Source organism: Blastococcus sp. Marseille-P5729 (genome assembly GCF_900292035.1).
Taxonomy (GTDB): Bacteria; Actinomycetota; Actinomycetes; order Mycobacteriales; family Antricoccaceae; genus Cumulibacter.
Genome location: NZ_OMPO01000002.1, coordinates 457703 through 569365 on the forward strand (window position 1 = coordinate 457703; position 111663 = coordinate 569365).

The 111663-nt window shown below is 68.9% G+C and carries 120 protein-coding genes, 2 tRNA genes and 3 pseudogenes (2 of these 125 only partly in view); 29 read left to right on the plus strand and 96 right to left on the minus strand.

Annotated features, from left to right (window positions below):
* The 3 genes from glmM to rplM all read right to left on the minus strand — a co-directional run.
* On the minus strand, nucleotides 1-1102 hold the 5' portion of the coding sequence (gene glmM, locus DAA40_RS10640) for a phosphoglucosamine mutase (protein ID WP_106849700.1). It extends 245 nt beyond the left edge of the window; the window shows 1102 of its 1347 coding nt (coding positions 1-1102); the start codon lies at nucleotides 1100-1102; its stop codon lies beyond the left edge, outside the window.
* Nucleotides 1103-1177: 75 nt separating this feature from the next.
* Nucleotides 1178-1582, minus strand: a complete 405-nt coding sequence (gene rpsI, locus DAA40_RS10645; protein WP_106849701.1) for a 30S ribosomal protein S9 — start codon at nucleotides 1580-1582, stop codon at nucleotides 1178-1180.
* A 28-nt stretch (nucleotides 1583-1610) separates the two neighbouring features.
* On the minus strand, nucleotides 1611-2057 hold the full coding sequence (gene rplM, locus DAA40_RS10650; RefSeq protein WP_106849702.1) for a 50S ribosomal protein L13: 447 nt from the start codon (nucleotides 2055-2057) through the stop codon (nucleotides 1611-1613).
* Nucleotides 2058-2375: 318 nt separating this feature from the next.
* Here rplM and glp point away from each other — a divergent pair, with 318 nt between their 5' ends.
* The 3 genes from glp to DAA40_RS10665 are packed head-to-tail and all read left to right on the plus strand — an operon-like array spanning nucleotide 2376 to nucleotide 4581.
* The gene (gene glp, locus DAA40_RS10655; protein WP_106849703.1) at nucleotides 2376-3599 is read left to right on the plus strand and encodes a gephyrin-like molybdotransferase Glp; all 1224 of its coding nucleotides are present in this window, start codon (nucleotides 2376-2378) and stop codon (nucleotides 3597-3599) included.
* Between the two features lie 17 nt (nucleotides 3600-3616).
* Nucleotides 3617-4087 (plus strand): cyclic pyranopterin monophosphate synthase MoaC, encoded by a 471-nt coding sequence (gene moaC, locus DAA40_RS10660; RefSeq protein WP_106849704.1) that lies wholly within the window; start codon nucleotides 3617-3619, stop codon nucleotides 4085-4087.
* A complete protein-coding gene (locus DAA40_RS10665) occupies nucleotides 4084-4581 on the plus strand; it encodes a molybdenum cofactor biosynthesis protein B (protein ID WP_106849705.1) in 498 nt (165 codons plus the stop codon). The genes moaC and DAA40_RS10665 overlap by 4 nt, the downstream gene beginning before the upstream one ends.
* A 94-nt stretch (nucleotides 4582-4675) precedes the next feature.
* Here DAA40_RS10665 and DAA40_RS10670 read toward each other — a convergent pair whose 3' ends face one another.
* Nucleotides 4676-5227, minus strand: a complete 552-nt coding sequence (locus tag DAA40_RS10670; RefSeq protein WP_012397337.1) for a TetR/AcrR family transcriptional regulator — start codon at nucleotides 5225-5227, stop codon at nucleotides 4676-4678.
* An 83-nt stretch (nucleotides 5228-5310) separates the two neighbouring features.
* Between DAA40_RS10670 and DAA40_RS10675 the strand changes: the two genes are divergently transcribed.
* The gene (locus tag DAA40_RS10675) at nucleotides 5311-5766 is read left to right on the plus strand and encodes a DoxX family protein (protein WP_026077386.1); all 456 of its coding nucleotides are present in this window, start codon (nucleotides 5311-5313) and stop codon (nucleotides 5764-5766) included.
* Nucleotides 5763-6808: pseudogene (locus tag DAA40_RS10680) on the plus strand (IS481 family transposase). Before DAA40_RS10675 ends, DAA40_RS10680 begins: the two are co-directional and overlap by 4 nt.
* On the opposite strand, the gene DAA40_RS10685 reads toward DAA40_RS10680, so the two are convergent.
* The 12 genes and pseudogenes from DAA40_RS10685 to infA form a co-directional block, all read right to left on the minus strand.
* A complete protein-coding gene (locus DAA40_RS10685) occupies nucleotides 6742-7443 on the minus strand; it encodes an AbiV family abortive infection protein (RefSeq protein ID WP_106849706.1) in 702 nt (233 codons plus the stop codon). The pseudogene DAA40_RS10680 and the gene DAA40_RS10685 overlap by 67 nt on opposite strands.
* Nucleotides 7444-7515: 72 nt before the next feature.
* Nucleotides 7516-9465, minus strand: coding sequence for a collagen binding domain-containing protein (locus tag DAA40_RS10690; RefSeq protein ID WP_106849707.1), 1950 nt, complete (start codon nucleotides 9463-9465; stop codon nucleotides 7516-7518).
* 151 nt (nucleotides 9466-9616) lie between these two features.
* Complete coding sequence (gene deoD, locus DAA40_RS10695) at nucleotides 9617-10333, minus strand: purine-nucleoside phosphorylase (protein ID WP_106849708.1); 717 nt, start codon at nucleotides 10331-10333, stop codon at nucleotides 9617-9619.
* A gap of 41 nt (nucleotides 10334-10374) precedes the next feature.
* The gene (locus tag DAA40_RS10700; protein ID WP_106849709.1) at nucleotides 10375-11112 is read right to left on the minus strand and encodes a hypothetical protein; all 738 of its coding nucleotides are present in this window, start codon (nucleotides 11110-11112) and stop codon (nucleotides 10375-10377) included.
* 70 nt (nucleotides 11113-11182) lie between these two features.
* On the minus strand, nucleotides 11183-12058 hold the full coding sequence (truA, locus tag DAA40_RS10705; RefSeq protein ID WP_106849710.1) for a tRNA pseudouridine(38-40) synthase TruA: 876 nt from the start codon (nucleotides 12056-12058) through the stop codon (nucleotides 11183-11185).
* Nucleotides 12059-12341: 283 nt separating this feature from the next.
* Nucleotides 12342-12689: pseudogene (gene rplQ, locus DAA40_RS17045) on the minus strand (50S ribosomal protein L17); the annotation flags it as partial.
* A 61-nt stretch (nucleotides 12690-12750) separates the two neighbouring features.
* Nucleotides 12751-13794, minus strand: a complete 1044-nt coding sequence (locus DAA40_RS10715) for a DNA-directed RNA polymerase subunit alpha (protein WP_106849712.1) — start codon at nucleotides 13792-13794, stop codon at nucleotides 12751-12753.
* 101 nt (nucleotides 13795-13895) lie between these two features.
* On the minus strand, nucleotides 13896-14501 hold the full coding sequence (gene rpsD / locus DAA40_RS10720; protein WP_106849713.1) for a 30S ribosomal protein S4: 606 nt from the start codon (nucleotides 14499-14501) through the stop codon (nucleotides 13896-13898).
* 26 nt (nucleotides 14502-14527) lie between these two features.
* A complete protein-coding gene (gene rpsK, locus DAA40_RS10725) occupies nucleotides 14528-14929 on the minus strand; it encodes a 30S ribosomal protein S11 (RefSeq protein WP_106849714.1) in 402 nt (133 codons plus the stop codon).
* A 58-nt stretch (nucleotides 14930-14987) separates the two neighbouring features.
* On the minus strand, nucleotides 14988-15359 hold the full coding sequence (gene rpsM, locus DAA40_RS10730; protein ID WP_106849715.1) for a 30S ribosomal protein S13: 372 nt from the start codon (nucleotides 15357-15359) through the stop codon (nucleotides 14988-14990).
* A gap of 190 nt (nucleotides 15360-15549) precedes the next feature.
* A complete protein-coding gene (gene rpmJ, locus DAA40_RS10735; protein WP_106849716.1) occupies nucleotides 15550-15663 on the minus strand; it encodes a 50S ribosomal protein L36 in 114 nt (37 codons plus the stop codon).
* A 53-nt stretch (nucleotides 15664-15716) separates the two neighbouring features.
* Nucleotides 15717-15938, minus strand: coding sequence for a translation initiation factor IF-1 (infA, locus tag DAA40_RS10740; RefSeq protein ID WP_106351127.1), 222 nt, complete (start codon nucleotides 15936-15938; stop codon nucleotides 15717-15719).
* A 361-nt stretch (nucleotides 15939-16299) separates the two neighbouring features.
* On the opposite strand from infA, the gene DAA40_RS10745 reads away from it, so the two are divergent.
* Nucleotides 16300-16659: a hypothetical protein gene (locus tag DAA40_RS10745; RefSeq protein WP_106849717.1), complete on the plus strand. Its 360-nt coding sequence runs from the start codon at nucleotides 16300-16302 to the stop codon at nucleotides 16657-16659.
* A gap of 54 nt (nucleotides 16660-16713) precedes the next feature.
* On the opposite strand, the gene DAA40_RS10750 is transcribed toward DAA40_RS10745, so the two are convergent.
* Nucleotides 16714-17820 (minus strand): acyl-CoA dehydrogenase family protein, encoded by a 1107-nt coding sequence (locus DAA40_RS10750; RefSeq protein WP_106849718.1) that lies wholly within the window; start codon nucleotides 17818-17820, stop codon nucleotides 16714-16716.
* Nucleotides 17817-19025 (minus strand): acyl-CoA dehydrogenase family protein, encoded by a 1209-nt coding sequence (locus DAA40_RS10755; protein ID WP_106849719.1) that lies wholly within the window; start codon nucleotides 19023-19025, stop codon nucleotides 17817-17819. Before DAA40_RS10755 ends, DAA40_RS10750 begins: the two co-directional genes overlap by 4 nt.
* Before the next feature lie 105 nt (nucleotides 19026-19130).
* Here DAA40_RS10755 and DAA40_RS10760 point away from each other — a divergent pair, with 105 nt between their 5' ends.
* The 4 genes from DAA40_RS10760 to DAA40_RS10775 all read left to right on the plus strand — a co-directional run bounded on the left by DAA40_RS10760 (nucleotide 19131) and on the right by DAA40_RS10775 (nucleotide 22231).
* Nucleotides 19131-19649, plus strand: coding sequence for an NUDIX hydrolase (locus DAA40_RS10760; RefSeq protein ID WP_158716381.1), 519 nt, complete (start codon nucleotides 19131-19133; stop codon nucleotides 19647-19649).
* A gap of 218 nt (nucleotides 19650-19867) precedes the next feature.
* Nucleotides 19868-20518, plus strand: a complete 651-nt coding sequence (locus tag DAA40_RS10765; RefSeq protein ID WP_106849720.1) for a hypothetical protein — start codon at nucleotides 19868-19870, stop codon at nucleotides 20516-20518.
* 70 nt (nucleotides 20519-20588) lie between these two features.
* Complete coding sequence (locus DAA40_RS10770; protein ID WP_158716382.1) at nucleotides 20589-21497, plus strand: LCP family protein; 909 nt, start codon at nucleotides 20589-20591, stop codon at nucleotides 21495-21497.
* 74 nt (nucleotides 21498-21571) lie between these two features.
* Complete coding sequence (locus tag DAA40_RS10775; protein WP_106849722.1) at nucleotides 21572-22231, plus strand: response regulator transcription factor; 660 nt, start codon at nucleotides 21572-21574, stop codon at nucleotides 22229-22231.
* Nucleotides 22232-22265: 34 nt separating this feature from the next.
* Here the strand turns inward: DAA40_RS10775 and cydC are convergent, their stop codons facing one another.
* From cydC to rpsJ, 30 genes are all read right to left on the minus strand, one after another.
* Nucleotides 22266-23957, minus strand: coding sequence for a thiol reductant ABC exporter subunit CydC (gene cydC / locus DAA40_RS10780; protein WP_158716383.1), 1692 nt, complete (start codon nucleotides 23955-23957; stop codon nucleotides 22266-22268).
* Complete coding sequence (cydD, locus tag DAA40_RS10785; protein ID WP_106849724.1) at nucleotides 23950-25590, minus strand: thiol reductant ABC exporter subunit CydD; 1641 nt, start codon at nucleotides 25588-25590, stop codon at nucleotides 23950-23952. Before cydD ends, cydC begins: the two co-directional genes overlap by 8 nt.
* The gene (gene cydB, locus DAA40_RS10790; RefSeq protein ID WP_106849725.1) at nucleotides 25591-26655 is read right to left on the minus strand and encodes a cytochrome d ubiquinol oxidase subunit II; all 1065 of its coding nucleotides are present in this window, start codon (nucleotides 26653-26655) and stop codon (nucleotides 25591-25593) included.
* Nucleotides 26656-26675: 20 nt separating this feature from the next.
* Nucleotides 26676-28172: a cytochrome ubiquinol oxidase subunit I gene (locus tag DAA40_RS10795; RefSeq protein WP_106849726.1), complete on the minus strand. Its 1497-nt coding sequence runs from the start codon at nucleotides 28170-28172 to the stop codon at nucleotides 26676-26678.
* A 187-nt stretch (nucleotides 28173-28359) separates the two neighbouring features.
* Nucleotides 28360-29049: a hypothetical protein gene (locus DAA40_RS10800; RefSeq protein WP_106849727.1), complete on the minus strand. Its 690-nt coding sequence runs from the start codon at nucleotides 29047-29049 to the stop codon at nucleotides 28360-28362.
* 76 nt (nucleotides 29050-29125) lie between these two features.
* Complete coding sequence (locus DAA40_RS10805) at nucleotides 29126-30391, minus strand: ABC transporter substrate-binding protein (protein WP_158716384.1); 1266 nt, start codon at nucleotides 30389-30391, stop codon at nucleotides 29126-29128.
* A gap of 147 nt (nucleotides 30392-30538) precedes the next feature.
* The gene (gene map / locus DAA40_RS10810) at nucleotides 30539-31405 is read right to left on the minus strand and encodes a type I methionyl aminopeptidase (protein ID WP_234356341.1); all 867 of its coding nucleotides are present in this window, start codon (nucleotides 31403-31405) and stop codon (nucleotides 30539-30541) included.
* Between the two features lie 6 nt (nucleotides 31406-31411).
* Nucleotides 31412-31993 (minus strand): adenylate kinase, encoded by a 582-nt coding sequence (locus DAA40_RS10815; protein WP_106849729.1) that lies wholly within the window; start codon nucleotides 31991-31993, stop codon nucleotides 31412-31414.
* Nucleotides 31993-33303, minus strand: a complete 1311-nt coding sequence (secY, locus tag DAA40_RS10820) for a preprotein translocase subunit SecY (protein WP_106849730.1) — start codon at nucleotides 33301-33303, stop codon at nucleotides 31993-31995. The genes DAA40_RS10815 and secY overlap by 1 nt, the downstream gene beginning before the upstream one ends.
* 217 nt (nucleotides 33304-33520) lie before the next feature.
* Nucleotides 33521-33958, minus strand: a complete 438-nt coding sequence (gene rplO / locus DAA40_RS10825) for a 50S ribosomal protein L15 (protein WP_234356368.1) — start codon at nucleotides 33956-33958, stop codon at nucleotides 33521-33523.
* A gap of 38 nt (nucleotides 33959-33996) precedes the next feature.
* Entirely contained in the window at nucleotides 33997-34179 is a 183-nt protein-coding gene (rpmD, locus tag DAA40_RS10830; RefSeq protein WP_106849732.1) for a 50S ribosomal protein L30, read from the minus strand.
* Between the two features lie 4 nt (nucleotides 34180-34183).
* Complete coding sequence (rpsE, locus tag DAA40_RS10835) at nucleotides 34184-34789, minus strand: 30S ribosomal protein S5 (RefSeq protein WP_106849733.1); 606 nt, start codon at nucleotides 34787-34789, stop codon at nucleotides 34184-34186.
* Nucleotides 34790-34823: 34 nt separating this feature from the next.
* A complete protein-coding gene (gene rplR, locus DAA40_RS10840) occupies nucleotides 34824-35219 on the minus strand; it encodes a 50S ribosomal protein L18 (RefSeq protein ID WP_106849734.1) in 396 nt (131 codons plus the stop codon).
* Nucleotides 35219-35755: a 50S ribosomal protein L6 gene (gene rplF / locus DAA40_RS10845; RefSeq protein WP_106849735.1), complete on the minus strand. Its 537-nt coding sequence runs from the start codon at nucleotides 35753-35755 to the stop codon at nucleotides 35219-35221. Before rplF ends, rplR begins: the two co-directional genes overlap by 1 nt.
* An 11-nt stretch (nucleotides 35756-35766) precedes the next feature.
* The gene (gene rpsH, locus DAA40_RS10850; RefSeq protein ID WP_106849736.1) at nucleotides 35767-36165 is read right to left on the minus strand and encodes a 30S ribosomal protein S8; all 399 of its coding nucleotides are present in this window, start codon (nucleotides 36163-36165) and stop codon (nucleotides 35767-35769) included.
* A gap of 82 nt (nucleotides 36166-36247) precedes the next feature.
* A complete protein-coding gene (locus DAA40_RS10855; RefSeq protein WP_106849737.1) occupies nucleotides 36248-36433 on the minus strand; it encodes a type Z 30S ribosomal protein S14 in 186 nt (61 codons plus the stop codon).
* A 3-nt stretch (nucleotides 36434-36436) separates the two neighbouring features.
* Nucleotides 36437-37006, minus strand: a complete 570-nt coding sequence (rplE, locus tag DAA40_RS10860; RefSeq protein ID WP_106849738.1) for a 50S ribosomal protein L5 — start codon at nucleotides 37004-37006, stop codon at nucleotides 36437-36439.
* A gap of 3 nt (nucleotides 37007-37009) precedes the next feature.
* The gene (gene rplX / locus DAA40_RS10865; protein WP_106849739.1) at nucleotides 37010-37333 is read right to left on the minus strand and encodes a 50S ribosomal protein L24; all 324 of its coding nucleotides are present in this window, start codon (nucleotides 37331-37333) and stop codon (nucleotides 37010-37012) included.
* A gap of 3 nt (nucleotides 37334-37336) precedes the next feature.
* Nucleotides 37337-37705, minus strand: coding sequence for a 50S ribosomal protein L14 (gene rplN, locus DAA40_RS10870; RefSeq protein ID WP_106849740.1), 369 nt, complete (start codon nucleotides 37703-37705; stop codon nucleotides 37337-37339).
* A gap of 94 nt (nucleotides 37706-37799) precedes the next feature.
* Complete coding sequence (gene rpsQ / locus DAA40_RS10875) at nucleotides 37800-38117, minus strand: 30S ribosomal protein S17 (protein ID WP_106849741.1); 318 nt, start codon at nucleotides 38115-38117, stop codon at nucleotides 37800-37802.
* Between the two features lie 3 nt (nucleotides 38118-38120).
* Nucleotides 38121-38357 (minus strand): 50S ribosomal protein L29, encoded by a 237-nt coding sequence (rpmC, locus tag DAA40_RS10880; protein WP_106849742.1) that lies wholly within the window; start codon nucleotides 38355-38357, stop codon nucleotides 38121-38123.
* A complete protein-coding gene (gene rplP / locus DAA40_RS10885; protein ID WP_106849743.1) occupies nucleotides 38357-38773 on the minus strand; it encodes a 50S ribosomal protein L16 in 417 nt (138 codons plus the stop codon). The genes rpmC and rplP overlap by 1 nt, the downstream gene beginning before the upstream one ends.
* Before the next feature lie 3 nt (nucleotides 38774-38776).
* The gene (gene rpsC / locus DAA40_RS10890; RefSeq protein WP_106849744.1) at nucleotides 38777-39685 is read right to left on the minus strand and encodes a 30S ribosomal protein S3; all 909 of its coding nucleotides are present in this window, start codon (nucleotides 39683-39685) and stop codon (nucleotides 38777-38779) included.
* Nucleotides 39685-40077, minus strand: coding sequence for a 50S ribosomal protein L22 (gene rplV, locus DAA40_RS10895; RefSeq protein WP_106849745.1), 393 nt, complete (start codon nucleotides 40075-40077; stop codon nucleotides 39685-39687). The genes rpsC and rplV overlap by 1 nt, the downstream gene beginning before the upstream one ends.
* A 46-nt stretch (nucleotides 40078-40123) precedes the next feature.
* Nucleotides 40124-40405 carry a 30S ribosomal protein S19 gene (gene rpsS, locus DAA40_RS10900; protein WP_106849746.1) on the minus strand — a complete coding sequence of 94 codons (282 nt, stop codon included), beginning with the start codon at nucleotides 40403-40405 and terminating at the stop codon, nucleotides 40124-40126.
* Nucleotides 40406-40415: 10 nt separating this feature from the next.
* Nucleotides 40416-41249, minus strand: a complete 834-nt coding sequence (gene rplB / locus DAA40_RS10905; protein ID WP_106849747.1) for a 50S ribosomal protein L2 — start codon at nucleotides 41247-41249, stop codon at nucleotides 40416-40418.
* 47 nt (nucleotides 41250-41296) lie between these two features.
* The gene (gene rplW, locus DAA40_RS10910; protein WP_106849748.1) at nucleotides 41297-41593 is read right to left on the minus strand and encodes a 50S ribosomal protein L23; all 297 of its coding nucleotides are present in this window, start codon (nucleotides 41591-41593) and stop codon (nucleotides 41297-41299) included.
* Nucleotides 41594-41595: 2 nt separating this feature from the next.
* The gene (gene rplD / locus DAA40_RS10915; RefSeq protein WP_106849749.1) at nucleotides 41596-42336 is read right to left on the minus strand and encodes a 50S ribosomal protein L4; all 741 of its coding nucleotides are present in this window, start codon (nucleotides 42334-42336) and stop codon (nucleotides 41596-41598) included.
* Nucleotides 42336-43010, minus strand: coding sequence for a 50S ribosomal protein L3 (gene rplC / locus DAA40_RS10920; RefSeq protein ID WP_106849750.1), 675 nt, complete (start codon nucleotides 43008-43010; stop codon nucleotides 42336-42338). The genes rplD and rplC overlap by 1 nt, the downstream gene beginning before the upstream one ends.
* A gap of 74 nt (nucleotides 43011-43084) precedes the next feature.
* On the minus strand, nucleotides 43085-43390 hold the full coding sequence (gene rpsJ / locus DAA40_RS10925; protein WP_003938093.1) for a 30S ribosomal protein S10: 306 nt from the start codon (nucleotides 43388-43390) through the stop codon (nucleotides 43085-43087).
* Between the two features lie 573 nt (nucleotides 43391-43963).
* Here rpsJ and DAA40_RS10930 point away from each other — a divergent pair.
* Nucleotides 43964-45133, plus strand: a complete 1170-nt coding sequence (locus DAA40_RS10930; protein ID WP_106849751.1) for an MFS transporter — start codon at nucleotides 43964-43966, stop codon at nucleotides 45131-45133.
* Here DAA40_RS10930 and DAA40_RS10935 read toward each other — a convergent pair.
* Nucleotides 45046-45786: a sirohydrochlorin chelatase gene (locus DAA40_RS10935; RefSeq protein ID WP_158716385.1), complete on the minus strand. Its 741-nt coding sequence runs from the start codon at nucleotides 45784-45786 to the stop codon at nucleotides 45046-45048. The genes DAA40_RS10930 and DAA40_RS10935 overlap by 88 nt on opposite strands.
* 244 nt (nucleotides 45787-46030) lie before the next feature.
* Here DAA40_RS10935 and aqpZ point away from each other — a divergent pair, with 244 nt between their 5' ends.
* Both aqpZ and DAA40_RS10945 read left to right on the plus strand, forming a co-directional pair.
* Nucleotides 46031-46798, plus strand: a complete 768-nt coding sequence (gene aqpZ / locus DAA40_RS10940; protein ID WP_234356342.1) for an aquaporin Z — start codon at nucleotides 46031-46033, stop codon at nucleotides 46796-46798.
* Nucleotides 46799-46891: 93 nt separating this feature from the next.
* Nucleotides 46892-47647 (plus strand): Sir2 family NAD-dependent protein deacetylase, encoded by a 756-nt coding sequence (locus DAA40_RS10945; RefSeq protein ID WP_106849753.1) that lies wholly within the window; start codon nucleotides 46892-46894, stop codon nucleotides 47645-47647.
* A gap of 92 nt (nucleotides 47648-47739) precedes the next feature.
* On the opposite strand, the gene DAA40_RS10950 is transcribed toward DAA40_RS10945, so the two are convergent.
* From DAA40_RS10950 to DAA40_RS16685, 5 genes and pseudogenes are all read right to left on the minus strand, one after another.
* Entirely contained in the window at nucleotides 47740-48135 is a 396-nt protein-coding gene (locus DAA40_RS10950) for a hypothetical protein (RefSeq protein WP_106849754.1), read from the minus strand.
* Nucleotides 48125-48790 (minus strand): hypothetical protein, encoded by a 666-nt coding sequence (locus tag DAA40_RS10955; protein WP_106849755.1) that lies wholly within the window; start codon nucleotides 48788-48790, stop codon nucleotides 48125-48127. The genes DAA40_RS10950 and DAA40_RS10955 overlap by 11 nt, the downstream gene beginning before the upstream one ends.
* Nucleotides 48791-48844: 54 nt before the next feature.
* Nucleotides 48845-49483 carry an FMN-binding negative transcriptional regulator gene (locus DAA40_RS10960; RefSeq protein WP_106849756.1) on the minus strand — a complete coding sequence of 213 codons (639 nt, stop codon included), beginning with the start codon at nucleotides 49481-49483 and terminating at the stop codon, nucleotides 48845-48847.
* Nucleotides 49484-49573: 90 nt separating this feature from the next.
* Nucleotides 49574-50776: a chromate efflux transporter gene (chrA, locus tag DAA40_RS10965; protein ID WP_199849704.1), complete on the minus strand. Its 1203-nt coding sequence runs from the start codon at nucleotides 50774-50776 to the stop codon at nucleotides 49574-49576.
* Between the two features lie 9 nt (nucleotides 50777-50785).
* Nucleotides 50786-51925 (minus strand): annotated as a pseudogene (locus DAA40_RS16685) (TIGR03617 family F420-dependent LLM class oxidoreductase).
* Between the two features lie 80 nt (nucleotides 51926-52005).
* Between DAA40_RS16685 and DAA40_RS10975 the strand changes: the two are divergent.
* Nucleotides 52006-52338 carry a hypothetical protein gene (locus DAA40_RS10975; RefSeq protein ID WP_106849758.1) on the plus strand — a complete coding sequence of 111 codons (333 nt, stop codon included), beginning with the start codon at nucleotides 52006-52008 and terminating at the stop codon, nucleotides 52336-52338.
* On the opposite strand, the gene DAA40_RS10980 is transcribed toward DAA40_RS10975, so the two are convergent.
* From DAA40_RS10980 to DAA40_RS11010, 7 genes are all read right to left on the minus strand, one after another.
* Complete coding sequence (locus DAA40_RS10980) at nucleotides 52335-53750, minus strand: amidohydrolase (RefSeq protein WP_106849759.1); 1416 nt, start codon at nucleotides 53748-53750, stop codon at nucleotides 52335-52337. The genes DAA40_RS10975 and DAA40_RS10980 overlap by 4 nt on opposite strands.
* A 79-nt stretch (nucleotides 53751-53829) precedes the next feature.
* Nucleotides 53830-55026: an elongation factor Tu gene (tuf, locus tag DAA40_RS10985; protein WP_106849760.1), complete on the minus strand. Its 1197-nt coding sequence runs from the start codon at nucleotides 55024-55026 to the stop codon at nucleotides 53830-53832.
* Between the two features lie 108 nt (nucleotides 55027-55134).
* Nucleotides 55135-57225, minus strand: a complete 2091-nt coding sequence (gene fusA, locus DAA40_RS10990; RefSeq protein WP_255413542.1) for an elongation factor G — start codon at nucleotides 57223-57225, stop codon at nucleotides 55135-55137.
* A gap of 83 nt (nucleotides 57226-57308) precedes the next feature.
* Entirely contained in the window at nucleotides 57309-57782 is a 474-nt protein-coding gene (rpsG, locus tag DAA40_RS10995; RefSeq protein WP_106849761.1) for a 30S ribosomal protein S7, read from the minus strand.
* Nucleotides 57782-58156 (minus strand): 30S ribosomal protein S12, encoded by a 375-nt coding sequence (gene rpsL, locus DAA40_RS11000; RefSeq protein ID WP_106849762.1) that lies wholly within the window; start codon nucleotides 58154-58156, stop codon nucleotides 57782-57784. Before rpsL ends, rpsG begins: the two co-directional genes overlap by 1 nt.
* Nucleotides 58157-58452: 296 nt before the next feature.
* Complete coding sequence (locus tag DAA40_RS11005; RefSeq protein WP_106849763.1) at nucleotides 58453-58857, minus strand: hypothetical protein; 405 nt, start codon at nucleotides 58855-58857, stop codon at nucleotides 58453-58455.
* 66 nt (nucleotides 58858-58923) lie between these two features.
* Nucleotides 58924-59751 carry an isoprenyl transferase gene (locus tag DAA40_RS11010; protein WP_234356343.1) on the minus strand — a complete coding sequence of 276 codons (828 nt, stop codon included), beginning with the start codon at nucleotides 59749-59751 and terminating at the stop codon, nucleotides 58924-58926.
* Between the two features lie 104 nt (nucleotides 59752-59855).
* Here DAA40_RS11010 and DAA40_RS11015 point away from each other — a divergent pair, with 104 nt between their 5' ends.
* Nucleotides 59856-60593, plus strand: a complete 738-nt coding sequence (locus DAA40_RS11015) for a hemolysin III family protein (RefSeq protein ID WP_234356344.1) — start codon at nucleotides 59856-59858, stop codon at nucleotides 60591-60593.
* 58 nt (nucleotides 60594-60651) lie between these two features.
* Here DAA40_RS11015 and DAA40_RS11020 read toward each other — a convergent pair whose 3' ends face one another.
* Nucleotides 60652-61707: a serine/threonine-protein kinase gene (locus tag DAA40_RS11020; protein WP_106849765.1), complete on the minus strand. Its 1056-nt coding sequence runs from the start codon at nucleotides 61705-61707 to the stop codon at nucleotides 60652-60654.
* Nucleotides 61708-61851: 144 nt separating this feature from the next.
* Nucleotides 61852-62628: a 3-hydroxybutyrate dehydrogenase gene (locus DAA40_RS11025; protein ID WP_106849766.1), complete on the minus strand. Its 777-nt coding sequence runs from the start codon at nucleotides 62626-62628 to the stop codon at nucleotides 61852-61854.
* 118 nt (nucleotides 62629-62746) lie between these two features.
* On the opposite strand from DAA40_RS11025, the gene DAA40_RS11030 reads away from it, so the two are divergent.
* Complete coding sequence (locus DAA40_RS11030; RefSeq protein ID WP_106849767.1) at nucleotides 62747-63739, plus strand: NAD(P)/FAD-dependent oxidoreductase; 993 nt, start codon at nucleotides 62747-62749, stop codon at nucleotides 63737-63739.
* A gap of 9 nt (nucleotides 63740-63748) precedes the next feature.
* Here the strand turns inward: DAA40_RS11030 and DAA40_RS11035 are convergent, their stop codons facing one another.
* A complete protein-coding gene (locus DAA40_RS11035; RefSeq protein WP_106849768.1) occupies nucleotides 63749-64138 on the minus strand; it encodes a hypothetical protein in 390 nt (129 codons plus the stop codon).
* Nucleotides 64135-65034, minus strand: a complete 900-nt coding sequence (gene mca, locus DAA40_RS11040) for a mycothiol conjugate amidase Mca (RefSeq protein WP_106849769.1) — start codon at nucleotides 65032-65034, stop codon at nucleotides 64135-64137. The genes DAA40_RS11035 and mca overlap by 4 nt, the downstream gene beginning before the upstream one ends.
* 130 nt (nucleotides 65035-65164) lie before the next feature.
* Between mca and greA the strand changes: the two genes are divergently transcribed.
* From greA to DAA40_RS11060, 4 genes are all read left to right on the plus strand, one after another.
* A complete protein-coding gene (greA, locus tag DAA40_RS11045; protein WP_106849770.1) occupies nucleotides 65165-65653 on the plus strand; it encodes a transcription elongation factor GreA in 489 nt (162 codons plus the stop codon).
* 113 nt (nucleotides 65654-65766) lie between these two features.
* Nucleotides 65767-66858 (plus strand): SGNH/GDSL hydrolase family protein, encoded by a 1092-nt coding sequence (locus DAA40_RS11050; RefSeq protein ID WP_199849707.1) that lies wholly within the window; start codon nucleotides 65767-65769, stop codon nucleotides 66856-66858.
* Nucleotides 66855-67652 carry a GDSL-type esterase/lipase family protein gene (locus tag DAA40_RS11055; protein ID WP_106849771.1) on the plus strand — a complete coding sequence of 266 codons (798 nt, stop codon included), beginning with the start codon at nucleotides 66855-66857 and terminating at the stop codon, nucleotides 67650-67652. The genes DAA40_RS11050 and DAA40_RS11055 overlap by 4 nt, the downstream gene beginning before the upstream one ends.
* Before the next feature lie 128 nt (nucleotides 67653-67780).
* Nucleotides 67781-69001, plus strand: a complete 1221-nt coding sequence (locus DAA40_RS11060; RefSeq protein WP_106850132.1) for an acetyl-CoA C-acetyltransferase — start codon at nucleotides 67781-67783, stop codon at nucleotides 68999-69001.
* A 63-nt stretch (nucleotides 69002-69064) separates the two neighbouring features.
* Here DAA40_RS11060 and DAA40_RS11065 read toward each other — a convergent pair whose 3' ends face one another.
* Nucleotides 69065-69946 (minus strand): Bax inhibitor-1/YccA family protein, encoded by an 882-nt coding sequence (locus DAA40_RS11065; protein ID WP_199849708.1) that lies wholly within the window; start codon nucleotides 69944-69946, stop codon nucleotides 69065-69067.
* Between the two features lie 166 nt (nucleotides 69947-70112).
* Nucleotides 70113-70186: transfer RNA gene (locus DAA40_RS11070), tRNA-Leu, on the minus strand.
* 108 nt (nucleotides 70187-70294) lie between these two features.
* Here DAA40_RS11070 and DAA40_RS11075 point away from each other — a divergent pair.
* Nucleotides 70295-70684, plus strand: coding sequence for a hypothetical protein (locus DAA40_RS11075; protein ID WP_106849773.1), 390 nt, complete (start codon nucleotides 70295-70297; stop codon nucleotides 70682-70684).
* 1 nt (nucleotide 70685) lies between these two features.
* On the opposite strand, the gene DAA40_RS11080 is transcribed toward DAA40_RS11075, so the two are convergent.
* The 7 genes from DAA40_RS11080 to DAA40_RS11110 all read right to left on the minus strand — a co-directional run bounded on the left by DAA40_RS11080 (nucleotide 70686) and on the right by DAA40_RS11110 (nucleotide 77789).
* Nucleotides 70686-72461 carry an alpha/beta hydrolase gene (locus DAA40_RS11080; RefSeq protein ID WP_106849774.1) on the minus strand — a complete coding sequence of 592 codons (1776 nt, stop codon included), beginning with the start codon at nucleotides 72459-72461 and terminating at the stop codon, nucleotides 70686-70688.
* A gap of 109 nt (nucleotides 72462-72570) precedes the next feature.
* On the minus strand, nucleotides 72571-73506 hold the full coding sequence (locus tag DAA40_RS11085) for an exopolyphosphatase (protein WP_106849775.1): 936 nt from the start codon (nucleotides 73504-73506) through the stop codon (nucleotides 72571-72573).
* On the minus strand, nucleotides 73507-74037 hold the full coding sequence (locus DAA40_RS11090; RefSeq protein WP_106849776.1) for a DUF501 domain-containing protein: 531 nt from the start codon (nucleotides 74035-74037) through the stop codon (nucleotides 73507-73509). It lies immediately after the preceding gene.
* Nucleotides 74034-74459, minus strand: a complete 426-nt coding sequence (locus tag DAA40_RS11095) for a septum formation initiator family protein (RefSeq protein ID WP_158716386.1) — start codon at nucleotides 74457-74459, stop codon at nucleotides 74034-74036. The genes DAA40_RS11090 and DAA40_RS11095 overlap by 4 nt, the downstream gene beginning before the upstream one ends.
* Nucleotides 74460-74672: 213 nt before the next feature.
* Nucleotides 74673-75959 carry a phosphopyruvate hydratase gene (eno, locus tag DAA40_RS11100; protein WP_106849778.1) on the minus strand — a complete coding sequence of 429 codons (1287 nt, stop codon included), beginning with the start codon at nucleotides 75957-75959 and terminating at the stop codon, nucleotides 74673-74675.
* A gap of 145 nt (nucleotides 75960-76104) precedes the next feature.
* Nucleotides 76105-76719 (minus strand): MazG family protein, encoded by a 615-nt coding sequence (locus DAA40_RS11105; RefSeq protein WP_199849709.1) that lies wholly within the window; start codon nucleotides 76717-76719, stop codon nucleotides 76105-76107.
* The gene (locus tag DAA40_RS11110; protein ID WP_106849779.1) at nucleotides 76716-77789 is read right to left on the minus strand and encodes a hypothetical protein; all 1074 of its coding nucleotides are present in this window, start codon (nucleotides 77787-77789) and stop codon (nucleotides 76716-76718) included. Before DAA40_RS11110 ends, DAA40_RS11105 begins: the two co-directional genes overlap by 4 nt.
* Nucleotides 77790-77970: 181 nt before the next feature.
* Between DAA40_RS11110 and DAA40_RS11115 the strand changes: the two genes are divergently transcribed.
* Together DAA40_RS11115 and DAA40_RS11120 are read left to right on the plus strand one after the other, a co-directional pair.
* Complete coding sequence (locus DAA40_RS11115; RefSeq protein WP_106849780.1) at nucleotides 77971-78729, plus strand: VIT family protein; 759 nt, start codon at nucleotides 77971-77973, stop codon at nucleotides 78727-78729.
* Nucleotides 78730-78844: 115 nt separating this feature from the next.
* Nucleotides 78845-79360: a DUF2231 domain-containing protein gene (locus tag DAA40_RS11120; RefSeq protein ID WP_106849781.1), complete on the plus strand. Its 516-nt coding sequence runs from the start codon at nucleotides 78845-78847 to the stop codon at nucleotides 79358-79360.
* A gap of 18 nt (nucleotides 79361-79378) precedes the next feature.
* Here DAA40_RS11120 and mfd read toward each other — a convergent pair whose 3' ends face one another.
* Nucleotides 79379-82933 carry a transcription-repair coupling factor gene (mfd, locus tag DAA40_RS11125; protein WP_106849782.1) on the minus strand — a complete coding sequence of 1185 codons (3555 nt, stop codon included), beginning with the start codon at nucleotides 82931-82933 and terminating at the stop codon, nucleotides 79379-79381.
* A 109-nt stretch (nucleotides 82934-83042) separates the two neighbouring features.
* Here mfd and DAA40_RS11130 point away from each other — a divergent pair, with 109 nt between their 5' ends.
* Entirely contained in the window at nucleotides 83043-84050 is a 1008-nt protein-coding gene (locus DAA40_RS11130; RefSeq protein ID WP_106849783.1) for a diacylglycerol kinase family protein, read from the plus strand.
* Here the strand turns inward: DAA40_RS11130 and DAA40_RS11135 are convergent.
* From DAA40_RS11135 to DAA40_RS11175, 9 genes are all read right to left on the minus strand, one after another.
* The gene (locus DAA40_RS11135) at nucleotides 84034-85254 is read right to left on the minus strand and encodes a phosphatase domain-containing protein (RefSeq protein WP_106849784.1); all 1221 of its coding nucleotides are present in this window, start codon (nucleotides 85252-85254) and stop codon (nucleotides 84034-84036) included. The two genes, DAA40_RS11130 and DAA40_RS11135, sit on opposite strands and share 17 nt — an antisense overlap.
* A 77-nt stretch (nucleotides 85255-85331) precedes the next feature.
* Nucleotides 85332-86105 (minus strand): 3'(2'),5'-bisphosphate nucleotidase CysQ, encoded by a 774-nt coding sequence (locus DAA40_RS11140; RefSeq protein ID WP_106849785.1) that lies wholly within the window; start codon nucleotides 86103-86105, stop codon nucleotides 85332-85334.
* Nucleotides 86106-86132: 27 nt separating this feature from the next.
* A complete protein-coding gene (gene pth, locus DAA40_RS11145; protein WP_106849786.1) occupies nucleotides 86133-86711 on the minus strand; it encodes an aminoacyl-tRNA hydrolase in 579 nt (192 codons plus the stop codon).
* Nucleotides 86712-86723: 12 nt separating this feature from the next.
* Nucleotides 86724-87410 carry a 50S ribosomal protein L25/general stress protein Ctc gene (locus DAA40_RS11150; protein ID WP_106849787.1) on the minus strand — a complete coding sequence of 229 codons (687 nt, stop codon included), beginning with the start codon at nucleotides 87408-87410 and terminating at the stop codon, nucleotides 86724-86726.
* 198 nt (nucleotides 87411-87608) lie between these two features.
* Entirely contained in the window at nucleotides 87609-89588 is a 1980-nt protein-coding gene (locus DAA40_RS11155; RefSeq protein WP_106849788.1) for a hypothetical protein, read from the minus strand.
* Nucleotides 89589-89743: 155 nt separating this feature from the next.
* Nucleotides 89744-90718, minus strand: a complete 975-nt coding sequence (locus tag DAA40_RS11160; RefSeq protein ID WP_106849789.1) for a nitronate monooxygenase family protein — start codon at nucleotides 90716-90718, stop codon at nucleotides 89744-89746.
* Nucleotides 90719-90799: 81 nt separating this feature from the next.
* A complete protein-coding gene (locus tag DAA40_RS11165) occupies nucleotides 90800-91780 on the minus strand; it encodes a ribose-phosphate diphosphokinase (RefSeq protein WP_106849790.1) in 981 nt (326 codons plus the stop codon).
* Nucleotides 91780-93246, minus strand: a complete 1467-nt coding sequence (glmU, locus tag DAA40_RS11170) for a bifunctional UDP-N-acetylglucosamine diphosphorylase/glucosamine-1-phosphate N-acetyltransferase GlmU (RefSeq protein WP_106849791.1) — start codon at nucleotides 93244-93246, stop codon at nucleotides 91780-91782. Before glmU ends, DAA40_RS11165 begins: the two co-directional genes overlap by 1 nt.
* Nucleotides 93247-93284: 38 nt before the next feature.
* Nucleotides 93285-93357: transfer RNA gene (locus DAA40_RS11175), tRNA-Gln, on the minus strand.
* A gap of 152 nt (nucleotides 93358-93509) precedes the next feature.
* On the opposite strand from DAA40_RS11175, the gene DAA40_RS11180 reads away from it, so the two are divergent.
* Both DAA40_RS11180 and DAA40_RS11185 read left to right on the plus strand, forming a co-directional pair.
* Entirely contained in the window at nucleotides 93510-94532 is a 1023-nt protein-coding gene (locus DAA40_RS11180) for an acyl-CoA desaturase (protein ID WP_106849792.1), read from the plus strand.
* A gap of 79 nt (nucleotides 94533-94611) precedes the next feature.
* A complete protein-coding gene (locus DAA40_RS11185; RefSeq protein WP_234356345.1) occupies nucleotides 94612-95220 on the plus strand; it encodes a TetR/AcrR family transcriptional regulator in 609 nt (202 codons plus the stop codon).
* Between the two features lie 82 nt (nucleotides 95221-95302).
* Here DAA40_RS11185 and DAA40_RS11190 read toward each other — a convergent pair whose 3' ends face one another.
* The 6 genes from DAA40_RS11190 to rsmI form a co-directional block, all read right to left on the minus strand.
* Nucleotides 95303-96226: a 4-(cytidine 5'-diphospho)-2-C-methyl-D-erythritol kinase gene (locus DAA40_RS11190; protein ID WP_106849794.1), complete on the minus strand. Its 924-nt coding sequence runs from the start codon at nucleotides 96224-96226 to the stop codon at nucleotides 95303-95305.
* Complete coding sequence (gene rsmA / locus DAA40_RS11195; protein WP_106849795.1) at nucleotides 96223-97122, minus strand: 16S rRNA (adenine(1518)-N(6)/adenine(1519)-N(6))-dimethyltransferase RsmA; 900 nt, start codon at nucleotides 97120-97122, stop codon at nucleotides 96223-96225. Before rsmA ends, DAA40_RS11190 begins: the two co-directional genes overlap by 4 nt.
* Nucleotides 97123-97263: 141 nt before the next feature.
* Nucleotides 97264-98484 carry a resuscitation-promoting factor gene (locus DAA40_RS16900; protein ID WP_106849796.1) on the minus strand — a complete coding sequence of 407 codons (1221 nt, stop codon included), beginning with the start codon at nucleotides 98482-98484 and terminating at the stop codon, nucleotides 97264-97266.
* A 188-nt stretch (nucleotides 98485-98672) separates the two neighbouring features.
* Entirely contained in the window at nucleotides 98673-99527 is an 855-nt protein-coding gene (locus tag DAA40_RS11205; RefSeq protein ID WP_106849797.1) for a TatD family hydrolase, read from the minus strand.
* Nucleotides 99528-99533: 6 nt separating this feature from the next.
* Nucleotides 99534-101114: a methionine--tRNA ligase gene (metG, locus tag DAA40_RS11210; protein ID WP_106849798.1), complete on the minus strand. Its 1581-nt coding sequence runs from the start codon at nucleotides 101112-101114 to the stop codon at nucleotides 99534-99536.
* A 123-nt stretch (nucleotides 101115-101237) separates the two neighbouring features.
* Complete coding sequence (gene rsmI / locus DAA40_RS11215) at nucleotides 101238-102116, minus strand: 16S rRNA (cytidine(1402)-2'-O)-methyltransferase (protein WP_199849710.1); 879 nt, start codon at nucleotides 102114-102116, stop codon at nucleotides 101238-101240.
* Nucleotides 102117-102140: 24 nt separating this feature from the next.
* Here rsmI and DAA40_RS11220 point away from each other — a divergent pair, with 24 nt between their 5' ends.
* Nucleotides 102141-103691 carry a dolichyl-phosphate-mannose--protein mannosyltransferase gene (locus DAA40_RS11220; protein ID WP_106849799.1) on the plus strand — a complete coding sequence of 517 codons (1551 nt, stop codon included), beginning with the start codon at nucleotides 102141-102143 and terminating at the stop codon, nucleotides 103689-103691.
* Nucleotides 103692-103734: 43 nt separating this feature from the next.
* Here DAA40_RS11220 and DAA40_RS11225 read toward each other — a convergent pair whose 3' ends face one another.
* Genes DAA40_RS11225 through DAA40_RS11245 form a run of 5 tightly spaced genes read right to left on the minus strand, consistent with a single transcriptional unit; the run spans nucleotide 103735 to nucleotide 108668 of the window.
* Nucleotides 103735-104301: a TrmH family RNA methyltransferase gene (locus DAA40_RS11225; RefSeq protein ID WP_106849800.1), complete on the minus strand. Its 567-nt coding sequence runs from the start codon at nucleotides 104299-104301 to the stop codon at nucleotides 103735-103737.
* Nucleotides 104298-104909: a class I SAM-dependent methyltransferase gene (locus DAA40_RS11230; RefSeq protein ID WP_106849801.1), complete on the minus strand. Its 612-nt coding sequence runs from the start codon at nucleotides 104907-104909 to the stop codon at nucleotides 104298-104300. Before DAA40_RS11230 ends, DAA40_RS11225 begins: the two co-directional genes overlap by 4 nt.
* A 35-nt stretch (nucleotides 104910-104944) precedes the next feature.
* The gene (locus tag DAA40_RS11235; protein WP_158716387.1) at nucleotides 104945-106087 is read right to left on the minus strand and encodes a DUF4185 domain-containing protein; all 1143 of its coding nucleotides are present in this window, start codon (nucleotides 106085-106087) and stop codon (nucleotides 104945-104947) included.
* A complete protein-coding gene (locus DAA40_RS11240; protein ID WP_158716388.1) occupies nucleotides 106088-106993 on the minus strand; it encodes a diacylglycerol kinase family protein in 906 nt (301 codons plus the stop codon). It abuts the gene before it with no gap.
* Nucleotides 106986-108668: an FAD-binding oxidoreductase gene (locus tag DAA40_RS11245; protein WP_106849804.1), complete on the minus strand. Its 1683-nt coding sequence runs from the start codon at nucleotides 108666-108668 to the stop codon at nucleotides 106986-106988. The genes DAA40_RS11240 and DAA40_RS11245 overlap by 8 nt, the downstream gene beginning before the upstream one ends.
* A 102-nt stretch (nucleotides 108669-108770) precedes the next feature.
* Here DAA40_RS11245 and DAA40_RS11250 point away from each other — a divergent pair, with 102 nt between their 5' ends.
* Nucleotides 108771-110372 (plus strand): glycerol-3-phosphate dehydrogenase/oxidase, encoded by a 1602-nt coding sequence (locus tag DAA40_RS11250; RefSeq protein WP_234356346.1) that lies wholly within the window; start codon nucleotides 108771-108773, stop codon nucleotides 110370-110372.
* A 62-nt stretch (nucleotides 110373-110434) separates the two neighbouring features.
* Here the strand turns inward: DAA40_RS11250 and DAA40_RS16905 are convergent, their stop codons facing one another.
* Nucleotides 110435-110935 carry a methylated-DNA--[protein]-cysteine S-methyltransferase gene (locus tag DAA40_RS16905; protein ID WP_106850136.1) on the minus strand — a complete coding sequence of 167 codons (501 nt, stop codon included), beginning with the start codon at nucleotides 110933-110935 and terminating at the stop codon, nucleotides 110435-110437.
* Between the two features lie 58 nt (nucleotides 110936-110993).
* Here DAA40_RS16905 and gdhA point away from each other — a divergent pair, with 58 nt between their 5' ends.
* Nucleotides 110994-111663, plus strand: partial view of an NADP-specific glutamate dehydrogenase gene (gene gdhA / locus DAA40_RS11260; RefSeq protein ID WP_106849805.1) — the beginning only. 677 nt of this gene lie beyond the right edge of the window; 670 of the gene's 1347 nt are visible here — the first part of the coding sequence; the start codon lies at nucleotides 110994-110996; its stop codon lies off the right edge, out of view.

Here is a 111663-nt window from a genome sequence, read left to right on the forward strand (position 1 = left end):
CCGAGCCGAGCTCGGCCAGGGTGCGGCCGGTCTGTGCCATCCGCGCCATCAGGTGCAGCGCGGTCAGGAGGCCGTCGCCGGTGGTCGCGTCCTTCAGGAACACCACGTGCCCGGACTGCTCCCCCCCGAGCGCCAGCCGGTCAGCGCGCAGCCGCTCCAGCACGTACCGGTCCCCGACCGCCGTGGTCGCGACCGAGATGCCGTGCTCGGCCATGGCGTTGTGGAAGCCCAGGTTGCTCATGACGGTGGCGACGACCGTGTCGTCGGTGAGCTCCCCGGCCTCCTTGAGCCCGATCGCGCAGATCGCGAGGATCTGGTCGCCGTCGATGTCCTTGCCGGCGGCGTCCACCGCGAGGCAGCGGTCGGCGTCGCCGTCGTGCGCGATGCCGAGATCCGCGCCGTGCTCGACGACCGCGGCGCGCAGCGAGTCCAGATGGGTGGAGCCGACCCCGTCGTTGATGTTGGTGCCGTTCGGCTCGGCGCCCATGACGACCACGTCGGCCCCGGCGCGCCGGTAGGCCTCGGGCGCGATCAGAGACGAGGCGCCGTGGGCGCAGTCGACGACGACCTTCAGTCCCGACAGGTCGGCGGGGACCGCGGTGAGTAGGTGATCGGCGTACGCCGCGGCGCCCTCGGCGTGATCGGTGACGCGGCCGACGTCGGCCCCCGTCGGACGCTGCCACGGTGCGTCGTCGTCGAGGATCAGCGCCTCGATCTCTGCCTCGGTGTCGTCGGGAAGCTTGTGGCCGCCGGCGGCGAAGATCTTGATGCCGTTGTCGGGCATCGGGTTGTGGCTCGCCGACAGCATCACGCCCAGATCGGCGCGGAAGTGTGCGGTCAGGAAGGCAAGCGCCGGCGTGGGCAGCATCCCGACGCGGATGACGTCGGCGCCGGCGGAGGTGAGCCCTGCGACGACCGCTCCCTCCAGCATCTCGCCGCTGGCGCGCCCGTCACGGCCGATGACCGCCACCGGACGGCGGTCCTGCACGTCGCGCAGCAGCACCCGCGCCGCCGCCTCTCCGACGCGCAGCGCCAGCGACGGGGTCAGCAGATCGCCGTTAGCCAGCCCGCGCACCCCGTCGGTGCCGAACAGTCTTCCCATGTGCCTCGTCCTTTCCGGGCCCGAGTACGACCGGAGGGGGCGTCCTGGTGGACACCCCCTCCGGTCTCGTAGCTCTTAGCGCTTGCTGTACTGCGGAGCCTTGCGGGCCTTCTTCAAGCCGTACTTCTTGCGCTCCTTCACCCGCGGGTCGCGGGTGAGGAAGCCGGCCTTCTTCAACGGCGGGCGGTCCTCGGACTCCAGCTCGGTCAGCGCGCGGGCGATCCCCAGTCGCAGGGCACCGGCCTGGCCAGTGATGCCGCCGCCCTTGAGCAGGGCGATGACGTCGTACTGGTCTTCCTTCTCCAGCGTGACGAAGGGCTCCTTGATGAGCTGCTGGTGGACCTTGTTCGGGAAGTAGTTCTCCAGCTCGCGGCCGTTCAGCGAGAACTTGCCGGTGCCGGGCACCAGGCGGACGCGAACGATGGCCTCCTTGCGGCGGCCGACGGTCTGTACCGGCTTGTCAGCGAAAGCAGTGGTCATGCGTGTATCCCTCGAATCTCGCCGGCGCCTACTGGGCGACCTGGTCGATGGTGAAGACCTGTGGGTTCTGCGCCGCGTGCGGGTGCTCCGAGCCGGCGTACACCTTCAGCTTGCGGATCTGCTTGGCGCCCATCTTGTTGTGCGGCAGCATGCCCTTGACGGCCTTCTCGATGACCCGCTCGGGCCGGGCGCCCTCGAGGACCTCGCCGTAGGTGCGCGACTTCAAGCCGCCCGGGTGGCCGGAGTGCCGGTAGTCGAGCTTCTGGTCACGCTTGTTACCGGTCAGCGCGACCTTCTCGGCGTTGATCACGACGACGAAGTCGCCGGTGTCGACGTGCGGGGCGTACTGCGGCTTGTGCTTGCCGCGCAGCAGGCTCGCTGCGTGCGTGGCAAGACGACCGAGGACGACGTCCTTGGCATCGATGACATGCCAGACGCGAGTGACCTCGCCGGGCTTCGGGCTGTACGTACGCACTTGAACTGCCTCTTCGCTACCTCGTGTGGAGACCTGCCGGGCGCAGTGGTCTCGCCTTGACGAACTCTTTTGGTGGCCGGGCGCCGAACGGATGAACAGGGCGCTACGTGCAGGCCACTGTGCAATGTGTCGGCGCAAGGCGCGGGTCGTGCGGTTGCCGCGACCCGGCGGCGGAGAGCACCCCACGCGCACAATTGGCCAACGGACCGACGATTTACTTTACAGGCTGGCCAGGAATCGGTCAAAGCGCTGCCGAAGCCTCTTGGGTGGCCTCCCTCACCCCAGCGACCGCCGTGGCGCGGGGCTAAGGTCGACAGCATGCCGCCTTCCCTGATGCCCGTCGACCAGTATGCCGACGTGGTTCGCGACCTGCTGGGCGTGGCCACTCCCACGCCGGTCCCGCTGGCGGAGGCGGATGGCCTGGTCCTCGCCGCGGACCTCGTCGCCGAGGTGCCGCTGCCGACCTTCGCCAACTCCGCGATGGACGGGTACGCGGTACGCCACAGCGACCTGGCAGCCGCCGGGCCCACCACCTTGCCGGTGTGCGCCGACATCCCGGCCGGACGCATCGACGTCCCGCCGCTGGCCCCGGGCAGTGCGGCGCGGATCATGACCGGTGCGCCGGTGCCCGACGGCGCCGACACTGTGATCCCGGTCGAGTTCACCGATGCCTCGGCCACCGGGGACGCGCCCGCCGAGGTGACCTTCCTCGAGACCGTCGAGCGAGGCCGACACGTGCGGCCGCGTGGCGAGGAGGCCGAGACCGGTGATGTCCTGCTGAGCGCCGGAACCGCGCTCACCCCGCCCGCGCTGGGGCTGGCCGCCGCGGCGGGCCATGCAACCGTGCTGGCCTACCCGCGCCCGCGGGTGCTGGTGCTCTCGACCGGCAGCGAGCTGGTGACTCCGGGGCGGCCGTTGCAGCACGGGCAGATCTACGAGTCGAACTCTGTCGTCCTGGTCAGCGCCCTGGAGCGGATCGGCGCCCGCGCCCGCGCGCTCCAGCTGGTCGAGGACGACGTCGAGACCTTCCACCGCCGGCTGCGGGACGAGGCTGCGGACGCCGACCTGATCGTGACCAGCGGCGGCGTCAGCGCCGGAGCCTTCGAGGTCGTCAAGGAGGCGCTGGAGGGCGCGGTGGAGTTCGTGAAGACGGGGATGCAGCCGGGCATGCCGCAAGGTTGCGGCCGGTTCGAGGGGACGCCGATCGTGACGCTACCCGGCAACCCGGTGAGCGTCTACGTGTCGTTCGAGGTCTATCTGCGCGGCGCGCTGCTGGCCTGGATGGGCTGCGCGGACACGGAGCGGCCCGGGTTCGTCGGCACCTGGAAGGGCCCACGGCAGGGCTCCCCGGCCGACAAGCGGCAGTTCCTCCGGGGCGTGTGCGACGTCCCCGAGGGGACCGTCACGCCGGTCGGCGCTCCCCCGTCGCACCTGCTGGCCGCGCTGGCGCGCGCCAACTGCCTGGTCGTCATCCCCGAGGGCCAGGCCTCGGTGAGCCCGGGCGACGACGTCGAGATCTGGCTGCTGGACTCCGCCCTCTAGTGCCAGAAAGGAACCCCATGAGCGAGCTCACGCACGTCGACTCCAGCGGGCAGGCCCGCATGGTGGACGTCTCCGGCAAGGAGGTCACCGCCCGGCAGGCCACCGCCACCGCGCGGCTGCTGACCACGCCCGACGTCGTCGCGCTGCTGCGCGGGGAGGGCGTGCCCAAGGGCGACGCGCTGGCGGTTGCGCGGGTCGCCGGCATCGCCGCCGCGAAGCGCACCCCGGGTCTCATTCCGCTGTGCCACCCGATCGCGATCCACTCGGTGAAGGTCGAGCTCGAGGTGGTGGACGACGGGGTGCTGATCAGCGCCACCGTGCGCACCGCCGACCGCACCGGCATCGAGATGGAGGCGCTGACCAGCGCGGCCGTGGCCGGCTTGAACCTCATAGACATGGTGAAGGCGGTCGATCCTGCCGCGAGCATCACCGACGTCCGCGTCGAGCAGAAGCTCGGCGGCAAGACCGGCCAATGGAATCGAGCATGAGTACCGAGAAGCTGACCGGCCAGGCGGTCGTCATCACCGCATCGAACCGCGCGAACGCCGGCGTGTACGAGGACGAGAGTGGGGCGCTGCTGGAGCGCGAGCTGAGCGGCCTGGGGCTGACCGTGCGTCGGGAGGTGCTCCCCGACGACCTGACCCGCCTTGGTGACGCGCTGCGTCAGGCGGTGGCGGAGGGCGTGGATCTGGTGCTGACGACCGGCGGCACCGGCCTCACGCCCAGCGACGTCACGCCGGAGGCGACCGCCGCGGTGATCGAGCGGCCGGCTCCAGGGCTGGCCGAGGCGATCCGGGCGTACGGCGCTCCCAAGGTGCCGACCGCCGTCCTCTCCCGCGGGCTTGCGGGAGTAGCCGGCCGCACCCTGATCGTCAACCTGCCCGGGTCCACCGGCGGCGTCCGCGACGGCCTGCAGGTGCTGCGGCCGCTGCTGCCGCACATCCTCAGCCAGCTGGCCGGTGGCGACCACGCGCGCGACTGAACCGGCCGACGAGAGCGAGAGGGTGGGTGACCAGCAGGTCACCCACCCTCTTGATCGCGGCTAGCTGTACTAACCGGGGACGTTGATCGAAGACTTACGCGAAGAGTTGCCGAGCGGCGCGGCGGGCGAGATCGTCTGTTTGAAGATCGGGGGTAGCGCCTTCGGCTGCAAGGGATGCAAGCCCGTGAACCAGGGACCAGGCCACGTGCGCTGCTTCCGAGGTTGTCAGGTGTGCCCTGCGTTCTGCGGGTATTGATTCGACGCCTGCCATAAGCGCCTCCATCGAGGATGCCCGGGCTGCACTCAACTCACCGTCATCGGCGTGGAGCAGCTCCGGCCTGTGCATCACGGCGTAGTGGCCAGGGTGCTCACGTGCGAACCTGACGTACGCGACTGCTGCCTCGTCGAAGCCACCAGCCGTGGCTGCGGCCACATCGGCGGCAAGCAGGCGCAGACCTTGCGCGGCTAGCGCCGTGAGCAGGCCTCGTCGATCGCCGAAATGATGCGCGGGTGCGCCATGCGAGACCCCGGCCCGACGGGCAAGCTCGCGCAGCGACAGTGAACTGGGTCCAACCTCGTCGATCATCTGCGCCGACTCGTCGAGGAGTGCTCGTCTTAGGTCGCCGTGGTGATATCCGTCGCTCATGACCACACCCTATGAGTTCGATCTAGGCATCGACCAGATCAAAGGCTAGCCTGATCTAGTCATTGTCTAGATAGGGAGTTCCCATGGCACCTTTGATCGTCCTACTCGTCTTCACAACTCTTGCCCGAGCGGTGGGGGCGCTGGGCGTCGGCTACGTCGCCTCCTGGCCCGCCGCCACGGCTGTGGGGCTGGCTGCCATGTTCATCGTGACCGGCGCCAGCCACTTCTTCCCTGCACGGCGGGCAGGGCTCATCGCCATCGTCCCACCGGCTCTCAAGCATCCCGCCGCGCTGGTCGCACTCACCGGCGTGCTCGAGCTGCTGGGTGCCGTCGCCCTTCTCGTTCCTCCCGAGGCGGGACAGCTGCGCGTGGCAGCAGCGCTCAGTCTGGCCGTGCTGCTGTTCGTGATGTTCCCCGCGAATGTCTACGCGTCACAAGCCCGTAGGTCTGAGCACTCACCCAACACGCCCCTGCCGCAGCGAACGGCGATGCAGTGCGTCTTCATCGCGGCGACACTCTTCGTGGCTCTGGCTTCATGACACGAGGACATCACGCCAACGCCGCTCTCACGCCCCGACACCGACTCAAGGTCGCCCGTCTCGTCGCCGACGACGGCTGGCCGATCAGTGAAGTCGCCGCGCGGTTCCAAGTGTCATGGCCGACCGTGAAGCGATGGGTCGACCGCTACCTGGTCGGCGAGTCCATGCAGGACCGGTCGTCGCGCCCGAGGACTTCGCCGAACAAGACCCGAAGTCGGTGACGAAGCGCTGCGTGAGCCTTCGAATGCGACTGCGGGAAGGGCCCGTTCAGCTCGCTTCCCGACTCGACATCGCACCGTCCACCGTGCATCGCATCCTCACCACAGCGCGCCTGAACCGGTTGTCCTACGTGGACCGCGCCACCGGTGAGCCCGTCCGCCGGTACGAGCACCCTCACCCCGGGTCGCTGGTTCACGTGGACGTGAAGAAGGTCGGGAACATCCCTGACGGTGGCGGTTGGCGGTACGTCGGCCGCCGCCAAGGCGAGAAGAACCGCGCCGCCACGCCAGGCAAGCCACGCAACCAGTACGGCGGCCCGAAACTCGGGTACGCGTTCGTCCACACCGTCATCGACGACCACTCCCGCGTCGCATACACCGAGGTCCGCGACGACGAGACCGCCATCACTGCCGTCGCCGTCCTTCGCCGGGCGGTGCAGTGGTTCGCCGGCCATGGCGTCACCATCGAGCGGGTGCTGTCGGACAACGGTGGGGCGTACCGCTCGCACCTGTGGCGCGACACCTGCCATGGCCTGTCGATCACGCCGAAACGGACCCGCCCGTACCGCCCGCAGACCAATGGGAAGGTGGAGCGCTTCCACCGGACGATGGCCGACGGGTGGGCCTACGCCCGCTGCTACACCAGCGAGCAAGAACGCCGCGACGCGCTCGAGCCGTGGCTAGGGCACTACAACGAAGTGCGACCGCATACCGCGTGCGGTAACCAGCCGCCACACACCAAACTCAGAGCGGCTGGCTACTCTTCGGTGACTTCGACGCCCACGCCGGGCGGCTCCTCGGTGAAGAACTCGGGGTCCGAGTAGGGAAGGATCGTCCAGTGAAGATCCTCCGCCGAGTCGATCCGGCTAGGAACGGAGGCGTCTTGTTGGCGGGTGTGGTCCTGGATCAGATGCATCTGAACTACCTCGGCCGCTCGACGAATCTGCTCCACGATCCCCCCGGCGGGTATGTCCAGCGGCGAGGAGATCCGGTCGGCTACACGGTCGACATAGAAGCCAGCCTGCTTGTCGAGGTTCCGCTGCCGCGCCAACCCATGGAACGTCTCCAAGTCCGGCAACTGGTAGTACTCGATCCGACGGTCTGGGTCCCAGAAGCCACCCAGACCTGACGCAAACTGCTCCGCCACCTGCAGCTTTTCTGCATGTGGTGCGCGGGTGGTGCGTAGGCCGTCCGGAACCCGAACCAGGCCAGGTTCGTGAGGCTGCACCCCGTAGAGGCCCAAAGGCGCACTCCACTCCCACTCGGCGGCCTCGTAAAGCCAGCGTGCCTTCGCCACTTCCTCCATCGCGAGCACCAGGAGCGCCTGAGCCCGGCCGGCACTGCCCCGGTCCGCCAGGGCGTGGGCATCCTCCACAAGCGCCACCGCGTTCGCCATCAGGGACTTCCACCATCGGCGCGCGAAGTCTGCGCTGACCTCTTCAACCTGCGGCTCGCCCATGCAGCGAGTATCTCGCGTCACCGGCCGATCCTCGATCAACGTCTCCGGTCAGTACAGCTAGCGGCAGCAACCCTACCGGTGGTGCGCCGTCCGACCGCGCCGTCCGCCGGCGATGGCCAGCAGCCCAGCGGCGATCAACGCGAACGCGACGCTGCCCAGCCCGCCCGCCTCGACGCCGGTCTGGGCGAGCGACGGCTTACCGGTCGGGGGCTGCGGCTGCGGACCGATCGGCTGCGGGTTCCCTGGCGTTCCCGGGTTCCCCGGGTTCTTCGGCTCCGGCGTGTACGCGTGGTACGGATTGTCGTCGTCCACCGGCTTGTCGGTGAGCTGACCCTTGCCCGTCACCGACGCCACATCCGTATGGGGCTCACCCGGCTGCACACCCGTCAGCTGGGCCGTGCACGTGAACGACGCATCGACCGCGAACGGGCCCGCCCATGTGGTGCCCGCTGAACCATCCGGGAACGCGCAGCTCAGATCGGACACCGCGCCCGAACCTGCGGTCACCTCATCGCTCACCACCACATCGACCAACGGCTCGTCACCGTCGTTCGTGATCGTGAACACCAGATCGGTCGAGCCGTCCGGCAGCAGCACGCTCTGCTCGACCGTGTCCGCGTCGTTGCCGGCGGCGTCCTTCTTCACGATGTCCACGGACGGCTCGGGAGCCAGTTCCGCGGTGTTCGTGACCTCGACGTACGCCGTGGTCTGATCGCCGACGGTGATCGTCGCCGAGGTGCCGTCCGGAGCGATCTCGACGCCGGGGCTGCCTGCGGGGTTCGCGAAGACCGGAGCTCCCCACGTGATGCCCGGGACGGCCGGTGGGGTGGCCTCAGTGAGGGTCACGACCGTGCCGACCGGCAGGCCGTGCAGCTCTCCCGCCGCGCCGCCGGCAGTCACCGCGATCTTCTTGGTCGTGGCGACGCCGTCGACCGTGTAGGTCGCGAGCATGGTGAACTGAGCGTCGCCCGGAACCTGCGAGGCGCCGTCCCCCGCGATCGGCTGCTTCAGGACGCCGATCCCGCCGAAGCCCGGGCCGTCGGCGGTGCCGCCGCCCTGCGAGTTTCGGGTAACCGTGTCCTGCACGTGGGTCCCGGCGATTTCGGCGGTGTTCGAGTAGCTCTGCCCCACGTTGCTGTTGTCGGTCTTCGCGTAGTAGGTGATCCGGTAGAACTCGCCCGGGTCGATGGTGCCCGGCGCGAACACCGCCGTGAAGCCGTCCTTCGTCACGGTGAGGCTGACGCCGTCCGTGAAGGTCTCCCACGTCCCCTGCTGCGGGTTGGTCAGGACCTGCACCTCGACGGGCGGGGTGATCGACTGGCCAGGTGACATCGTGTCGGTCACGGTCACCGGGATCGTGTTGTCGACCTTCGAACCGGGGATGAGGACCTGCCAGTGAATCACTGTGCGGTCGTCGTTACCGAACCATCCCCACTTGTCGATGTGCTCCGGGTACTCGGGGGTGCCGGGCTCGATTCCCCCGTCGCCGGGGAGGTCGACGGGCACCTCGCCCGTCACGGTGCCGAAATCGACCGTCGTGCTCTCGGTCGCCTGCACCGCCTGGGCGTTCACCCAGACGCTCCCGGCGAGGTAGTCATACTTTTGTGATCCGTCTGCGTCGAGCACGCCGTCGGTGAAGGTGCAGGTGACCGTGCTCGGGTCGCCGCCTGCGGTGCAGGCCGCGATCGTCGTCCCATCAGGATGCACGAGATTCCACGCGAGATTGACGGTCCTGAGCTCCGGCGGCAGCGTAAGCACAAAGCTGTCGCCTGGCTGGACCTGCACACCCTGGGTGTTGTAGTCGAACGACACCCTGGTCGACTGCCACTGGACCAGCGGATCGTCCGGGTCGTCGGTGCTGTCGTTCTCGATCGTGATGGAGCCCGTGTCTATCACCTGGCTCACGTCGGCGGCGCGCGCCGTGCTCGATATCGTCACCACCATTCCGAGCGCTAATGCCGTGGCCATCGCGGCAGCGATAAGCCAGCGCACGAGATCCCGGGCAGAACGAATCCAACTCATACGGCAGTGCCCCCCTTGACGATGCCCCACGCCCCCGCGTGAGCACCTGCTAGCCGCGTCTCGCGCGCCTAGATGCGTTAGTTATCGGTAGAAGGTTCACACGGATCGCACGGCGGGTCAAGGCCGACGCGGCCATACATCGCCTAGATCACTAGATTCCGTGGACAGCGGCAATCGACTCTAGCGCCATCTCCACCATGTCTCCGAAGGACTCCTGGCGTTCCTGCGAGCTGGTCTCCTCGCCGGTCAGCAGGTGATCGGAGACGGTGACGATCGCCAGGCCCTTGCGCTGGAATTTCGCTGCAAGCGTGTACAGCGCCGCCGCCTCCATCTCCACCGCGAGGACGCCGTACTCCCCGGTGCGGCTGACCAGCTCGGCGCGGTCGTTGTAGAAGGAGTCCGAGGAGATGATGTTGCCGACGTGCATCGGCATGCCTCGCTCGTCGCCGACGGCGTAGGCCGCCTGCAACAGCTCGAAGTCCGCGATCGGGGCGAAGTCGACACCCTCGAAGCGCAGCCGGTTGATGTTGGAGTCGGTGCAGGCAGCCTGCGCCAGGATGACGTCGCGGATCTTCACCCGCTCCTGCATCGCGCCGGCCGACCCAACGCGGACGACCGACTGCACGTCGTAGTCCTTGAACAGCTCGGTGCAGTAGATCGAGAACGACGGCAGTCCCATGCCGGAGCCTTGGGCCGATATCTCCATGCCCTTGTAGATCCCGGTGTAGCCCAGCATGTTGCGCACATCGGTGTACTGCTTGGCGTCTTCGAGGTAGTTCTCGGCGATCCACTTCGCCCGCAGTGGGTCACCGGGCATGAGGACGTAGGGCGCGATCTGACCGGGCTCAGCCCCGATGTGAATACTCATGAGCTCAGCCTAGAGGCGGGCGGCACCCGCGCTGCAGCAGGTCAGCCCGTGTAGGCGCAGACGTCCTCGTAGCTCATCTCGAAGTCCTCCAAGACCTCCTTCGCGTCCGGCTCGTACGGCGCGTCGATCTGGCAAACCCGGAAACCGTCACCATCGTCCAGCAGGGCCACTGCCAACTCGCCCTGGTCGGCGGGAATGTCGTCGGGCAGCTCGTCGAGCTCCCAGATCACGACCGCCAGCTCGACGTCGTCGACCGCCTTGGTTGCCGAATCGGTGGCGTTGCCCTCGCTGAAGGTCACGCCCAGGTCCTGGGCCCCGCCGTCCATGATGTCGTCGATGTCGTCCTCGACCTCGCCCCGGGCGTTGTCCTTCATGCCTTCCTCGTCCATGGCGTCCACCGCCTCGAAGAACGACATGGTGACCTCCTCGGGGCCTGGGGCGCTGACCGTCGTCGAGGAGCCGGCCTCCGTCCCATTGCCCGAGTCGTCATCGCGCAGCAGGAAGAATAGCCCGAGGCCGGCAGCCAGGGCGACCACGAGGCCGGTCGCGATCCAGATCGGCAGCTTCGAGCGCTGCGGCGGTGGGCCGTATCCCCCGGGCCCTGGTTGGCCGCCGTACGGCCCGGGCTGGGGGCCCGGCTGACCGCCGTACTGCGGTCCGTAGCTCGGGCCTGTGGGATAGGAGACCTCGTACTGCTGACCGTAGGGATCTGGCTGGCCGGGACCGTGACCGTAGGGGGCCGGCTGCTGGGGACCATAGGGCGGGTTGGGCTGGTTCATCGCGCTACCTCCGCGTCAGGGGCTGTTGCCCCTTCGATGGCAGGGGTGCGCCGACGGATCCGCGGACCGGTCATTCCTGGTCGCGGCGATTGCGGGTGACGCGATTGCGGGCGGCCAGCTGGTCGTCCGGGGGGTACTCGACCGCGACCAGAGTGAGCCCCTTGGCCGGCGCGACCGCGATCTCGCTCGAGCGCTCCTGCCGCGCCAGCAGTCCTGCCGGCCAGTCGACGGGCTTGCGTCCCTCCCCGACCGCGACCAGCGCGCCGACCAGCGAGCGCACCATCGAATGGCAGAAGGCATCAGCCTGGACGTCAGCACGGATCACGCCGTCGCGCTCGCGGCCCCAGTCCAGGCGCAGCAGCGTGCGGATCGTCGTTGCGTCCGCACGCCTCTTGCAGTACGCCGCGAAGTCGTGCAACCCCCGCAGCTGCTCGGAGGCGGCCTGCATGAGCGCGGTGTCCAACGGGCGGGGCCAGTGGACGACGTCCTGCCGGCGCAGCGGGTCGACGCCCCATTCCCGGTCGCTGATCCGGTAGGCATAGCTGCGCGAGAGCCCGGAGAACCGGGCATCGAAGTCTGGGGGCGCCTCGCTGATGCCGGTCACGCGGACGTCCGGCGGCAGCAGGCCGGCCAGCCGCCGCAGCAGCAAGCGCTCGTGGCTCGCAAACAGCTCGGCGGGCAAGTCCAGGTGAGCGACCTGCCCGCTGGCGTGGACACCAGCGTCGGTGCGCCCGGCGACGACGAGTCGTACCGGGCGGCGCAGGATCATCCGCAGCGTGGTCTGCAGGATTCCGCAGACGGTACGACGGTCGGGCTGAGGTGCCCAGCCTGAGAAGTCGGTGCCGTCATAGGCGATCTCCAGCCGCAGGCGTACCTGCGGCGGATGCGGCAGGAGCCCGCCACCCTCATGGGTGACGGGCTCCTGGCGGGGGTTGCTAGAGGGCATCCCGGGTGTTTACCTCTGCGGCGGGTCCACCCTGCGCCGGCTTGCTGGCCGCCGCGTCGAGCGCTGCGTCGTCGGCTGCCTCTGCCTTGGCGACGTCCTCGGCGGCGCCAGCCTCGGCCTCGACGGCCTCCTCCTGCGCCTCCGCCTCGGCGGCGTCGTCCTGCGCTGCCTCGTCGTCCTTGGCGTCGTCCGAGGCGGCTGGCTTGGGCTGGTCCTTCTCGAACTTCGATCCGCGTGCGGCCTCGGCCTCGCGCACGACCTTGGTCGTCGCCGAGGCCTCCTCGACCAGCTCGATGATCGCCATCGGCGCGTTGTCGCCCTTGCGGGGACCGACCTTGATGATCCGGGTGTAGCCACCCGGACGGTCGATGTAGCGCGGGCCGATCTCGGCGAACAGGTGGTGGACGACGTCCTTGTCGCGGATCGTCGACATCACGATGCGGCGGGCGTGCAGGTCGCCACGGCGGGCGAAGGTGATCAGTCGCTCTGCGAGCGGACGCAGACGCTTGGCCTTGGCCTCGGTGGTGGTGATCCGGCCGTGCTCGAACAGCGAGGTCGCAAGGTTGGCCAGCATCAGCTTCTGGTGCGATGGACTGCCGCCGAAACGGGTGCCCTTGGTGGGCGTGGGCATGATCGGTGCTCCTGTCGGTTACTGCGGTGAGAAGTGGTGGGTGCGGCGTACCGCGGTCGAGCTAGAGCTCTTCGGTCTCGGCGTAGTCAGCCTCGCCGGCGCCGGCGTCGGAGAAGCCGGTGTCGAACTCGTCGTCGTAGATCCCGCTGATCTGCGAGGGATCGAACGGCGAGGAGTCCTTCAGGCCCAGCCCCATGCCGTGCAGCTTGAGCTTGACCTCGTCGATCGACTTCTGGCCGAAGTTGCGGATGTCGAGCAGGTCGGCCTCGCTCCGCGAGACCAGCTCGCCGACGGTGTGGATGCCCTCGCGCTTGAGGCAGTTGAACGAGCGCACGGTGAGGTCCATGTCCTCGATCGGCATCGTGTACGAGGCGAGGTCGGCGGCCTCGGACGGCGACGGTCCGACCTCGATGCCCTCGGCCTCGACGTTGAGCTCATGGAACAGACCGAACAGCTCGACAAGGGTGCGCCCGGCCGAGGCGATCGCATCACGCGGGGTGATCGACGGCTTGGTCTCGACGTCCACCACGAGACGATCGAAGTCGGTGCGCTGCTCGACGCGGGTGGCCTCGACGTTGTAGCTGACCTTCATGACCGGGGAGTAGATCGAGTCGACCGGGATGCGGCCGATCTCCTGGCCCTGCTGCTTGTTCTGCGGGGCCGGCACGTAGCCGCGGCCACGCTCGACGGTCAGCTCGATCTCGAGCGTGCCCTTCTTGTTGAGGGTGCCGATGCGCAGGTCGGGGTTGTGCACGGTGACGCCCGCCGGCGCGGCGATGTCGCCGGCGGTAACCTCGCCGGGGCCCTGCTTGCGCAGGACGATGGTGACCGGCTCGTCCTCCTCGGAGGAGACGACGAGCTCCTTGAGGTTGAGGATCAGCTCGGTGACGTCCTCCTTCAGGCCCGGGACGGTCTGGAACTCGTGGAGGACGCCGTCGATCTTGATGCTGGTGATGGCAGCACCGGGGATCGAGGACAGGAGGGTGCGGCGCAGGGAGTTGCCGAGGGTGTAGCCGAAGCCGGGCTCGAGCGGTTCGATGATGAACTTCGAGCGGAGGTCGTCGACGCGCTCTTCGGTGACGGTAGGACGCTGCGAGATGAGCACAGAGTTTTCCTTTCTGGCGATCGCCCGCTATATGACGATCAGCGCGGTGCGCGCCCCGGGAGAGGCATGCGGCAGGCCCGGGGCCGCACCGAGGTGAATGACTACTTCGAGTAGAGCTCGACGATGAGTTGTTCCTGCACGGGGATCTCGATCTGTGCGCGCTCGGGGAGCTGGTGCACGAGAACCTGCAGCGTGTTCGGGTTGACGTGCAGCCAGGCCGGCACCGGGCGCTCACCCTGAGTGGCCTTGGCGATCTCGAACGGCGTGGTCGACAGCGACTTCGGCTTAACCTCGATGATGTCGTACTGGGACACGCGGTAGCTCGGGATGTTGACCTTCTGGCCGTTCACCGTGAAGTGCGCGTGCGAGACCAGCTGGCGCGCCTGGCGGCGGGTACGCGCGATGCCCGCGCGGTAGATGACGTTGTCGAGCCGAGACTCGAGGATCTGCAGCAGGTTGTCACCGGTCTTGCCCTGACGGCGGACCGCCTCCTCGTAGTAGCGGCGGAACTGCTTCTCCAGGACGCCGTAGGAGTACTTCGCCTTCTGCTTCTCCTGCATCTGGAGGCGGTATTCGCTTTCCTTGATGCGGATGCGGCCGTGCTGGCCCGGTGGGTAGGGACGACGCTCGAAGGACTGGTCGCCGCCGATCAGATCGACGCCCAGTCGACGCGAGATGCGGGTTGCGGGGCCTGTGTAACGTGCCATGTTCTGTACCTGATTACCTTCCCGCGTTAGACGCGACGACGCTTCTTCGGACGGCAGCCGTTGTGCGCCTGCGGGGTCACATCGGAGATGGTGCCGACCTCGAGGCCGGCGGCGGTGAGCGACCGGATCGCGGTCTCGCGGCCCGAGCCCGGGCCCTTGACGAACACGTCGACCTTCTTCATGCCGTGCTCCTGCGCCTTGCGGGCAGCGTTCTCGGCTGCCATCTGCGCGGCGAATGGGGTCGACTTGCGCGAGCCCTTGAAGCCGACGTGGCCGGCCGAGGCCCATGAGATGACCGCACCGGTCGGATCGGTGATCGACACGATCGTGTTGTTGAAGGTGCTCTTGATGTGGGCCTGACCCACGGCGATGTTCTTCTTTTCCTTACGACGGACCTTCTTGACGCCCGCGCGTGCTTTTGGAGGCATGTGGCCTTCTACTCCAGAGTTCTAAGGGTGAGCTTGGTCGATGAGGTGAGAGAAGCTGTTACTTCTTCTTCTTGCCCGAGATCGTCTTCTTCGGGCCCTTGCGGGTGCGCGCGTTGGTGCGGGTGCGCTGTCCGTGGACGGGAAGGCCGCGACGGTGCCGGATGCCCTGGTAGCAACCGATCTCCATCTTGCGGCGGATGTCGGCCTGCACCTCGCGGCGCAGGTCACCTTCGACCTTGAGGTTGTTGTCGATGTACTCGCGCAGCTTGATGAGGTCCTCGTCGGTGAGGTCCTTGACGCGGGTGCTGCCGTCGACGCCGGTCGCCGCGAGCGCCTGCTCGGACGACGTACGGCCGACACCGAAGATGTAGGTCAGGGCGATGACCGTGCGCTTCTCGCGCGGGAGGTCGACGCCGGAGATGCGTGCCATGTGCTCGTGGCTCCTTGTGGGCTCGTGGCCCGGTGTTGTTACGAGGTGTGGACCTGCCTCCCGGGCCAGCCACAGCCCGGCCCCGGCCTCGTAAAACCGGGGGTCTCCCCCGAGGGGAGTCGGTAGATCCTATTTCCTTGTGGTGGTGCTGGTGCCGTCGGCGTACGCCTCGGGCGGTCGCGCCGTCCTGCTAGCCCTGGCGCTGCTTGTGGCGCAGGTTGTCGCAGATCACCATGACGCGGCCGTGGCGACGAATGACCTTGCACTTGTCGCAGATCTTCTTGACGCTGGGGTTGACCTTCACGTGATGCCCTTACGGAGTTGTTCGACTGAGGTGTTCGAGCGGCGGTTCGCCGGCTACTTGTAGCGGTAGACGATCCGACCACGGGTCAGGTCGTACGGCGAGAGCTCCACGACCACGCGATCCTCCGGGAGGATGCGGATGTAGTGCTGGCGCATCTTGCCCGAGATGTGGGCCAGAACCAGGTGCCCGTTCTCCAGCTCAACGCGGAACATCGCGTTGGGCAGGGGCTCGACAACCTTGCCTTCGACCTCGATTGCGCCGTCTTTTTTCGCCATAACCTCTAACCATCGTCTGCATGCGTCGGCAGCACCCTGGATGGGCGTACCGTTTCGTGCGTCGGCGTGCTGAGGGATGCTCTGGGTCCGCGGCCACAGCGGATGGGTACAGAACTAGCGCACGCCAACGAACCACTTTACGGCAGCGCGCGAATTATCACAAAGGGCGCAGGAAGCGACCTCGGTCACGCACCCGGGCGTGTCGCCATCCGCGATTTCGATGGGTGCCGTCTGTTACGACTGGCAGGCGATGATACTGTCCCCGCACAACCCGACCCCGCCGGAGCCTGCCATTCATCGCTTGCCGCCACGACCGCCAGCACACGAGGGATCCGCGCGTGCTCGCTCCGGGCGCGGGCCCGTGATCGCGATAGCCGCACTCATCGTGCTGCTCACTGCAGCGTTGATTGGCCTGGTGCTCGCGCTGTTCACCGGCCGGCACGAAGCCTCCTCCGCCCTGGACCATGCCTGCCAGGTTGCCGAGTCCATACCGGACGACGTCGTCGACCGTTTCGAGGGCGGGGATCTCCTGGAGGATCCGGAGTACTGGAAGCTCACCGCTCTGCAGCCGCTCGTCAAGGCTGCGGCAATCGAAGAGGACGACGAATCTCTCCACGCCATCGCGGACGATCTGGCCAAAGGCGCATACCAGCTCCAGTACGACAGGCTCGAACAGGGCTACACCCAGATTCGCTCACGCTGCGCCGCAGCACGAGACTGAGCCATCGGCGCCGTCTGATGGTCCGCCGATGGCTCAGTGGTCAGTGGCTGGGGGCTACTGCGGAAGCTCGATCAGCTCTCCGAGCCAGGTGCGGTGGGCGTCGGCGCGGCCGAGGGCCAACGAGTCGGCCTTGGCCCGCTTGAGCATCAGGTGTGAGGGGTTCTCCCAGGTCATGCCCTGGCCGCCGTGCATCTGCAGACACTCCTGAGCAGCGTGGACGGCGCTGACCGACGCGTGCGCCTTGGCCACCGCGGCCGCCACCGGCAGGTCGGGGTCGTCCGCGCCGGCGCACGCCGCGGCGTACTTGGCAGCAGCCTGCAGCTGGGACACGCCCACGTACACGTCGGCCATCCGGTGCTTGAGCGCCTGGTAGGAGGCGATCAGCCGGCCGAACTGGTAGCGCTGCTTCATGTAGGACACGGCGGTGTCGAGGGCGTTCTGTGCGACGCCGAGCATCTCGCACGAGAGCATCGCCGCCCCCACCGTGAGGGCGTGCCGGACGGCGCCCGCGGCGTCCCCGCCGACCGAGGTGCCCTGCGCGCCGTCGAGCGCAATGTCGGCGAGCTGGCGGGTCATGTCGAGCGAGACCGCCGGGGTGATGGTGGCCTCGGACGCCGCGACGGCGTACAGCCCGTCGTCCGCCGGGACGATCAGGACGTCGGCGGCGAGCGCGTCGGCCACGACCGGCACGGTGCCGGTCAGGCGCCCCTCCGACACCGAGACCGTCGGGGTGAAGGCAACAGTGGGCGAGGCGGCGAACGGCACGACCAGCGCACCGATCTTCTCCCCCGCGGCGAGCTCGCCGACCAGCTTGGTGTCGCCGGCGTGCAGCAGCGCGGCGGTGGCGAGGACGGCGCTGCCGAGGTACGGCACGGGCGCGGTCGCGCGCCCCAGCTCGGTCATCACCGCGCCGACCTCGCGCCAGCTGGCCCCGGCTCCCCCGAGGTCCTCGGGGACGGCGAGCCCGGCCAGGCCCAGCTCCACGGCGATCTGCTTCCACAGCGCGCGATCGGTGGTGTCCTCGGCCTCGGTGCGGGCCAGGACGTCCTGCCAGGCGGCGCGCTTGGCCAGCAGCCCGCGCAGGGTGCTGGCGAGCTCCTGCTCGTCCTCGGTGTCGATCAGTGAGAACTGGCTGCCGACGACGGCTTCGGTGGTGGTCATCGGGGCAGGTCCTTCCAGGGAACGTCCTTGTCGACGCGGTACTCCGGCGGCATGCCGAGCACCCGCTCGCTGATGATGTTGCGCATGATCTCCGAGGTGCCGCCCTCGATGGACAGTCCCTTCCAGCGCAGGTAGCGGAAGCCCGGCGGCTGCATGCCACGGGCCCCGACGTCCGGGCGCCCCATCGAGTAGTCCCCGTAGCGCAGGCCCTCCTCGCCCTGCATCTCCAGCTCGAGGCCGGTCAGCCGCTGGGTGAGCGTGGTCAGCCCGAGCTTCACGGCCGAGCCCTCCGGTCCCGGCGCGCCGGCGGCGAGCTGCTGGCCGAGCCGGATCTGGGCCAGGCGCAGCGCCTCTGCCTCGACCCACGAGGCGAGCAGCTCGTCGCGTAGTGCCGGGTCGTGCTCGCTCGCGCCCTCCCAGGTGTGCACGGCCTCGCCGATCGCGCCGGTGCCGCGGTGGGCGACCCGGCCGCCGATCGCGACCCGCTCGTTCATCAGCGTGGTCTGCGCGACCGACCAGCCCTGGCCGACCTCGCCGAGGCGCTGGCTGTCGGGGATGACGACGTCATCCAGGAAGATCTCGTTGAACTCGGCTTTGCCGGTGATCTGGCGCAGCGGGCGGACGTCGATGCCCGGGGTGTCCATCTTGACGTAGAAGTAGGTCATGCCGCGGTGCTTGACGGCGTTCGGGTCACTGCGGGTCACGAGGATGGCGTAGTCGGCGTGATGTGCGAGGGAGGTCCAGACCTTCTGGCCGTTGACCACCCAGTCGCCGTTCTCCTGCTTGACGGCGGAGGTGGCGAGGCCGGCCAGGTCCGAGCCGGCGCCGGGCTCGGAGAACATCTGGCACCACACCTCCTCGCCGGTGTACAGCGGACGCAGCAGCCGCTCCTGGGTCTCGCGGTCGGCGTATGCCAGGATCGTCGGCGCGGCCATGCCGAGGCCGATGACGTTGATCGCGGACTTGTTGTCCGGCGCGCCCGCGGCGGCGAACGCATCGTTGACGTCGGCCTGCAGCGAGCGGTCGAGGCCCTTCCCTCCGAGCCCCTCCGGGAAGTGCACCCACGCCAGCCCGGCGTCATATCGGGCCCGGTGGAACTCCACCGGGTCGGTGCTGGCGGGGTCGTGCGCGGCGAGGAACTCGCGCACCTCCTCGGCGAGCTGGGCGGCTTGGGTCTGACGATCTGCTCTGGTGTCTACGGCCATGGGGTCAGCCTCCTTCGGAATGCCCCCGGCATCCTCGCACACGACCTGACTCCTACGTCAACTCCTGGCGCCGCGGCTGCGTACCGGCAGCGCTACAGTATCGCTGTGCCGCCGCCGATCGACGCCTTCCACGAGCCGCGCGAGGGCGAGGTGCCCACGCTGCGCCAGCGGATCGGCGCATACGGCGTCCTGGTCCGCGACGACCGGCAGCAGCGTGAGATCCTGATGACCCGCATCTCGCCATGGGACTACGGCGCCGGCATGTGGACGCTGCCGGGGGGCGGCATCGACCACGGTGAGCATCCGGACGACGCCGTCGTCCGCGAGGTCTACGAGGAGACCTCGATACGGGTGCGGGTGCGCTCGATCGGCCGGGTGACCAGCCTGCATGTGATCGGACGCAACCGCGCCGGACTGCTCGAGGACTTCCAGGGCGTCGGCATCATCTACGTCGTCGACGCGCTGGAGGGCGTCGAGCTCGACTCGCTGCAGATCATCGAGCAGGACTCCTCGACCGACCACGTCGAGTGGATGCCGCTGGACTCGGTGCACGACGCGCAGGGCCGGCCGCGCGATTTCACGAACGTGGCGAAGGCCGGCCTGCTGATCGCCGCCGAGCTCTGAGGACCGGCGGCACCTCGATCAGGTCGGCCTGAGCCGCATCCGCAGCCCGATCCGCGTCCGCACGGCTCGCCGTACCCGCGGGTTGCCGGGCCCATGGGGGTCGCTGATCGGCATCGATCGTCAGCGGCCTTTGCTAGGGTCAATACCGCGTCGTGACCATTTCGTGACCCGACGCTGGTTCGTACCCGATGGAATGAGGTCCTGCAGCAGTGCCGCGCATGAAGCTCGCACCCGTCGCGCTGGCAGGCGCCGTGGCCGCGCTGTTGTTCGGTGGCGCCGCGTACGCCGCCCCGCCGGCGTCCTTGCCCCCGCTCGTCGTGTCTCCCGCCACGGTTGTTCCGGACGGCGAGATCCTGCTGACCGGTGCCGGCTGCGTCGGCACCGGCGGCACACCGGGAGTCGTGATCGTCACGCTGCAGAACCCCGACGGCACCACGCTCACCGACGAGGTCACCGACATCGACGCGAACGGCGGCTGGGCCGCGCAGTATACCGCCCCGAACGCCGCGGCCAGCTACACCGTCGCGGCCAGTTGCGACCTGTACGGGAGCACCCTCACCTACCCAGCCGCCACCGTGACCGTCAGCGTAGGCGGCGGATCGGCGCCACCGGCCGGCGCCGAGCTTGATCGTTCGCCCGGTTCCTCGACCGCCGGCGGGGTTGCCGGAGACGACCTGGCCGGAACCGCGGTGGACGACCCTGCCGAGCCCAACGCGCCGGCCGCGAGCAGCGTGCCCGATCAACCGGGGGACGACCTCTCCACGACGGGCAGCCCGCTGGACGATGCCGGTCTCATCGCCGGCGGACTGCTGCTCGGGGGGCTGGGCGCGGTGTACGCCGGGCGTCGCCGAGCAGCCTCGTCGACGTGAGCCCGCCGGCGCGCTGGTGAGGCCGCGGCGGCTGCTCCCGCAGCACCGGGGAGCACGAGCCGTACTGCTCGTGGCGGCACTGCTGGTGCTCGCGCTCGGCGTCGACACTGCCGTCCTGAACGCACGCATCGCGACCATCGAGGTGCGCCTACCGGACGTCGATGACGACGTCGAGACGTGGGTGCTGTTCGGATCCGATAGCCGGGATGCCACGCCCCCGGGAGCCGTCCCCGCCGAGTTCGGCACGAGCGAGCAGGTGCCCGGTGAGCGCGCCGATCTGCTCGTGGTGCTCACCGTCCGCGACGGTCATAGCGCCGCGGTGTCGATTCCCCGGGATCTGCTGGTCTCCAGCGACGGGTACCCGATGCGCGTCGGAATGACGCTTCAGGACGGCCCGCAGCAGCTAGTCGACACCCTGTGCACCAGCCTAGGCATTCCGGCCGATCATCTCGTGGGCCTGCACTTCGACGGATTCGTCGAGATCGTCGATGCCCTCGGCGGTGTCGAGGTGACGATTCAGTACCCGATGCGCGACCCCTTGGCCGGCCTCGACCTGCCCCACGCTGGGCGACAGCGCCTCGACGGGTCCCAGGCGCTGGCCCTCGTGCGCTCCCGGTCCGCCGAGCGGCGCGTGGAGGGCAGCTGGCAGCCGAGCTCGGACGGCGCCGGCGACCGGACCAGCTGGTCCGGGGTGGTCCTGGGCGCCGTCCTTGATCGCATTGAAGATCGTCGATTCAATCCGGTGCTGCTGCAGCGCGTCGCGTGGGCGGCCACGGGGGCGCTGCACACCGACGCCGGGACCGGGTTGCTCGACCTCGCCGGATTGGTCGGCAGCCGGCCGGAGATCAGCCCGCTCCCGCACGACCCACCGGCCGGGACACCACCACCCGGCGGCGTCCTGCCACTGCCGCCGAATGCTGAGACCGCCGAGGCGCTCGCGCAGCTCGGGCTCGGCGGGAGCTGCCGGGCGGCGGCCTGACCGGTCGGCCGGCGACGAAGCCGGCCGCCCTGAGCGCCGCGGCGGCTACACTGACGGACGGCCAGGAGGTGCCCATGACCGCGACGCAGCCCCGATCGGAGAACCGGATCGAGAACCTGCGCGTCCTCGTCGTGGACGACCGCCCGCTGATGCGGGCCGGGCTGGCCAGCATCCTCGAGACCAACGCGCTCACCGACGAGGTGCTGCAGGCCGGATCCCTGGAATCGGCGTACGCCGTCCTGGCCAGTCGTGAGGTCGACGTCATCGTCGTCTCGCCCGATCAGCGGGACCCGGTGGAGACCAACCGGCGGTTTTGCGCGCTGGCGAAGCGGTCCGGCCGTGCGCGCGTCATCTGCCTGTGCCGTGACGAGGCGGTGGCTCCCCCGGCCTGCGGGCGGTTCACAACGCTTCCGGAGACGTCGCCGCCGGGCCGTTTGCTGACCATCGTCGACCAGTCCCGCCCGGCCTCGGACACGGTCTCCTGCGCGGACGGCGACTGCGGGTGCCAGCACACCCACCTCACGTCGGTCGCCCGGCTCACCGCCCAGGAGTCGCTCGTGCTCGCGGGACTGACCGATGGGCTGTCGAACAGGGAGATCGCCGAGCAGCTCGGGCTCGCGGAGAAGACGGTCAAGAACTACATGACCCGGATCTTCACCAAGCTCGGAGTCACCAGCCGCACCGCTGCCATCGCAGCCCTTCGGGACGAGGTCGAGGGCGCCCTCCACCACTGACCCCCGGCCGGATGCGGTGGGTTTGACCCCGCTCTCAGCCGCTTAGCGTGGTGGAACCCATCGCATCCGGTGCTCGGTGGTGGGGCCGCGCGCTCAGGTCGAGCACCGAGTCGAAGCGCTGCAGTCCCTCAAGATCGTGGGTGACCAGCACGAGGGCGCGGTCGGCCGCCACCTCGGTGAGGTCCCGCAGCAGGGTCTGGGCGGTGTCCCGGTCGAGCCCCGCGGTCGGCTCGTCGACGAGCAGCACCGGCCGGTCGGCCAGCAGCGCCCGCGCGAGTGCGATGCGCTGTCGCTGCCCGCCGGAGACCAGGACGCCGAACTGACCAACCCTCGTGTCGATGCCGCGGGGCAGCGCGTCGACCCAGTCGCCGAGCCGCGCGCGCCGCAAGGCTTCGCGGATCTCGCCGTCCGTCGCGTCGCCCTTGGCCAGTCGTAGGTTCTCGGCCACCGTCGTGTCGAACAGGTGCGCCTGCTGGTCGCACCACGCGAACAGCGCGCGCAGCTCGTCGGGGTCGATCTCGGACGCCGGGACGCCGCCCACCCGGTAGCTTCCACCGGTCAGCCGCGCATAGCCCATGAGGGCGGCGATGATCGTCGACTTGCCCGAGCCCGACGGGCCGACGATCGCCAGTGAGCTCCCCGGCTGGAGGCGGAGAGTGACGTCGCGGACTGCGGGGCGAGCGGCGTCCGGCCAGGTGATGGCGGCATCGTCAAGCTCGATCGGCCACGGCGAGGTGGGCAGCGTACGGCCGCCGCCGGGCGCCCGCGCCGGCTCGGGCGTGTCAAGCACCTCGACCAGCCGCCGGGCGCTGGCGCGGACGCCGAGCAGCGAGGCGACGGCCGGCTCGATCAGCGCCGCCAGCTCGATCAGGCCAAGCGGCAGCATGATCGCGACCGCGGCGGCCTCGTGCGTGATGTCGCCAGCCTGGGCCGCCTGCGCGGCCAGGGCGACGATGGCGATCACTCCCCCGGCCAGCGCGAGCATGCTCAGCCCCGAGGCGATTCCGGCCCGGCGCGCGGCTCGGGCGCCGAGGCGCTCCTCCTCGGCGTCCAGCGCATCGAGGTCGTCGAGCCAGGCGCTGCGCGCCACCCGTAGCCCGGGGTCGCTGGCCGCGAGGACCGTCTCGGAGGCGAGCGCGGCGCGGCGCGAGCGCACGACACGCAGCGCTGCCTCGTCACGTTCGTCGCCGCGCAGCACCAGCAGCGGTCCGACCAGCGCGGCGAGGACGACCATGAGCAGCAGCACGCCCCCGGCCGCAGGCAGGATCAGGGTGGCCGCGATGACCGCGCCTGCGAGCACCAGCGCGGTGGAGACGATCGGCAGGATCACCCGGGTCACCAGGTCGGCGAGCGCGTCGACGTCCGCGATCAATCGATCGAGCAGGTCGCCCTTGCGCCACATCGGCCCGATCGGCGCGAGCCGCTCGAGCTTGGCGTAAACCTTCTGGCGCAGTGAGCCCAGCGCGTCGAAGGCCGCATCGTGCGAGACGATCCGCTCGGCATACCGGAAGACCCCGCGACTGGTGCCGAAGAACCGGACGCCGGTGACCGCGACCATGAGCCACAGCAGCGGCGGCTGGAAGGAGGCACGCATGATGAGCCAGGCAGACGTGCCCAGCAGCGCGACGCTGGCGCCGCTGGCCAGCGCGGCGAGCAGGATGGCGCCGGCCAGCCGGCCGCGGGGGATGTCGACCAGCTTCAGCAGGCGGAGCTCGGGTCTACGCATCGACCGGCACCATCTCAACGACATGAGCGGCGTACTGCGCGACGAGAGCGCGGTGGCTGGCGATGACCACCGTGCGACCGGCGAGCCAGCGGGTCATCCGCTCCAGCAGCTCGCGTTCGGTGCCGGGATCCAGCGCGGACGTCGGCTCGTCGAGCAGCACCGTCTGGGCCCCGCCCGCGATGGCGCGCGCGATGGCCAGCCGCTGCCGCTGGCCCTGGGACCAGTCCGCGGCGTCGTCCCCGAGCACCGTCTGCATGCCGTGCGGCAGCGCGGCGACCACCTCATCCAGGCAGGCCGCGTGCAGCGCGTCGGCGACCACGTCGTCCCCGGCGTCCGGCGCGAGCACCCGCACGTTGTCGGCGACCGTCCCGCCCAGCAGATAGGGCGACTGGCCGACGTACGCCACACCGGCTGCCCACTGCTCGGGGTCGATCTCGCGCAGCGGAAGTCCGTCGACGCGCACCTCGCCGTCGGACGGCGTGATCACCCCAGCGAGCACGTTGAGCACGGTCGTCTTGCCCGATCCCGACGGCCCGCGCAACAGCGTGATCTGCCCGCCCGGGGCATCGAGCTCGGGCAAGGTCACGGCGTGCCGGTCGCCACCGAAGTCGACGCGGACGCCGCGTAGCTGCAGCCGGGGCGCAGCGGACGGCGCGGCCTGCGCGCCAGGGGCGGGCACCGGCTCGTCGAGGATCTCGAACGCCCGCTCGGCGGCGGTGAGGCCGTCGACGCTGGCGTGGAACTGGGTGCCGACCGCGCGCAGCGCGAGGTAGGCCTCGGGGATCACCAGCAGGACCGTCAATGCGGGCTCGAGATCGATCATGCCGCGCGCCAGCCGCAGGCCCATGGTCACGGCGACCAGCGCGACGGACAGGGTGGCGAGCAGCTCGAGGGCGAACGACGACAGGAAGGCGATCCGCAGGGTCTTCATGGTCGCCTTCTTGTGCTTGCGGTCGGCCTTGGCGATCAGCTCGCCCTGCGACCGCGAGCGCCCGTACGCCTTGAGGGTGGACAGCCCGGTCACGACGTCCACGAACCGGTGCGCCAGCACCTCGAGCATGCGGTACTGACGGCGGGTGCGCTGCTGCGTGTAGAGCCCAATCAGGACCATGAACAGCGGGATCAGCGGCAGCGTGACGATCGCGACGATCGCGGAGGTCAGGTCGACCCAGCCGACGTAGGCCACCACCGCGGCAGGGACGATCGTGGCGATCACCAGCTGCGGCAGGAAACGGGCGGCGTACCCCTCGAGTCCGGCCACGCCGGTGGTGACCAGCGCGATCAGGTGAGCAGGACTTCGGCGTACCGCCGCTCCCCGGTCCTCGGTGACGACTCGCTGCAGGATGGCGCGGCGCATCTGGCTGGTCAGCCGGACGGCGAGCTTGCGGGGGAAGAACTCCCCCGCCCAGGCGAAGCCCACCCGCGCGATGATCCACAGCGCCAGCAGGGCGATGGCGCCGGACAGCTGGTGCAGGGGGCGTTCGTAGCGGATCGTCTGGGTGATCACGTGGGCAAGAGTGGCCGCGTAGCCCACCGCAGTGATGCCGGCACCCACGCCCACGACGACTGCTCCGGCCATCAGCCGCCGAGTGGCGGCCGCATACCGGAGCAGTCGAGGGTCGAGAGGCTTCACCTAGTTATTGTCGCGCGCGACCTCGGGCGTCTGCTCGACGGCGGTCTTCGGCCGGTCGGCAGGGATGCTCTTGCGCGTGATCCGCTTGCGGAACACCCAGTAGGTCCAGGCCTGGTAGGCCAGCACAATCGGGGTCATGATCACCGCGACCCAGGTCATCACCGTCAGGGTGTACGACGAGGACGCCGCGGCCTCGGCAGTCAGGTCGTGCTCGCCGTTGATGTCGGGCATGACGTTCGGGTAGAGCGCGACGAACAGGCCGGCGACGAAGGTCGCGATGGTGACGCCGAGCAGCGCGAACGCCCAGCCCTCACGGCCCGCGTGGATCATCAGCAGGGCGCCCAGCAGCGCGACGGCGGCCAGCAGGAGCAGGATCGTGGCGACCACGCTGCCGTAGGCCAGGATGGTCCACACGATGAACACGCCGCCGACCGCGAGCGCGCCGTAGCCGATCTTCTTGGCCATGTCCTCCGCGCGGCGCTGCATGCTGCCGGCGGTCTTCAGCGCGAGGAACACCGCGCCGTGCAGCAGGAATACCAGCAGCGTGGTGAGGCCACCGACCAGGGCGTATGGGTTCAGCAGGTTGAAGAACCCGCCGGTGTAGTCGATGTTGCCGTTGTCGTTGAGCCCCAGCGGGACGCCGCGGACCAGGTTCGCGAACGCCACGCCCCACAGAATCGCCGGGACCCACGAGCCGATGCCGATGCAGATGTCCCAGCCCCGTTTCCAGCTCTTGCTGTCGGGGTCGCCCTTGCCGCGGTACTCGAACGCGACGCCGCGCACGATGAGCGCGAGCAGGATCAGCAGCAGCGGCAAGAAGAATCCGGAGAACAGGGTGGCGTACCAGAGCGGGAAGGCGGCGAAGGTCGCGCCGCCGGCGGTGAGCAGCCACACCTCGTTGCCGTCCCAGACCGGGCCGATGGTGTTGATGATGACCCGGCGGTCACGCTCGTCCTTGCTCAGGATCGGCAGCAGCATGCCCACGCCGAAGTCGAATCCTTCGAGGAAGAAGTAGCCGATCCACAGGACGGCGATCAGGTAGAACCAGAAGTCGACGAGAGTCATTGTTCAGTCCCCTGCTTCCGTTAGTACGCGAACGACATCGGACGGCCGGCGTCCTCGTCGTCGTCATCGGCGTCGTCGTAGCGGTCGTGATCGTCGATGCTGATCTCGTCCTCGTCCTCCATGCCCGGGATGAGTGGTTTGGGCTCGAGGGACGCGATCGACTCCTCTTCTGAGGGTGGGCCGATCTTGGCGTACTTGATCATCAGCTTCAGGTCGACCACCGCGAGGATGCCGTAGACGAGCGTCAGTGCCGTGAGGCTGGTGATCGCCTCGCCAGCTGACACGGACGTCGAGTAGGCGTCCTTGGTCTGCAACAGGCCGAACACGGCCCACGGCTGACGGCCCATCTCGGTGAAGATCCAGCCGAAGGAGTTGGCCAGGAACGGCGAGACCAGGGCGATGATGGCGCCCCACATCAGCCACTTGCTAGAGGACGACTTGCCCTTGCGGCTGGTCCACAGCGCCCACAACGCCCACAGGGCGGCGATCGCACCGAAGCCGATCATGAGGCGGAATGACCAGTAGGTCACCGGGATGTTGGGCGCGAAGTCGGTCTGGTTGAACTGCTCGCCCCACCGCTCGACGTACTCGGCCTGCAGCTCGTTGATGCCGTGGACGACGCCGTCGAACGAGCCGGTCGCCATGAACGACAGCACCTTCGGGATGCGGATCGAGAACAGCTCCTCGGACCCGTCGAGGCTGCCCACCGTGAAGATCGAGAAGCTGGCACCAGCCTGGGTGTTGTAGAGCGCCTCGGCGGCCGCCATCTTCATGGGCTGGACGTCGGTCATGACGCGGGCCTGCAGGTCACCGCTGATCACGGTTCCGATGAAGCCGACCAGCACCGACCAGGCGCCGATCTTCAGTGTCGGGCGGAAGACGTCGAGGTACTTGCCGCGGATGACATACCAGGCGCTGACCGCCGCCATCACTGCGCCACCGGTCATCGCCGCGCCGGTGAGCACGTGCGGGAAGGTCACGAGCTGCACCGGGTTCACCAGCACCGCGCCGATGTCGTTCAGCCGCGGCATGCCGCCATCGTCCAGCTCGTAGCCGACGGGGTTCTGCATCCATGAGTTGGCGGCCAGGATGAAGTAGGCCGAGAGCATCGTGCCAATGGACACGAGCCAGATGGTTGCGTTGTGTAGTTTCGGCGAGAGCCGGCCCCAGCCGAAGATCCACAGGCCCAGGAAGGTCGACTCCAGGAAGAAGGCCAGCAGGGCTTCCATCGCCAGTGGCGCACCGAAGATGTCACCGACCAGGCGGGAGTACTCCGACCAGTTCATGCCGAACTGGAACTCCTGCACGATGCCGGTGACGACGCCGATGGCGAAGTTGATCAGGAAGAGCTTGCCGAAGAACTTCGAGCCCTGCAGGTACTTCACCTTGCCGGTGCGGTTGTACGCCGTCTGCAGGCCGGCCACGAGGGGCGCGAGGCCGATCGTGAGGGGAACGAACAAGAAGTGGTAGACGGTGGTGATGCCGAACTGCCACCGGTGAATGAGCTCTGGGTCCACCGCACGACTCCGAATCTGAACAAGCACTATTCGTACATCGTCTAGGAATACCCTTCACGCGACGTTAACACTAGGGACCAAGGTCCCGGAGTACCGGTGAGTAGCAGCACACGGCTGGTCAAATGACCTGTCTCAGCCGAGACCGGGCAACCTCACAGTCCCGCTGCCTTCGCGTCGCGTCCGGCACCTAGGCGCCCACAAGCACCGTGGCGAGTGTGCCGAGTCTGGTGAAGCCGAGCGAATCCGCGAGGTCGTGGCTGTCATCGACGCCGACCCGCAGCTGCGGGATCAGTCCCGCGTCGAGCGCGTCGTGCATCGCGAGCGCGGCAGCGACCTGGAGCGATCCGTTTCCGCGCGCGTCGATGGCATCGACCATGGTCAGGTCGGCGAGGATGTCCTGACGGGCCGAATAGGCCGCTGCGGCCTGGGGATCGTCGTCCTCGTCGAGGACGACGAAACGGTACTCGTGTGCAAGAAGCCCGTCGAGGTCGGCGTCGTCCGGCGCACACCGCCTGAGCAGGTCGCGCACCGCCTGCTCGTCGTCTGTGACGCGCGCCTGCTCCAGCGAGCCGTCGGCGATGTAGTCATCGGCGTACATCAGCGAGCTGACCCTGGTCGCATGCGGCTGGTGCTCCCGGGCGAGCGCGAGGAGCCCGTGCGTCTCGATCAGCGACTCGTCGGAGTACGACTCGGCGATCTCCAGCGCCCATTGCGGGGCGTGCACGATGGTTCGCCCGAGCAGCCGCACGACGGTGATCGCGTCGCCGTCCGTGCTCGCGTACAGGCGTCCCGAGCCGGCCGCAAACGCATCATCGGGCAGCCCACAGGTGCGAGCCCACGCCATCGCCACGATTGCCGCGGTGTTCTGGTCAACCACGGCCTCGACTCTAGACGGCGGGCCGGCGCGGTGCGGCGATCGCCGCACCGCGCCGGCCCGATCGGATCCGCGGAGGCTACTGCTGGTGAGGGAGCTTGTACTCCTTCGCCTCGTCGGACTCGATCCAGTCGCTGACCTCCTTCAGGCCGCCGGGCGCGTCGGGATCGATCTGCGCGATTAGGTTCGCGCGGGTCGGTGAGTCGCCGGGATCGGAGTAGTCCAGCGGCTGGGTGAGCCCTCCGGTGTCGAGCTCGGTGACCTGCTTGCGCGCCTTCAGCAGGCCGGCGCGCGTCAGATCGCCGTCTTCGCAGGCCTGCTCCAGGATGGCGCCCCACACCAGCCCTGAGAGATAGCCCGTGACGACGGAATGTGCGGGGTCGTCCTGGATCCCGGACGCCTCGTACTGCTCTCGGAGTTTCGTCGAGGCCTCGCTGTCACTGCCCCAGGTGCGGCCGGGCGGCAGCAGGTAGAAGTTCTCCTGCATGGCGGCAACGACGCCGGCGTCCTCAAGCATGTTGGGCTGGAAGGCGGAGTTGAATCCGAGCAGCGGAACGTTGAGTCCCTGGCCCTGCATCTGCACGGCGGTGGACGCCGTCGCGGCAGGCGGCATGGCGATATAGATGAGGCTGACGCCCTCGGCCTTGAACTTCGTGACGGTGGCGGTCATGTCGGTGTCTGTCGGGGACGCCGGAGCGCCGATGACCTGGATGTTGTGCTTCTGGGCATATGCCTCGACGCCGTGGAAGGAGTTCTGGCCGGCCTCGTTCTGCAGGTAGATCGCGCCGATCTTGTCACCGTCCTTGATCATGCCCTGCTCCGCCATCCACGCCAGGCCGTTGATCGCTTCGATGTCGAAGGTGGTGGTGACACCGACCATCACCTCGTTGTCGAGGTTGTCCGAGGCGATCGTCGGAGAGGACCCCATGGTGCTGCTGCTGATCATCTTCTGCTTGATCGCGGCAAAGACCGCTGAGCCGATGATCTGGATCAGGCCGACGGCCTCGTTCTGCAGCGTGTCGTACAGCGGAATGGCCTGGTCGGCCTTGTACCCGGTATCCCGGACGTCGAGCTTGATCTGGCGCCCACAGATCCCACCATCGTCGTTGACCTCCTTGGCCCACAGCTCGTTGCCGTGGGTGACCAGCACGCCGCCGGTCTTGAAGGGGCCGGAGGCGTCGGTCAGCCCGCCCAGGGTGATCTCGTCATCGGTGACCCCGATGTCGGTCTTTACGCCGTCCGAGCCGCCGCCGCCGCCCTCGTTCGTGCCCTTGGTCGAGCAGCCGGTGACCGCGACCGTGAGCGCGGTACCCAGTCCGATGACGGCGAGCTTCCTGTTGACCATTGATACCTCCATCCCGCCGCGCCCGGAGACGCGGCCGACCTGACGATGGTGTCAAGTTTGTCTGCAGAATATAGAGAGATCAAGATCCGGAGATTTAGCGGTGACCTTCTTCACTGCCGAGCCGGTGTCAGTGCCGGGCTCAGTGCCTCAGTCGCCGAGCGCGCTGATCCTCAGGCCCCGGGCGGCAAGCTCGGCCCGCCCACCGTCTCGGGCGGTGAGCACCCAGGGCCCGCTCTCGGTCACGGCGTAGGTGTGCTCGACGTGGGCCGCCACCGACCCGTCGGCGGTGACGACGGTCCACCCATCCGCGAGTTCTCGGGTGCCCGCGGCTCCCAGCGTGAGTATCGGCTCGATCGCGAGCGCCATTCCCACCTCGAGCCGCGGGCCCTTGCCCGGCGTGCCGTAGTTCAGGATGTGCGGATCCTGATGCATCTCGGTCCCGATCCCGTGGCCGCCGTATTGCTCCACGATGCCGTACTCGCGTCCGTGCCGACGGTCCCACTTCTCGACACTGGACTCGATCGCGTGGGAGATGTCGCTCAACCTGGCCCCCGCCGCGCCGGCGGCGATACCGCACCACATCGCGTCCTCGGCGACCTCGATCAGCTGGGCGTGAGCGTGCTCGATCTCCCCGACGGGCACGGTGATCGCGCTGTCGCCGTGCCAGCCGTCCACGATCGCCCCGCAGTCGACCGACAGCAGGTCGCCGTCCCGCAGGATCTTGTCGGGGCGGGGGATGCCGTGCACGACCTCGGCATTGACCGAGGCGCAGATCGAGCCGGTGAAGCCGTGGTAACCGAGAAAGGACGGCGTTCCGCCGCCGTCGCGGATCACCGACTCGGCCACCGCGTCCAGGTGTGCCGTGCTGACGCCGGGCCGCACCTCTGCCCGGACGGCGTCCAGCGCGTCCGCGACCAGTAGTCCGGCCACCCGCATCGCGGTCAACTGCTGCGGCGACTTGACCTGGATCGCCCTCCCGCGGGCGCGACGGACGAGCCTGCTGAGGAGGCTCACCGATTGCTAGCTGACGCCGAGAGCCTCGAGCGCGCGGCCGGTGACCTCGTCGATCTCGCCCACGCCGTCGATGCTCCGCAGCGTCCCACGGCCGGCGTAGAACTCCACCAGCGGCGCAGTCTGCTCGGCGTACACCTGCAGGCGGCGGCGCACCGTCTCCGGCTTGTCGTCATCGCGCTGGGTGGGCTTGCCATCGACCATGGTGACCCGCTTCGACAGGCGATCGACGATGTGGTCGTCAGGGACGCGGATCTCCAGCACGCAGTCCAGCGGCTTCTCGGCCTTCGCCAGCAGCCCGTCGAGGGCCTCGGCCTGCGCGAGCGTGCGCGGGAAGCCATCGAGCAGGTAGCCGCGGACGGCGTCCGCCTGCGAGAGCCGGTCCTCGACCATCGCGACGGTCACCTCGTCGGGCACGAGCTCTCCGGCGTCCATGTACTTCTTGGCCATCTTGCCCAGCTCGGTCCCCTCGCCCACGTTGGCGCGGAAGATGTCACCGGTGGAGATCTGCGGGACTCCGAGACGCTCGGCGAGGAGGATGGCCTGCGTGCCCTTGCCCGCGCCGGGAGGACCAAGAAGAACGATGCGCATCAGCGGAGGAACCCTTCGTAATTACGTTGCTGCAGCTGGCTCTCGATCTGCTTGACGGTCTCCAGCGCCACACCCACCAGGATGAGCACCGCCGTACCACCGAACGGGAAGTTCTGGGCTCCCGCCGGCCCAGTCAGACTGAGCAGCAGGTTGGGCAGAATCGCGACGGTACCAAGGTACAACGCGCCCGGCAGCGTGATGCGAGACAGTACGTAGTTGAGGTATTCGGCAGTGGGTCGACCCGGCCGGATGCCTGGGATGAACCCGCCGTAGCGCTTCATCTCGTCCGCGCGCTCCTCCGGGTTGAAGGTGATCGCGACATAGAAGTAGGCGAAGAACACGATCAGCAGCAGGTACAGCACGATGTGCACCCAACTGGACATGTTGATGATGTAGTTCTCGAAGAACCGCCGGATCGGGCCGGCCGGTGTGTTGCCCTGCAGCTGGGTGATCAGCTGCGGGATGTACAGCAGCGACGAGGCGAAGATGACCGGGATGACGCCCGCCTGGTTCACCTTCAGCGGAAGGTAGGTCGACGTCCCGCCGTACATCTTGCGACCGATCATCTTCTTGGCGTACTGGACCGGGATCCGGCGCTGGGCCTGCTCGACGAAGACGACGGTCACGATCACGATCAGCGACAGCGCGATCATCGACCACAGGATCACCTGGCCGCGGCTGGCGATCGACGCGCCCTCAGCGGGGATGCGGGCCGCGATCGAGGTGGCCATCAGCAGCGACATGCCGTTGCCGATGCCCTTCTCGGTGATCAGCTCGCCGAACCACATGATCAGCGCGGTGCCGGCGGTCATGGTGATGACCAGGAGGGCGTAGGACCAGATGGAGTTCTCGTCGGCCAGGATCGGGCGATCGCAGGGGAACAGCTGCCCGGAGCGCGCCAGCGCGACGATGCCGGTGGCCTGCAGGACACCGAGCGCGATCGTGAGGTACCGCGTGTACTGCGTCAGCTTGGCCTGGCCGGCCTGGCCTTCTTTCTTCAGTAGCTCGAATCGCGGGATGACGACGGTCAGCAGCTGGATGATGATGCTCGCGGTGATGTACGGCATGATGCCGAGCGCGAAGATCGACAGCTGCAGCAGTGCCCCGCCGGAGAACAGGTTCACCAGCGAGTAGATGTCTCCCTGGCCGCCGGCGGTGGCCTGCTGGACACACTGCTTTATGTTGCCGAGCAGGACGCCAGGTGAGGGCACCTGGGCGCCGACGCGGTACAGCGCCACTATGCCGAGCGTGAAGAGAATCTTGTTGCGGAGGTCGGGCGTCTTCATCGCCGACCCAAACGCCTTGAGCACGCATCCTCCTGCGCTGCTGCGCTGGACGCGTGCGCGCCCGGCACAAGAAAGTACTGCCTGGTCTTGGTCCGCAGCGCCGTGGCGCTGTCGGAGGTTGCCTGCCCCCCCGTGCACGTCAGGCGAGCCAGCACTCGACTCTATATCACCGCTACCGCCCACAGATGCCTACCCCGCCCGTGCCCAAGGGGCGCCGGGCGGGTCAGCAGGACGGGGCCGGTCACAGCTCGGTGACCGAGCCTCCCGCCGCGGTGATCTTCTCCTTGGCCGAGCTCGAGAACGCGTGCGCGCTGACCTCGAGCTTGACGTCGCCGAGCTCGCCGGTGCCGAGCACCTTCACCAGCTGGCCCTTGCGGACGCCACCGGCCTGGACCATCTCGTCCACACCGACCTTGCCGCCCTCGGGGAACAGCGAGGCCAGCCGGTCGAGGTTGATGACCTGGTAGGACGTCGCGAAGCGGTTCTTGAATCCCTTGAGCTTCGGCAGGCGCATCTGCAGCGGCGTCTGGCCGCCCTCGAAGCCAGCGCGGACCGTGTTGCGGGCGTGCTGGCCCTTGGTGCCACGACCGGCCGTCTTGCCCTTGGACGCCTCGCCGCGACCCACGCGGGTCTTGGCCTTGTGGGCGCCAGGAGCCGGACGGAGGTGATGCACCTTGATCGGTGCGCTCGCCTGAGCCTGGTTGTCTTCTGCCATTGCTACTTCACTTCCTCAACGGACACGAGGTGCGTGACCGTCTGGACCATGCCGCGGATCTCCGGGCGGTCCTCCTGGATCACGGTGTCGTTGATCCGCTTCAGGCCCAGGGCGCGCAGCGTGGCGCGATGATTGGGCTTGACGCCGATCGACGACCGGAGCTGGGTGACCTTGATCTGTGCCATGCGCTTACGCTCCCTGGCCGGCACGCGCCCGCAGCATGCCCGCGGGGGCGACGTCCTCGACGGGCAGGCCACGGCGAGCGGCCACCTCCTCGGGACGCACGAGGCCCTTCAGGGCGGCAACGGTGGCGTGCACGATGTTGATCGGATTGTCCGAGCCGAGACTCTTGCTCAGGATGTCGCCGATGCCGGCGCACTCGAGGACGGCGCGGACCGGACCACCGGCGATGACGCCGGTACCGGGGCTGGCCGGCTTCAGCATGACGACCCCAGCCGCGGCCTCGCCCTGGATCTGGTGCGGGATGGTCGAGGCGATCCGGGGGACCTTGAAGAAGTTCTTCTTCGCCTCCTCGACGCCCTTGGCGATCGCGGCAGGGACCTCCTTGGCCTTGCCGTAGCCGACGCCCACGGTGCCGTCACCGTCGCCGACGACAACCAGCGCAGTGAAGCTGAAGCGCCGTCCGCCCTTGACGACCTTGGCGACTCGGTTGACCTTGATGACGCGCTCGAGGTGGTTGGACTTCTCCGCCTGAGCCTGGTTGTTGCGGCCGCCATCGCGACGATCCCGGCGATCGCCGCCGGCACCGCCGCCGCGACGCTGCTGTCCTGGCATTAGATGCTCTCCTTGACCGAAAGAGTGGTCTGCATTAGAAGTCGAGGCCTCCCTCACGCGCGGCCTCAGCCAGCGCGGCGATGCGACCGTGGTACTTGTTGCCGGCGCGATCGAAGACCACCGAGCTGATGCCAGCGTCCTTGGCGCGCTGGGCAACGAGCTCGCCGACCTTCTTCGAGATCGCGCTCTTGTCACCCTCCGCAGCGCGGACGTCGGCCTCCAGCGACGAGGCGGACACCAGCGTCTTGCCGACGCTGTCGTCGACGATCTGCGCGACGATGTGCCGCGAGGACCGGGTGACGATCAGGCGTGGGCGCTCGGTGGTGCCGACGACCTTCTTGCGCAGCCGGAAGTGACGACGGGCCTTGGCGTTGCGGCGCTGCTGCGCCACACCACGACCGCCGGTGCGTGCGATAGCGGACGATGCCATTACTTACCCTGCTTTCCGACCTTGCGGCGAACCTGCTCGCCGGCGTAGCGAATGCCCTTGCCCTTGTACGGCTCGGGCCTGCGCAGCTTGCGGATTTTGGCGGCGACCTCGCCGACCTTCTGCTTGTCGATGCCGACGACCGAGAACTTGGTGGGCGACTCGACCTTGAAGGTGATGCCCTCCGGCGGGTCGACGACGACCGGGTGCGAGAAGCCCAGCGAGAAGTCCAGGCTGCTGCCCTTGGCGGTGACGCGATAGCCCACGCCGACGATCTCGAGCTTCTTCTCGTAGCCCTCGGTGACACCGACGACCATGTTGTTGATCAGCGAGCGAGACAGGCCGTGCCGGGCACGCGAGTCACGCTCGTCGTCCGGGCGGCTCACGACCACGCCATCGTCATTCTTCTCGATGCTGATCGGCGTGACGACCGTGTGCTTGAGCTCGCCCTTGGGGCCCTTGACGGTGATCTCCTGGCCCGCGATCTGTACGTCGACACCACTAGGGATGGCGACGGGAAGACGACCAATACGCGACATGGTTCCCTCCCTTACCAGACGTACGCGAGGACTTCGCCGCCCACGCGCTGACGGGTCGCCTGCTTGTCGGTGAGCAGGCCGGACGACGTCGAGATGATGGCGATGCCGAGGCCGCCGAGCACCCGGGGAAGCTCGGTCGAGCGCGCGTAGACGCGCAGACCGGGCTTGGAGATGCGGCGGACGCCGGCGATCGAGCGCTCCCGGTTGGGACCGTACTTGAGCTCGATCTTCAGGACCTTGCCCTTCTCGCCGTCGGCGACCTCATAGGAGGCGATGTAGCCCTCCTGCTTGAGGATCTCGGCGATGTGGGTCTTGAGCTTGCTGTGCGGCATCGAGACCTCGTCGTGGTACGCCGAGTTGGCGTTGCGCACGCGGGTCAGCATGTCCGCGATGGGATCGGTCATCGTCATTACAGATCCCGTCCCTTCGTGTTCTGCATGAGTGTTTTCCTTCCCGCCGCGGTTCCCTTCGGGGGCCTGCGGCGAAGATTCATTACCAGCTGGACTTGGTGATTCCGGGCAGCTCGCCCGCGTGCGCCATCTCGCGCAGGCAGATGCGGCACAGGCCGAACTTGCGGTAGACGGAGTGCGGGCGACCGCACTTGTTGCACCGCGTGTAGGCGCGCACGGCGAACTTGGGCTTGCGGTTCGCCTTGTTGATCAGGGCCTTCTTAGCCATGGCTTAGTCCTCCTTGAACGGGAAGCCGAGTGCCTTGAGCAGAGCCCGTCCCTCATCGTCGGTCTTGGCGGTGGTGACGACCGTGATGTCCATGCCGCGGACGCGGTCGATCTTGTCGATGTCGATCTCGTGGAACATCGACTGCTCGGTGAGCCCGAAGGTGTAGTTGCCGTTGCCGTCGAACTGCTTGGCCGACAGGCCGCGGAAGTCGCGGATGCGCGGCAGCGCCAGCGACAGGGTGCGGTCGAGGAACTCCCACATCCGGGTTCCACGCAGCGTGACCTTCGCGCCGATCGGCTGGCCCTCGCGCAGCTTGAACTGCGCGATGGACTTCGTGGCGCGACGCAGCTGCGGCTTCTGCCCGGTGATCAGGGTGAGGTCGCGCAGCGCGCCGTCGATCAGCTTGGCGTCCTTGGCGGCGTCGCCGACACCCATGTTGACGACGACCTTCACCACGCGCGGGATCAGCATCGCATTCGAGTAGCCGAACTGCTCGCGCAGCGCGGGCGCGATCTCGTCGTTGTAGCGAGTCTTCAGGCGCGGGATGACGCGCTCGGGGGTCTCAGTAGTCATGGCTTAGAGGTCCTTGTCCTTGCCGGTGGCGCGCTTGGAGACGCGCACGTTGCGGCCGTCCTCGTCCTTGCGGTAGCCGACGCGGGTGGCCTTGCCCTCCTTGTCGACGACCATCACGTTGCTGACGTGGATCGCCGCCTCCTGGGTGACGATGCCGCCCTCCTGCGAGCCGCGCTGGCTGGCCTGCATCCGGGTGTGGCGCTTGACGCGACCGACGCCCTCGACGATGACCTTCTGCTTCTCCGGGTAGGCGGCGATGACCTTGCCCTTCGCGCCCTTGTCCTTGCCGGAGATGATCAGGACGGTGTCGCCCTTCTTGACCTTCATCGGTTACAGCACCTCCGGGGCGAGCGAGATGATCTTCATGTACCTCTTGTCGCGCAGCTCGCGCCCGACAGGGCCGAAGATGCGGGTGCCGCGAGGCTCGCCGTCCGGCTTGATCAGGACGGCGGCGTTCTCGTCGAACTTGATGTAGGAGCCGTCGGGGCGACGCTTCTCCTTGACGGTGCGGACGATGACGCACTTGACGACATCGCCCTTCTTGACGCCGGCGCCGGGAATGGCGTCCTTGACGGTGGCGACGATGACATCACCGATGCCGGCGTAGCGGCGACCGGAACCGCCGAGGACCCGAATGCACAGGACCTCTCGGGCTCCGGTGTTGTCGGCGACCCGAAGTCGCGACTCCTGCTGAATCACTTCTACTCCCAGTTGTCTGCCGGTTCTCGCCTAGCGCGAGCCTGGCCGAACGGATTGGATACTCACCGGCCGCCGAGGCGGCCGTCGGCCCGGGTTAGCGGGCCTTCTCGATGACCTGGACCAGGCGCCAGCGCTTGGTGGCCGACAGCGGGCGGGTCTCCATGACGCGCACGCGGTCGCCGATGCCGGCCTCGTTGTTCTCGTCGTGGACCTTCAGGCGCGAGCTGCGGCGCATGACCTTGCCGTACAGCGCGTGCTTGACTCGGTCCTCGACCTGAACGACGACGGTCTTGTCCATCTTGTCGCTGACTACGATGCCGCTGCGCACCTTGCGGTAGTTGCGGTCACCGCCGTGGCCGATCTCCTTGTCGAGGGTCTCGTCCGGCTTGTCAGTCACTACTTCATCAGCCATGTGTTAGCTCCCGCTGCTCTCGCTCGGTGCCGATGCCAGGCCCAGCTCGCGCTCGCGCAGGATCGTGTAGATCCGGGCGATGTCGCTGCGGACGGCCTTCAGCCGCTTGTGGTTGTCCAGTTGGCCGGTCGCGACCTGGAAGCGCAGGTTGAACAGCTCTTCCTTCGACTCGCGCAGGCGAGTCTCGAGCTCGTCATCCTCGAGCTCACGCAGGTCCGACGGCGAGGTTCCGACTGCCATTAGAACTCCTGATCGCGCTTGACGATGCGGCACTTCATCGGGAGCTTGTGGATCGCGCGGCGAAGTGCCTCGCGGGCGATCTGCTCGTTTGGGTAGGTCAGCTCGAACAGCACGCGGCCCGGCTTCACGTTGGCCACCCACCACTCCGGCGAGCCCTTGCCCGAGCCCATGCGGACCTCGGCGGGCTTCTTGGTCAGCGGGCGGTCCGGGAAGATGTTGATCCAGACCTTGCCGCCACGGCGGATGTGGCGGTTGATGGCGATACGAGCGGACTCGATCTGGCGGTTGGTGACGTACGCCGGCTCCATGGCCTGGATGCCGTAGTCACCGAACGTGACGCGGGTGCCGCCGCTGGCAGCGCCGGCGCGACCCGGGTGATGCTGCTTGCGGTACTTGACCTTGCGAGGGATAAGCATGGCTCAGGAGTCCTTCTCAGTCTCTGCCTCGGCGGCCGGCTCCGGCTGCGGGGCGGTCGCCTCGGCGACGTTCGCCTCGGCGGCGGGCTGCTCGGTCTCGGGGACGGCGACCGGCTCGGCCGGAGCCGACTCGGCCGGTCCGGCGGCGGCCTGGGCGGCGGCGCGGCCGGCCTCGGTCGACACGCCGGTGGTGCCCGACGAACCCGATCGGCGCGGACGGCGCTCGGGGCGGTTGCGGCGGTGCTCGCGCAGCGCGGCCTCGGCGGCATCGCGCTCGGCCTTGCTCTGGGTCACATCGCCCTTGTAGATCCACACCTTCACGCCGATGCGGCCGAAGGTGGTGCGGGCCTCGTACAGGCCGAAGTCGATATTCGCGCGGAGGGTGTGCAAGGGCACGCGACCCTCGCGGTAGAACTCCGAGCGCGACATTTCGGCACCGCCGAGACGGCCCGAGCACTGGATGCGGATGCCCTTCACGCCCGGCGAGCGCATCGCCGACTGCTGGGCCTTGCGCATCGCGCGGCGGAAGGCCACGCGGCTCGAGAGCTGCTCGGCGACGCCCTGGGCGACCAGCTGCGCATCGGACTCGGGGTTCTTGACCTCGAGGATGTTCAGCTGCACCTGCTTGCCGGTGAGCTTCTCCAGCTCACCGCGCAGCCGCTCGGCCTCGGCGCCGCGGCGACCGATGACGATGCCCGGGCGGGCGGTGTGGATGTCGACGCGAACCCGGTCGCGGGTGCGCTCGATGTCGACGCGGGCGATGCCGGCGCGCTCCATGCCTTCGGTCATGAGCTTGCGGATCGCCACGTCTTCCTTGACGTAGTCGGCGTACTGCTTGTCAGCGAACCAACGGCTCTTCCACTCGGTGGTGATACCGAGGCGGAAGCCGTGAGGGTTGACCTTCTGTCCCACTAGCGGGCACTCCCCTTCTTTGCGGGCTTCGAGGCCAGCGGCGCTACCTCGATGGTGATGTGGCTGGTGCGCTTGCGGATCCGGTAGGCGCGGCCCTGGGCGCGCGGACGGAAACGCTTCATCGTCGGACCCTCGTCGACGTACGCGCGGTGCACGACCAGCGTGTCGGCGTCGAGCTGGTGGTTCTCCTCGGCGTTCGCGATCGCGCTGGCCAGCACCTTGTACACCGGCTCGCTGGCCGACTGAGGAGCGAACTGAAGCAGCGTGAGCGCCTCGGAGGTCGGCAGGTCCCGGATGAGATCGATGACACGACGCGCCTTCATCGGCGTGACGCGCACATGCTTGGCACGCGCGCGGACGACCTGGACGTCGTCCTGTGCGGTGGCAGTCATTCGCTTATCCCCTTGCTGATTTCTCTACTGAATGCGGTGGTGAGCTCTAGCCGCGGCGCGACTTGCGATCGTCCTTGACGTGCCCCTTGAAGGTGCGCGTCGGGGCGAACTCGCCGAGCTTGTGGCCGACCATGGACTCCGAGACGAAGACCGGCACGTGCTTGCGGCCGTCGTGGACGGCGAAGGTGTGGCCGAGCATGTCGGGGATGATCGTCGAGCGACGCGACCAGGTCTTGATCACGGTCTTGGTGTTCTTCTCGTTCTGGGCGTCGACCTTCTTCAGCAGATGGTCGTCGACGAAGTAGCCCTTCTTGACCGAACGTGGCATCTCTTATTCCTTAGCGCTTCTTGCCGGTACGGCGACGACGGACGATCAGCTGATCGCTTGGCTTGCGGCGGCGGGTACGGCCCTCGGGCTTGCCGGCCGGGTTCACCGGATGGCGGCCACCAGAGGTCTTGCCCTCGCCACCACCGTGCGGGTGGTCAACCGGGTTCATGGCGACACCGCGGACGACCGGACGCTTGCCCTTCCAGCGCATGCGGCCGGCCTTGCCCCAGTCGATGTTGGCGTGCTCGGCGTTGCCGACCTCGCCGACGGTCGCGCGGCAGCGCGCGTCCACGTTACGGATCTCGCCGGAGGGCATGCGCAGCTGCGCGTACGGGCCGTCCTTGGCCACCAGCTGCACCGAGGCGCCGGCCGAGCGGGCGATCTTCGCACCGCCACCGGGACGCAGCTCGATGGCGTGGACGACGGTACCGGTCGGGATGTTGCGCAGGGGAAGGTTGTTGCCGGGCTTGATGTCGGCTCCGGGGCCGGACTCGACGGTTGCTCCCTGGCCGAGCCGCACCGGCGCCAGAATGTAGCGCTTCTCGCCGTCTGCGTAGTGCAGCAGTGCGATGCGTGCGGTGCGGTTGGGGTCGTACTCGATGTGAGCGACCTTGGCAGGAACGCCGTCTTTGTCCGCGCGGCGGAAGTCGATCAGCCGGTAGGCACGCTTGTGCCCACCACCCTGGTGGCGGGTGGTGACCTTTCCATGAGCGTTGCGGCCGCCCTTGTTGTGCAGCGGACGCACGAGCGACTTCTCCGGGGTGCTGCGGGTGATCTCTGCGAAGTCAGAGACGCTCGACCCGCGACGACCCGGAGTCGTCGGCTTGTACTTGCGGATGCCCATTGTGGTTTACCTATCTCGCTTCTTTGTTCGTTAGCTCGCTCGGCCAGCTAGCTGACCGAGCCTCCGAAGATCTCGATGCGATCGCCCTCGGCGACGGTCACGATCGCGCGCTTGGTGTCCTTGCGCTTGCCGTAGCCGAAGCGGGTGCGCTTGCGCTTGCCCTGGCGGTTGATGGTGTTCACCGACAGGACCTTCACGCCGAAGATCTGCTCGACGGCGATCTTGATCTGGGTCTTGTTGGCGTCCGGGTGGATGAGGAAGGTGTACTTGTTCTCCTCGATCAGCCCGTAGCTCTTCTCCGAGATGACCGGAGCGAGCAGTACGTCGCGGGGGTCGGCAGCCATGCCTACTTCTCCTCTTCGCTGGCCTGCGCCTTGGCCTCGGCCTGCTCGGCCTCGGCGAGGGCGGTGTCATCGACCGGGACCTCGACCGTGCCGGCCTGCTGGCCACCGGCGAGGAACTCCTGCAGACCGGACTCGGTGAAGACCACCGCGTCGGCGACCAGGACGTCGTACGTGTTGAGCTGGTCGGCGACCAGCAGGTGCACGTTGGGGACATTGCGCAGCGACACCCAGCCGGCCAGATCATCGCGATCCAGGACGACCAGCACCCGCTTGCGCTTGTTGGCGGCCACCTCGGTGGCCTGGGTCAGGATCGCCAAGGCGTCCTTGGTCTTGACGCTCTCGCCGTCGGAGAACCGCGAGACGACCGAGACCAGGCCCGCGCGGGCGCGGTCCGACAGGGCACCGCGCAGAGCGGCGGCCTTCATCTTCTTCGGGGTCTTCTGCGAGTAGTCGCGCGGCGTCGGGCCGTGGACGATGCCGCCGCCGGCGTACTGCGGAGCGCGGATCGAGCCCTGACGAGCGCGGCCGGTGCCCTTCTGGCGGTACGGCTTGGCGCCGCCGCCGCGGACCTCGCCGCGACCCTTGGTCTTGTGGGTGCCCTGGCGCTTGGCCGCGAGCTGAGCCACGACGACCTGGTGCATCAGGGAGATGTTGGCCTGCGCGTCGAAGATCTCCGCGGGGAGATCGACCGAGCCGGTCTTCTTGCCCTCGGCGTCGAGGACGTCAACGGTCAGGTTGGTCATTACTGCGCACCGCCCTTCGCGGCGTTCTTGACGGAGCTGCGAACGTAGACCACGCCCTTGGCGTTGCCCGGGATCGCACCCTTGATGAGCAGGAGGCCACGGTCGGCGTCCACGCGGACGACCTCCAGGCCGAGGGTGGTGACCCGCTCGTTGCCCATGCGTCCGGCCATCCGCAGGCCCTTGAACACGCGGCCGGGGGTGGCGCAGCCGCCGATCGAGCCCGGCTTGCGGTGGTTGCGGTGCGCTCCGTGGCTGGCCGACACGCCGGCGAAGCCGTGGCGCTTCATGACGCCGGCGAAGCCCTTGCCCTTGCTGGTGCCGGTGACGTCGACGGACTGGCCGGCCTCGAAGATGTCGAGGGTGATCTCCTGCCCAACCTCGTACGACTCGGCGTCGTCGGTGCGGATCTCGGCGATGTGGCGACGCGGGCTGACACCGGCCTTGCTGAAGTGGCCCTTCTGCGGCTGGTTGACCTTGCGCGGGTCGATCTCGCCGTAGCCGATCTGGATGGCGGAGTAGCCGTCGACATCCGGCTTGCGAACCTGGGTCACGACGCACGGGCCGGCCTTGACGACGGTCACCGGAACCATCCGGTTGTTGTCGTCGAAGACCTGGGTCATCCCCAGCTTCGTGCCAAGGACGCCGCGCTCGTTGCGGGTGTACTTGCTGGTCATCTGCTTGCTGTCCCTACTGATTTCAGGTTGCTACTGCTTCGTGCATTCGCATCGGCGTACGCCGACGTCGGCTGCTACTGGATGTTGACGTCGACGCTGGCCGGCAGATCGATACGCATCAGGGCGTCAACGGTCTTCGGGGTGGGGTCGAGGATGTCGATCAGGCGCTTGTGGGTGCGCATCTCGAAGTGCTCGCGGCTGTCCTTGTACTTGTGCGGCGAGCGGATGACGCAGTACACGTTCTTCTCAGTAGGCAGCGGCACTGGGCCGACCACGCGGGCGCCGGTACGGGTCACCGTCTCGACGATCTTGCGCGCCGAGGCGTCGATCGCTTCGTGGTCGTAGGCCTTGAGCCGGATGCGGATCTTCTGTCCCGCCACGCTTGCCGTCCTTTTCTTTGGTTCCCGGTGTTGGGTCCCGGGTTCGCTGAGGTCATTGCTTGAAGTTGTCGAGCTGGGCTGATGTGGCATCACGTCGCAGTACCGCGTAGTACCGCTCAGCCCGTCAGAGGCGCATGCCGGCGCCGGTGCGGCGCTCATGCAGGCGAGATCGTCATCCCTCGCTGCCACTGTGAACGTGTAACGGTGCTCCGGTCCACGCGCCCGGGCGTGTCGCCTGGTCGCGGCTCACCCACGTGCTACTTGGTGTGGATGTGGGCCGGATGCGCTCGCGTAGAGCGCACTTGCGGTGATGCGACGTAACATCACATCACGTTGCCCCGTGGGTGCACGACGAGCGCACTTCCCCCGAAAGGCAACCGTTCAAGTATGCCCTACGACCAGCGGGCGGCACAAACGGGGACCGAAGGTTCTTGCGGTGAACCCGGTCACGAGGGGACCCTCGGATGCGGTGGGTCTGACCCAGTTATCCCGGACGTGGTGGCGTTATACCCCGTTCGACGGCCTAGCGCGGGGTAAAAGCCACCGCATCAGCGGCGGGTAGCGTCGGACCACGTGAGTCACGGGCTGAGGCGGTGGGCGGCGGCCATCGTCACGGTGTTCTTCGCCGCGGGCCTGGGACTTGCCACCTACCTGTCTCGGACGCCGCACGTGCGTGACCTGCTCGGGGCGTCGACATCCGAGATGAGCCTGATGGTGATGTCGCTGGGCATCGGCTCGATGACCGGCCTGCTGGCGGCAGGCCACCTCGAATCTGCGCTCGGCCCACGGCGGGCGATCCTCGTCTTCGGCCTCGTCGCGCAGGCCGGGCTCATCGGGGCCGCCTTCGCCGGCGGCGCCCATTCATTCGTCGGGATGGCACTGGGACTCATCGTGTTCGGGCTGGGCGCCGGGACGGTGGACGTCGTAATGAACGTGAGCGCCGCGGCCGTCGAGCGGCAGCTCGCGCGCACGGTGATGCCGGTCTTCCATGCGATCTTCAGCCTCGGCACCCTGGCGGGAGCGGGTCTGGGCGCGCTCGCTGAGCGATACGGACTGCCGCTCATCCCTCCCCTGCTTCCGGTGGCAGCCATCAACGCCGCCGCCGTGTCTGTCACCAACCCCTGGATCTGCCAACCGCCATTGGAGCACGACGCCCCGGTTGGCGTCCGAGCGCGCCTCGGTGCGTGGAAGGATCGCCGCACCCTGCTGATCGGCGTCGTCGTTCTCGGGATGGCGCTCGCGGAAGGGAGCGCCAACGACTGGCTCGCCCTGACGATGGTCGATGGCCACGGGGTGAGCAACACCGGCGGCGCCGTGGCGCTTGGCGTCTTCCTCGCCTCCATGACCCTGACCCGCCTGGCGGGCGTGCGACTGGTCGACCGGATTGGGCGGGTGCTGGCGTTACGCGCCTGCGGCGCGCTGGCGTGCGGTGGACTACTGCTGGTGATCTTCGTCGATAACGCAGCCGTCGCGTACTCGGGTGTCGCGCTCTGGGGCGCGGGGGCGGCACTTGGCTTTCCGCTCGGGATGTCCGCGGCGGCTGAAGATCCGCGATACGCAGCGGCCCGCGTCAGCGTCGTATCGACGATCGGCTATATCGCCTTCTTGGTCGCACCGCCGGTGATCGGCTTCCTCGGCGAGCGAACGGGGCTACGTCACGCGCTGCTGCTCGTTCTCGTGCTCGTGGCGGCCGCGACGCTGCTCAGCGGCGCGCTGCGCGAACGGGCCGAGTCGAACCGCTGAAGAATGAGCTCGACCAGCAGGTCGTCGCTGCCGAGCGGGGCGCTCAAGTAGTCCGCTCCCGCCGAGCGCCAGCTCCGGTAGAGCCTGCCGCGGCCGAGGACGTACGCGGCGATGGCGACGTTCGACACGCGCTCTCGCATGTGCCGCACGGCGAGCGCCGGCTGGGCGTCGTCGCGGCCGAAGGCCAGCTCTACCGGCCCGACCCAACGAGCCCGCACGAGCTCCACCGCGGCGTTGGCTGCCTCACGAGCGCTGCCGGTGCGGTTGACCCCGGTGACGAGCACGACGCCGTCACCGTCGGCAGCACCTGCCGCGCGCAGCCGGTCGACGACGAGCTGCGCGAGCGCCGGGTCCGGGCCGAGGGGCTCGGCGGCAACCACGCGGTGCCGGCGGACGACGGACGCGATGGACTCACCTACGCCGGCGCCGGTGCACAGCAGCACGGGAACGATCACCGCCGTCCTGCCGGCCATGGCCAGTGACGCGGCGAGGTCACCGACGTGCGGCGACTGGATGTCGGCATACGCGCGGATGACGTCGATGCCGGGCCGCGTGCGGGCGACCTTGCGAGCGAGCCTGCGGACGGTGGCGGCCGCGCCGAGATCGCGCGTGCCGTTTGCGCAGAGCACGAGAGCCGGCTGGCGCTCACTCATCGCCGGTTCCGGGTCGTCGTCCACGCCGTCGAGGCGGACAGCCGGTGAACGTGCTGGAGCTGCGGGAACGGGTTCATCGACACGCCTCTCTCGCTGCGGATGCGTTCACGCTAGGCAGGCCGCGTTTCACCTAAATGCGGCTCTGTAAACAGCAGGAAAACACTCCAAGCACCGGAGTAAGGTCTTCGGCGCAATGCAAAGCCCGCCGGCGCAGCAGTGACCGGCCTGTCGAAAGGTCACCTCCGTGCACCCCACCATGCCCCAGCGCCTGTGGGCCGAGCTCCTCGGCACCTTCTGGCTCGTCTTCGGAGGCTGCGGCTCGGCCGTGCTTGCCGCCACCTTCGTCACTGACAGCTCCTACCCGGCCGGAATCGGCTTCGTCGGTGTTGCGCTGGCCTTCGGACTGACCGTCGTGACCGGCGCATACGCGGTCGGGCACCTCTCCGGCGGTCACTTCAACCCCGCGGTCACCCTCGGCCTGTGGGCCGGTCGTCGGGTCGAGAGCGCCGCGGTGCTGCCGTATATCGTCGCCCAGATCATCGGCGGCACCGTCGCCGGCGCGCTGCTGTACGTCATCGCCTCCGGCCAGGACGGGTTCGACGCCGTCGAGTCGGGCTTCGCCACGAACGGCTACGGCGACCGCTCCCCCGGCGGCTACTCACTGCTCGCCGTCCTGCTGATCGAGATCGTGCTGACCGCGGTCTTCATCTGGATCATTCTCGGCGTGACCTCCTCGCGGGCACCGAAGGGCTTCGCGCCGCTGGCCATCGGCCTGGCCCTGACGCTGATCCACCTGATCTCGATCCCGGTCTCCAACACCTCGGTCAATCCGGCGCGATCGCTGGGCGTGGCCTGGTTCGCCGGCGGTGAGGCGCTCGGCCAGGTGTGGCTGTTCCTCGTCGCCCCGATCGTCGGGGCGTTGATCGCGGGCTTCTCGTACCGCTATCTGACCGGTGACAACGACCAAGTCGAGCTCGATGAGCAGACCCAGCGGGCCGCGACGGAGACCTGATCACCTCCCCACCAGCTCGAAGGGCCCCTGCACCGAGGCGCAGGGGCCCTTCGGCGTACTGCGCGACCTCCCGACCGAGGCTACCCTCGGGGCATGACCGAGCTCGCTGACCTGCTGCGCGACGCCGAGCGCGTCGTGGCCTTCACCGGTGCCGGAATCTCCACCGAATCAGGCATCCCCGACTTCCGCTCCCCCGGCGGCGTGTGGACCAAGTACGACCCACGCGAGTTCACCTTCGACCGGTACGTGGAGTCCGCCGACGTACGCCGCAAGTCGTGGGCGATGCGCGAGGAGCTGTTCGCCCACACCCCCGAACCCAACGCGGCGCACCGGGCACTGGCTCGCCTGGAGCAGCAGGGCCGCGCACTCGGCGTCATCACCCAGAATATCGACGGGCTGCACCAGGACGCCGGCTCGCAGAAGGTCATCGAGATCCACGGCACGATGCGCGAGGTCGAGTGCATCGGCGCGGCGCCGCGCTACGGCACCCCGGAGGGCTGCGGCTTCCGGCGCGACACCGAGTGGGTATTCGAGCTGCTCGACGGTGGGGACGACGACCCGCGCTGCCCGGAGTGCGCCGGCATCATCAAGTCGGCAACCATCAGCTTCGGGCAGATGATGCCGACCGACGCCCTGGAGGAGGCCATCGAGATGGCGCAGCGCGCCGACGTCCTGCTGACCATCGGATCCTCGCTGCAGGTCTACCCGGCCGCCGAGATCCCGATGATCGGGAAGGAAGCGGGCGCGGCGCTCGCGATCGTCAACCGCGACCCGACGCCCTTCGACGGGATCGCCGACCTGGTGATCCACGCCGGCGCGGGCGACACGCTCGGGAACGCCGTCCGCTAGCAGACCGCAGCACGCGCACCGACGACCGCGACCTGATCGACGAGCCCTACCCCACCTTCGCCCGGCTCCGCGCGCACGGCTAGCGACAGAACCTAGCCGCCACGCCGCTGGAGCAGGGCGAGGTACGCCGCGACCAGCCCGCAGCCTTCCACGAGGATGACGGCCACCCACGCCCACCAAGGCACCAGATGCGGCCAACGTCCCACGGCAGCCGCTGCAGCCGGCACCGACAATGCGGCTGCCGCCAGCACCGGCCAGGGTCCGCTCCGGCGCCGCCAGCGGACGAGCGCCAGTGCCGAGACCAGCGGGAGGACGACGAGCGCGGTTGCCAACGCGAGCAGCAGCCATTGCTCCCCACGAGCGAGCAGCGAGATCACCCGGGGCAGGCGATCGGCACCGATCGTGATGACCGCGCCCGCGAGCGCCAGGAGCCAGCCTGCGAGGTGGACCGCGGCCAGCGCCGTGACGGTGCGGCGGTCAGTCGGCACGGCTGCCGTCGGTTACCCCCACCTCGTCGATGCAGAAGCCGTCGGAGCCCTGCTTCATCGTCAGCTCGACCACGAGGAAGGCACCGGCGATGTTGCCCTCGCCGTCCACTCGCACCGTCGCGCTGCCACCGTCCTCGGACTGCTCGACCTCGACGATAGTGAAGCTCATCTCGGGGTCCTCGCCGCCGGCCTCGGCACGGCCGTCCGCGATCGCCTCGTTCAGGGTGCCCATGTCCGTGGACGACGGGGCCTGGCACAGCAGGTCGAGACCGGCCTCGACGTCGAGGTCCTCGGCGGCGGCGATCGCGTCGGCGGTGACCTGGCTGACCTCGGGCGCCGACTCGCGCTGCGCAGCCGCGAGACCGTAGTCCTCCGGGTCTGAGGCCCTATCGGGCGATAGCCCGACGATCAGCCACACCAACAAGCCGATGGCCAGGACGCCGCCGATAGCGGCGAGCGGGACCCAGGGGCGTCTGCGGCTCGGCGGCGACGGCGGTGACATCTGCCAGGCCCCGGACTGCGGATGCGGCTGGGTCGGCAGTCCCCAAGGCTGCTGGGATCCGGTCTGTGGCCCGGGCTGGTTCACGGACGCGGGCTGCCAGCCGGCAGGCCCGCCGTGCTGGTGCTGGTACGGGTCGGGGGTCGGTCCGCTCATGCGCGTCCTCCTGCCGGTCGGTTGCCCCGTCGGGCGTCACGCCCTGGGTTGTTCCTACACGAGCCCGTTGAAATGCGCGACCGCACCCGCCCCGTCGTGGTCGGCGACCGAGCGCAGCCCGTCAAGCACGCCCCGGCGATCGGCCTCGGGACGGTTCTGGCTGAACTTGGCCTTCGCCTCGATCGAGTGGATCCGCAGCTCCATTCCCTTGATTGCGCGCAGCTGCCCGTCGATGAACCTCTCGGGCGCGTCGGTGACCTGCCAGCGCTCGGCGAAGGGCTGCTCGAAGTGCTCGGTCAGCCGGGTCACCAGATCACGCAGCCACTCGGTGTCGTGGTGGACGACGAGCTCGCCGCGGATGTTGATGGTGAGGTGGTTCCAGGTCGGCACCACCCGGCCGTGCTCGGCCTTCGACGGGTACCACATCGGCGTGATGTAGGAATCGCTGCCGTGCACGATCACCAGCGAGTCGCCGGTCGGCTCGGCCTTCCAGTGCTCGTTCTGCAGCGCGAAGTGACCGAGCAGTGCACCGTGCTCACCGATGCCGGCGTCGTACAGCATCGGCATGAAGGTGCTGGCCAGCCCGATGGCGGTCGGGGTCACGAGATCGGCCGCGCCGAGGTTCTCCAGGACGTCGGCGATCTGGTCGTCGGTCATCTGGAATGCGCTCGGCACATACGTTGGAACTCCCATGCCGATGACGATAGTCGCGGAGGTTCGGATGCGATTCGGGATCAGCCGGCGTTGGCCCGCACCGCATCGCGAGACCGTCTATGAAGGCCGTCAGATCAGGGTGACCAGCCAGGCGATCACCGCGGTGCCGACCACTACGACCCAGGGCGGCAGCTTGGCGATCATGAGTGCCGCGAACGCGACGAGCGCGATGAGCGCGTCCTTCCAGTCGAAGACCGCGTGCGTGATCACCGGGTCGTACCAGGCCGCCGCGAGAATCCCCACCACCGCGGCGTTCACACCGCGCAACGCGGCTCGCATGTCGGCGTTCGCGCGCAGCCGGTCCCAGAACGGCATGACGCCGACGACGAGGAAGAAGCTCGGCAGGAAGATCGCCAGCAGCGCGACGACCGTCATCAGCAGCGGCTGGGTCATGGACGCGCCGAGGTAGGCGGCGAAGGTGAATAGCGGGCCGGGGACGGCCTGCGCCGCGCCGTAGCCGGCGATGAAGTCATCGGTGCTGACCCAGCCCGGACCGACCACCTCGGACTGCAGCAGCGGCAGGACGACGTGTCCACCACCGAAGACCATTGAACCGACTCGATAGAAGGTGTCGGCCACCTGCACTGCGAACGCGCCCGTGGCGCGGGCCAGCAGCGGCAGCGCCACCAGCAGCGCCACGAAGGCGCCCAGCGCGATCAGTCCGGTGCGACGCGAGATCGTGCGATCCGGCTGGCCGATCTCGGCGGCGGACGACGTCCGCCGGAACAGCAGCCAGCCGATGATCAACCCAGCGGCGACGACGCTGATCTGCACCCACGCGGCCCGCCAGACCAGCGAGACGGCCAGTGCGGCGACGGCGATCAGGAACTCCAGCGGTCCGCGGCAAGCCGTCTTCGCCATCTGCCAGAGCGCCTGGGCGACCACCGCGACCGCGACCAGCATCAGACCGTGCAGGACGCCGTCCGGCACCTGGCTGGCCAGCCCCCACGCGAACGCGGCCAACGCGATCGCGGAGGGCAGGGTGAAGCCGGTCCACGCAGCGAGCGCACCCGGCAGGCCCGCGCGCTTCAGCCCGACGGCGATGCCGACCTGGGAGGACGCCGGTCCGGGCAGGAACTGGCACAGCGAGACGAGATCGGCGTACTCCTCGCCGCGCAGCCACTTCTTGCGATCGACGAACTCGGTGCGGAAGTACCCGAGGTGCGCGATCGGACCGCCGAAGGAGGTCAGCCCCAGCCGGAGGAAGGTGAGAAAGACCGACCACGTCGAGGAACGGGCAGGCGCATCGGCAGTCACGGGGCGATCGGGCACCGCGCCAGGCTACTGAGGCCGGGTGAACAGCAGGCCAACAGCGCGCCGCCTGTAATACTCCCCCAGGATCGTGCGGCGCGCGTCCGAGCCGTCGTCTCCCTGGATGGTCGCTGCGAGCTCGGTGAGGGTCTGCTCGTCCTCCTCGGAGTTCACCGCGATGGAGAACTCGGTGTCGGTGACGACGCTGCGGAACCGGTCGAGCAGCCGCTCGCCGATGACGTCGTAGGTGCCGATCACGGCGAACTGGTCGAGGATCTCGTCGCTGATCATCGGCGGGAGCTCCTCCCACCGTTGGGCCTTCGACAGCACGGCCGCCTCGCGCGCGAGATCGCCGAGCCCGAGGTGCTCGAAGGCCTTGATGTAGCCGGGGGTCGAGGCGTAGAAGGCGATCCGGGCACGCGCGTCGCGCACCTTCGGCGCGAGCTCCTCCTCGGTACGAGCGCTGGCCACCAACGGCTTCATGCAGACCCGGAAGTCCTACAGCGACCGGCCGGTCTTGGCCGCTCCCTTGCGCACGGCCGGCAGCATGACCTCGCGAATGTAGGACGGCGTGCACACCGGGTGCGGCCGGACGCCGTCCGCCACCTCACCGGCGATCTGGCACATGAACGGGTTCACCGCGGCCAGGTGGATCGGGATCTCGGGGTGCTCGATCGGTCCGGGGTTGAACAGCGGCACCATCAGGTTGAGGTTGTAGCGCTCGCTCTCGTACTGCAGCGGCGCCTCGTTCTGCCAGGTGTCCCACACCGCTCGGATCGCGCCGACGTAGTCGCGCATCCACGGGCCGGGCTTGTGCCATTCCATGCCGTAGCGCCGCGTGATGTGCCCACGCACCTGCGTGCCCAGTCCCAGCGTGAACCGTCCTGCGGACAGCTTCTGCACGCTCCAGGCGCTCATCGCCGTGATCGTGGGGCTGCGCGGGAAGGACATCGCGACCGCGGTGCCGATCTGCAGCTTGCTCGTGGCGGACGCCGCGAGCGCCATGATGACGTACGGGTCGTCCTTGGTCTCCTCGACGACGACGCCCGAGTACCCGGCGCGCTCGAGCAGCTGCGACCACTCGCCAACCTTGCCGAGGTCCAACGGGATCTCGGGGGCACGGAGCCCGGGGTCGACCTTGCCGAGTGGGAGCAGTGTTTCCAGACGCATGCACGATGTCTACCGCCTCCCTCCGGTGCGGTCAAACAGCCGTCGCGACACGGGCCAATTCCCGGGGGTTAGATAGGGGAATGAGCACGTCACTGTCGCAGGTCGTCCCGGAACTGATCGAGTCCGCTCGCGCTGCCGAGCGTGGGCTGGCCACCGCGATGGGCGCGTCGTCCGGCCCGCTTCGTCAGGTCGTGGCGGCGTTGCGCGCGGATGCGCTGCTTCCCGACCACGAGAATCCCGGCGATGCGACCTTGCAGTGCCTCGAGGGCGAGGTCGAGCTCGCGACGACCAGCGGCTCCTCCAGTGTGGTGCTGACCCAGGGGGATCTCGTGGTGATCCCCCACGAGCGGCACTACCTGCGAGCGGTCACCGACACCGCCGTCATCATCACGCAGCGCCGCGACGTCCACTAGAAGACGCGCGCGCCGGCGATGAAGGTCGCCGACACGGACGGGCGAGGGACCTGCAACGGGTCGTCGTCCAGCAGCACGAGGTCGGCCGGCTGCCCTACGGCGACCTGCCGCCCGTCGACGCTGGCGGCGAGCGCCTCGGCGCGGCTGATCGCCTGCTCGGGGTGCCACGGCGGCTCGCCGTCGGCCGATCGGCGCGCGGCGACGTCCGTGGCCAGCCAGGGATCGAGGGGCGCGACCGGTGCGTCGCTACCGAGCGCGAGCGTGAGACCCGCATCGAGCATTGAGCGCAGCGGGAAGCAGCGATCGGTCCGCCCGGCCCAGTAGTCGTCGGCGATGCCGCGGTCATCGAGCAGGTGGGCCGGCTGCACGCTCGCGGTCAGGCCCATCGTGGCCATGCGCGGCAGGTCCGCGCCGCGGACCAGCTGCGCGTGCTCGATGCTGCCCCGCGCCCCCGTAGCCTCGATGCCGCGCAGGACCGCGTCCACCGCGGCATCGCCGATCGCATGCAGGGCCACCTCGAGACCGCCATCCACCGCGCGACGCAGCAACCCGGCCAGCTCCGCCTCGGTGTAGTTGAGCACTCCTCTCGACCCGGTTCCGGCGTACGGCTCGCAGCAGTAGGCAGTCCGCGTGCCGAGCGAGCCGTCGACGATCACCTTCAGTGGCCCCATGGTCACCAGCCCACCGAGCGGATCACCGCTGCGCAGGCCCGCGGCGAGGGCCGAGTCGACGTCCTCGGGGTAGACGCCGCTGCGCACTCGCAACGGCGGCAGGCCGGACACGCGCTCGGGCCAGCACCGGAAACCGGCTTCCAGCTCCAGGTCGACGATCCCGACGACACCGAGCCGGTGCGCCGCGGTGATCACGTTCGCGTAATCCTCACGCGTCGGTGCGAGGTCGAGGACGCGGGCCAACCGGGGAAAGGCCTCGAACCACTCCCGCTCGACGAGCACCCCGTCACGTGCGGGGAGCTCTGCCCTGGCGAGCGCTGCACTGCTCAGCCAGGCGTTGTGGGAGTCGCCGGAGATCAGCATGACCGGGCGGTTCCCGACGACCTCGTCGAGGTCGGCGACGGCCGGTGCATGTTCCCAGCTGGCGAGCCGATAGCCGAACCCGATGACGGCCCGCCCGTCTGCGCCGGCCCCGTCGTCGAGGGCGCTGCGCACCCGCTGCAAGGCCTCGTCCGGCGACGCGGTGTGGCTGAGGTCGATGCGGCGACTGGCACTCGCCCACTGCCCGAGATGCACGTGCTTGTCCCAGAGACCAGGGATGACCCAGCGGCCGGCACCCTCGACAACCGGGCCGCCGCTGGCCGGCAATCCGTGATCGACAGCCGCGATGCGTTCGCCGTCCAGCAGGACGTCGACCGGCTCCTCGACCCGACCGACGAACCGGACGTAACGCAGCAGCACCGGTCACCTCCTTCTTTCGGTATGCCGAAGGGCCGCCTCCCTCACGGGAAGCGGCCCTTCGGTGATCAGCAGCCGGTGGCTACTTGGTGATCTTGGTGACGCGGCCGGCGCCGACGGTGCGGCCACCCTCGCGGATAGCGAAGCGCAGGCCCTCCTCCATCGCGATCGGCTGGATCAGCTTGACGCTCATCTCGGTGTTGTCGCCCGGCATGACCATCTCGGTGCCCTCGGGGAGGGTCACGACGCCGGTCACGTCCGTGGTACGGAAGTAGAACTGCGGGCGGTAGTTGTTGAAGAACGGGGTGTGACGGCCACCCTCGTCCTTGCTCAGGATGTAGACGTTGCCCTCGAACTCGGTGTGCGGGGTGATCGAGCCCGGCTTGCAGACGACCTGGCCACGCTCGACGTCCTCGCGCTTGGTACCGCGAAGCAGCAGACCGACGTTGTCACCCGCCTCGCCGTAGTCGAGCAGCTTGCGGAACATCTCGACACCGGTGACGGTGGTCTTCTGCGACGCCTCGCGGATGCCGACGATCTCGACTTCCTCGTTGACGTTGATCTTGCCGCGCTCGATACGACCGGTGACGACGGTGCCACGGCCGGTGATGGTGAAGACGTCCTCGATCGGCATCAGGAACGGCTTGTCGGTGTCGCGCTCCGGGTCCGGGATGAACTCATCGACGGCGTCCATGAGCTCGGCAACCTTGGCGCCCCACTCGGCGTCGCCCTCAAGAGCCTTCAGGCCCGAGACACGGATGACCGGAGCGTCGTCGCCGGGGAACTCGTACTGCGACAGCAGCTCGCGAACCTCGAGCTCGACGAGCTCCAGGATCTCGTCGTCGACGTCGGGCGAGTCGCACTTGTTCAGCGCGACGACGATGTAGGGAACGCCGACCTGGCGGGCCAGGAGCACGTGCTCCTTGGTCTGCGGCATCGGGCCGTCGGTGCCCGAGACGACCAGGATCGCGCCGTCCATCTGAGCCGCGCCGGTGATCATGTTCTTGATGTAGTCGGCGTGACCCGGAGCGTCGACGTGCGCGTAGTGGCGCTTCTCGGTCTGGTACTCCTGGTGCGAGACGTTGATCGTGATGCCGCGCTGCTTCTCCTCAGGCGCGTTGTCGATCTCGTCGAAGGCAGCAGCCTTGTTCAGGTCTGGGTACTTGTCCGCCAGAACCTTGGTGATAGCGGCAGTCAGGGTCGTCTTCCCGTGGTCGACGTGACCGATCGTGCCGATGTTTACGTGCGGCTTAGTCCGCTCGAACTTCTCCTTCGCCACTGGCGGTGTCCTCCTCGGACGTGTTGGGAACGTCGTTGTGACGTGCCGTGTTTGGAACCTTACAAATCTTACTGAAGCGCTTTGCTGGTGCGCTGCGCGGTGGTGCTGTTACTCGCCCGTCGCCTTCGCGATGATCTCCTTGGCCACGTTCGAGGGAACCTCCGCGTACGAGTCGAAGACCATGCTGTACGACGCGCGGCCCTGGGTGCGCGAGCGCAGGTCGCCCACGTAGCCGAACATCTCCGACAGCGGGACCAGTGCCCGGACGACGCGGGAGCCGTGACGCTCCTCCATCGCCTGGATGATTCCGCGGCGGGAGTTCAGGTCGCCGATGACGTCGCCCATGTTCTCCTCGGGAGTGACGACCTCCACGGCCATGACCGGCTCGAGGATGACCGCGCCGGCCTGGCGCAGCGCCTCGCGCATCGCCATGGTGCCGGCGATCTTGAACGCCATCTCGGAGGAGTCGACGTCGTGGAACTGGCCGTCGACGAGGGTGCACTTGACGCCCACGACCGGGTACCCCGCGAGGACGCCGTACTGCAGTGCGTCCTGCGCACCGGCGTCCACCGAGGGGATGTACTCCTTCGGCACGCGGCCACCGGTGACGGCGTTGTCGAACTCGTAGGTGGCGCCGTCCTCGCGGGCCTCCAGCGGCTCGACCTTGATCTGCACCTTGGCGAACTGGCCAGACCCACCGGTCTGCTTCTTGTGGGTGTAGTCCAGGCGCTCGACGGTCTTGCGGATCGCCTCGCGGTAAGCCACCTGCGGCTTGCCGACGTTGGCCTCGACGTTGAACTCGCGGCGCATGCGATCGACCAGCACCTCGAGGTGCAGCTCGCCCATGCCGGAGATGATGGTCTGGCCCGACTCTTCGTCGTTCTCGACCTTGAAGGTCGGGTCCTCCTCGGCGAGCTTCTGGATCGCGACGCCCAGCTTCTCCTGGTCGGACTTGGTCTTGGGCTCGATGGCGACCGAGATGACGGTCTCGGGGAAGCTCATCGACTCGAGCACGATCGGGTTCTGCGAGTCGCACAGGGTCTCACCAGTGGTGGTCTGCTTCAGACCCGCGACGGCGATGATGTCGCCGGCGCCGGCGGTCTGGCGCTCCTCACGCTTGTTGGCGTGCATCTGGTAGATCTTGCCGATGCGCTCCTTGCGGTCCTTGGTCGAGTTGATGACCTGGTCGCCGACGGAGACGGTGCCGGAGTAGACGCGCACGTAGGTGAGCTTGCCGAGGTGCGGGTCGGTCTGGATCTTGAACGCCAGGCCGGAGAACGGCTGGTCGTCGCTGGGCTCGCGCTTGGCCTCGGTCTCGCCGTCCTGCAGGGTGCCGTAGACGGCGCCGATGTCGAGCGGCGAGGGAAGGTAGGCGATCACGTTGTCAAGCAGCGGCTGCACGCCCTTGTTCTTGAATGCGGTGCCGCACATGACGGGGTTGAGTGCACTGGCGATCGTGGCGCGGCGGATGCCGGCCTTGATCTCCTCGTTGGAGAGTTCCTCGCCGCCGAGGTACTTCTCCATGATCTCGTCGTCGTTCTCAGCGAGCGTCTCGAGCAGCTTCTCGCGGTACTCCTCGGCCTTGTCCTGCAGGTCCGCAGGGATGTCCTCGACCTCGTAGTCCTCGCCGAGCTTGGTCTCGCCGCGCCAGACGAGAGCCTTCATCCGGATCAGGTCGACGACGCCGATGAAGTCGGCCTCGGCACCGATCGGCAGCTGCAGCACCAGCGGGGTGGCGCCGAGGCGGTCGATCATCATCTGCACGCAACGGTAGAAGTCCGCGCCGGTGCGGTCCATCTTGTTGACGAAGCACATGCGCGGCACGTTGTACTTGTCGGCCTGACGCCACACGTTCTCAGTCTGCGACTCCACGCCGGCGACGCCGTCGTACACCGCGATCGCGCCATCGAGCACGCGCAGGGAGCGCTCCACCTCGACCGTGAAGTCGACGTGCCCCGGGGTGTCGATGATCTGGATCGTGTGATCCTTCCACGAGCACTTGGTGGCCGCGGAGGTGATAGTGATGCCGCGCTCCTGCTCCTGCTCCATCCAGTCCATGGTGGCGGAGCCTTCGTGCGTCTCACCGATCTTGTAGTTGATGCCGGTGTAGAACAGGATGCGCTCGGTCGTGGTGGTCTTGCCGGCATCGATGTGCGCCATGATGCCGATGTTGCGGACCTTGGAGAGGTCGTTAGCCACTCGATTTACTCGCAATCGCGTTGTGGGTGATGATTCGAACTACGCCGGCGCCATCGCTCTGTGGGCGACGGAAGCCGGGATGGTTACCAGCGGTAGTGCGCGAAGGCCTTGTTGGACTCGGCCATCTTGTGCATGTCCTCGCGACGCTTGACGCTCGCTCCGAGACCGTTGGAGGCGTCGAGGATCTCGTTCATCAGGCGCTCGGTCATGGTCTTCTCACGACGCTGCCGGCTGTAGGCGACCAGCCAGCGCAGAGCGAGGGTGTTGGCGCGGGCCGGCTTGACCTCGACGGGGACCTGGTAGGTCGCGCCGCCGACGCGGCGGGACTTGACCTCGAGGGCCGGCTTGATGTTGTCGAGCGCGCGCTTGAGGGTGATGACCGGGTCGTTGCCGTCGGTCTTGGCGCGGGCGCCCTCCAGGGCGCCGTACACGATCCGCTCGGCGGTCGATCGCTTGCCCGACAGCAGGATCTTGTTGACCAGCGAGGTCACGACCGGGTTGCCGTATACCGGATCGCTGATGACCGGACGGCGAGGCGCTGGGCCCTTGCGAGGCATTAGCTCTTCTCCTTCTTGGCGCCGTAGCGCGAACGTGCCTGCTTGCGGCCGCGCACACCCTGGGTGTCCAGCGAGCCACGGATGATCTTGTAGCGGACGCCCGGCAGGTCCTTCACACGGCCACCGCGCACCAGCACGATGGAGTGCTCCTGCAGGTTGTGGCCGACGCCCGGGATGTAGGCGGTGACCTCGATGCCGCTGGAGAGCTTGACGCGGGCGACCTTGCGCAGCGCCGAGTTCGGCTTCTTCGGGGTGGTGGTGTACACGCGGGTGCACACGCCGCGGCGCTGGGGGCTTCCCTTCAGCGCAGGCGTGTTGGTCTTGGTGACCTTGTCCTGGCGGCCCTTGCGGACCAGCTGCTGGATGGTTGGCATACTGCCGCTTCGTCTCCTCAAACTCACAGCGACTGCCGGGACGCTCCGCGCCTAGCGCTGCTGCTCTGTGTACTTGCTTCTTCGTGATGTGCAACGTCGTTGGTGTGCCCGCCGGCACCCGAGCTCGGGCGTGTCGCGTCGGATCGCACCTCAGCGGCCTACCGGTGTGCTCGCTGCTGCTTCGCGCAGCACACACCTGCGCACGGCGCCGTAGGGCGTGAGCACAAGGGTCAATGCTACCCGCCACTGCTGCGACGCGTCAAAGTGAGCCAGAACCCAATACCGTGATCCGGCGCTCATCCCCGACGGGCTGCAGAGTCCCCCACGAGGTAGCGGACCTGTCGACCTGGCACGACCTCGGCGGTGGGCTGCACTCCCAGCCGCTTCTGCGGCGCGTGCGCCAGGATCCCCAGCGTCGCGTTGACGACCTCGAGCCGGCCCGTGTCCGTCGCGTCCTGCATCACCTTGCGCACCCGCGCCGGCAGGGACAGCGGCCACAGCAACAGCAGCAACGGCAGCAGCACGACCCACCACGCCGTCGACAGCGACTTGGTCACCAGCAGGATGACCAGGACGACGACGGCGGCGGCGACCGGCGCGACGGCGCCCAAGGCGACGTTCTTGGCCAGGCTCGGCCAGGCAGAGGGCCAGGTCGCCGGCAGGGCGGAATTCGACGGGTTGCCCCTGAGCTGGGTCGACATGCGCATCAGCGTACTGAAGCCAGGGCCGGTCGCGGGGCCGTTTCGGCACTCTTGCTGGCGGCCCTCTCAACCGCCGAATCGCCGGTGGCGGTGCGTGTACTCGCGCACCGCACGCAGGAAGTCCACCCGCCGGAAGTCGGGCCAATAGACGTCGGAGAAGTAGAACTCCGAGTTGGCGGTCTGCCACAGCAGGAATCCCGACAGCCGCTGTTCCCCCGACGTGCGGATGATCAGGTCCGGGTCGGGCTGACCACGGGTGTACAGGTGCGCCGCGATGTCGTCGAGATCGATCGACTCGCCGACCTCCCGCAGGCTCATCCCCTCCTCGGCGGCCGAACGCAGCGCGCCACGGACGGCATCGACGATCTCCTGCCGGCCGCCGTACCCGACGGCGATGTTCACCGTCATCCCCGCGCGCCCCTCGGTGGCCGAGGCGGCGGTGGTCAGCTCGTCGACCATCGCGGCGGGCAGCAGGTTGGTCGCCCCGAGCACCCTGACGCGGCGGTCCGTGCCCGGGCGGCTGAGCCGTCGAACGACGTCCACGATGATCTGCAGCAGCGGGGCGAGCTCCTTGGGCGCCCGGTTGGTGAGATTGTCGGTCGACAGCAGCCAGATGGTGACCACGTCGACGCCGAGCTCCTCGCACCAGCTCATCAGGTCATCGAGCTTCTCGCCGCCGTAACGGTGCCCGTCGACCCCCTCGAAGCCCATCTCGCGGGCCCATCGGCGGTTGCCGTCGACGATGACGCCGATGGGGCGCGGCACGCTTGCGCGTTCGAGATCCGCCACTACCCGGCGCTCGTAGGCGGTGTACAGCGCGGGGCTGAGGACGCGCTTGAGACGTTTGCGGGCCTTGGTCCACGCCCGGCGTGCCACATCTGCGCGAGTGCTCACGACACTGGACCCTATCGCCTCCCGGCAGACGCCGCGGAGACGTCGCGGAGCGATTCTCCGCATACCTACGGCACCGTAGGTTATGCGAGAGTAGCCTGAGCGCCGTGACTGATCCCAGCACTCCCGCTGCGCTTGTCCAGCGGCTCCAGGCCGAGCGTTATCTGGCCGACATGGACCCGGACTACGAGCCGCTCGACACCCGCCCGACCTGGCGCGGCTGGATCCACTTCGCCGCCTTCTTCACCGCGATCGCGCAGACCGCGGTGCTGATTCCGCTGGCCGCCGTGCAAAGTGGGCGGGCCGCACTCGGGGTGTCGATCTACTGCGTGGCGATGCTCGCGATGTTCGGCACCTCGGCGCTCTACCACCGGCGGCGGTGGTCGACCCGCGGCTGGCGCATCATGAAGCGTCTCGACCACTGCATGATCTTCCTGTTCATCGCCGGCACCTATGCCCCGTTCGGGTTCATGGCGCTCGACGGCGCAACTCGATGGTGGGTGCTCGGCGTGGTGTGGGGCGGCTGCGCGGCGGGGATCGCGCTGAAGCTGTTCTGGCCGCTGGCGCCGCGATGGGTCGGGGTGCCGATCTACATCGCGGTGGGCTGGGCGGCGGTGTTCGTGCTCGGACCGCTCTTGCGCAATGGCGGGCTGACCGCCCTCGTGCTGCTCATCGTCGGCGGCGTCTGCTACACGCTCGGCGCGATCTGCTACGCGACGAGATGGCCCAACCCGCGCCCGGGGCACTTCGGCTACCACGAGGTGTTCCACGCCTTCACCGTGCTGGCAGCCCTCAGCCACTACATCGCGGTGTTCCTGGTGCTCTACTCGAGCCCGCTGCTGTAGTTCCCCGCCGCTGCGGCGCTGGAGTTCCCGGCCGCCGCGGCGCTGGCGCGGCGAGCGCTCAACCCTGCAGCATCCACCAGGCGAGAAAGGCGATCAGCACGATCACCGCGATCGACAGGCCGACCACCAACGCCTTTCCCTGCGGCTGGCCTGCCGCGGCGTGCCGCGGGCCGTCGGCGGCCTGAGCTCGCCGCGCGACCATCGTTCGAATCCGGTCGGTCCGCAACGACTGGACGGCGTCTGCCGCCATCTGCTGGGCGTGATCCGAGTGGCCGTCGTCATTGGCGGTGGCGATGCTCGAGGTTTCGTGGATCACGTCGAACTGGCGCAGCGCCTCCGCGGCCTCCTGGCTGGACCATCGCTGGCCCGGATCGCGCTCCATCATGGCGCGGATGGGACCTTCCAGGGGCCCAGCGGCCTCGGGCTCGCGCGGCTCCTGCTCGATCACCCGGTGCAGCATCGCGACCGGCGTGCCGGCATCGTCGAAGGGCGCCTTGCCCTCGACCGCCGCGAACAGCGTGGCGCCCAGCGCCCACACGTCCGAGGGAAAGTCGGGCTCACCGGTGCGGGCCAGCTCCGGGGAGAAGTAGACCGGCGTCCCACTCATGACGCCGTCGAGGGTGATGTGCTCCTCGTTGTTCCGGCGGGCGATCCCGAAGTCGACCAGCTTCGCATCGCCCTCGGGCGTGATCAGGATGTTGGCTGGCTTGACGTCACGGTGCACCACGCCCTGCGCATGGGCCGCAGCCAGCCCGTCGGCCAGCTGGGCGCCGATATGCAGGACCTGCTGCGGCGACATCGGGCCGTGCTCACTGATGACCTTCTGCAGGTTCTCCGACTCGACGTACTCCATCACCAACCACAGCTGGCCGTGGTCCTCCACGATGTCGTGGATCTTGACCACGTGCGGGCTGGTGATGGAGGCGACGGTGCGGGCCTCGCGGCGGGCTCGCTCGATGGACTTCCCGTCGATGCCCGCACCGGCCGCGATCTGCTTGACAGCGACCTCGCGCTCCAGGACCGAGTCCTCACACAGCCAGACGGTACCCATGCCGCCGCGGCCGAGAGCGCGGACGACGCGATAACGACCAGCGATCGTCTCGGGTTGCTCCATGGGTGTGCTGCGGCCTCTCTCGGCGTGACGAGCTAAGGGGTGCGCGGGTGGCAACACGCATGCTCGCTCCCATGATGCCCATTTTCACGCGCGTGACGAAGCCGTAAAGAACACGATTTGGTCTCGACGGGGTGGTCTGGCCCACTAGTTCGACACCCAGCCGCCATCGAGCCGGTAGGAGGAGCCGGTGATGCAGTCGGCGACCGGCGAGCAGAGGTAGATGGCCAGCTCGGCCACCTCGGCCGGCTCGAGCAGCCGCTTGATCGCCGGCCGCTGCAGCATGATCTTCTCGATCACCTCGTCCTCGCCGATGCCGTGCGTCGTGGCCTGGTCGGCGATCTGCTTCTCCACCAGCGGCGTACGGACATAGCCAGGGTTGATGCAGTTGGAGGTCACGCCATGTGCGGCACCCTCCATCGCGACCACCTTGCTGAACCCTTCGAGTCCGTGCTTGGCAGTCACGTAGGCCACCTTGTACGGCGAGGCGATCAACCCGTGGGCCGAGCTGATGTTGATGACCCGGCCCCAGCCCTTCTCGTACATCCGGGGCAGAGCGGCGCGCACCAAGCGGAAGGGCGCCTCGACCATCACCTTCTGGATCGCGACGAAGACCTCCGGCGGGAAGTCCTCGATCGGCGCGACCCGCTGGAACCCGGCGTTGTTGACGATGATGTCGGCAGCATAGGTCTCGGCGTCGATCGCATCGAGCACCGCCGGATCGGTGAGGTCGGCGCCGATGCCGCGGCCCCCGAGCGGCTCGGCGACTTCCCTGGCGGCATTCTCGTCGAGGTCCACCACCACGAGCTCGGCACCGGCCTGCGCGAGGCGCTGCGCGCAGGCCAGCCCGATACCGGAGACCCCGCCGGTGACCAGCGCGCTCCTGCCGGACAGATCGAGGTTGATGAGCGGCTGATCGGACATGGGTCTCCTCCGTCGTGGGCGAGGTGATCCCCAAGGTAGCCGACCGCGGCGGTGGCATCGAGCCCGACCGGTACGCGGAACAGTCGACGCGCCAGCCGCCATTACCTAGGCTGTCGTCATGGAGCCCACCGTCGCGTGCGACCTGCTGATCATCGGTGCCGGTCCGGCGGGCTTGTTCGCCGCGTACTACGCCGGCTTTCGCGACCTCAGCACGGTGGTGGTCGACTCGCTTCCCGAGCCCGGAGGCCAGGTCAGCGCGCTGTACCCGGAGAAGCTCATCTACGACGTCGCAGGATTTCCCGCGGTCAAGGGCCAGGAGCTGGTCGATCGCCTGGTCGAGCAGGCGGCGCAGTACTCCCCTACGTACCTGCTCGGGCATCGTGCCGAGCACCTGCAGCCCTACGACGAGTACGTCGAGGTGATCACCAGCAAGGACACCACCATCCACGCCAAGGCCGTCATCATCACCGGTGGGATCGGCACGTTCACGCCCCGGCCGCTGCCGGACGCCGAGGACTACGAAGGCCGCGGGCTGCGTTACTTCGTCCCGCGGCTGGAGGATCTGCGCGACCAGGACGTGCTCATCGTCGGCGGCGGCGACTCCGCCTTCGACTGGGCCGACAGTCTTGACGGGATCGCGCGCTCACGAGCGCTGATCCACCGGCGGGAGCAGTTCCGAGCCCATGAGGGCAGTGTCAGCAAGGTGCTGGCCGGCGACATCACGGTCCTCACGCCGTACGAGGTCGCGAAGATCCATGGCGAGCCGGAGATCACCTCAGTCGACGTCTTCCACAGCAAGACCGGTGAGCGACGCACCCTGCAGGTGCAGGCGGTCGTCGCGGCGCTCGGGTTTACCGCGGACATGGGGGTGTTCGCGTCGTGGGGACTCCAGCAGCGCAAGCGGCACCTGGTGGTGGACGCCGCGATGCGCACCAACCTGCCGCGGGTGCTCGCCGCCGGCGACATCGTCGACTACGAGAGCGACGCCGAGGCGAAGGTGCGCCTGATCGCGGTCGGGTTCGGTGAGGCCGCAACGGCGGTGAACAACGCGGTGCCGATCATCCGCCCGGGCGCGAAGGTCTTCCCGGGTCATTCGTCCGACCCGAGCTGAGGCCCGGGTCTACTGCTTGCGGCGGGCCGCTCGCGTGGCCTTGGCCCTGGCGATCTGCTCCTTGCGCGTACCGCCGGCGCTGGGCACCATCTCGTCGGGCCGACCCAACCGCGGCGCGGTCTGCGCGGTGGTGTCGATGCTCTCGATCACCGGCACCCGGGAGACCTGCTCGCCCAGATGCGGTTCGGCGGACGACGGCCGCCCGTCGAAGTCCGTGTCGACCTTCTTGATGTGCCGGTTCATCGACCGGAACAGGAAGTAGGCCACTACGAAGAAGGCCAGCAGCACGAACAGCCCGGTCGGCGCGGCCTTGCCCCACTCGGGGTTGCCCGGGGGTGAGTTGTCCGGGCCCGCCTCGGCGAGTACCACGCCCAGCCCGGCGCTCAGCTGCCCGATCATGAGCTCTCCTTCGTTAGGTGCTCGCGGACGCCGGCGAACAGATCGTCCTCCGGTATCACCGACTCTACGTGGGACACGGCCAGCTCGTAGTCCTCCGTGGGCCAGGCGCTGAGCTGGGATTCCATCGACGCAGCGAACCAGCGGCCGGCGGGGTCGACCTGCGTGGCGTGCGCGCGCAGGGCATCGTCGCGCACATGGAAGTAGTCGCCGCACGGCACCCGGGTGGTCACTCGGTGGAAGGCGTCCGGCCGGTCGCCCCACGACTCGAGCCATTCCCGATACACCGCGACGCCACCGTGCTCCTCGATGTAGGCGTCGATCGCCTCCATCCGGGCCCGGGAGAAGTTCATGTGATAGTAGACCTTCAGCACCTGCCAGGGCGCGCCGAGCTCGGGATGGTAGCCCGGATCGGCCGCCGCCTCCACGGCGGCCATCGAGACCGTGTGGGTCATGATGTGGTCGGGGTGCGGATAGCCGCCGTTCTCGTCGTAGGTGAGCATGACGTGCGGGCGGTCTCGACGGATCATCTCCACCAACGGCGGGACGGTCTCCTCGAGCGGCGCCAGCGCGAAGCAGCCCTCGGGCAGCGGCGGCAGCGGATCACCCTCGGGCAGGCCGGAGTCGACGAACCCCAGCCACCACTGCTTCACACCCAGGATCTCGCGGGCGCGATCCATTTCCGCGCGGCGGATCTCGGTGATCCGCTCCCGGGTCTCCGGGGTGTCCAACGACGGGTTCAGCACGCTGCCGCGCTCACCGCCGGTGCAGGTGACGACGACGACGTCGACCCCCTCGGCTACATAGCGGGCCATGGTCGCCGCTCCCTTGCTCGACTCGTCGTCAGGGTGGGCGTGCACCGCCATCAGGCGCAGCTGCTCGGTGTCGTTCGTGGGCATCCCATCATTTTGACCGATCGCCGGCCCCGTACGCCGTCCCGCCGAGTGTGAGGTCGGCGACCGCGACGGGCCGGGGCCCTTGACAGGGCCGGTACTGTTGACGATTCACTGCCACTTTTCGAGGAGCATCATGTCTGACACCGGCAAGACCTGGCTGACCCAGGCTGCGTACGACAAGCTGCAGGCTGAGCTCGACGAGCTGATCGCCAACCGTCCGGCGGTCGCCGCCGAGATCAACGAGCGGCGCGAGGAGGGCGACCTCAAGGAGAACGGCGGATATCACGCCGCGCGCGAGGAGCAGGGACGCCAGGAGGGGCGCATCCGCCAGCTCGAGGAGCTGCTGCGCAACGCCGAGATCGGCGAGGCCCCCGACGCCGACGCCGGGATCGGCATCGGCAGCGTCGTTCGTGTGCAGTACGTCGGCGACGACGACGAGGAGAAGTTCCTGATCGGCTCCCGCGAGATCGCGGCCACCACCGACCTACAGGTCTACTCCCCCGAGTCCGCGATCGGCGAGGCACTCATGGGTCACAAGACCGGCGACGAGGTCACCTACGACACGCCGACCGGCGCCAAGATCACCGTGAAGGTCGTCGACGTGGAGGCGTTCAGCGCTTAGCCAGATCTGCTCGCAGTGCGGGAAGTCACGGCGCGACCAGGCTCGAGAGCGGAACCGCAGGCTCGTCGCGGAGCCCTCATTCCGTGGGGTAGCACGAGTACGCTGGGAGCATCATGGGGCTGAGCGCAAAGCAGATCGCGAGCGCCGCCGGTGCCATCGGGGCATCGGCGGCCGGTGTTGGCGCCGCGACCGGGGCGCTGCTGATGATGGAAGCCCGCACCGCGCGCCGTCGCGTCGAGCAGCACACCCCAGTGGACGATCCGCCCACCGGCAACGGAGTGTGGGGCGAGGGAACCGGCGAGCCGATCGTGCTGGCCATCATGGGCGACTCGTCCGCGGTAGGACTGGGCGTCGACGACCTCACCGAGACCCCCGGCGTGCTCATCGCGGCCGGACTCTCCCGCCTGTCCGGGCGCCCGGTGCGGCTGACGCGCGTGGCGATCAGCGGGGCGGAGTCCCGGCACCTGGACCAGCAGGCCAGCGACGTCCTCCCGGAGCAGCCCGACGTCGCCGTGATCATGATCGGCGCGAACGATGTCACCGCCCGCACCAGCCCCGAGGTCGCCACCGCGCACCTCAGCAAGGTCGTGCGTCGGCTGCGGCACGCCGGCGTCCAGGTGGTCGTCGCCACCTGCCCGGACCTCGGCACCGTCCGCCCCATCCCCCAGCCGCTGCGCACCATCGCCCGCAAGTGGAGCCGGGACATGGCCGCCGCGCAGATCGTGGCGGTCATCAAGGCCGGCGGCCGCACCGTCGCCCTGGGCTCCTCGCTGGGCCCGACCTTCGCGCGCTATCACGAGCTGTGGAGCGACGACGGGTTCCACCCGTCTGCCGCGGGCTACGCGGCGGCCGCGTCCGTGGTGCTCCCATCCGTCGCCGACGCCCTCGGGTACTGGCCGATCTCGCGCACCGACATCCGAGACAGCGCGCTGCGTCGGCGCAACCGCAGCATCTCGCAGGCCGCGTTGCGCTCCTCGCAGGAGACCGGTTCCCAGGTCACGGGCGCCCAGGAGACCACGCTCGACGGGCGGCGTCGCGACCGCGCCCGGCTGCGTCGGCTGTTGCCGGTGCCTCTGCCGATCCCGCGCCGGGGACCTGATCGCGCCGCGGCGCCCGACCTGGTCGCGGACCTGTCCCTTGACGAGGCCCTCGACCTCATCGAGCACCCGTCAACCACCCATCCTTCCGAGGGAGACGTGTCATGACCCCGCACCAGCTCGCCCGGTATACCGCCCTCGGCGCCGCGGCCGGACTCGCCACCACGATCACCGCCGTCGGCGGGCTGCTGGCCGCCCAGCTCATCGGCGCGCGCAACCGGCCGTCGCTGGATCCCCGTTCCGCCCCGGACCTACCGGCCGAGCAGGGGCCGACGAGCGGGCCGTTGCTGCGCATGGTGGTGCTCGGCGACAGCATCGCCGCGGGGATCGGGGCGGACGACGCGGGTCGCTCGCTGGCGGGCCGGCTGGTGCACACTCTCGCCGACGACGGCTTTCGGGTCCAGGCCCGGAGCGTGGCCGTCCCCAACTCGCGCACCGTCGACACGAAGATCCAGGCATCTCGCGCACTGATCACCTCCGAGACCGATCCGTACGACCTCGCGGTGGTCGCGGTCGGCGCGATGGACGTGTGCGCCTGGAGCAGCGCGGACGAGATCGAGCGGGCCACCTTCCGGGCGGTGGGGGCACTGGTCAATCGCGGGGTTCGCGTCGTTCTCGCCACGACCCCGGACCTCGGCTCGGTCCCCTGCGTCGGTCAGCCACTCCGCTCGCTGTGGAGGCTGCGCTCTCGCAAGGTCGCCGCGGCACAGACGGCCGGGGCGCAGCAGGGTGGCGCCGAGGTAGTCGACCTGGTCGCCGCCACCGGCACGTCGTTCGCTACCGATCGCGGGCTGTACTCGGCGGACGGCTTCCACCCGTCGGCGGACGGCTACCGGATCCTCGCCGACGCGGTGACGCCGGCGGTCCGGGCGGCCGTTCGCGAACGTCGTACGGCACCCTGAGCGGCGCGCGGTACCGAATCTGGTTCGGTCCCGCTGTCGAGTTGCGCCGGTGGCGCGCCTAGGATGGATGGACACCCGGCGTGAGTCACGCACGGCCCTCGCCGGAACTGCCAACCGAGGAGTCGAAGTTGCCTGAAGCAGTCATCGTTGCTACCGCTCGCACGCCGATCGGGCGTGCTGTCAAGGGCTCGCTCGCGAGCTTCCGCCCCGACGATCTGACCGCGCTGGCCGTCCAGGCCGCGATGGACAAGGTCCCCGCGCTCAAGCCGGAGATGGTCGATGATCTGCTCCTGGGCTGTGGTCTGCCCGGTGGCCAGCAGGGCTTCAACATGGCCCGCGTCGTCTCGGTGCTGCTGGGCTGGGACACCGTCCCCGGCGCGACCGTCACCCGCTACTGCTCGTCGTCGCTGCAGACCACCCGCATGGCGATGCACGCGATCCGCGCGGGCGAGGGCGACGTGTTCGTCTCGGCCGGTGTCGAGATGGTGTCGTCGTACCAGTACGGCAACTCCGATGCCATCCCGAACACCCAGAACCCGAAGTTCGAGGAGGCCGGGGCCCGTACGGCGAAGGTCGCCGAGGAGGGCTCGGATACCTGGACCGACCCGCGCGAGCAGGGCAACCTGCCCGACGTCTACATCGCGATGGGCCAGACCGCCGAGAACCTGGCGCGGCTTAAGAACGTTACCCGCGAAGACATGGATGCCTTCGGCGTCCGCTCGCAGAACCTGGCCGAGAAGGCGATCCAGGACGGCTTCTGGGACCGCGAGATCACCCCGGTGACCACGCCGGACGGCGTCGAGGTCAGCAAGGACGACGGCCCGCGCGCCGGCGTCACGCTGGAGGCGGTCTCGCAGCTCAAGCCGGTGTTCCGGCCCGGCGGCCGAGTGACCGCGGGCAACTGTTGCCCGCTGAACGACGGCGCGGCCGCGGTGGTGATCATGAGCGACACCAAGGCCAAGGAGCTGGGCCTGACCCCGCTGGCGCGGATCGTCTCGACCGGCGTCTCGGGCCTGTCGCCGGAGATCATGGGCCTCGGGCCCGTGCAGGCGACCCAGAACGCACTGCGCTACGCCGGCATGAGCATCGACGACATCGACCTCGCTGAGATCAACGAGGCCTTCGCCGCTCAGGTGATCCCGTCCTTCCGTGACCTGAACCTTCCCGAGGAGAAGGTCAACGTCAACGGTGGAGCGATCGCGGTCGGTCACCCGTTCGGCATGACCGGCGCCCGCATCACCACCACGCTGCTGAACTCGCTGGACTGGCACGACAAGTCCGTGGGCCTGGAGACCATGTGCGTCGGCGGCGGCCAGGGCATGGCGATGATCGTGGAGCGCATGTCCTAACGACTCATCCGCGTAACGCGAAGGGGCTCGGCCAGCCGGCCGAGCCCCCTCGTCATACGTCAGCTACGACTCGCGGAAGTAGGACAGCAGGCGCAGGATCTCGATGTACAGCCACACCAGCGACACGACCAGGCCGAAGGCGATGCCCCAGGCGAACACCTTGGGTGCGCCGCGGCGGATCGCCTGCTCGGCGAGGTCGAAGTCCGACAGCAGCGTGAAGGCCGCGATGCCGATCATCAGGAGGCTGAAGCCGATGGCGACCGGGCCCCCATCGCGCAGGATGGTGACGTTGCCGGTGATCGCCCAGTAGACGAGGTTGAACAGCATCAGCACGACCGCGCCCATGACGGCAGCGGCCAGCCAGCGCTGGAACTTCGGGGTGACCCGGATGGCGCCGGTGCGGTAGACGATCAGCATGCCGATGAACACGCCGATGGTGCCCATCACCGCCTGGACCGCGATACCCGGGTAGAACTGCTCGAACATGCCGGTAATGCCGCCGAGGAAGACGCCCTCGGCGATGCAGTACGCGAGGACCAGCGGGGCGCTCGGGGTGCGCTTGAAGCTGTTGACCAGGCCCAGGACGAATCCGACGAGCGCCGCGATGACCGCGACGGTCATCAACCCGGAGTACGCTGCGCCGCCCTCGTTGTAGACCTCGGCCTCGGACGGGCCGAGGAGCAGCCAGGTCGCGATTCCCGCGACGATGACGGTCACGATCGAGATCGCCGTCTTGGTGACGATGTCGTTCATGTCCAGGTAGCTCGACGCGCTGCGCACCGGCGGCTGGCCGGGGAACCCGGGCTGCGGGTATCCGGGCTGCGGGTAGCCCGGCATGCCCTGGCCGTACGCCGGAGCCTGGCCCGGGGTCGACCACGTCTGGTAGCCCTGCTGCGGGGCGGTGCCCGCTCCGCTGACTACCCGCTTGAGTGAAGGGTTGCTCACTTCTTCTCCTCGGAAGTCGTCGTGGGCCGCAGCCCGCTCTGACAGTGAATGCGAGATTTCGGATCTGGGTTTTGTCGTTTGGGACAGTCGTTCTGCAGGTTCAACGGCCATCCGCCGAGTCTTGTTCCGAGCACGCGCGGTCGAGACATTCCTGTGATCAGGTGGGTGCCCCCGGTGGGATTCGAACCCACACTTCGGCGATTTTAAGTCGCCTGCCTCTGCCGATTGGGCTACGGGGGCGAGGCTCGTGCAGAGCACAGGGTACCCGGGCGGCGCCGCTGGCCCTGGCGACCTCGCCGCCAGCCGAACCCAGCCCCACGGCCCGCCGGACTCGGCTAGGTTGGTGACATGGCTGGCATCGGCGTAAAGATCCTCGCGGGCGTGATGGCGATCCCGCTGCAGAAGTTCGTGACCTCGAAGCTCGAGTCGTCGTGGCGCAGCGCCACCGGCACCGAGCCTCCGTCGAAGGAAAGGCGCAAGGAGCAGGAGAAGGCCAATAAGGAGGCCGAGAAGCTCGGCCTGCTGCCTCGGCCGATCGACGAGCCCAAGCTGGCCGACGCGCTGATGTGGTCGGCACTGACGGCGATGAGCATCATCGCCGTCAAGTACGCCACCGAGCGCGGCGCGCAGGAGATGCATCGGATCTTCGTCGGGACGAACCCGCCGCCTGGCACGGTGCTGAGCCGCTCGACGGAGGTCGTCGAGCGCAACACCCGCAAGACCAAGCGGGCCGTCTGAGCTACTTTTTGACCTTGTCGTACTCCCCCGCGGAGATCGCCCCCGCGTTGTAGAGGGCGTCATTCGGCACACCGTCGTCGTACTCGAAGTAGTCGCCGTGCCCGTCCACGCCCTCGCTGCTGACGACCGTCGAGCCGAAACCGGGGCCCGCTGGGTCCATGCCGAGCACGCTGAGCCCGAAGGTGTGCATCTGCAGCTGGTCCTCCAACTCGTCGAGGAGCCCGTCCAGGACGTCCGAGGAGTTGATCGCGGCGTACACCTGTCCGGCTGGGAGCCCCAGCTCGCTCGCGTGCTCGACGTCCAGCCCGGGTGAGCCGTAGACGACCAGCGCATCGACGTGCTCGTTGGCCCCGGCCTGCAGCGCGTACGCCGAGGTCGTGGTGCCGTAAGAGTGCCCGATCAAGGTGAGGTTGGGGTCGGCTCCGGCCCCGAATTCCTGCTCGTAGGTCGCGATGTAGCCGTCGATATCGTCGGCCAGCGCGCTCCCACCGGCCTGGGCGTTCGCCGAGAACGCGGCCTGGGCGATATCCGGGTTGTCATAGCCGGCATACACGATCACCGCGTTCGAGTCGCCGTGCTCGTTCATCTGGTCCAGTACCGCCTGTGCGTCGGCCGTCTGGGAGTCGATCGTTGTCAGGTCGTGGGTGGCGCCCTGGACGACGAGCGCGATGTTCTCGGCGCTGTCGGTCTCTCCGATCGCGATCACGGCCGAGCCGTCGCCACCGTAAGCATCGATCTCGTACTCAAGCAGGTAGTGCTCGACGTCCGTGTCGGCGACCGAGGCCTGGGTGTGGGTCACCTTCTGCCAGGCAGGGAAGAGATCCTTCAGGGTGTTGAGCGCATTGTTCGAGGCAATGCTGAACAGCCCGATCTTGGTCAGCTCGGAGTGGTGCAGCGCCATCACGTCCTCAATCGTCGTGCCCTGCTCGACGAGTCCCTCGTCGTACAGCGTCTGCAGCGCCTCCTCGACCTTCGGCAGCAGCGGGATGTGGGCGTCGGACAGCCCGCGTCGGTTCACCAGGTCGTACACGTCAGGCGGCAGGCCGGGCAGCTGCGCGATCAGCTCAGGGTGTTGCTGGATCAGCTGCGCCTGCTCCGCCGGGGTACGGGAGGCCCACCAGGCAGCGATCTGCGACGGGTCGCCGTCCGGTAGCACTGGGCACTGCGGCGTTCCGGTCGCACCCAGGATGTCGACGACCGCCGCGTCGACATCGGGCGGGATCAGGTAGCCGGCATCCTGCAGCGAGACGAGGATCGAGTCCGCGAAGGCGTCGTGAGCGTCAACCACGCTGGTGATCTGCTGGTGCGCGGCCTGGACGACGGCAGCGCCCTGGCTGGTGAACTGCGGCGCGAGGTCGAGGGGCGCGGCCAGCGGGACCGCCTGGGCGGCTTGGTAGGACAGCGCCACGGCGACGCACTCCTCCTCCATCGCCATCAGCACCGCCGAGACCTCGAGCTGCACCTGCCACAGCGCGTCGGCGAGCTGGCACAACGGTCCTCCGATCGCGGCAAGCTGCTCGGGCCCGGCACTCAACGACGCCTGTACCGCCTGGACCTCGTAGATGAGCTCGGTCGGCGGCGAGCCATCGAACACGGTGCTGGCGTCCGCGAGCGAGCCCGCTATGCCGGCGAGGCTGCCGGACTCGCTGAGCGCGGCGGCGGCCTGTTCAAAGGCCTCTCCGAGTGCCTGCACCTCTCCGGGACGGGCGCTGACGACCTCCTCTGCCTTGACGTAGGGATCGACGCCGGCGGCGGCGATGAAGGTGGCGGTGTTCACGAATCTTCACCCCTGGGCTCGGTTGGCTGGTACCGAGAACCTAGGGGCGACGCGGCCGACGGATCGAGGCTGCCGGCCCAGCCTGTGGGCCGGCGGCCGCAGCTGTGGACTACTCGCCGGGTCGAGTTGACAAGGCGATGCCGTCGAGGATGTCGCTCTCGCTGACGGTCATCTCGCTCATCTGCAGCATGCTCATGACGCAGTCGAGGATGACCATGCCCGCGGGGAACACCGGCGCCCGGCCGGGGTGCATCGCGGGGTGGGCGGCTCGACCCGCGGTGTCACGGGCGGTCGACCAGTGGAGCACCCGGCGGACGTCGGCGTAGGAGATGGTGGCTCCGTGGATCAGCCGCGGGTCGTACGACGAAAGGTCACGGGCCAGGGCGGCCGCGGTCGTGGCGGTTCCCGCCACCCCGATCATCCGGTGGCCGCCGACCTCGCCGATCACGTCTGCGGCGGTGCGCAGCGCCGCCTCGGCGTCCGCGGCCACCCGCGCCAGCTCGTCGGCGCGCGGCGGGTCGTGTCGCACGTGGCGCTCGGTCAGCCGCACCACCCCGATGTCCGTCGAGACGTTGGCGCGCACGCCGGACTCGGAGCCCGCGACCAGCTCGGTCGATCCGCCGCCGATATCGACCACGATCGATGGCCCCGGCACGCGCAGTCCGCTCAGCACACCAGTGAAGCTCAACCGGCCTTCCTCGTCGCCGGTGATCACCTCCGGTACGACCTCGACCGTGGATCGAGCAATCTCGATGAGCTGGCCGCGGGTGCGGACGTCGCGGCTGGCGCTGGTGGCCACCATCCGCACCTGCTGGGCGGCATGCTGCTGGATGAGCGCGGCGTACTCGTCCAACGCGACGCGCGTACGCTCGAGCGCTGCCGCCGCGAACTCGCCGGTGCGCTCGATGCCCTCTCCGAGCCGCACGGTGCGCATCTGCCGGACCACCTCGCGCACGGGCCGTGCCGTCTCGGGCGCGATATCGGCGATGAGCAGCCGGATGGTGTTGGTGCCGCAGTCGATGGCCGCGACGCGGCGCGCGGTCACCTAGCGCCGGCCCTTGCGCGGCGGCGGCAGCGGCGCCTCCACGTCGACGCACGGGCCCTTCGCCCACCACTCCGGAAGCATCTCCAGAGCCTCGTCGCCGAGCGGGTTGATACCGGGGCCGGCGGCGAGTGAGTGGGCGACGAGGACGTGCAGGCACTTGACCCGGGTGGGCATCCCGCCTGCGGTGATCTCGTGGCCGAGCGGCTCGATGGCGTCCCGGGTGGCGAGATACTGCTCGTGCGCGGCGCGGTAACGCTCGGCGAGATCGTCGTCCTCCTGGAGCCGCTGCGTCATCTGCCGCATCACGCCGTCGGCCTCAAGGGTGCCGATCGCGGACGCCGCCCGGGGGCACGTGAGGTAGTACATGGTCGGGAACGGCGTGCCGTCCTCCATCCGGGGGTTGGTCTGGACGACGTCCGGCAGCCCGCACGGGCAGCGGTGCGCCACGGCGCGGGTGGCCCTGGGCGCACGGCCGAGCTGATGATGGACGGCACTGCGGTCCTTGTCGGTGAACGGCTCGTGCTCGCTCACTCGTCTCCCCCGTCGACCTCCGCGATCGAGTCGGCGAGATCCTGCCCTGCCGAGGTGCTCTGCTTCTTGGCGGCCTTCTCCTCCTCGGTGCGCTGGGCGGCGGCGTCCGAGGCGGGATCGTTGTTGGCCACGACGTACAGCTTCTCGCCGGGCTCGATGTAGTTCAGGCGGTCGCGGGCCTGCGCCTTGATGTAGGCGGGGTCATCCAGCAGAGCATTGTGGTCCTCGAGCTGCGAGATCGAGGCCTTCTTCTGCGCGATCTGCTCCTGCAGCTGCTCGATGTGGCCACGCTGACGCAGGTAGTTGGACGTCGGGATGATCAGCAGCAGCACGCAGGCGATCACGAGGACGCCGAGGCTGATCGCCCGCGAGTTCAGCCCTCCCCGCGCGCGGGCCCGAGATGCAGAACTGGTCGCGCGCACGGGCTGCGCCGAGGAGCGTCGTACCTGGGTGGGACGCTCGGGCGCCCCCCGGGCCGGTTTCGACCCTGGGCGGGCGGTGCTGCGCGCTCCGGCGGACCGGCCCGACGTGGCGGCGGGTCCGCGGCCGCCCCCGCCCTTCGCACGGGAACGCGAACGGGCGCCGCGTCCCGCTTGAGGACGCGGCGTCTTGCCATCACGCGCAGCAGCCACCGGCTACTTCTTCTTCGCGTCGAGCCGCGGGAAGGCACCACGACCGGCGTAGACCGCCGCATCGTCGAGCTCCTCCTCGATCCGCAGCAGCTGGTTGTACTTCGCGACCCGCTCCGAACGGGCCGGCGCACCGGTCTTGATCTGGCCGCAGTCGGTCGCCACGGCGAGGTCGGCGATCGTGACGTCCTCGGTCTCGCCGGAGCGGTGCGACATCATGCAGCGGAACCCGCTGCGGTGCGCGAGCTGCACGGCGTCGAGCGTCTCGGTGAGGGTGCCGATCTGGTTGACCTTCACCAGCAACGCGTTGCCGGCGCCGTCCTTGATGCCGCGGGCCAGCCGCTCGGGGTTGGTGACGAACAGGTCATCGCCGACCAGCTGGACCTGCTCACCGAGCTGGGCGGTGATGTCCGACCAGCCGGCCCAGTCCTCCTCGTTGAGCGGGTCCTCGATCGACACGACCGGGAAGTCCTTCACCAGTCCCTCGTAGTAGGCGATCATGTCGTCGCTGGACTTCTTGCCGCCCTCGAAGTCGTACTTCCTGGACTTGTAGAACTCGCTAGCGGCGACATCGAGCGCGAAGACGATGTCCTTGCCGGTCTTCAGGCCGGCGGAGCTGACGGCCTTGTCGATGAGCTCGAGCGCGGCGCGGTTGCTGGGCAGGTTGGGCGCGAAGCCGCCCTCGTCGCCGAGGCCGGTGCCCAGGCCTTCCTTCTTCAGGACCGCCTTCAGTGCGTGGTAGACCTCGGCGCCCTCGCGCAGGGCGTCCGCGAAGGTGGCGGCGCCGACCGGCGCGATCATGAACTCCTGGATGTCGACATTGCTGTCGGCGTGCGCGCCGCCGTTGAGGATGTTCATCATCGGCACGGGCAGCACGTGCGCGTTGGGACCGCCGACGTAGCGGAACAGCGGCAGATCGGCTGACTTGGCGGCAGCCTGGGCGACGGCGAGAGACACGCCGAGCATCGCGTTGGCGCCGAGCTTCGACTTGTCCTTGGTCGCGTCGAGCTCCATCATGCGCTGGTCGATCAGGCGCTGCTCCTCGGCGTCGTAGCCGATCAGCTCGGGAGCGATCTTCTCGATGACCGCGGCGACCGCCTTCTGGACGCCCTTGCCGAGGTAGCGCTTGCCGCCGTCCCGCAGCTCGACCGCCTCGAACTGGCCGGTGGATGCGCCGCTCGGAACAGCCGCGCGGGCGAACGTGTCGTCGTCGAGCAGTACCTCGACCTCGACCGTGGGGTTCCCACGGGAATCCAGGATCTCGCGGGCGCCGATTGCTTCGATGCTGGCCACTGATGACTCCTTAAGGGTCGCTGCCTGGGGGCGCGGAGATCTGAGGCGCGCATCGTCGCGCGCCGCGCCGCTTTCCACCTTAGCCGCGGGCATCTGGTTCACCGGGGACCGGATGTGTACGTGCCGTGTGGGGTTGCTCGCCCGCTCAGGCCTCGCCGGCAGCGGACCGCAGCGCCGCCCTGAGGGAGGTCTCGGGATCCACCCCCAGGTCGGCCGCCCGCCGGACCACCGCCAGCAGATCGGCGGCGATCCGCCGCGCGTCGTCGGAGGTCTCGACATCGAGGGGCTCGGCGGCGCGGCGCTCGCGCCGCACGACCGCGGAGGCCACCGAGAGGGCCGGGGCGGACCACACGATCCCGTCGTACGGGCCGCTGCGCTGCCTCTCGGCGGCCTTGATCTGCTCCCAGTTGGCGTTCACCTCATCGGCCCCACTGACGCGGACGTCGGCGAAGACGTGCGGGTGGCGGCGCTCGAGCTTGTCGCACAGCGCGTCGGCGATGTCGTCGATGTCGAAGCCGTCGGCTCGCTCGGTCGCGATCCGGGCGTGAAAGAGCACCTGGAGCAGGACGTCGCCGAGCTCCTCCTTCAGCTCGTCGCTGCTACCGGACTCGATCGCATCGACGGCCTCGTAGGCCTCCTCGATGAGGTATTTCGCCAGTGACGAGTGGGTCTGCTCGGCGTCCCAGGGGCAACCGCCCGGCGAGCGCAGCCGGTCCATCACGCGGACTGCGCGGGCCAGGCCTCGGTCGGGTGCGGTCACAGGCCGGCCGGCAGCCCCGGCACGGTCGGGGTCTCCGGAGCCGGCTCGGTGAAGTTGTCCGAGCTCGGGACGGTGACGCTGGGCAGCCCCTGCTCCGGGTACTCGATCGTGCCGTACCGCGGGTTGACCTCGACGTCGACCTCTTCGGCCTGCTTAGCCAGCTCGATCAGGCCGGCCTCCATGAACTGCTGATCGGCCGCCTGCTCGGCCTGCGTCTGCAGCTGCTCGTCGGTCGCCGCGGTGGCGCTCTTCACGGTCACCACGAAGTAGGTGAAGATGCCGGTCTGGTCGGGGCCGGAGACGATGGTGCCGGTCGTACCGGCCGGGATCTGCTGCAGCTGGTTGAGGATGTCCGGCTGCTGTGCCAGGTCCGCGCCGGTCAGCGACTCCTCCACGACGGCCTCGGCGCTGCCGGTGGGCATGTTGGGGTCTGGGTTCCCCGCGACGGCGTCCTTCAGGGGCGTGCCTGCCTTGGCCTTCTGCTCCCAGTCGGCTGCCAGCATCTGATCCTGGGTGGCGGTGATCGCCAGGTCGTAGGTCGTGAACTGGCCGGGGTTGGCATCGCGCTGCGCCTTGATCTGGGCCAGCTGCTGTTCGGTCATCTCGTCCTTGGACACCCCGAGCGCCTTCTCGGCGGCCATGTCCGTGACCAGCCCGCGCGCCACCCGCATCCGCAGCTGCTTCTCCGTCACCGGGTCACCACTCATCGCGCTCTGCGCCAGCGCGTCCTCGATGCTCTGGCCCTGGATGAGCTCCTCGAGCTTGGCGTCGACATCGGCGTCCGTGATCGGCTCGCCCTCGTTCTCGGCGATGGCCTTGGCGATCTCCGCGGTCACCACGTCGTTGAGATAGCTGGCGCGGTAGGCGCTGCCCAGCTCCTCGACCTGCTCTCCGGTCACCGGGTCGGCGAGCGCTGCGTCGATGTCGGCCTCGAACTGCTTCTGGCTGATGGTGACGTCGTCGATTGTCGCGACGGTCCCCGCGTCGGTGCCGCAGGCGGTGAGTCCGGCTGCGCTGACGGCGGCACCGAGCAGCAGCCCGGTAGTTCGGCGACGAAGGTTCAGAGCCACGACGAAGGAGACCTTTCACGACGGGTTTGTCAGCACTCCACTTTCTCACACTCCCAGTAGGTGACGGCTCACGCACCGCGGCTCGTGGAGATAAGGTTCGGCTGTCCTGCGTGATACACCGATCGCGACTCGTCGCCCGGAGGTCTCCCGCGGGGGCGTCCTCCCGTGCTTGATTGAACTCATGAGCACTCCTGGACCCGGCGGTCCCTCGGCCTCCGACCCGGCGGACCCCCGGCTCACGCACCCCGGCGAGAGACACGACGCCGGTCACGCCGGCAAGCTGAACTGGCTGCGCGCCGGCGTCCTCGGCGCCAACGACGGCATCCTGTCGCAGGCAGGTCTGCTCGTCGGTGTCGCGAGCGCCACGGCGAACACGTCGGCGATTCTCACTGCGGCCGTTGCCGGCCTGACGGCGGGCGCGGCGTCGATGGCCGCCGGAGAGTATGTCTCGGTCTCGTCGCAGCGGGACGCCGAACGCGAGCTGATCGCCAAGGAGGCGCGCGAGCTCGCCGAGGATCCAGACATCGAGCTCGCCGAGCTGACTGCGATCTATCGGCGCAAGGGCCTGTCCGAGCAGACCGCAGCCCAGGTCGCGGTCGAGCTCACCGAGAACGACGCGCTCAGCGCGCACCTGGACGCCGAGCTGCACATCGATCCCGACGAGCTCACGAGCCCGGTCGCAGCCGCGGTCGCCTCTGCGATCTCGTTCGTGGTCGGTAGCGCCATCCCGACGCTCGCGATCATCCTGTCCAGCACCTCGTGGCACATCGCTGCGGTGGTCATCGCAGTGCTCGTCGCGCTGGTGACGACCGGCTACCTCAGTGCCCGGCTCACCGATGCACCGCGCGGCCGTGCGATCGCCCGGCTCGTCCTCTTCGGCATCGTGACGATGGGCATCACCTATCTCATCGGGCGGGTCTTCGACACCACGGTCGGTTGAGGGCTCTGAGCGACGCCTGAGGACTTCGAGCGGAATCCATGTCCCGCCGCGTTTCATCACCTGGCCATCACACGCGTTGCCATATACATCCCTAGCGCATAGTCAAGGAGTCTCGATGGACACGCTCTTCGGTCTGCCCTCCCACGTGCTGATCGTCCACGCCGTCGTCGTGCTGGGTCCGCTCGCGGCGCTGCTAGGCCTGGGCATCGCGATCCGGCCGGGCTGGGCGTTCTATCTGCGCTGGCCGGTACTCGTGCTCAGCCTGATCTCGGCCGGCGCGGCGATCCTTGCCGCGAGCGCGGGCGAGGCCCTCGAAGAGCGCCTGGGCGGGAACGCGCTCATCGAGCAGCACGCCGAGGACGGCGAGATGCTGCGGCTGGTCACGATCATCTACCTGTCCGTGGCGGTGCTGGCGTTCCTGTCGATCACGGTGCGCAGCCCACTACAGTCGCGCCGTGGTGACTTCACCAGCCGCCTCCCCGCAGTGCTCGGCCCGGTGAGCAGAGGGCTGCTCGCCGCCGCGGCCATCTGGCTGATCGTGCAGACCACCATCACCGGGCACTCGGGGGCGACGGCCGTGTGGCGGGACGTCGTGCAGTACACGAGCACGCCGCGCGGAGAGGCACAGTGAGGACGGGGCCGGCGCCGCTCAGGCGCTGCCGGCCGGGGCGGGCACCGGCGCGAGGTCGTCGAGCACCTGCCGCGCCCAGGCGATGACCGCCATCCCCTTCAACGGCGGGGCGGCGACGCCCGCGCCGTCGGTGGGGCGAGGGATGCTGACCAGCTTCAGGTTGGCCTTGTAGTTCGCGCCCTTGTAGATGCGGGCCAGCTTCATCTGCGCTGCATCACCGAGCCGCATCGGCTGGAAGCGCACCATCTTTCCCTGTGCGGCGATCTCGTGGACGCCGAGATCCTTGGCGCGCTGGCGAAGCAGCGCGATCGCGATGAGTGCCTCCACTTCGGCAGGCACCGGTCCGTAGCGGTCGGTGAGCTCGTCGCGAACCTGCTGCGCAAGCTGGGTGTCGCTGATCGCGGCGATCTTGCGGTAGATCTCCAGGCGTAGTCGCTCGCCGTCGATGTAGTCGTGCGGCACGAACGCGCTGACCGGCAGGTCGATCCGGATCTCGGCGACGTCCTGCGTCTGCTTGTCCCCGCGGTACTCGGCCACCGCCTCGCCCACCAGTCGCACGTAGAGGTCGAAGCCGACACCGGCGATGTGGCCGGACTGCTCGCCGCCGAGCAGGTTGCCGGCGCCGCGGATCTCCAGATCCTTCATCGCCACCGCCATTCCGGCGCCGAGCTCGGAGTTCTGCGCGATGGTCGCGAGCCGGTCGTAGGCGACGTCCCCGAGGGGCTTGTCCGGCGGATAGAGAAAGTAGGCATAGGCGCGTTCGCGGGACCGGCCCACCCGGCCACGGATCTGGTGCAGCTGGCTCAGGCCGAGGATGTCCGCGCGCTCGACGATCAGGGTGTTCGCGTTGGGGACATCAAGGCCGGCCTCGATGATCGTGGTCGCGACGAGGACGTCGTACTCGCGCTCCCAGAAGCCCATCATGATCCGCTCGAGCTGCTCCTCGCTCATCTGGCCGTGCGCGACGGCGACCCGCGCCTCGGGCACCAGCGAGCGGATCCGCGCGGCCGCCTTGTCGATCGAGCTGACCCGGTTGTGCAGATAGAAGACCTGCCCGTCGCGCATGAGCTCGCGCCGGATCGCTGCCACGACCTGCTTCTCCGAGTAGGCGCCGACGAAGGTGAGGATCGGGTGGCGCTCCTCCGGCGGGGTAAGCATCGTCGTCATCTCGCGGATGCCGGTGAGACTCATCTCCAGGGTCCGCGGGATCGGCGTCGCGGACATCGTGAGCATGTCGACGGCGGTGCGCAGCTGCTTGAGGTACTCCTTGTGCTCGACTCCGAATCGCTGCTCCTCGTCGACGATCACCAGGCCGAGGTCCTTGAAGCGAGTGGAGGGCTGCAGCAGGCGGTGGGTGCCGACCGCGATGTCGATGCTGCCGTCGGCGATGCCCTCGAGGAGCTTGTCGGCGTCCCCCTTCGGGGTGAAACGGGACAGCTGGGCGACCTTCACCGGGAACTGGTTGAAGCGCTCGACGAAGGTCTGGTAATGCTGCTGTGCAAGCAAAGTAGTGGGCACGAGTACGGCGACCTGCTTGCCGTCCTGAACCGCCTTGAACGCGGCACGGACGGCGACCTCCGTCTTGCCGTAGCCCACGTCGCCGCAGATCACCCGGTCCATGGGGATCGACTTCTGCATGTCAGCCTTGACCTCGTCGATCGCGGCCAGCTGGTCGGGTGTCTCGGTGTACGGGAAGGCGTCCTCCAGCTCGCGCTGCCAGGGGGTGTCGGGACCGAAGGCGTAGCCAGCCGCGGAGGTGCGGGCGGCGTACAGTCGCACCAGCTCGCCGGCGATCTCCTTGACCGCCTTGCGGGCGCGACCCTTGGTCTTCTGCCAGTCCGCACCGCCGAGCTTGTTCAGCGTCGGCATCTCGCCGCCGGCGTACTTGGTGATCTGGTCGAGCTGATCGGTCGGCACGAACAGCCGGTCGCCCGGCTGGCCGCGCTTGGAGGCGGCGTACTCGATGATCAGGTACTCGCGGTCGGCGCCGCCGACCTGACGCTTCACCATCTCGACGTACTTGCCGACGCCGTGCTGCTCGTGGACGACGAAGTCACCCGGTTGCAGCGCGAGCGGATCGATGGCGTTGCGGCGGCGGGCGGGCATCTTGCCCATCTGCCGGGTGGCCTGGCCGCGGGAGGAGGTGATGTCGGCCTCGGTGATCAGCGCGAGTCGAGCGGACGGCGCGATGAAGCCGGCATCGAGGTCGGCGGTGGTCACCGTGACGATGCCGGCACGCGGCGCGGTGGCGATCTCCTCGGTGAGCTGACCGGCGATGTTGGCATCGGCCAGCCGTTCGATGGAGCGCTTGGCTGGTCCGTGTCCGGCGAAGGTGATGACGACCGACCAGCCGTTGCCGGTGTGCTCGCGGAGGTCGCGCATCAGCCGGTCTGGGTCGCCGACGTACTGCTCGACGGCGTGTGCGTCGATGGCGCTGTCCTCGGTCGCGCCCCCGAGCGGGTCGAGGTCCCACCACGTCAGGCCGGACGCCGACGCGGTGTCGCGCACCTCGTCGATGGTGCGGTACGCGGACGCGCCGAGGTCGATCGGCGACTGACCCCCTCCGGCGGCCACTGCCCAGGATGCGTCGAGGAACTCCTCGCTCGACTGCACCATCTCGACCGCGCGGGCCGCGACCCGCTGCGGATCGCACACCATCACCACCGACTGCGGCGGGACCTGCTCTACCAGCAGCTCGAGCCCGCCGTCCGGGTCGGTGAGCACGGGGATGAGTGACTCCATGCCCTCGACGTGACTGCCCTGGCTGATCGGCTCGAGCATCTCGCCGAGCTCGGGGTGCTCGTTCGGCAGGTCGCGTGCCCGAGCGCGGACCGCGTCCGTCAGCAGCAGCTCACGGCAGGGCGGCGCCCAGAGCGTCTCGGGCCCGGTGCCCAAGGAGCGCTGGTCGGCGACGGAGAAGTAGCGCAGCTCGTCGACCTCGTCGCCCCACAGCTCGACGCGGACGGGGTGCTCCTCCGTCGGCGGGAAGATGTCGATGATGCCGCCGCGGACCGCCAGCTCGCCGCGCTTCTCGACGATGTCCACGCGGCTGTACCCGATCGCGACCAGGTCGGTCAGGATCTGCTCCAGCGGCTGCTCGTCGCCCTTGGTGAGGTGGACCGGCTCGAGGTCGCCGAGCCCCGCGACCATCGGCTGCAGCATGCTGCGGATCGGCGTGACGACTACCTTCAGTGGTCCCTGCTCACCCGGATGGCGAAGCCGTCGCAGGACGGACAGCCGGGCACCGACGGTGTCCGGCCTTGGGGAGAGCCGCTCGTGCGGCAGAGGCTCCCACGACGGGAAATGCCCGATCTGCTCGGACGGCAGCAGCGCGCAGAGCGCGGCGGCCAGCCGTTCGGGGTCGGTGTTGGTCGCGGTGACCGCGACGACCGGCCGTTGACCCGCCCGGCGCGCGGCGGCCGCGACGACGAACGGCTGGACCGGTTGCAGGCAGCGCACCACCTGATCAACGCCGTCGTCAAGGGTCTCGAGGGCGGCGGCCAGCGCCGGGTCGGCAGCCAGCGGCTCTAGCAGGCCGCGAAGTCGTGCCGTTGCCTCGGTCTGGTCCTGCATCTGCTCTCCCCGCACGCGAAATGGCCCCCTGCGCACGGACGTAGGGGGTCTGCCGGACTAATTCTATTCCTACCCTCGACTCCCTGGATGGATCGTGCAGGATGTGGTGATGCTCGCCGATCCGATCCAGCGACTGCCGTTCGTGCGCCGTTCGGCCGCGCGGTTCCCGATCGCGGGCGAGCTGCGCCCGCCGGGCGAGGTGGCGCATCGGGTCGGGGTCGTCCTGCACGCGACCAAGCCGGACGCCGCGGAGAACGAGACCCTCATCCGGTCGCTGGTCGCCGAGGCCGGGTGGGCGGATCCAGAGGTGTTCCCCACGACAGCGGCATCGTACGGCGAGGAGCAGGCCGCAGCGGCGCTCGCCGCCGGCTGCGACCTGGTGATCGCCTGCGGCGGGGATGGCACAGTGCGGATGGCGGCCCAGGCGCTGCGGCACACCGGCGTCCCGCTCGGCATCATTCCCTCCGGTACGGCCAACATCTTTGCTCGCAACCTGTTGTTGCCGCTGCGGGACCGGCGCGCCGCCGCACGCATCGCGCTGCACGGGTCGACCGCGCCCGTCGACCTCGGCGGCGCGACGCTGACCGTGCGTGGAGAGGCGGAGGAGCACGTCTTCCTCGTCCTCACGGGGATCGGCAACGACGCAGCGACGGTGCTCGACACCGATGAGCGCCTCAAGCAGAGGCTCGGCTGGTTCGCCTATGCCGCCGCCGCGGCGCGGCATGCGCTTCGGGCGCCGGTTCCGATGACGGTCACCTATCCCGCGAACCCGCCGCGGGAGATCCGCGCCTGGAGCGTGATAGCCGGGAGCTGCGGCAAGGTGCCTGGTGGCATCGAGATCTTCCCGGGGGCAATCATCGACGACGGCGTCCTCGACGTGATGGAGGTGACGGTCGGCAATCCGCTGCAGTGGCTGCCGATCGGGGCGAAGGGACTCCTGCATCTGCGCGCGGGCGTCCCCGGCCTGCGGCACCTGCTGATGCCGGGCTTGAGCGTCGTTCCCGAGCGCCCACTCCCGGTTCAGGTCGACGGCGATGTCATCGAGGAGGTCGACCGGCTGGAGGTCGGGCTCGACCACCGGGCTCTGGAGGTCCGGGTGGCTACGCCTCACCAGTGAGCGGATACTTCGCCGCCGCCAGGGCGATGTCTCGCTCGACGAGCCTCTCGATCTCCGCGCGCTGCGCGGCGTCCGCCCAGGTGATCTCGTTGAGCGCCGAGCGGGACTCGTCGATCACCGACCACAGTCCGCGGTCGGAGATCAGCTCACGATCGCGTGCGACCACAGCCGCACCAACGTAGGTGTCGAAGTAATGGAGGCCGCGCTCTGACTTGCTCGCGCGCTCCGCTTCACCGGTGTGGACGACGTCGTGGATGAGCACTGCAGCGACGTCGTCGTGACGATCCCAGATCCACTCGCCGACGAGCGGATCACCCTGCCCGCTGTCGCCGATGAACATCACCCGATACTCCGGGAACATCACGCAGTAGTGCTCGATGTTGTGCAGCTTGCGCTTGGCCATCGCCTTCTTGCTCAGCAGTGCACCGAAGGTTCCGCCGAGCAGATCCAGATCGGCGATGCCCGCGTGTCGCAGCGTTCGCCGCGCATGCGTCTCGATCAACCCGAAGGCGTCGGCCGGGCGGGCGGTGATGAAGGTGAGGTCACCGGTCGAGAAGGGCGCGTCGTGAGGTCCGTGGTCGAGCGCTTCCAGCAAGGCGAGCACGCCCGGATAGATGACCCCGCGCGGGTATCGATCGTCGTGCAGCTTGGCAAACACGGTGTCGTCGATGTCGCACAGCACCTTGATCTCGTCGTTCAGCCCGGTCGGCTGGTGGGCATGGAAATGCGCGAGTATCTCAGCGCGAACGGTCTCGTCGTCGATGTCGTAGTAGACCAGTCCCTCGAGGTCATGCCGGTCGGTGCGGTCGCCGATCAGGTTCTTCAGCCGGGTCAGGTCTGCGCCGGTCCGCGTGCGCAGAATGTCGCGGATGGCGCGCTCCATGTCGACCGGCGTGTGCCCGCGCTGCATCCCGTAGATCACTGCTGCGGCAGACTTCAGGCTCAGCTCGTGGACACGTGTGCGCGAGAGGAGCTCGATCAGCGCGGTGCGGTGACCGGGCCCGGCGATCCGGTCGTCGACGCTGTCGAACAGCTCAGCAGTGTCGATGTGCTCGAGCACTGCATTCAGGTCCTCGAAGGAGAGCTCGGCCAGCAGAGCCACGAGCGATTGTTGACCTGGCGCGCCGATCCGGCTGTCAAGCAGTTCGCCCACGGCGGCAGCCACGGACGGCGTGGCGCTGTTTCGATCACCGGTCGAGGACACGCACCGATCCTAGGGTGGCGCGCCGATAAAGCTTAGGTCGTGCCGGGGAGAACGCCGAGGAACCGGACGCGGGAGACTCAGACGCGGTGCAGGTGGTCGGTGATCGCGACGCGAATCTCGTCGTACATCTCCGGGCGACAGATCAGCAGGTCGTCGACGCTGACCGAGCGCTCGTTGTAGACCAGCGGCGAGCCGTCCACCCGCTCCGCGATCAGGCCCGCTCCCCTCGCCACGGCCACGGGGGCAGCGTTGTCCCACTGGTACTGGCCGCCGGTGTGCAGATAGGCGTCGGCCTCGCCGGTGACCACCGCGAGCACCTTGATGCCGGCCGAGGACATGTCGACCAGCCGCGCGCCCAGGTCACGGGCGACGGCCCGCACGAACGCGGTCGTTCGCGAGCGGCTGCAGACGATGCGCAGGTCGCCCGGATGCCGGCGCGACCCGAGGGTGGCGCTGTCACTGTCGAACACCTCACCCGTCGCAGGCCGCCCGACCACGCCCAGGCTCAGCTCCCCACGGTTCCACAGCGCGATGTGCACCGCCCACTCGTCACTGCCGTCACGGCCGTACGCCGACGTCCCGTCGACCGGATCGATGATCCAGACGCGGTCGGCCTCCAGCCGCCGCAGGTCGTCGGGGGCCTCCTCGGACAGGATCACGTCTCCGGGGCGATGCTCGCGCAGCTGCGCGGCCAGGAAGTCCTGAGCGGCACGGTCACCGGCGTTCATCAGATCCCAGCGGTCGATGAAGCCATAGTCGTCGCGGACATCGAGCAGGATCTCCCCGGTGCGCTCGGCGAGCGAGCGGGCCAGCTCGAGGTCATCACCGTAGGTAGGCTCGCTGGTGGCCACGCACTCCTCGCCTTCCGTGCCGCGCCGCTAGCGCACATGCACCTGGTTCTGGGCCCGGTCGAGCCCCTCGCGGACGAGCAGCTCGACCGCGTCGGCCGCCTCCTCGAGGACGATCGCCAGCTCAGAGCGCTCGGACGACGAGAACGGCCGTAGCACGTAGTCTGCCGGATCCTGCCGGCCCGGCGGACGACCGATCCCGATGCGCACCCGCAGGTACTCCTTGGTCGAGAGCGACTTGCTGACCGACTTCAGGCCGTTGTGGCCGTTGTCGCCGCCCCCGAGCTTGAGCCGGATCGTGCCCAGCGGCAGGTCGAGCTCGTCGTGGATCACGACGACCGCACCCAGATCGACCCCGAAGTACTTCGCCAGACCCGCGGTCGGGCCGCCGGAGACGTTCATGAAGCTCAGCGGCTTGGCCAGCACGGCACGTGGCGCCGGTGGCGCGCCGAGGTGGGTCTCGGCGATCTCTGCGTTGGTCCGGTGCCTCTTGAAGGAGGCACCGGACCGCGCAGCGAGCAGGTCGACGACCATGAACCCGACGTTGTGCCGGGTGGCGGCGTACTGCGGGCCGGGATTGCCCAGACCCACGACGAGTGTGGTCGACATGCTCGGTGCGGACTACTCGTCCCCGGACTTCTCGGCGTCCTCGCCCTCGCCGCCCTCGGCCTCGCCTTCGGAAGCCTCGCCCTCAGCGGCCTCGCCCTCGGCGCCCTCCGCCTCGGCCTCGGCGTCCTCGGAGACGGCATCGGACTCCACGTCCGCCTCGACGACCTCGCTGATGCCCACGATGAGCGCCTCGGGATCGGTCAGCAGGGTGGAGCCGGCCGGCAGGGTCAGGTCGCCGGCCAGCACCTGACCGCCGATCTCCAGGCCCTCGATGGAGACCTCGAGCGACTCGGGGATGCGGGTGGCCTCGGCCTCGAGCGAGACGGCGGTGAGGTCCTGGTTGACCTGGCCGCCCGGGGCGACCTCGCCGATGAGCTCGACCGGGACATCGACGACGACCTTCTCGCCCTTCTTGACCAGCAGCAGATCGACGTGCTGGATCACCCGACGCAGCGGGTGCACCTGGACGTCCTTCGCCAGCGCCAGCTCGTCCTTGCCGTCGACGCTGATCGTCAGCAGCGTGTTCAGGCCCTGGCGCAGCGCCATGGTGAGCTGGTGGCCGTGCAGATTCAGGTGGACCGGGTCGATCCCGTGGCCGTACAGGACGCCGGGAACCTGCCCGTCGCGGCGGGCACGGCGGGCAGCGCCCTTGCCGAAGTCGTCGCGCTTGGCGGTATCGATGCGTACTTCGTCAGACATGTGACTCCTCGTGTTCTTGCCTCAGGTGGCGGCCCCGGAGTCTCAGGCCATGGCTCGCGCGACACGCGCGGGCACCAGACCGTCGATAACGGCGCGCTGCGGAGCAGGCGCCCTCGCCGGGCAACCCCACGAGTGTAGCCGACGCCGAAGCGCGCACGGAATCAACCGAGACCGACGTCGCACACCTCGCGACGCCGGTTAGGCCAGTGTGATCTGGACCGCGGCCGGTGCGAAGTTGACGACGGCCTCGGGTACCCCCGAGCCGTTGAGCTTCATGGTCGCCGCAAGGTTCAGGGTGAACGACGTCGTTCCGGCCGGCACGCTGGCGACCAGGATCGGTGCGGATGCCGAGGGGCCGGGGCAGGTGTGCATCGTGGCGTCGACGTCGAACGTGCTGGCCATGCAGTCCAGGAAGTAGCCGCTGTAGACCGAACCGCCGCCGGGCGCCGTGGAGCTGCCGGTGTCCTTGAAGTCCAGCTGCAGCCACACCTCCCCGTCGGGTGCCCAGCCGAGCTTCTCGTCGTACGGGTAGAGCCAGCCGCTGCTGAAGGTGAAGACCATCGACGCGTTCTCACCGGTGCCCGTGGGCGTCTCTGGGAGGTTCGCCGTGGCACTGAGCGTCGTGTAGATCTCCGGGGTTGCGCTGTAGTACATGCTCGCGGTCTCGTCCTCGGCCCGCTCGCCATTGGCCAGCGCCAGCGACTGGCGGTGCCCGGCGGACACCAGGTCGATCGTGGCGTCGGCGCCCTCGGGGACCGACAGCAGGAAGGCGGTCTGGCCGAGTCCTGCGGGGTCGTCGGAGATCTCGGTCGACTCGCCGTCCACGGTGAGCTCGAGGGTGTTGGTCGCGCCTTGGTCGACCGGACCGGAGGTGCCCTCCAGAGTGACGACGAAGAACTTCTCGCCCTCGGCCGGCGCCATCAGCTTCTCATCGATCGTTGCGGACGACGCCTCCTGGACGCTGCCGAGGGTGATCTGGGCTTGCGGCCCGATCAGCGTCGGTGAGTCGACGAGGGCGTTCTGCTTGCCGAGCGACTTGTCGCTGACCTCGTACGAGCCCTGCGCCTCGACGGTCTTGGACGGCGCCTTCGGCAGTGGGGGCTCCTCGAGCCCCAGTCCGTCGTCCTTCGGCTCCTCACCCTCCACGGTGACGAGGGACGAACCACTCCCTGGGGCCTGCTGGCCGGTCTCGCCCGCGACCAGGTCGGTCGCTGTCTGCGAGTCTCCCGAGCCGGTCACCGAGTAGTCGTACATGTCCCAGACCGCGCCCTGCGGCGTCGACGCCCGTCGAGCCGGACCGCAGGCGATCTGCCCGGTGACCTCGTCGCCGTCGTCCAGGACGTAGTAGCACGACGCCTGTGAGCTGACCTCGATCCCGTCCTCGGGCAGCTGAGCCTTCCAGTCGGACTCGGCTTCGCCGAGGAACGAGGCGGCGTTCTTGATCTCGCCCTTGGAGTTCTGGATGCCCCCGAAGGTGAAGAACACGAAGTATCCGGCCACGAGCGCGCCGACCAGCACCAGGGCGCCGATGCCGAACAGCAGCGGCTTGTTCGAGCGCTTACGCGTCCCGGCCCCGGGGTCGTATGGGCTCACCCCGGCCGGGCCGACGTCCGGGTAGGCAGGACCGGTGTACGCGGGCTGGGCAGCGGTCGCCGGGTAGCCGGACGAATAGTCCGAGCTCTGGTAGCCCGCCGCCGGCTGGACCTCGGTCGGGAAGGCACCGGTGCCCGGATATCCCCCGCCGGCCGGATGGATGCCGGAGTCGGGCTGGCCGTACTGCTGGTCGTAATGCTGGCCGTACTGCTGTGGCCCGGTAGGCGGCTGCTGTGCTCCGGTCATCGGCTGGTACGCGCCGGTGGTCGGCGGCTGCTGCCCCGTGACCGGCGGCTGCGGCTCGCCATACGACTGTTGTTCGCCGTACGACTGCTGCTCGCCGTACGACTGCTGCTCGCCGTACGACTGTTGTTCGCCGTACGACTGCTGCTCGCCGTACGACTGCTGCGGGCTGGCCCACTGAGTCGCCTCGGACGCCACCGGCTGGTCGATGCGGGTCTCGTCGTCCTCGAACGCCGCCGCGTCGTAGGACACGGTCGGACCGGTGACCGGCTCCTGCGGCGGCTGGCCGCCATCGCGGTTCTGTTGCTGCCCCCAGCGCTGGGGGTCCTCCGGGTAGCTCACATCCGACTCCTTGCCGACATCGCAAGACAGCGCGCATGACGACGCGCCGCTCAGGCGAGAGTACGGCTGGGACGCCGCGAACCACCCGGATGGATCCGCACCAACCGAGGTTTAGTTATGAACTCGTAGTGCCGGCGACGTGCTACCCCCGGGGGCTACGTGGCGACGCACCCGGCGAGACGTCCGGTGATGATCTCCTCGGCCTCGCTGACGATCCGCCCGATCAGCTCGGCGCAGGTCGGGACATCGTCGATCAGGCCTTGCACCATGCCCGCGGACCAGATGCCGGCGTCGAGGTCGCCGGTCTCGTAGACGGTCCGGCCGCGGGCGCCGGCGACGAGCTCGCGGACGTCCTCGAACTGGCCCCCGTCGCCGAGGATGCCGACGACCTCGTCGGAGATCGCGTTCTTCGCGACGCGGGCGGTGTTGCGCAGCTGCCGGAATATCAGGTTCGTCGAGCGCTCGTCGCCGTCCACCAGCGCCTGCTTGACGTTCTGATGGATCTGGGCCTCCTGAGTGGCCATGAATCGGGTGCCCATGTTGATGCCGTCGGCGCCCAGTGCCAGGGCGGCGACCAGACCGCGGGCATCGCCAAAGCCGCCGGAGGCAATCATCGGGATGGTGATCTTCTCGGCCGCCGCTGGGATCAGGATGAGGCCCGGGATGTCGTCCTCGCCGGGGTGACCGGCGCACTCGAAACCGTCGATCGAGATGCCGTCGACGCCGATGCTCTGCGCCTTGACCGCGTGCCGGACGCTGGTGCACTTGTGCAGCACCTTGACCCCGGCCGCCTTGAAGTCCGGCATGTGGTCCGCGGGGTTGAAGCCCGCCGTCTCGACGATCTTGATGCCCGCGCCGATGATGGCGTCGCGGTACTCGGCGTACGGCGGTGGGTTGATCGCCGGGAGGATCGTCAGGTTGACGCCGAACTCTTTGTCGGTCATCTCACGGCAGCGCTCGATCTCCTTGCTGAGCGCCTCTGGCGTCGGCTGGGTGAGGGCGGTGATAAAGCCCAGTCCGCCGGCGTTCGCCACGCCCGCGACCAGCTCGGCGACGCCAACCCACTGCATGCCGCCCTGCACGATCGGCGCCTCTACGCCGAAGGTCTCGGTGAACTTCGTCTTGATCACGGGCCCGCCCCTCGCTTGTTGATACGTACGTCAACTCGGAGGTTACCCGACCGCGGTCCCCGTTCCGCGAATCGGGAAGGATCAGGCGTCGCCGTCGAACAGGCTCGTGACCGAACCGTCCTCGAAGATCTCCTTGATGGCGCGCGCAACGATCGGCGCGATCGACAGCACCGTCATCTTGTCGAGCTTCTTCTCCGGCGGGATCGGCAGCGTGTTGGTGAGGACGACCTCGCTGACCGGCGCGTCAGCGAGCCGCTGGGCGGCGGGGTCGGACAGGATGCCGTGGGTGGCCGCGATGACGACGTCCTTCGCACCCTCCTTGACCAGCGCATCGGCGGCCTTGCAGATGGTGCCGCCGGTATCGATCATGTCGTCGATCAGGATGCAGAGGCGATCCTTCACCTCGCCGACGACGCGGTTGGCGACCGACTTGTTGGGCTGGTGGACATCACGGGTCTTGTGGATGAACGCCAGTGGCGTGCCGCCGAGGTACTCCGCCCACCGCTCCGAGAGCCGCACCCGCCCGGAGTCCGGAGAGACGACGGTGATGGGCTCGCCGGCGTACTTGTTGCGCAGGTAGTCGGTCAGAATCGGGGTGGCGAACAGGTGGTCGACCGGCCCGTCGAAGAATCCCTGGATCTGTGCGGTGTGCAGGTCGACGGAGATGATGCGGTCGGCGCCGGCGGTCGAGTACATGTCGGCGACCAGGCGGGCGGTGATCGGCTCGCGGCCTCGGCTCTTCTTGTCCTGGCGCGCATAGGGGTAGAACGGCGATACAACGGTGATCCGCTTCGCCGAGGCGCGCTTGAGCGCATCGACGAGGATCAGCTGCTCCATGAGCCAGTCGTTGATCGGCGTCGTGTGCGACTGGATGACGAAGACGTCCGCTCCGCGGGCCGACTCCTCGGAACGGGCGTACAGCTCGCCATTGGCGAAGGAGTACGACGATGTGGGAGTGACCGTGACGCCGAGGTTGTCGGCGATCTCCTCAGCGAGCTCGGGGTAGGCCCGGCCGGAGAAGATCATCAGGCTCTTCTGGCTGGGCTGCTCGAGAGTGCTCATTAGGCGTCGTTCCCCATCGCGTCGCGGTCGGCGTTCGTGTTGCGCTGGGACTGCTCCGCGGCCTCGGCTGCCTGCGCCGAAGCAGTTCCGGGACGATTCTTCACTACCCAGCCGAGCAGGTTGCGCTGGACCCCTCCCGAGATCGCGAGCGCCCCCGGCGGCACGTCCTTGCGGACGACGGTGCCGGCGCCCGAGTACGCCCCGTCGCCGACGGTTACCGGCGCGACGAGCATGTTGTCCGAGCCGAGGCGGCAGTGATCGCCGATCACGGTGCGCGACTTGGTGACGCCGTCATAGTTGACGAACACGCTGGAGGCGCCGATGTTGCTGTCGATGCCGATCGTCGCATCGCCGACGTACGTCAGGTGGGGCACCTTCGAACTGGCGCCGATGTCGGCGTTCTTGGTCTCGACGAAAGTGCCGATCTTGCCGCCCTCGCCCAGCCTGGAATTGGGCCGCAGGTAGGCGAACGGGCCGACGCTCGCGCCCTTGCCGATGACAGCGAGCTCGGCGTGGGTGCGGACGATGGTCGCGTCCGGGCCGACCTCGCAGTCGATGATCGTGCACTCGGGGCCGACAGTCGCGCCGCTCTCTATCTTCGTGGCCCCGACGAGGTGGGTGCCAGGCAGGAGCGTGACGTCGGGGGCCAGCTCGACGTCCGCGTCGATCCACGTGGTTGCCGGATCGACGATGGTGACGCCCTCGCGCATCCACTTCTGGCACAGGCGATCGTTGAGCATCCGGCCCCGGTCGGCCAGCTCGAGTCGGTCGTTGCAACCGAGGGTCTCCTCATAGGTCGCCGCGACGAACGCGCCGACCTTGCCGCCGCGATCCAGCAGCAGCGTGACGGCCTCGGTCAGGTACTCCTCGCCCTGCGCGTTCTCGCGCGAGAGGTTCCCGAGCACCTCGCGTAGCGCCTGGCCTTCGAAGGCGTAGACCCCGGCGTTGATCTCGGTGATCGCGGCCTGCTCGGGGGTGGCGTCCTTCTGCTCGACGATCGCGGTCACGGCCTCGCCGTCCCGCACGATGCGTCCAAGCCCCTTCGGGTCGGGGACCTCGGCCGACAGGATCGTCATCGCGTTGGCGTGAGCGGCGTGATGATCGGCGAAGTCGATGAGCGTCTGCTCGGTGAGCAGTGGCGCGTCGCCGTTGAGGACCAGCACAGTGCCGTCAACCCGGTCCAGCACTTCCAGACCCATCCGAGCCGCGTGTCCCGAGCCGAGCTGCTCCTCCTGGACGGCGGTGCGGGCGGACGGCGCGATCTGCTGCAGATGCTCGGCCACCTGGTCACGCCCGGCCCCGATCACGACGACGGTCTCGCGCGCCCGTAGCGGCGCGGCGGCCGCGAGCACGTGGCCCAGGAGGCTGCGTCCCCCGATCGCGTGCAGCACCTTCGGCCTCGAGGACTTCATCCGGGTTCCCTGGCCGGCGGCCAGAACGATCACGGCCGTAGGCGCGACACTCATCAGACGGGCTCCTTGGGGACGCTTGACGTTCGTTCTCGCTGGGGGACTCGGATTCGAACCGAGACTGCAAGGCTCCAAAGGCCCGCGGGCTGCCGATTACCCCACCCCCCACTCACACAGCGGGTGCGGTGGCAAGCCTACCGTGGACGTAGGTCACTCGATTCGGTCAAACCCACACCTAGCGACCCTACGGACGCGTAACCTACGATGTCGTAGGGCTAGCCCGCCCCTGACCGATATCTGCGATCGAGGTCCCATCACACATGACTCCCCCCACCGCGAGTGCCGTCGAGCCGAAGACCGAGCGCAAGGCCGGCCGCAAGGCAGGCAAGGCCGACTCGGCCATCGTCACCGGACCGGCCCAGGATGACGGCCAGGCCAAACCGATCATCGGCCGCAGCAAGGGCAATGGTGAGCAGATCCTCCTCTACCTGTTCGTGCTGCTTCCGCTGGCCGCGCTGATCGCCGCGGTCCCGCTGGCCTGGCAGGGCGGTTGGCTGAGCTGGACCGATGTCATCCTGATGGTCGTCTTCTACGTGATCAGCGTGCTCGGCGTGACCGTCGGATACCACCGCCACTTCACGCATGGGTCGTTCAAGGCCAAGCAGCCGCTGCGCGTCGCGCTCGCGGTCGCCGGCTCGATGTCGGTCGAGGGATCGGTCATTCAGTGGGTCGCAGATCATCGCCGCCATCACGCCTATAGCGACCGGGATGGCGATCCGCACTCCCCGTGGCGCTACGGAACCACCGCCGGGGCGCTGCTCAAGGGCCTGTGGTGGGCCCACATGGGTTGGTTGTTCGACCGCGAGAAGACCAACAAGGAGCGCTTCACCCCGGACCTGCTGAAGGATCCACAGATCCGGTTCGTCTCCAACACCTTCGGCCTCTGGGTCGTCGTGAGCCTGGGCCTGCCGGCGCTGATCGGTGGTCTGGTCTCGCAGAGCTGGCACGGCGCGCTCACCGCGTTCTTCTGGGCCGGGCTCGTGCGCGTCGCGCTCGTGCACCACATGACCTGGAGCATCAACTCCATCTGCCACGCGGTCGGCGAGCGTCCCTTCTCCTCACGCGACATGTCGGCGAACTTCTGGCCGCTGGCGATCGTGTCCATGGGCGAGGCCTGGCACAACCTGCACCACGCCGACCCGACGTCCGCTCGGCATGGCGTGATGCGCGGCCAGATCGACATCTCGGCCCGGCTGATCTGGATCTTCGAGAAGCTCGGATGGGCCTATAACGTCAAGTGGCCCTCCAAGGAGCGGATCAAGGCCAAGCTCGCCGAGGTCTGACGCCCATCACGGCACCTGGCGCCGCAGCGCCTAGGATCGGGGTCTGACCGTTCCCGTGACCGAAAGCAGTTCCGGCCCCATGCGTATGACCGGCGCACAGCGCCGCCAGCAGCTTGTCACCATCGCGCGCAGCGTGTTCGCCGAGCGCGGTTTCGATGCGACGTCGGTCGAAGAGATCGCCGCGCGCGCCAAGGTCAGCAAGCCTGTCGTCTATGAGCATTTCGGCGGCAAGGAAGGGCTGTACGCCGTCGTCGTCGACCGCGAGATGAGCCTGCTCCTCGGTCGCTTCGAGGCCGCGCTGCAGGAGGGGCACCCGCGGGTGCTGCTTGAGCGGGCGGCCTTCGTGCTGCTGGACTACATCGAGAACGAGACCGACGGGTTCAAGGTGCTGACCCGCGACACTCCCCCGACCGGTCGAGCCGGCACCTTCTCGAGCTTGATCAACGACGTCGCCAGCAGGGTCGAGCACATCCTCGACAGGGCGTTCAAGGCCGGCGGCTACGAGACCAAGCTCGCCGGGCTGTACTCCCAGGCGCTCGTCGGCATGGTCGCGGCCACGGGGCAGTGGTGGCTGGAGGCCCGCAAGCCGAAGAAGGAGATCGTCGCGGCACATCTGGTGAACCTGGCCTGGAACGGCCTCGCCCACCTGGACGCCAGCCCCACGATCCCCCGCACCCGCGACCGCTGATCCCGCCAGATCCTCTGCGGTGTTGGATAAGCAGCGGCCAGTTGACAACCCGGGCGTGCCCGGGCCGCTGTCGTGATAGAACTCAGCCGGTGATGCGGGCGCCGGGGACGGGGCCGTACGCCGTCCGGACGGTGCGGCAGACTCCCAGGCCGCTGACCCTGGCAGCGAGATCGACCGCGTGCTGCTCGTCGCGGGCCAGGAACGCCATCGTCGGGCCGCTGCCGCACAGCAACGCGCCTGCGGCGCCCTCTTCGACCCCGGCCGCCTTGGTACGCCGCAGCGTCGGCATCAACCCGAACGCGGCGGGCTCCATGTCGTTGTGCAGCGCAGCTCCGAGCGCATCGGTGTCACGCGATCGCAGCGCGTTCATCAGCGCATCCGGCAGCTCTAGCGTCGCGCCCCGCTCCGTACCCTCGCGAATGCGGTCCAGCTCGCGGTACACATCGCCGGTCGACAGGCCACCCTCGGCGACCGCCAGGACCCAGTGCCACCGCCCGGCCGCGAGCACCGGCGACAGCATCTCACCGCGCCCGGTGCCCAACGCGAGTCCTCCGGTCAGTGAGAAGGCGACATCGCTACCGAGCTCGGCCGCGATCTGCAGCAGGTCCCCGCGCGATGCCCCGGTCCCCCAGAGCGCGTCACAGGCCCCCGGGGCGGCTGCTGCGCCCGCGCTGCCGCCCGCCAATCCCGCGGCCACCGGGATCTGCTTGCGCACCGACATCTCGACGTCCGCATCGATACCGGCGTGCTCGGCAAGCCTCAGCGCCGCACGACAGGCGAGATTGCTCGCGTCGGCCGGGACGGCGTCCGCGCCCTCGCCGGCCGTTACGATGCTCACCCCCGACCCCTCGGCCGCCACCAGCTCGTCGGTGAGCGACAGCGCGCAGAACACCGTGGCCAGCTCGTGGTAGCCGTCGGCGCGCACCGGACCGACACCCAGATGCAGGTTGATCTTCGCGGGAGCGCGGGCAATGACGACGTCGTCGGTCTGCACCGGTGCGGTCATCGGCGAGGCTCTCCCAAGGTTGCGGTGCCCGACGCGGCCCAGTGCCGCGCTATCGCTACGAAGTCTGCCACGCCGAGAGTCTCCCCTCGCGCCGTCGGGTCTATCCCCGCCGGGATGAGGACGCCGGTCGCGGACTGCGACGAGCCGATCAGCGGCGCGAGCGCGGCACGCAGCATCTTGCGGCGCTGCGCGAACGCCGCATCAACCACCTCGAACACCAGCTCGCGCGGCGCACCGCCGAGGGGCTCGCGGTACCGCGCGAGCGAGACCAGCGCCGAGTCGACATTCGGCACCGGCCAGAAGATCTGCCGGCTGACCGTCATCGCCAGCCGGACGTCGCCGTACCACGCAGCCTTCACCGACGGGGCCCCGTAGACCTTCGAGCCAGGGGACGCCGCGAGCCGGTGCGCCACCTCGGACTGCACCATCACCAGCACCCGCTCGATCGATTCGAAGACCTCCAGCAGGTGCAGCAGCACCGGCACCGAGACGTTGTAGGGGAGGTTGGCCACGAGCGCAGTCGGCTGCGGATCGGGCAGTACATCGAGGCGCAACGCGTCCGCGGTGACGACCTTCAGCCGATCGGCATTCTCCGGCTGCAGCGTGCGCACCGTGCCTGGCAGTGCCGCGGCGAGGACCGGGTCGATCTCGACCGCGACTACCCGGTGTCCGGCGTCCAGCATTCCCAGAGTCAGCGAGCCGAGCCCCGGCCCGACCTCGAGCACGGTCTCCCCCGGACGCAGATCCGCGGTGTGCACGATGCGCCGCACCGTGTTGGCGTCGTGCACGAAGTTCTGGCCGAGCGTCTTGGTGGGCCGGATGCCGAGGTGGCCGGCGAGCTCACGTACCGCGGCGGGGCCGAGCAGCCGCACGCTAGCGGTGGAGGCGGGAGCCACGCTCCCACGGGTTGGCGCCGTAGGTCATGAGAAGCATCTTGGCACGCACCGGCGGGTGAGCCGGCACCCACCGGCACCCACCGGCAAGCGTCGAGGAGGCGACCCCGCCGTGGGGCCGCCTCCTCGAGATGCTGTTGCTGGCTACAGGTACTTGCCGCAGTGCGGCCACGCGCCACGGCCCTGACCGGCGAGCACCTTCTCGGCGATCGCGATCTGCTGTGCCTTCGTGGCGAGGTGGGCGTTCGGGGCGTAGGCGTGACCGCCGTAGGCCTTCCACGTGCTGGCGGAGAACTGCAGGCCGCCGTAGTAGCCATTGCCGGTGTTGATCGACCAGTTGCCGGTCGACTCGCACTGCGCGACGGCGTCCCAGTTGTTGCCACCGGACGGCGCCGGGGGCACTGCGCCGGTGTTGCCACCGGAAGACCCGGACGACGACCCGCCCGACGACGACCCGCCCGACGACGACCCGCCCGACGACGAACTGCTGGACGACGAGCCGCCCGAAGAGCTCTGCGGCGCCGGGGCGCTGGTGGCCTTCGGCTTGGTGCCGACGGCGACGACCTGATCCACCGGCGGCTTGGTGACCTGAACGCCGGTCTGCTGGCGCGAGGTCTCCACTCCATTGGTGGTCACGACCGAGTAGGTGACGACCTGCTCGCCCTTCACGCCCTCGGTCAGCGTCTTCTTGGTGCCGACGGTGAGCGAGGAGTCCTCCTGCTCGACGGTCTGGTAGTCGACCGTCTGGGTCTCCTGTACATCCGCGGTACGGATCCGGTTGACGTTGATCGTCATGCCCGGGGCGATCTCGGTGTCGACCGCCGGATCGGTGTTGTCCTGCTGCTCCAGCACGATGCCCTGCTCGTCGAGCAGGGTCTGCACGTCACCCGCGGTCGAGCTCGCCTCGACGACGCGACCGTCGACGTTGATGACGACGTCCTTCGAGGTGGTGATCTCCAGCGAGGTGCCATCAAGCGGGATGCGCTGCGAACGCGATGCCGACACCTTGGCGTTGTCCGAGACGCCGAGCTGGTCGAGGGCTTCCTCGACGGTCAGCGCGGTGACCCACTCGCGGTTGTGCACACCGTCGACTGTGTAGTCGACCACGCGGGCCCGAGTGATGTTGATGGTCGAGCCGTCGGCGACCGCGGAGTCAACCGAGGGGCTGACCGCATCGCGGTTGCTGACGTCGATCTGGGCGTCCTTCATGACGCCGTCGACGGTGTTCGCGTAGGTGGAGACGGTCTGGGCCTGGCCGTCAACGATGACGTCCACGGTCTTGTCCATCGCCTTGAAGGCCACGGTGCCGCCGACGACTGCGGTAACGGCGAGGGCCGACAGGCCCGCACGGGAGGAACGACGCACTTTGCTCCATTGGTCGCACTTCGCAGGCAGGGGAACTCGGCGTCCTCAGGGCGGACGCCGGCGCTGCATCGCTGGGGCCTCGGGCCTCAGCGGATGGGCTTCCCCACCCTGACCGGTTCGGTTACAGGACTATAACGGAGAGGTCACAGGCACGCCACCCCCACCACGCCCGATAGTGACGAAGGGAACTACCAGGCCCCGTATACGCGTTCGGTGTTGTCGGCCAGCGCCTGGCACAGCTCCGCGAGATCCTCGTCGCGCTCGGCGGCCATCCGCCCGATCGTCAGCGGGGTCAGGTACGACCCGTTGGGCCGGCCCCGATGCGGCATCGGGGTGAGGAACGGAGCATCGGTCTCCACCAGCAGCAACTCGCGGGGCGCCACGCCGTAGGCCTCACGCAGGCCGGCGGAGGCGTTGAAGGTCGTGTTCCCCGCGAAGCTCATGAACCACCCGGCGTCCGCGCACCGCCGCGCCATCTGCGCATCACCGGAGAAGCAGTGGAACACGACGGTCTCCGGCGCCCCTTCGGCGGCCAAAACGTCGAACACGGCATCGTGGGCGTCGCGGTCGTGGATCATCAGCGCGATCCCGTGCCGCTTCGCGATGTCGATATGCCGGGCGAAGGACTCCCGCTGGCGAGCGATGCCGTCTTCCTCGCGAGTGCGGTAGAAGTCCAGCCCGGTCTCGCCGATGGCCCGCACCCGCGGCTGCGCGGCCAGCTCGTCGATCACGGCGAGGGCGTCGTCCAGCCCGTCAGTGTTGCGGGCGGCGTCGTTGGGGTGCAGCGCCACCGCCGCCAGCACCCGGTGATCGTCGGCGGCCAGCTGCGCCGCCCACCGCGAGGACTGCACGTCGGTGCCGACCTGCACGATCCGGTCGATGCCGACCTGCTCCGCGCGGTCGAGGTGCTCGGACGGCGTCCCGCCCAGCCACTCGATCACGATGTCGAGGTGGGTGTGGTTGTCCGGCACCGGCACCGGCAGCGGGGCGGGTGCCGCCGGCGGCGTCTTCTCGCGCTCCTGCTGCGCCTTGCTCTTGGCCACGGCGCGTTAGGCCCCTTCCTCGGCGTCCATCTCGACGCGCGGGAACAGCACCTCGCCCTTGGTGATGGTCGCGCCGGCCGGCAACCGGCCCCATTCGGCCGCGCTGGAGATCAGCTGCTCCTCCAACGGGCCGAGCTTCTCTGCAGCACCGAGCGAGTCCCAGAGCCGGCGCGCCGCGGTCGGCATCACTGGGCTGTGGAGGACGGCGATGGCCCGCAACGCCTCGGCGCAGGTGTACAGAATCGTCGCCAGCCGCTCCTTGGCGATCGGCGTGTCCTCCTTGGCGACCTTCCACGGCGCCTGCTCGGTGATGTAGCCGTTCACGGCAGTCACGAAGTCGTGCGTCGCAGTGACCGCCTCGTGAATCTGCAGGCCGTTGATCGCCACGTCCGCGGCGCGGGCGGTGCTGGTCAGCAGGTCGGCGATCCCGCCGTCCGCATCGGTCAGCGGCCCCGGCGCCGGTAGGACGCCGTCGAAATACTTGCCGATCATCGCCGCCACGCGGCTGGCAAGATTGCCGAGGTTGTTGGCCAGCTCGTCGGTGTAGACCGCGTGCAGGTGCTCCCACGAGAAGGACGCGTCCGAGCCGAACGGGATCGCCTTCATGAAGTAGTACCGGTAGGCGTCGGCGCCGAAGTGATCGACGATCTCCCGCGGATGGATAGCCGTCGCATTGCTCTTGGCCATCTTCTTGCCGCCGACCAGCAGGTAGCCGTGCACGTAGACGCGGCGCGGGGGCTCGATCCCCGCCGCCATCAGCATCGCCGGCCAGATGACCGAGTGGAAACGCAGGATGTCGCGGCTCATCAGGTGGGTCGGCGGCCACACCTCGGCGAACTCGCCAGGATCGTCGTAGATCTGCGCCGCGCTGCTGTAGTTCAGCAGCGCGTCGATCCAGACGTACAGCACCTGGGTCTCGTCCCACGGCACCTTGATGCCCCAGTCGAACGACGAGCGGCTGATCGACAGGTCGTTCAGGCCGGACTTGACGTAGTTGATGATCTCGTTGCGGCTCGCGGTGGGCGCGATGAAGTCTGGAACCTCGTCGTACAAGGCGAGCAGCCGATCGCCGAACTCGCTGAGCCGGAAGAAGTAGTTCTTCTCGGTGAAGTGCTCGGCAGGGCGCTCGTGCACCAGGCAGTTGCCCTCGGCGTCGAGGTCGTCGTCGGACTTGAACTCCTCACAGTCGACGCAGTAGTTGCCGGAGTACTCGCCCTCGTAGACGTGGCCCGCGTCGTACAGGCGCTGCCAGAACTCCTGGACCTGACGGACGTGGTCCTCGTCGGTGGTGCGGATGAACCGGTCGTACTCGATGTCGAGCAGCCTCCAGGCGGGCTTCCACTCGGACTCGACCAGGCCGTCCACGAACTCCTGCGGCGACTTGCCGTTCTTCTCCGCAGTGCGCATCACCTTCTGGCCGTGCTCGTCGGTCCCGGTGAGGAAGTACACGTTCTCACCGCGGTGCCGGTGCCAACGGGCGAGCACGTCGGCCGCCGTCGTTGTGTACGAGCTTCCGATGTGCGGAGCAGCGGTCACGTAATAGATGGGCGTCGTGATGAAGAAGGACGTCGCCGAGGTTTCAGGCATGCTGTCTAGGTTAGTGCCGGGGGGGGGGAGCGGATGGACCATGGTGCGCAACACGACCGGAGGCGCGGGTAACCCGGCTGCATCACCGGCGGGGAGTCCGCGACCGCGCTGACCGGGGATTCGCTAGCGCCGGGGGTAGGCGTCAAAGACGGTGCGCTTCGGGGTTCCGGGGGCGGCCGCGACGAGCGCCACGGCGTCCTTCTTGCTCGAGCCTGAGGCGACCTCCTGCTCCACGAGGCGGACGAGCTCGTCGGCGTCCAGCTCACTCGCTGGCTCGGCGCCCGCGATGACGAGGGTGATCTCGCCGCGGACGCCGTCTCGCGACCACTCGACGAGCTCCCCGAGGGTGCCGCGGCGCACCTCCTCGTAGGTCTTGGTCAGCTCGCGGCAGACGGCCGCGCGGCGGTCCGCGCCGAAGGCCTCGACGCACGCCTCCAGCATCGCGGTGACCCGGTGCGGCGCCTCGAGCAGGACCATCGTGCGGCGCTCGTTGGCCAGCTCGGCGAGCAGCCGGGCCCGCTCGCCGGGTTTGCGCGGCGCGAACCCTTCGAAGCAGAACCGGTCGCTCGGCAGACCGGATAACGCCAGGGCGACGGTCACGGCCGACGGCCCCGGTAGGCAGGTGACGGGCAGTCCGGCGTTCACAGCCGCCTCGACGACGCGGTAGCCGGGGTCGGAGACAGACGGCATGCCGGCGTCCGTCACCACGAGGACCGACTGTCCGGCCCGCAGCGCCTCGACGAGCTCCGGCGCTCGCTGCGCCTCGACCTGGTCGTAGTAGGACAGGACGCGGCCGGCGATCCGAACGTCGAGGTCGGCGGCGAGTCGCCGCACCCGCCTGGTGTCCTCGGCCGCGACGACGTCCGCGGTGGCCAGGGCGGTGCGCAGCCGGTCGGTGGCATCACCCCTGTTGCCCAACGGCGTCCCCGCGAGCACGAGGGTGCCCGGCGGGACCGCCCAGCGGGCACTGGTCTCGGGCGTGCGGTCGTCCTGCTCGGTCACGCCGGTCAGCCTACGATCTACTGCGTGACTACCGACGTGCGGACGACCGAGCCGGAGGAAGCGGCCTTCGCGACCGAGCCGTCGCCGCCGGCGTACGCCGAGGACGTCGACCGCGAGTACCGGGCGCTGGTCGCCCGCCGGCTGTTCCCGCCGATGCCGAAGGACCGGCTCGCGGCATGGCTGGGGACGCTGCTGATCGTGGCGGCCGCCGCCGTCGTCCGGCTGATGAACATCGGGTTCCCGAGCCGGCTGGCCTTCGACGAGGCGTACTACGTGCCCGAGGCCGACCAGATGCTGCGCTACGGCTTCGAGGAGAACCGGGCGTACTACTTCATCGTCCACCCGCCGTTCGGCAAGTGGAACATCGCACTCGGTCAATGGCTGTTCGGCTACTCCCCGCTCGGCTGGCGATTCGCCAGCGTGCTGGCCGGAGTGGTCGCCATAGCGCTGCTGTCCTTCGTGGTGCGGCGGTTGACCCGCTCGACCTTCCTGGGGCTGGCCGCGGCGTTGATGCTGGCCTGTGACGGGTTGGCCTTCGCGCTCAGCCGGACCGGCATCCTCGACATCTTCCTGCAGGTGTGGGTGCTGGCCGGCTTCACCTGTCTCGTGCTCGACCGGGACCGGTTCCGCCGTCAGCTCGCGGACGCGTACGTCGAGGACGAGATGCACGGGCCGCTGGGGCCGCGGGTGGGCTTCCGTTGGTGGCGGCTGGCCGCCGGCGTCTGCTTCGGCCTGGCGGCCTCGGTCAAGTGGAGCGGCGCCTACTTCCTCGCCCTGTTCGCGATCCTGAGCGTCTGGTGGGACGTCGGAGCGTACCGGCTGATCGGCTTACGGCGGCCGTATTGGGTCGGCGTACGCCGCTCCTTGCCGTTCGCGTTCTGGGATCTGGCGATCGTGCCCGTCCTGGCCTACATGCTGAGCTGGATCGGCTGGTTCGCTGGTGAAAGCTCACAGGGTCGGCACTGGGCCGAGGGACGCGAGACGGCCTTCCCGTTCATTCCCGAGGCGATCCGTTCCTGGTGGCACATGCAGGGCGAGTGGCTGAAGTTCCACAACGGCCTGGACAGCCCGCACCCCTGGCAGTCGGAGCCCTGGTCGTGGCTGTTCGGAGGCCGCCCGGTGCTCATGATCAACGACCACCTGACCGGCGGTGAGGTGGAGACCTGGCGCACGATCACGATGATCGGCAACCCCGCGCTCTGGTGGCTGTTCGTGATCGCCGCCGTGTGGTGCGTGTGGCGGCTGGTGACCCGCCGCGACTGGGTCGCCGGCACGGTGATCGCCGGGATCGTGGCCGGCTGGGCGCTGTGGCTGATCAACGCCGAGCGCACGATGTTCCTGTTCTACATGGCACCCGTGGTGCCGTTCTTCCTCATCGGGATCACCCTGGGTCTGCAGGACGTGCTCGGCAAGCCCAGTGACTCCCTCCTGCGGCGCCGGCTGGGCGCGGCGGCCGTGGCGAGCTACCTGGCGGTCGTGGTCGTGCTGTTCGTGTTTTTCCTGCCGGTGCTCAACGGCACCGAGCTGACCGGGCCCGAGCGCGCCGCCCGGATGTGGCTGACCACCTGGGGCTGACCACCTGCGGTGGGTTACGAGCGCGCCCGGCCGGCTCTCGAAGCTAGTCGTCGGGACTCCCGGGCCCCCAGGACGGCGTGTCCTGCAGGGTTGTCCAGTGCTGGCGGCGCGCCTCGTACATCGCGATGGACGCCGCGGTCGCGACGTTCAGCGAGCCCACGCGTCCCACCTGCGGCAGGAACCCGACCGCGTCGCTGGCAGCGAGCGCGGCCGCCGTCACGCCCCGGTCCTCGTGCCCGAGCAGGAGCGCGACCGGACGCCGTAGGTCGAGCTGGTGCATCGGCGTCGACTCGTCGGCGAGCTCGACGGCCACCACGTGGTAGCCGTCAGCCTGTGCCGCGGCGATGGCGGACGGTCCGTCGTCGTGCATGCTCCACCTCAGGTAGCGGTCAGTACCGAGCGCGGTCTTCTGCGTCTTGGCCGATCGGGGTGAGGCGGTCTCGCCCGCGAGATACAGGTGGGTGACGCCGAGCGCGGCGGCGGTCCGCACGATGGCGCCGACGTTCCATGGCGAGGCCACCGACTCGAGGACCAGCGCGAGCTCGGGTGGCCCGGTGCGCTTCCAGCTGCGGTGCAGCCGTTTCAGGTCCGTTCCGCGCAGCTGGCTCACTGCTCACCACCCCCCACCTCGAGGACTCGATAGCTCTTGCGTGACGACCGTCGCTGCACCGAGAACCCTTGGCTGGCAAGCCATCTGGCCAGAGAGTCGGCGCCGAGATGCTTGCCGACGACGAGATGGGCGACGCCGCCGTCCTCCAGCCGGTGCAGCCAGTGCAGCAGCAGCCGCTGCATCGCCGCCTTCCCGATCCGCACCGGCGGGTTGGAGTAGATGGCCCGGAACCGGAGCTCCTCGGGCACCGCCTCGGGAGCATAGGTCGTGACGTTCCGCAGCCCGTTGCGCGTGGCGTTCGCATCGGTCAGCCCGCGGGCGCGCCCATTGACGTCGACCGCGATCACCTGCGCCGCCGGCGATCGCGCCGCGAGGGCGAGCGCGATCGGTCCGTAGCCGCAGCCGAGGTCGAGCAGTACGCCGTCCGTCGGCGGTGCCGGCGCGGACTCGAGCAGGATCCGGGTCGCGTCGTCCAGCCGCCCATGACTGAACACCCCTGCGTCGCTGGACAGCGTCAAGGCCAGGCCCGGCAGCAGGACGTCGACGTCCTTCGGGTCGCTGGGGGCCTGCGGCGTGTCGCTGAAGTAGTGGTCGCCGCCCGGTCGCATCGCTCCATCGTAGGCGAGCCGGCTGCGGCCGCGACTCAGTCCGGCAGCTCGATCTCCAGGAAGAACGGCCGGTAGAGCGCGGGGTCGGCGAGCACGATCGACAGATCGTCGGAGTTGCGAGAGATCGACACGACGACCGAGTCGGGCTTGGCCAGCAGGTCGGGGTGCGCAATCGGCATGTAGACCCACAGGTGCTTGTCGGGCTGGGAGGGGATGTAGGCCAGCGGATCGCTGGCGACGAACGGTCCCTGCGGCTGATCGCCCACCCAGGCGATCAGGTCCTCGCCCAGCGCCTCGTCCCGCTTGCTGATCAGGTAGGTCTTGCCGTCGCGGAAGACCACCGAGAAGGTCTGTGACACCCCGCCCACCGGCTGCACCAGGACCGCGGCCTGGGCCGGGTCGGGCTGCCACTCGACGCCGTTCCAGTAGGTCCACTTCTGCTGGTGCGGGACGTCGGCGACGGGCGCCCGGGCGACCTGCACGCCGTACCCGAAGCTCGAGCCGTCGGCAGGCTTGAAGGTCCCGTAGAGGTAGACGAAGCCGTCGGGGCCGATCGCGGACGCCGCACCCCACGTCGGGTTCGCAGGCGAGGGATTGTCCGGACCGAGGTCGGTGACCTCGATCAGCTCCGGCAGCTCGCCGGGTTCGACCCGGAACACCGCGATCGCGGGACCAAGCGTCTGGAAGCTCCATGCGTTGCCGGATCCGGTGACCCGTTGCGCCATGACGCCGACGAGGTCGAAGCCCTTCTGCGGTACGACGGCGATCGACATCGGCCAGTAGCCGACCGTCGCGTCGCGGTCCGGGATCACTGCGCCGCCGTCGGGCGGCACCACCGGGCGCAGGCACCCGGGCTCGAACATCAGCATCGAGTTGCGCACCATCCGGTCACCGCCGACCTCGGCGCCGCGGACCGTGTCGCCGAAGACCCAGATCGACCGCCCGTCGGACAGTGGCACGCTCGCGCCCACGTCGGCGCCGAGGAAGTACGGCGACGCCTTCGTCGTGGCGATCTGGGTGTTGAGCTGGTCGATCGAGCCGACGGGGTCGAAGGGCACACACTGCACCACCGGACCGATCGGCTCCGTGGTGTCGTCGATGCTCGTACACCCCGAGACCAGCGTGGCGAGGACGCAGGCGGCAGCCCACACCCGACCCCTGGGCCGCAGGCGCACCACTCAGCGAGCCTTGCGCGGGTGCGGGACGATGAGGCGGACGGCGCCGGGCAGCACCCCGACCTCCAGCGGTACGTCGGCGATCCGGTCGCCGTCGGCGAACATCGCCATCCGTCGCCGGTGCGCGCGGTTCCCGCCGTCGATCGACTCGATGCGTACGGTGCGTACCCGCTCGGTGCGTACCCGCGGGTTGTCGACGTGGGTGCCGTCGAACACCGACGGCAGGGACCGCAGGAACTCGAGCTTGCTGCCGTCCGCGATCGTGACGAGATCGAGCAGGCCGTCATCCACCTCGGCGTCCGGGCAGATCCTCATGCCGCCGCCGTAGCGACCGGTGTTGCCGACGACGACCGACCAGCCGTGGACCTCGCGCGGCTGGCCGTCGACGACGAGGCCGAAGGTGACAGGTTTCCACCGCGCGAGCGCCCGCAGCGCGCCCGCCGCGTAGACGACCTGGCCGCGCAGCCGGGAGGAGTTGGCGTTGTCGTTGGCGATCGAGTCGAACCCGATCGTGGCCACGCCGAGGAACACGCGTCCGTCGACGGCGCCGGCGTCGACCCGCCGCTCGACGTAGGTGGGGATGGCCAGCACCGCCTTCGGCAGGTCCAGGTGGACGCCGAAGTACCGGCACAGGTCGTTGCCCCGGCCGCCGGGCAGCGGGATCAGCGCCGCGCCGCTGCGGACGGCTCCGCGGGCAGCCTCGGCGATCGTTCCGTCGCCACCCACCACCGCGACTCGATCCTGCTCTGAGAGGCCACCGACGTAGGTCTCGGCGTCACCGGGTGCGGTGGTCACGTGAGTGCGCACCTCGTGCCCCTGGGTACGCAGCATGCGCTCGACCAGGGCGCGGCGCTTCTCCCCGCCATGCCGGGACAGCGGGTTGACCAGCAGGTGCAGGGGGCTAGCCACGCGCGCCTCCCTCCATGAGCTTGCCGGGGTTGAGGATGCCGGCCGGGTCGAGCGTCGCCTTCGCGGCGCGCAGCACATCGAGCGCGAGCCCGCCGGTCTCGGTGACCCAGCGGCCGGCGCGGGTGAGCTCGGCGGAGAGGTAGGGGGCATGGTCGGTGCCGACGGCGTGATGGTGGGTGATGGTCGCGCGGGTCGCCACGATCGCCTCGGACGCCGCCTTCTTCACCCGCTCCCACTGCGCGATTCCGTCCTCCTCGGCCTTCGCCAGGAAGGTGTAGTACAGCGACGCCCCGGTCTCGTAGACGTGCGAGATGTGGCACTGCACCGAGGCGTCCGGGCCGAGCGCTCCCTGGATCGCGGCCTGCACGGCGCGGTAGGTGGTCATCGACTCGCTCCAGGACTGCGCGGTCTCGAGCGTCTCGACGAGCATGCCGCGGCCCATGAGGTGATCGCGGAGGTAAGGCGCGTTGAAGCGGCCCTTCTCCCACGACCGCGCGGCCACCGGACCGAGCCGGACGCCGCCGCGCCGGGTGAAGACGGACTCGCACCGGTGCTTGCCGAAGCCGGTGGACTCCTCGTCGCCCTCCCACAGGAAGATGCCGATGGCGGGGTTCGCCATGCCTCGCAGTGCGGCGTACCGCTGCACGAACGACGCCTTGGCGCCGCCGATCTGCGCGAGCGCGACACGCGTCTCCTCCTCGTCGGAGAGCCGGCAGACCGCGGGCATCTGCCCCGGTCCACACTCGTGCATGGCGTCCCGCAGCGCCTCACGGCCGATGTCGAACGACTCGAACAGCCAGGCGGCGTACCGCTTGTGGGCGGGCGCTCGGTGGATGCGCATGGTGACCTCGGTGATGATGCCGAGGGTTCCCTCGCTACCGATGACGAGGTCGATCAGCCGGGGCCCGGCAGCGGACGCCGGGGCCGAGCCGCCGAGGTCGAGGACGCCCTGCGGCGTGACGACGCGGACCCGCTCGACCAGCTCGTCGGAGCGTCCGTATCCGGTGGAGGCCTGGCCCGCGGAGCGGGTTGCTACATAGCCACCGATCGATGCTTGCTGGTGGCTCTGCGGATAGTGACCGAGAGTGAACCCGTGCGGCTGCAGAGCCGCCTCGAGCGCTGGGCCGCGCATGCCGGCACCGAAGGTCGCGCGGTGGTTCTCCGGCTCGATCGAGGTCATCTCGGCGAGGTGGCGGAGGTCGACGCTGATCACCGCGTCGTGCTCACCGGACAGCGGCTTGAGCCCACCGACGACGCTGGTGCCTCCGCCGTACGGGACGACGGCGATCCCACGCTCGACGCACGCCGCCAGGAGCGCCACCACCTCGGCCTCGTCGTGCGGGCACACGACGGCGTCCGGAGCCTCGGCGCAGTCGCCGGCGCGGCGGCGGTAGAGGTCGGGGTAGCTCTTGCCCCCGGAGTGCGCGGCGCGCTCCTCACGATCGGTGAGCACCTCGCAACCTGTGGCCCGCAAGGCCTGCAGAGCGTCGTCGGTGAGCCGAGGCTCGGGGATCCGCACATCGTCGAGACCGGCCGGCGGCTGCTCGTGCAGGCTCGCGCCGAACTCGTCGGCCAGCATCTGCGCCACGTGCTCCGGGACGCCGTGCGAGCGCGCGGGGTCACCCCAGCCCCACCAGACGGACGGCGGCACGACCTCGGTCAGGTTCTCGTTCATATCGCTCCTGTCACTCGCGTCCTCAGTCTTGCATCCCGCACCACCGCGTACCTTGAGAAGCACCGACCGCCGTCGGAGATCCAACTTCCTTGGGAGAGCACCGTGCCCGCCACCGATGACCTTGCCCCCGACGCGGCGAGAGAGCGTCCGCGTCACTGGATCAACGCCGCCACCCGGAGGGCGTCGCTTAAGGCCGTCGGGCAGTCCGGCTCCGAGCCGCTCGACCTGCTGGTCATCGGCGGCGGGATCACCGGCGCCGGCGTGGCACTGGACGCAGCGTCCCGAGGGCTGCGGGTAGCGCTGGTGGAGCGCCGCGATCTGGGTAGCGGCACGAGCGGGTGGTCCTCCAAGCTGATCCACGGCGGGCTGCGATACCTGGCCAAGGGCGACATCGGCCTGGCCCGCGAGTCGGCGGTGGAGCGCCATCACCTCATCACCCGGATCGCACCGCACATCGTGCATCCCTACCAGAGCGTCATTCCGCTCGGTGACTACCTGCCGCGCAAGGACGCCGCGCTCGTCTACTCGGGGCTACGGCTGGCCGACCTGCTGCGCCGCTCCTGCCGTACGCCGTCGGACGTGCTGCCGGGCCCGAGCCGGATCAGCGCCCACGAGGTCGGCCTGCTGGCTCCCGCGGTCAGCCAGGTCGGGCTGCGTGGCGGCCTCACGTACTGGGACGGCCAGGTCGAGGACGACGTCCGACTCGTGGTGGCGGTCGCCCGCACCGCGGCCGCGCTTGGTGCGCACATCATCACCCACTGCGAGGCCGCCGACGTCAACCCGCGCTCTGCCACCCTCACCGACGCGCTCACCGGCGAGCAGCACATCGCGCACGCCGAGGTCGTGGTGAACGCCACCGGCGTCTGGGCCGGTGAGATCGCCCAGGGCATCCACACCGTGCCCAGCCGCGGCACCCACCTGATCGTGCGCAGCTCGCTGCTCGGCGACCCGAGAGCGATCGTCACCGTGCCGGTACCCGGGACCATCGGTCGCTATGTGTTCGCCATCCCGCAACCGGACGGCGTCTGCTACGTCGGACTGACCGATGAGCCGGCACCGGGCGAGGACCCGTACGCGCCGAGCGTGCCGCCGTCCGACGAGAAGTTCCTGCTCGAGACGATCAGCACCGCCCTGAGCGTGCCGGTGCGACCGGAGGACGTCATCGGCCGGTTCGCCGGCCTGCGACCGCTGGTGTCCGACGGGTCGGGCGAGCACACCGCCGACATCTCCCGCAAGCACCTGCTCATTGACCAGCCCGGCCAGCCGCTGACGATCACCGGGGGCAAGCTCACCACCTACCGCAAGATGGCGCAGGAGACCGTCGACGCGGCACTGGCGCGGCTGGGCCGGTCCGCGGCGTGCGTGACCGAGGACCTCCCGCTGGTCGGAGCGGCCGACCGTACGACACTGCGCGCCATCGACGCACCCGCCCGTCTGGTACGCCGCTTCGGTACCGAGGCACCGGCGATCGCGGCGCTCGCGGACGGCGACCCGTCCCTGCTGGAGCCGATCTCCCCCCGCCTGCCGGTGCTGGGCGTCGAGGTGGTGCACGGCGTCCTCGCCGAAGGAGCGCTGAATGTCGATGACTTCCTCGATCGCCGGGTGCGGGTCGGTCTGGTCCCCGAGGATCGCGAGCGGATCCGCTGGGAATGCACCAAGCTCGTCGAGCAAGCCCTCGCGCGGGTCCGCTCCGCCAGCACGTGACCCGTTTTGCGGGGCATTCGAGCACGCTACGGCGCCCATAGCGGGCTGTACTGTCCCGCAGGTCACATCAGCGTGGGGGTGCCGCCCATGACCCGGGTCTCCAGCTCCAGCAGGTAGCGCTTGCGCTCGACGCCGCCGGCGTACCCGGTCAGCGCTCCCGTGCCCGCGACCACCCGGTGGCACGGGACGATGATGCTGACCGGATTGCTGCCGTTGGCGGCGCCGACCGCGCGTACCGACCTCGGGTCGCCGAGGTCGGCGGCAATCTGGCCGTAGGAGCGACGTTGCCCGTACGGGATCCGCAGCAGCTGCTCCCACACCGCGAGCTGGAAGCCGGTGCCGCGTAAGTCCAGGGGCAGGTCGAACTCGCGCCGCCGGCCCACGAAGTACTCGCGCAGCTGTCGCCGCGTCTCGCCGGCCACGGCGTCGTCCCGCGGACCGATGATCGCCGGCGTCAGCGGCCGCTTGGTCTGCTCCATGTACAGGCCCCGCAGACCGCGGTCGGACTCGACCAGCGTGAGCACGCCCACCGGCGTATCCATGACGGCGTGACGGAGCGACATGGATAGCAGCATAGGATCGTCCGGTAGTGCATCGGCTTAGTGAAGGGTTAGTGATCAGATGGCGGACATGGGCGACCAGCTCGGGCGGCTCTACCAGCGAGTCATCGACCGCAACCCTGGAGAGCCGGAGTTCCACCAGGCCGTCCGGGAGGTCGTGGCCTCGCTCGGGCCGGTCTTCGCCAGGCACCCGCAGTACGCCGACCAGCAGGTGCTCGAGCGGATCTGCGAGCCGGAGCGGCAGATCATCTTCCGCATCCCGTGGGTCGATGACAGCGGATGCATCCAGATCAACCGGGGCTTTCGGGTCGAGTTCAACTCGGCGCTGGGCCCGTACAAGGGCGGGATGCGCTTCCACCCCTCGGTGTACCTCGGCATCATCAAGTTCCTCGGTTTCGAGCAGATCTTCAAGAACGCGCTCACCGGCATGCCGATCGGCGGCGGCAAGGGCGGGTCGGACTTCGATCCGAAGGGCAAGTCCGACCGCGAGGTGATGCGCTTCTGCCAGTCTTTGATGACCGAGCTCTACCGCCACATCGGCGAGTACACCGACGTCCCGGCCGGCGACATCGGCGTCGGCGGCCGCGAGATCGGCTACCTGTTCGGCCAGTACAAGCGGATCACCAACCGTTATGAGTCCGGGGTGTTCACCGGCAAGGGCCTCGGCTGGGGTGGCTCGCTGGTGCGCACGGAGGCAACCGGCTACGGCACGGTGTACTTCGCCAAGGAGA

Coding starts and splice junctions, on each gene's coding strand:
- rpsL (WP_106849762.1), bottom strand. CDS start 58,156: ATGCCAACCATCCAGCAGCTGGTCCGCAAGGGCCGCCAGGACAAGGTC.
- rpsG (WP_106849761.1), bottom strand. CDS start 57,782: ATGCCTCGCAAGGGCCCAGCGCCTCGCCGTCCGGTCATCAGCGATCCG.
- rpsH (WP_106849736.1), bottom strand. CDS start 36,165: ATGACGATGACCGATCCCATCGCGGACATGCTGACCCGCGTGCGCAAC.
- rplD (WP_106849749.1), bottom strand. CDS start 42,336: ATGACCAACCTGACCGTTGACGTCCTCGACGCCGAGGGCAAGAAGACC.
- rpsD (WP_106849713.1), bottom strand. CDS start 14,501: ATGGCACGTTACACAGGCCCCGCAACCCGCATCTCGCGTCGACTGGGC.
- DAA40_RS10945 (WP_106849753.1), top strand. CDS start 46,892: ATGACCGAGCTCGCTGACCTGCTGCGCGACGCCGAGCGCGTCGTGGCC.
- DAA40_RS11245 (WP_106849804.1), bottom strand. CDS start 108,668: ATGAACGAGAACCTGACCGAGGTCGTGCCGCCGTCCGTCTGGTGGGGC.
- DAA40_RS11030 (WP_106849767.1), top strand. CDS start 62,747: ATGGAGCCCACCGTCGCGTGCGACCTGCTGATCATCGGTGCCGGTCCG.
- DAA40_RS10815 (WP_106849729.1), bottom strand. CDS start 31,993: ATGCGCATCGTTCTTCTTGGTCCTCCCGGCGCGGGCAAGGGCACGCAG.
- DAA40_RS11190 (WP_106849794.1), bottom strand. CDS start 96,226: ATGACCGCACCGGTGCAGACCGACGACGTCGTCATTGCCCGCGCTCCC.
- DAA40_RS10685 (WP_106849706.1), bottom strand. CDS start 7,443: ATGGGCGAGCCGCAGGTTGAAGAGGTCAGCGCAGACTTCGCGCGCCGA.
- rplP (WP_106849743.1), bottom strand. CDS start 38,773: ATGCTTATCCCTCGCAAGGTCAAGTACCGCAAGCAGCATCACCCGGGT.
- DAA40_RS10960 (WP_106849756.1), bottom strand. CDS start 49,483: ATGGGAGTTCCAACGTATGTGCCGAGCGCATTCCAGATGACCGACGAC.
- rplX (WP_106849739.1), bottom strand. CDS start 37,333: ATGAAGGTCAAGAAGGGCGACACCGTCCTGATCATCTCCGGCAAGGAC.
- pth (WP_106849786.1), bottom strand. CDS start 86,711: ATGTCGACCACACTCGTCGTGGGTCTGGGCAATCCCGGCCCGCAGTAC.
- metG (WP_106849798.1), bottom strand. CDS start 101,114: ATGCCTGAAACCTCGGCGACGTCCTTCTTCATCACGACGCCCATCTAT.
- DAA40_RS11025 (WP_106849766.1), bottom strand. CDS start 62,628: ATGTCCGATCAGCCGCTCATCAACCTCGATCTGTCCGGCAGGAGCGCG.
- infA (WP_106351127.1), bottom strand. CDS start 15,938: ATGGCGAAAAAAGACGGCGCAATCGAGGTCGAAGGCAAGGTTGTCGAG.
- DAA40_RS10750 (WP_106849718.1), bottom strand. CDS start 17,820: ATGACCACCACCGAAGCCGTCGTCGGCAGCCAGTTCTCACTGATCGAC.
- rpsE (WP_106849733.1), bottom strand. CDS start 34,789: ATGCCAGGACAGCAGCGTCGCGGCGGCGGTGCCGGCGGCGATCGCCGG.
- DAA40_RS11165 (WP_106849790.1), bottom strand. CDS start 91,780: ATGAGCACTCTCGAGCAGCCCAGCCAGAAGAGCCTGATGATCTTCTCC.
- rplR (WP_106849734.1), bottom strand. CDS start 35,219: ATGGCATCGTCCGCTATCGCACGCACCGGCGGTCGTGGTGTGGCGCAG.
- DAA40_RS16905 (WP_106850136.1), bottom strand. CDS start 110,935: ATGTCGCTCCGTCACGCCGTCATGGATACGCCGGTGGGCGTGCTCACG.
- deoD (WP_106849708.1), bottom strand. CDS start 10,333: ATGAGTATTCACATCGGGGCTGAGCCCGGTCAGATCGCGCCCTACGTC.
- DAA40_RS11115 (WP_106849780.1), top strand. CDS start 77,971: ATGAGCACTCCTGGACCCGGCGGTCCCTCGGCCTCCGACCCGGCGGAC.
- rpsS (WP_106849746.1), bottom strand. CDS start 40,405: ATGCCACGTTCGGTCAAGAAGGGCTACTTCGTCGACGACCATCTGCTG.
- DAA40_RS11005 (WP_106849763.1), bottom strand. CDS start 58,857: ATGTCGACCCAGCTCAGGGGCAACCCGTCGAATTCCGCCCTGCCGGCG.
- DAA40_RS10765 (WP_106849720.1), top strand. CDS start 19,868: ATGAAGCTCGCACCCGTCGCGCTGGCAGGCGCCGTGGCCGCGCTGTTG.
- DAA40_RS11150 (WP_106849787.1), bottom strand. CDS start 87,410: ATGTCTGACGAAGTACGCATCGATACCGCCAAGCGCGACGACTTCGGC.
- DAA40_RS11055 (WP_106849771.1), top strand. CDS start 66,855: ATGACCCCGCACCAGCTCGCCCGGTATACCGCCCTCGGCGCCGCGGCC.
- DAA40_RS10690 (WP_106849707.1), bottom strand. CDS start 9,465: ATGAGTTGGATTCGTTCTGCCCGGGATCTCGTGCGCTGGCTTATCGCT.
- rplC (WP_106849750.1), bottom strand. CDS start 43,010: ATGACCAGCAAGTACACCCGCAACGAGCGCGGCGTCCTTGGCACGAAG.
- DAA40_RS11120 (WP_106849781.1), top strand. CDS start 78,845: ATGGACACGCTCTTCGGTCTGCCCTCCCACGTGCTGATCGTCCACGCC.
- DAA40_RS10775 (WP_106849722.1), top strand. CDS start 21,572: ATGACCGCGACGCAGCCCCGATCGGAGAACCGGATCGAGAACCTGCGC.
- rpsQ (WP_106849741.1), bottom strand. CDS start 38,117: ATGGCTGATGAAGTAGTGACTGACAAGCCGGACGAGACCCTCGACAAG.
- DAA40_RS10700 (WP_106849709.1), bottom strand. CDS start 11,112: ATGAACCAGCCCAACCCGCCCTATGGTCCCCAGCAGCCGGCCCCCTAC.
- rpmD (WP_106849732.1), bottom strand. CDS start 34,179: ATGGCACAGATCAAGGTCACCCAGCTCCGGTCGTCGATCGGCGTCAAG.
- rplF (WP_106849735.1), bottom strand. CDS start 35,755: ATGTCGCGTATTGGTCGTCTTCCCGTCGCCATCCCTAGTGGTGTCGAC.
- greA (WP_106849770.1), top strand. CDS start 65,165: ATGTCTGACACCGGCAAGACCTGGCTGACCCAGGCTGCGTACGACAAG.
- DAA40_RS10935 (WP_158716385.1), bottom strand. CDS start 45,786: ATGAGTGAGCGCCAGCCGGCTCTCGTGCTCTGCGCAAACGGCACGCGC.
- mca (WP_106849769.1), bottom strand. CDS start 65,034: ATGCCCACGAACGACACCGAGCAGCTGCGCCTGATGGCGGTGCACGCC.
- cydB (WP_106849725.1), bottom strand. CDS start 26,655: ATGACTCTCGTCGACTTCTGGTTCTACCTGATCGCCGTCCTGTGGATC.
- DAA40_RS11230 (WP_106849801.1), bottom strand. CDS start 104,909: ATGCGACCGGGCGGCGACCACTACTTCAGCGACACGCCGCAGGCCCCC.
- DAA40_RS10855 (WP_106849737.1), bottom strand. CDS start 36,433: ATGGCTAAGAAGGCCCTGATCAACAAGGCGAACCGCAAGCCCAAGTTC.
- DAA40_RS11130 (WP_106849783.1), top strand. CDS start 83,043: ATGCTCGCCGATCCGATCCAGCGACTGCCGTTCGTGCGCCGTTCGGCC.
- DAA40_RS10975 (WP_106849758.1), top strand. CDS start 52,006: ATGAGCACGTCACTGTCGCAGGTCGTCCCGGAACTGATCGAGTCCGCT.
- mfd (WP_106849782.1), bottom strand. CDS start 82,933: ATGCAGGACCAGACCGAGGCAACGGCACGACTTCGCGGCCTGCTAGAG.
- DAA40_RS10675 (WP_026077386.1), top strand. CDS start 5,311: ATGGCACCTTTGATCGTCCTACTCGTCTTCACAACTCTTGCCCGAGCG.
- DAA40_RS10805 (WP_158716384.1), bottom strand. CDS start 30,391: ATGGTCAACAGGAAGCTCGCCGTCATCGGACTGGGTACCGCGCTCACG.
- rplB (WP_106849747.1), bottom strand. CDS start 41,249: ATGGGCATCCGCAAGTACAAGCCGACGACTCCGGGTCGTCGCGGGTCG.
- rplE (WP_106849738.1), bottom strand. CDS start 37,006: ATGACTACTGAGACCCCCGAGCGCGTCATCCCGCGCCTGAAGACTCGC.
- DAA40_RS11185 (WP_234356345.1), top strand. CDS start 94,612: ATGCGTATGACCGGCGCACAGCGCCGCCAGCAGCTTGTCACCATCGCG.
- DAA40_RS10665 (WP_106849705.1), top strand. CDS start 4,084: ATGAGTACCGAGAAGCTGACCGGCCAGGCGGTCGTCATCACCGCATCG.
- DAA40_RS11180 (WP_106849792.1), top strand. CDS start 93,510: ATGACTCCCCCCACCGCGAGTGCCGTCGAGCCGAAGACCGAGCGCAAG.
- truA (WP_106849710.1), bottom strand. CDS start 12,058: ATGCCCTCTAGCAACCCCCGCCAGGAGCCCGTCACCCATGAGGGTGGC.
- rpmC (WP_106849742.1), bottom strand. CDS start 38,357: ATGGCAGTCGGAACCTCGCCGTCGGACCTGCGTGAGCTCGAGGATGAC.
- DAA40_RS10755 (WP_106849719.1), bottom strand. CDS start 19,025: ATGGCCGTAGACACCAGAGCAGATCGTCAGACCCAAGCCGCCCAGCTC.
- DAA40_RS11020 (WP_106849765.1), bottom strand. CDS start 61,707: ATGGAGCAACCCGAGACGATCGCTGGTCGTTATCGCGTCGTCCGCGCT.
- rpsM (WP_106849715.1), bottom strand. CDS start 15,359: ATGGCACGCATCTCCGGCGTCGACCTCCCGCGCGAGAAGCGCACGGTC.
- cydC (WP_158716383.1), bottom strand. CDS start 23,957: ATGCGTAGACCCGAGCTCCGCCTGCTGAAGCTGGTCGACATCCCCCGC.
- rpsI (WP_106849701.1), bottom strand. CDS start 1,582: ATGACCACTGCTTTCGCTGACAAGCCGGTACAGACCGTCGGCCGCCGC.
- DAA40_RS11035 (WP_106849768.1), bottom strand. CDS start 64,138: ATGATCGGGCAGCTGAGCGCCGGGCTGGGCGTGGTACTCGCCGAGGCG.
- DAA40_RS11075 (WP_106849773.1), top strand. CDS start 70,295: ATGGCTGGCATCGGCGTAAAGATCCTCGCGGGCGTGATGGCGATCCCG.
- moaC (WP_106849704.1), top strand. CDS start 3,617: ATGAGCGAGCTCACGCACGTCGACTCCAGCGGGCAGGCCCGCATGGTG.
- rplW (WP_106849748.1), bottom strand. CDS start 41,593: ATGGCTGCCGACCCCCGCGACGTACTGCTCGCTCCGGTCATCTCGGAG.
- DAA40_RS11050 (WP_199849707.1), top strand. CDS start 65,767: ATGGGGCTGAGCGCAAAGCAGATCGCGAGCGCCGCCGGTGCCATCGGG.
- rplV (WP_106849745.1), bottom strand. CDS start 40,077: ATGACTGCCACCGCACAGGACGACGTCCAGGTCGTCCGCGCGCGTGCC.
- DAA40_RS10955 (WP_106849755.1), bottom strand. CDS start 48,790: ATGAGCGGACCGACCCCCGACCCGTACCAGCACCAGCACGGCGGGCCT.
- rpsK (WP_106849714.1), bottom strand. CDS start 14,929: ATGCCTCCAAAAGCACGCGCGGGCGTCAAGAAGGTCCGTCGTAAGGAA.
- glp (WP_106849703.1), top strand. CDS start 2,376: ATGCCGCCTTCCCTGATGCCCGTCGACCAGTATGCCGACGTGGTTCGC.
- glmU (WP_106849791.1), bottom strand. CDS start 93,246: ATGAGTGTCGCGCCTACGGCCGTGATCGTTCTGGCCGCCGGCCAGGGA.
- DAA40_RS10670 (WP_012397337.1), bottom strand. CDS start 5,227: ATGAGCGACGGATATCACCACGGCGACCTAAGACGAGCACTCCTCGAC.